This window comes from Paenarthrobacter sp. 10L420 (assembly GCF_056395385.1).
Genome location: NZ_JBFTJK010000002.1, coordinates 230,687 through 346,029, shown reverse-complemented (window position 1 = coordinate 346,029; position 115,343 = coordinate 230,687). Strand labels below are relative to the sequence as shown.

General features: G+C 62.9%; 85 protein-coding genes (2 of these 85 running past the window's edge). 42 read left to right on the top strand and 43 right to left on the bottom strand.

All coding sequences use genetic code 11. From position 1 onward, the window contains the following. The 3 genes from AC1DD5_RS06685 to tdh all read right to left on the bottom strand — a co-directional run. Nucleotides 1-910: the 5' portion of an NAD(P)/FAD-dependent oxidoreductase gene (locus tag AC1DD5_RS06685; RefSeq protein ID WP_442016973.1), read on the bottom strand. Its footprint begins 188 nt before the window's first position; 910 of the gene's 1,098 nt are visible here — the first part of the coding sequence; it begins with the start codon at nt 908-910; the stop codon falls past the left edge of the window. 209 nt (nt 911-1,119) lie between these two features. After that, entirely contained in the window at nt 1,120-2,313 is a 1,194-nt protein-coding gene (locus tag AC1DD5_RS06680) for a glycine C-acetyltransferase (protein ID WP_442016972.1), read from the bottom strand. Between the two features lie 47 nt (nt 2,314-2,360). Continuing rightward, nucleotides 2,361-3,407: an L-threonine 3-dehydrogenase gene (gene tdh / locus AC1DD5_RS06675; RefSeq protein ID WP_442016971.1), complete on the bottom strand. Its 1,047-nt coding sequence runs from the start codon at nt 3,405-3,407 to the stop codon at nt 2,361-2,363. 107 nt (nt 3,408-3,514) lie between these two features. Here tdh and AC1DD5_RS06670 point away from each other — a divergent pair, with 107 nt between their 5' ends. Next, a complete protein-coding gene (locus AC1DD5_RS06670; RefSeq protein ID WP_477520940.1) occupies nt 3,515-4,441 on the top strand; it encodes a LysR family transcriptional regulator in 927 nt (308 codons plus the stop codon). Here the strand turns inward: AC1DD5_RS06670 and AC1DD5_RS06665 are convergent, their stop codons facing one another. The 5 genes from AC1DD5_RS06665 to AC1DD5_RS06645 form a co-directional block, all read right to left on the bottom strand. Continuing rightward, the gene (locus AC1DD5_RS06665) at nt 4,442-5,626 is read right to left on the bottom strand and encodes a Gfo/Idh/MocA family protein (RefSeq protein ID WP_477520939.1); all 1,185 of its coding nucleotides are present in this window, start codon (nt 5,624-5,626) and stop codon (nt 4,442-4,444) included. Between the two features lie 28 nt (nt 5,627-5,654). Next, a complete protein-coding gene (locus AC1DD5_RS06660) occupies nt 5,655-6,707 on the bottom strand; it encodes a LacI family DNA-binding transcriptional regulator (RefSeq protein WP_477520938.1) in 1,053 nt (350 codons plus the stop codon). Nucleotides 6,708-6,749: 42 nt separating this feature from the next. Continuing rightward, nucleotides 6,750-8,411, bottom strand: coding sequence for a type 2 periplasmic-binding domain-containing protein (locus AC1DD5_RS06655; protein ID WP_477520937.1), 1,662 nt, complete (start codon nt 8,409-8,411; stop codon nt 6,750-6,752). Nucleotides 8,412-8,482: 71 nt separating this feature from the next. Beyond that, nucleotides 8,483-9,406, bottom strand: coding sequence for a carbohydrate ABC transporter permease (locus tag AC1DD5_RS06650; RefSeq protein WP_477520936.1), 924 nt, complete (start codon nt 9,404-9,406; stop codon nt 8,483-8,485). A 43-nt stretch (nt 9,407-9,449) separates the two neighbouring features. After that, the gene (locus AC1DD5_RS06645; RefSeq protein WP_477520935.1) at nt 9,450-10,475 is read right to left on the bottom strand and encodes an ABC transporter permease; all 1,026 of its coding nucleotides are present in this window, start codon (nt 10,473-10,475) and stop codon (nt 9,450-9,452) included. 212 nt (nt 10,476-10,687) lie between these two features. Between AC1DD5_RS06645 and AC1DD5_RS06640 the strand changes: the two genes are divergently transcribed. Beyond that, on the top strand, nt 10,688-11,701 hold the full coding sequence (locus AC1DD5_RS06640; protein WP_477520934.1) for a formylglycine-generating enzyme family protein: 1,014 nt from the start codon (nt 10,688-10,690) through the stop codon (nt 11,699-11,701). 25 nt (nt 11,702-11,726) lie between these two features. On the opposite strand, the gene arr is transcribed toward AC1DD5_RS06640, so the two are convergent. From arr to AC1DD5_RS06610, 6 genes are all read right to left on the bottom strand, one after another. Then, nucleotides 11,727-12,137, bottom strand: coding sequence for an NAD(+)--rifampin ADP-ribosyltransferase (gene arr / locus AC1DD5_RS06635; RefSeq protein ID WP_477520933.1), 411 nt, complete (start codon nt 12,135-12,137; stop codon nt 11,727-11,729). Between the two features lie 54 nt (nt 12,138-12,191). Continuing rightward, on the bottom strand, nt 12,192-12,764 hold the full coding sequence (locus tag AC1DD5_RS06630) for a DUF5666 domain-containing protein (RefSeq protein ID WP_477520932.1): 573 nt from the start codon (nt 12,762-12,764) through the stop codon (nt 12,192-12,194). A 107-nt stretch (nt 12,765-12,871) separates the two neighbouring features. Then, nucleotides 12,872-14,380, bottom strand: coding sequence for an Asp-tRNA(Asn)/Glu-tRNA(Gln) amidotransferase subunit GatB (gene gatB / locus AC1DD5_RS06625; RefSeq protein WP_477520931.1), 1,509 nt, complete (start codon nt 14,378-14,380; stop codon nt 12,872-12,874). Further along, nucleotides 14,380-15,948 (bottom strand): Asp-tRNA(Asn)/Glu-tRNA(Gln) amidotransferase subunit GatA, encoded by a 1,569-nt coding sequence (gatA, locus tag AC1DD5_RS06620; protein ID WP_477520930.1) that lies wholly within the window; start codon nt 15,946-15,948, stop codon nt 14,380-14,382. The genes gatB and gatA overlap by 1 nt, the downstream gene beginning before the upstream one ends. A 5-nt stretch (nt 15,949-15,953) precedes the next feature. Next, nucleotides 15,954-16,250 carry an Asp-tRNA(Asn)/Glu-tRNA(Gln) amidotransferase subunit GatC gene (gatC, locus tag AC1DD5_RS06615; RefSeq protein WP_477520929.1) on the bottom strand — a complete coding sequence of 99 codons (297 nt, stop codon included), beginning with the start codon at nt 16,248-16,250 and terminating at the stop codon, nt 15,954-15,956. A gap of 519 nt (nt 16,251-16,769) precedes the next feature. Further along, nucleotides 16,770-18,260: a CitMHS family transporter gene (locus AC1DD5_RS06610; RefSeq protein WP_477520928.1), complete on the bottom strand. Its 1,491-nt coding sequence runs from the start codon at nt 18,258-18,260 to the stop codon at nt 16,770-16,772. A 198-nt stretch (nt 18,261-18,458) separates the two neighbouring features. Between AC1DD5_RS06610 and AC1DD5_RS06605 the strand changes: the two genes are divergently transcribed. Both AC1DD5_RS06605 and AC1DD5_RS06600 read left to right on the top strand, forming a co-directional pair. Beyond that, complete coding sequence (locus AC1DD5_RS06605; protein WP_477520958.1) at nt 18,459-20,222, top strand: sensor histidine kinase; 1,764 nt, start codon at nt 18,459-18,461, stop codon at nt 20,220-20,222. Beyond that, nucleotides 20,215-20,874 carry a response regulator gene (locus AC1DD5_RS06600; RefSeq protein WP_442016957.1) on the top strand — a complete coding sequence of 220 codons (660 nt, stop codon included), beginning with the start codon at nt 20,215-20,217 and terminating at the stop codon, nt 20,872-20,874. Before AC1DD5_RS06605 ends, AC1DD5_RS06600 begins: the two co-directional genes overlap by 8 nt. 25 nt (nt 20,875-20,899) lie before the next feature. Here the strand turns inward: AC1DD5_RS06600 and AC1DD5_RS06595 are convergent, their stop codons facing one another. Both AC1DD5_RS06595 and AC1DD5_RS06590 read right to left on the bottom strand, forming a co-directional pair. Then, on the bottom strand, nt 20,900-21,280 hold the full coding sequence (locus AC1DD5_RS06595) for a RidA family protein (RefSeq protein ID WP_223948469.1): 381 nt from the start codon (nt 21,278-21,280) through the stop codon (nt 20,900-20,902). Between the two features lie 76 nt (nt 21,281-21,356). Next, the gene (locus tag AC1DD5_RS06590; protein WP_477520927.1) at nt 21,357-21,863 is read right to left on the bottom strand and encodes a GNAT family N-acetyltransferase; all 507 of its coding nucleotides are present in this window, start codon (nt 21,861-21,863) and stop codon (nt 21,357-21,359) included. Nucleotides 21,864-22,175: 312 nt separating this feature from the next. On the opposite strand from AC1DD5_RS06590, the gene AC1DD5_RS06585 reads away from it, so the two are divergent. Further along, nucleotides 22,176-23,543: an LLM class flavin-dependent oxidoreductase gene (locus tag AC1DD5_RS06585; RefSeq protein ID WP_477520926.1), complete on the top strand. Its 1,368-nt coding sequence runs from the start codon at nt 22,176-22,178 to the stop codon at nt 23,541-23,543. Between the two features lie 30 nt (nt 23,544-23,573). Here the strand turns inward: AC1DD5_RS06585 and AC1DD5_RS06580 are convergent, their stop codons facing one another. From AC1DD5_RS06580 to AC1DD5_RS06500, 17 genes are all read right to left on the bottom strand, one after another. Next, on the bottom strand, nt 23,574-24,782 hold the full coding sequence (locus AC1DD5_RS06580) for an AAA family ATPase (protein WP_477520925.1): 1,209 nt from the start codon (nt 24,780-24,782) through the stop codon (nt 23,574-23,576). 33 nt (nt 24,783-24,815) lie between these two features. After that, nucleotides 24,816-25,640, bottom strand: a complete 825-nt coding sequence (locus tag AC1DD5_RS06575) for an inositol monophosphatase family protein (RefSeq protein ID WP_477520924.1) — start codon at nt 25,638-25,640, stop codon at nt 24,816-24,818. After that, on the bottom strand, nt 25,637-27,952 hold the full coding sequence (gene ligA / locus AC1DD5_RS06570) for an NAD-dependent DNA ligase LigA (RefSeq protein WP_477520923.1): 2,316 nt from the start codon (nt 27,950-27,952) through the stop codon (nt 25,637-25,639). The genes AC1DD5_RS06575 and ligA overlap by 4 nt, the downstream gene beginning before the upstream one ends. Before the next feature lie 68 nt (nt 27,953-28,020). Beyond that, nucleotides 28,021-32,481 (bottom strand): FtsK/SpoIIIE domain-containing protein, encoded by a 4,461-nt coding sequence (locus AC1DD5_RS06565; RefSeq protein WP_477520922.1) that lies wholly within the window; start codon nt 32,479-32,481, stop codon nt 28,021-28,023. After that, entirely contained in the window at nt 32,478-33,182 is a 705-nt protein-coding gene (locus AC1DD5_RS06560) for a hypothetical protein (RefSeq protein ID WP_442006335.1), read from the bottom strand. Before AC1DD5_RS06560 ends, AC1DD5_RS06565 begins: the two co-directional genes overlap by 4 nt. A gap of 48 nt (nt 33,183-33,230) precedes the next feature. Then, entirely contained in the window at nt 33,231-34,931 is a 1,701-nt protein-coding gene (locus AC1DD5_RS06555) for a serine/threonine protein kinase (RefSeq protein WP_477520921.1), read from the bottom strand. Further along, nucleotides 34,928-36,718 (bottom strand): FHA domain-containing protein, encoded by a 1,791-nt coding sequence (locus AC1DD5_RS06550; RefSeq protein WP_477520920.1) that lies wholly within the window; start codon nt 36,716-36,718, stop codon nt 34,928-34,930. Before AC1DD5_RS06550 ends, AC1DD5_RS06555 begins: the two co-directional genes overlap by 4 nt. Then, complete coding sequence (locus AC1DD5_RS06545) at nt 36,705-37,601, bottom strand: PP2C family protein-serine/threonine phosphatase (RefSeq protein WP_477520919.1); 897 nt, start codon at nt 37,599-37,601, stop codon at nt 36,705-36,707. Before AC1DD5_RS06545 ends, AC1DD5_RS06550 begins: the two co-directional genes overlap by 14 nt. After that, nucleotides 37,598-38,980: an RDD family protein gene (locus tag AC1DD5_RS06540; protein ID WP_477520918.1), complete on the bottom strand. Its 1,383-nt coding sequence runs from the start codon at nt 38,978-38,980 to the stop codon at nt 37,598-37,600. Before AC1DD5_RS06540 ends, AC1DD5_RS06545 begins: the two co-directional genes overlap by 4 nt. Next, nucleotides 38,973-41,462, bottom strand: a complete 2,490-nt coding sequence (locus tag AC1DD5_RS06535) for a transglutaminase TgpA family protein (RefSeq protein WP_477520917.1) — start codon at nt 41,460-41,462, stop codon at nt 38,973-38,975. The genes AC1DD5_RS06540 and AC1DD5_RS06535 overlap by 8 nt, the downstream gene beginning before the upstream one ends. After that, nucleotides 41,459-42,730, bottom strand: a complete 1,272-nt coding sequence (locus AC1DD5_RS06530; RefSeq protein ID WP_477520957.1) for a DUF58 domain-containing protein — start codon at nt 42,728-42,730, stop codon at nt 41,459-41,461. Before AC1DD5_RS06530 ends, AC1DD5_RS06535 begins: the two co-directional genes overlap by 4 nt. A 52-nt stretch (nt 42,731-42,782) precedes the next feature. Further along, nucleotides 42,783-43,754 carry an AAA family ATPase gene (locus AC1DD5_RS06525; protein WP_442019076.1) on the bottom strand — a complete coding sequence of 324 codons (972 nt, stop codon included), beginning with the start codon at nt 43,752-43,754 and terminating at the stop codon, nt 42,783-42,785. A gap of 54 nt (nt 43,755-43,808) precedes the next feature. Continuing rightward, nucleotides 43,809-49,898, bottom strand: coding sequence for an Ig-like domain-containing protein (locus AC1DD5_RS06520; protein ID WP_477520916.1), 6,090 nt, complete (start codon nt 49,896-49,898; stop codon nt 43,809-43,811). 748 nt (nt 49,899-50,646) lie between these two features. Then, nucleotides 50,647-51,825, bottom strand: a complete 1,179-nt coding sequence (locus AC1DD5_RS06515) for an adenylate/guanylate cyclase domain-containing protein (RefSeq protein ID WP_442019078.1) — start codon at nt 51,823-51,825, stop codon at nt 50,647-50,649. Next, the gene (locus AC1DD5_RS06510; RefSeq protein WP_477520915.1) at nt 51,815-52,408 is read right to left on the bottom strand and encodes a PH domain-containing protein; all 594 of its coding nucleotides are present in this window, start codon (nt 52,406-52,408) and stop codon (nt 51,815-51,817) included. Before AC1DD5_RS06510 ends, AC1DD5_RS06515 begins: the two co-directional genes overlap by 11 nt. Beyond that, complete coding sequence (locus AC1DD5_RS06505; RefSeq protein ID WP_477520914.1) at nt 52,401-53,324, bottom strand: biotin--[acetyl-CoA-carboxylase] ligase; 924 nt, start codon at nt 53,322-53,324, stop codon at nt 52,401-52,403. Before AC1DD5_RS06505 ends, AC1DD5_RS06510 begins: the two co-directional genes overlap by 8 nt. Nucleotides 53,325-53,380: 56 nt before the next feature. Beyond that, the gene (locus tag AC1DD5_RS06500; protein ID WP_477520913.1) at nt 53,381-54,280 is read right to left on the bottom strand and encodes an SDR family oxidoreductase; all 900 of its coding nucleotides are present in this window, start codon (nt 54,278-54,280) and stop codon (nt 53,381-53,383) included. A 216-nt stretch (nt 54,281-54,496) separates the two neighbouring features. Between AC1DD5_RS06500 and AC1DD5_RS06495 the strand changes: the two genes are divergently transcribed. From AC1DD5_RS06495 to AC1DD5_RS06475, 5 genes are all read left to right on the top strand, one after another. Continuing rightward, on the top strand, nt 54,497-56,080 hold the full coding sequence (locus tag AC1DD5_RS06495) for an acyl-CoA carboxylase subunit beta (protein WP_477520912.1): 1,584 nt from the start codon (nt 54,497-54,499) through the stop codon (nt 56,078-56,080). Next, nucleotides 56,077-56,325: an acyl-CoA carboxylase epsilon subunit gene (locus AC1DD5_RS06490; RefSeq protein ID WP_477520911.1), complete on the top strand. Its 249-nt coding sequence runs from the start codon at nt 56,077-56,079 to the stop codon at nt 56,323-56,325. Before AC1DD5_RS06495 ends, AC1DD5_RS06490 begins: the two co-directional genes overlap by 4 nt. A gap of 74 nt (nt 56,326-56,399) precedes the next feature. Continuing rightward, nucleotides 56,400-58,082, top strand: coding sequence for a DUF885 domain-containing protein (locus tag AC1DD5_RS06485; protein WP_477520910.1), 1,683 nt, complete (start codon nt 56,400-56,402; stop codon nt 58,080-58,082). 262 nt (nt 58,083-58,344) lie between these two features. After that, a complete protein-coding gene (locus tag AC1DD5_RS06480; RefSeq protein WP_477520909.1) occupies nt 58,345-59,778 on the top strand; it encodes a dicarboxylate/amino acid:cation symporter in 1,434 nt (477 codons plus the stop codon). A gap of 92 nt (nt 59,779-59,870) precedes the next feature. Beyond that, complete coding sequence (locus tag AC1DD5_RS06475; RefSeq protein ID WP_477520908.1) at nt 59,871-60,344, top strand: YbjQ family protein; 474 nt, start codon at nt 59,871-59,873, stop codon at nt 60,342-60,344. 117 nt (nt 60,345-60,461) lie between these two features. Here AC1DD5_RS06475 and AC1DD5_RS06470 read toward each other — a convergent pair whose 3' ends face one another. Continuing rightward, nucleotides 60,462-61,892, bottom strand: a complete 1,431-nt coding sequence (locus tag AC1DD5_RS06470; protein ID WP_477520907.1) for an HNH endonuclease — start codon at nt 61,890-61,892, stop codon at nt 60,462-60,464. Nucleotides 61,893-62,053: 161 nt separating this feature from the next. Here AC1DD5_RS06470 and AC1DD5_RS06465 point away from each other — a divergent pair, with 161 nt between their 5' ends. Both AC1DD5_RS06465 and AC1DD5_RS06460 read left to right on the top strand, forming a co-directional pair. Beyond that, on the top strand, nt 62,054-62,776 hold the full coding sequence (locus AC1DD5_RS06465) for a TetR/AcrR family transcriptional regulator (RefSeq protein WP_477520906.1): 723 nt from the start codon (nt 62,054-62,056) through the stop codon (nt 62,774-62,776). 1 nt (nt 62,777) lies between these two features. Then, nucleotides 62,778-65,303, top strand: a complete 2,526-nt coding sequence (locus tag AC1DD5_RS06460) for an MMPL family transporter (protein WP_477520905.1) — start codon at nt 62,778-62,780, stop codon at nt 65,301-65,303. A 159-nt stretch (nt 65,304-65,462) separates the two neighbouring features. Here AC1DD5_RS06460 and AC1DD5_RS06455 read toward each other — a convergent pair whose 3' ends face one another. Continuing rightward, nucleotides 65,463-66,128 carry an HAD family hydrolase gene (locus AC1DD5_RS06455; protein WP_477520904.1) on the bottom strand — a complete coding sequence of 222 codons (666 nt, stop codon included), beginning with the start codon at nt 66,126-66,128 and terminating at the stop codon, nt 65,463-65,465. 143 nt (nt 66,129-66,271) lie between these two features. Here AC1DD5_RS06455 and AC1DD5_RS06450 point away from each other — a divergent pair, with 143 nt between their 5' ends. Then, nucleotides 66,272-66,937, top strand: a complete 666-nt coding sequence (locus AC1DD5_RS06450; protein WP_477518779.1) for a Maf family protein — start codon at nt 66,272-66,274, stop codon at nt 66,935-66,937. 60 nt (nt 66,938-66,997) lie between these two features. Beyond that, nucleotides 66,998-68,869, top strand: a complete 1,872-nt coding sequence (locus AC1DD5_RS06445) for an acetyl/propionyl/methylcrotonyl-CoA carboxylase subunit alpha (protein ID WP_477520903.1) — start codon at nt 66,998-67,000, stop codon at nt 68,867-68,869. A gap of 68 nt (nt 68,870-68,937) precedes the next feature. Here AC1DD5_RS06445 and AC1DD5_RS06440 read toward each other — a convergent pair whose 3' ends face one another. Then, complete coding sequence (locus AC1DD5_RS06440; protein ID WP_477520902.1) at nt 68,938-70,347, bottom strand: MFS transporter; 1,410 nt, start codon at nt 70,345-70,347, stop codon at nt 68,938-68,940. 294 nt (nt 70,348-70,641) lie between these two features. Here AC1DD5_RS06440 and AC1DD5_RS06435 point away from each other — a divergent pair, with 294 nt between their 5' ends. The 4 genes from AC1DD5_RS06435 to AC1DD5_RS06420 all read left to right on the top strand — a co-directional run bounded on the left by AC1DD5_RS06435 (nt 70,642) and on the right by AC1DD5_RS06420 (nt 76,713). After that, complete coding sequence (locus AC1DD5_RS06435) at nt 70,642-72,054, top strand: MFS transporter (RefSeq protein ID WP_477520901.1); 1,413 nt, start codon at nt 70,642-70,644, stop codon at nt 72,052-72,054. Next, a complete protein-coding gene (locus tag AC1DD5_RS06430; RefSeq protein ID WP_442016814.1) occupies nt 72,055-74,298 on the top strand; it encodes a molybdopterin oxidoreductase family protein in 2,244 nt (747 codons plus the stop codon). Further along, nucleotides 74,295-75,857 (top strand): FAD-dependent oxidoreductase, encoded by a 1,563-nt coding sequence (locus AC1DD5_RS06425; RefSeq protein ID WP_477520900.1) that lies wholly within the window; start codon nt 74,295-74,297, stop codon nt 75,855-75,857. Before AC1DD5_RS06430 ends, AC1DD5_RS06425 begins: the two co-directional genes overlap by 4 nt. A gap of 106 nt (nt 75,858-75,963) precedes the next feature. After that, nucleotides 75,964-76,713 (top strand): MBL fold metallo-hydrolase, encoded by a 750-nt coding sequence (locus AC1DD5_RS06420; RefSeq protein WP_477520899.1) that lies wholly within the window; start codon nt 75,964-75,966, stop codon nt 76,711-76,713. 97 nt (nt 76,714-76,810) lie between these two features. Here the strand turns inward: AC1DD5_RS06420 and AC1DD5_RS06415 are convergent, their stop codons facing one another. Continuing rightward, nucleotides 76,811-78,220: an NAD(P)H-quinone dehydrogenase gene (locus AC1DD5_RS06415; RefSeq protein WP_477519734.1), complete on the bottom strand. Its 1,410-nt coding sequence runs from the start codon at nt 78,218-78,220 to the stop codon at nt 76,811-76,813. Between the two features lie 131 nt (nt 78,221-78,351). Between AC1DD5_RS06415 and AC1DD5_RS06410 the strand changes: the two genes are divergently transcribed. The 4 genes from AC1DD5_RS06410 (at nt 78,352) to AC1DD5_RS06395 (ending at nt 84,798) form a co-directional block, all read left to right on the top strand. After that, entirely contained in the window at nt 78,352-79,152 is an 801-nt protein-coding gene (locus AC1DD5_RS06410) for a purine-nucleoside phosphorylase (RefSeq protein WP_442016810.1), read from the top strand. Between the two features lie 452 nt (nt 79,153-79,604). Continuing rightward, nucleotides 79,605-81,206: a glycoside hydrolase family 68 protein gene (locus AC1DD5_RS06405; RefSeq protein WP_442006260.1), complete on the top strand. Its 1,602-nt coding sequence runs from the start codon at nt 79,605-79,607 to the stop codon at nt 81,204-81,206. A 93-nt stretch (nt 81,207-81,299) separates the two neighbouring features. Continuing rightward, on the top strand, nt 81,300-82,952 hold the full coding sequence (locus AC1DD5_RS06400; protein ID WP_477520898.1) for a glycoside hydrolase family 32 protein: 1,653 nt from the start codon (nt 81,300-81,302) through the stop codon (nt 82,950-82,952). 100 nt (nt 82,953-83,052) lie between these two features. Continuing rightward, complete coding sequence (locus tag AC1DD5_RS06395) at nt 83,053-84,798, top strand: phospho-sugar mutase (RefSeq protein WP_477520897.1); 1,746 nt, start codon at nt 83,053-83,055, stop codon at nt 84,796-84,798. A 21-nt stretch (nt 84,799-84,819) separates the two neighbouring features. On the opposite strand, the gene nirD is transcribed toward AC1DD5_RS06395, so the two are convergent. Continuing rightward, complete coding sequence (nirD, locus tag AC1DD5_RS06390) at nt 84,820-85,188, bottom strand: nitrite reductase small subunit NirD (RefSeq protein WP_477520896.1); 369 nt, start codon at nt 85,186-85,188, stop codon at nt 84,820-84,822. Nucleotides 85,189-85,470: 282 nt separating this feature from the next. On the opposite strand from nirD, the gene nirB reads away from it, so the two are divergent. The 8 genes from nirB (at nt 85,471) to AC1DD5_RS06350 (ending at nt 96,428) form a co-directional block, all read left to right on the top strand. After that, a complete protein-coding gene (gene nirB / locus AC1DD5_RS06385; protein WP_477520895.1) occupies nt 85,471-88,116 on the top strand; it encodes a nitrite reductase large subunit NirB in 2,646 nt (881 codons plus the stop codon). A gap of 8 nt (nt 88,117-88,124) precedes the next feature. Beyond that, a complete protein-coding gene (gene cobA, locus AC1DD5_RS06380) occupies nt 88,125-89,159 on the top strand; it encodes a uroporphyrinogen-III C-methyltransferase (RefSeq protein WP_477520894.1) in 1,035 nt (344 codons plus the stop codon). Between the two features lie 10 nt (nt 89,160-89,169). Next, entirely contained in the window at nt 89,170-90,327 is a 1,158-nt protein-coding gene (locus AC1DD5_RS06375; RefSeq protein ID WP_442016804.1) for a uroporphyrinogen-III synthase, read from the top strand. A gap of 124 nt (nt 90,328-90,451) precedes the next feature. Then, nucleotides 90,452-91,483: a LacI family DNA-binding transcriptional regulator gene (locus AC1DD5_RS06370; RefSeq protein ID WP_442006267.1), complete on the top strand. Its 1,032-nt coding sequence runs from the start codon at nt 90,452-90,454 to the stop codon at nt 91,481-91,483. A 140-nt stretch (nt 91,484-91,623) separates the two neighbouring features. Then, nucleotides 91,624-92,919 (top strand): sugar ABC transporter substrate-binding protein, encoded by a 1,296-nt coding sequence (locus AC1DD5_RS06365; protein ID WP_442006268.1) that lies wholly within the window; start codon nt 91,624-91,626, stop codon nt 92,917-92,919. Nucleotides 92,920-93,007: 88 nt separating this feature from the next. Continuing rightward, on the top strand, nt 93,008-93,970 hold the full coding sequence (locus tag AC1DD5_RS06360) for a carbohydrate ABC transporter permease (RefSeq protein ID WP_442016802.1): 963 nt from the start codon (nt 93,008-93,010) through the stop codon (nt 93,968-93,970). Nucleotide 93,971: 1 nt separating this feature from the next. Continuing rightward, nucleotides 93,972-94,859 carry a carbohydrate ABC transporter permease gene (locus AC1DD5_RS06355; protein ID WP_442016801.1) on the top strand — a complete coding sequence of 296 codons (888 nt, stop codon included), beginning with the start codon at nt 93,972-93,974 and terminating at the stop codon, nt 94,857-94,859. Nucleotides 94,860-94,895: 36 nt separating this feature from the next. Beyond that, nucleotides 94,896-96,428, top strand: a complete 1,533-nt coding sequence (locus tag AC1DD5_RS06350; RefSeq protein ID WP_477520893.1) for a glycoside hydrolase family 32 protein — start codon at nt 94,896-94,898, stop codon at nt 96,426-96,428. A 76-nt stretch (nt 96,429-96,504) separates the two neighbouring features. Here AC1DD5_RS06350 and AC1DD5_RS06345 read toward each other — a convergent pair whose 3' ends face one another. After that, the gene (locus tag AC1DD5_RS06345) at nt 96,505-97,953 is read right to left on the bottom strand and encodes a sugar porter family MFS transporter (protein ID WP_477513754.1); all 1,449 of its coding nucleotides are present in this window, start codon (nt 97,951-97,953) and stop codon (nt 96,505-96,507) included. 135 nt (nt 97,954-98,088) lie between these two features. Between AC1DD5_RS06345 and AC1DD5_RS06340 the strand changes: the two genes are divergently transcribed. Beyond that, nucleotides 98,089-99,105: a LacI family DNA-binding transcriptional regulator gene (locus AC1DD5_RS06340; RefSeq protein WP_477513755.1), complete on the top strand. Its 1,017-nt coding sequence runs from the start codon at nt 98,089-98,091 to the stop codon at nt 99,103-99,105. 22 nt (nt 99,106-99,127) lie between these two features. On the opposite strand, the gene AC1DD5_RS06335 is transcribed toward AC1DD5_RS06340, so the two are convergent. Beyond that, nucleotides 99,128-99,724, bottom strand: coding sequence for a dihydrofolate reductase family protein (locus AC1DD5_RS06335; RefSeq protein ID WP_477513756.1), 597 nt, complete (start codon nt 99,722-99,724; stop codon nt 99,128-99,130). Between the two features lie 101 nt (nt 99,725-99,825). On the opposite strand from AC1DD5_RS06335, the gene AC1DD5_RS06330 reads away from it, so the two are divergent. The 11 genes from AC1DD5_RS06330 (at nt 99,826) to AC1DD5_RS06280 (ending at nt 111,615) form a co-directional block, all read left to right on the top strand. Further along, nucleotides 99,826-100,251 carry a hypothetical protein gene (locus AC1DD5_RS06330; RefSeq protein WP_477513757.1) on the top strand — a complete coding sequence of 142 codons (426 nt, stop codon included), beginning with the start codon at nt 99,826-99,828 and terminating at the stop codon, nt 100,249-100,251. 147 nt (nt 100,252-100,398) lie between these two features. Next, nucleotides 100,399-103,110, top strand: coding sequence for a GMC oxidoreductase (locus AC1DD5_RS06325; RefSeq protein ID WP_477513758.1), 2,712 nt, complete (start codon nt 100,399-100,401; stop codon nt 103,108-103,110). After that, nucleotides 103,107-105,128 carry a hypothetical protein gene (locus tag AC1DD5_RS06320; RefSeq protein WP_477520892.1) on the top strand — a complete coding sequence of 674 codons (2,022 nt, stop codon included), beginning with the start codon at nt 103,107-103,109 and terminating at the stop codon, nt 105,126-105,128. The genes AC1DD5_RS06325 and AC1DD5_RS06320 overlap by 4 nt, the downstream gene beginning before the upstream one ends. Then, a complete protein-coding gene (locus AC1DD5_RS06315; RefSeq protein WP_477520891.1) occupies nt 105,125-106,180 on the top strand; it encodes an alpha/beta fold hydrolase in 1,056 nt (351 codons plus the stop codon). Before AC1DD5_RS06320 ends, AC1DD5_RS06315 begins: the two co-directional genes overlap by 4 nt. After that, nucleotides 106,177-107,178 carry an acetoacetate decarboxylase family protein gene (locus AC1DD5_RS06310; protein WP_442006286.1) on the top strand — a complete coding sequence of 334 codons (1,002 nt, stop codon included), beginning with the start codon at nt 106,177-106,179 and terminating at the stop codon, nt 107,176-107,178. Before AC1DD5_RS06315 ends, AC1DD5_RS06310 begins: the two co-directional genes overlap by 4 nt. Then, a complete protein-coding gene (locus tag AC1DD5_RS06305; protein WP_431119171.1) occupies nt 107,175-107,657 on the top strand; it encodes a hypothetical protein in 483 nt (160 codons plus the stop codon). Before AC1DD5_RS06310 ends, AC1DD5_RS06305 begins: the two co-directional genes overlap by 4 nt. Then, nucleotides 107,654-108,136 (top strand): hypothetical protein, encoded by a 483-nt coding sequence (locus AC1DD5_RS06300; protein WP_442006287.1) that lies wholly within the window; start codon nt 107,654-107,656, stop codon nt 108,134-108,136. Before AC1DD5_RS06305 ends, AC1DD5_RS06300 begins: the two co-directional genes overlap by 4 nt. Next, nucleotides 108,133-109,494, top strand: a complete 1,362-nt coding sequence (locus AC1DD5_RS06295) for a patatin-like phospholipase family protein (protein WP_477513760.1) — start codon at nt 108,133-108,135, stop codon at nt 109,492-109,494. The genes AC1DD5_RS06300 and AC1DD5_RS06295 overlap by 4 nt, the downstream gene beginning before the upstream one ends. A 160-nt stretch (nt 109,495-109,654) precedes the next feature. Continuing rightward, a complete protein-coding gene (locus AC1DD5_RS06290) occupies nt 109,655-110,515 on the top strand; it encodes an FAD-dependent oxidoreductase (protein WP_477513761.1) in 861 nt (286 codons plus the stop codon). 127 nt (nt 110,516-110,642) lie between these two features. Then, nucleotides 110,643-111,335, top strand: a complete 693-nt coding sequence (gene deoC, locus AC1DD5_RS06285; RefSeq protein ID WP_477513762.1) for a deoxyribose-phosphate aldolase — start codon at nt 110,643-110,645, stop codon at nt 111,333-111,335. Nucleotides 111,336-111,387: 52 nt separating this feature from the next. Further along, complete coding sequence (locus AC1DD5_RS06280) at nt 111,388-111,615, top strand: hypothetical protein (RefSeq protein ID WP_442006291.1); 228 nt, start codon at nt 111,388-111,390, stop codon at nt 111,613-111,615. Nucleotides 111,616-111,675: 60 nt separating this feature from the next. Here AC1DD5_RS06280 and AC1DD5_RS06275 read toward each other — a convergent pair whose 3' ends face one another. The 3 genes in view from AC1DD5_RS06275 to AC1DD5_RS06265 are tightly spaced (at most 5 nt apart) and all read right to left on the bottom strand, a layout consistent with a single transcriptional unit that may run on beyond the window. Next, nucleotides 111,676-112,485 (bottom strand): PIG-L family deacetylase, encoded by an 810-nt coding sequence (locus tag AC1DD5_RS06275; RefSeq protein ID WP_477520890.1) that lies wholly within the window; start codon nt 112,483-112,485, stop codon nt 111,676-111,678. Further along, nucleotides 112,475-113,617, bottom strand: a complete 1,143-nt coding sequence (locus AC1DD5_RS06270; protein ID WP_477520889.1) for a glycosyltransferase family 4 protein — start codon at nt 113,615-113,617, stop codon at nt 112,475-112,477. Before AC1DD5_RS06270 ends, AC1DD5_RS06275 begins: the two co-directional genes overlap by 11 nt. Before the next feature lie 5 nt (nt 113,618-113,622). Further along, a protein-coding gene (locus tag AC1DD5_RS06265) for an oligosaccharide flippase family protein (RefSeq protein ID WP_477520888.1) crosses the window boundary here: on the bottom strand, nt 113,623-115,343 show its 3' portion. Its footprint extends 1,264 nt past the window's final position; the window shows 1,721 of its 2,985 coding nt (coding positions 1,265-2,985); its start codon lies off the right edge, out of view — the gene reads right to left on this strand; its stop codon occupies nt 113,623-113,625.

Below are 115,343 nucleotides of genomic sequence, written 5' to 3'. Positions count from 1 at the left end.
CCGGGATTCCGTCCGCAGCTTCTGTCCGCAACCCCGTCCATGCACGATCCACTGAACGGATGCCCAAGGTTGTCAGTGAGTTGAGCCTGCTGATGAGTTTGTCCACATCACCGGCATAAGGTTTAGCGTCTTCGGCCCCGCTGGGCACGGTTTCCGACGGCGAGATGAGCACCTGGTTGCCCTCGGCGCGGAAGTAGAACGAGTGATCGGCTGCAGCCACCATGGGCGTTTGCGGCGTCAGCGATTGCTCGACGTTCACAATCGCCGCGGTCCGCCGATAAGGCTGCAGTCCCAACTTCTCCACGCCGCTGATGACGGCCAACTCATCCGCCCACGCACCCGCGGCATTAACCACGACGGCGGACTGGAAACCTTCCGTTCCGGCACCCACCTGCCAGCCACTTCCGAGCCGCTGGGCCGAGTGGACACGCGCACCGGTGATGATGTCAGCTCCCGCCGCCTGAGCCCTCTTCCGGTGATCTTCCAACAAGGCCGGTGCATTGCAACCAAACGAGCCGTTGTCCAACCCCGCGGCCTGGAACGAGTCCGGCTTCAGGACCGGGCAGAGCTGCATGGCTTCAGCGTGGGTGATTGTGTGCATGTTGCCGCTGGCTTCTGCCCGGACTGTTTCCTCATCGCCCACCAGCATGAACCTGCGTGGGGTAAGGACGGGCTCCGGAAGTTCGGCGTCGCGGGCCCTCATCAGCTCCAGGGTCCGGACCGTGAGTTCCTGCACTATGGGCGGCCCGTAGCTCGGAATCAGCTGGCGGGCCGAGCGCGAGGAGGTGTGGAAGGCCAACGATTGTTCGGCCTCCACCAGTGCAACCGTGCACTTCCCTGCGAGCGCGGACGCCAGGGAAAGCCCCGCAATGCCGCCGCCAACGATTACCACGTCATAGTTCGAAGCCATGGCTCCATCCTGTCAGACGGCACGAGAGGTGCCCATCCCTCTCTCACATCCAACCCCCAACGGCCGGATGTTGCTTCACATCCAACCCCCAACGCCCCGATGTTCTCTCCCTTGCGTCAAGAAAGTGATCGAACATCCGGTGGAAAGCGGCAGGATGTGAGAGAAGATCGGGCCTGACGCGGCAGGATGTGAGAGAGCATCGGGGACGGTTAGGCGACCGCTGCCCGGCTCTTGACGAACGCCTGAACGCAAGCTTCGACGTCGTCGCTGCTGTGTGCGGCGGAAAGCTGGACGCGGATGCGGGCCGCTCCCTTCGGAACCACGGGGTAGCTGAAGGCGGTGACGAACACGCCGTGACCGAGCATCTCATCGGCAACCTTTGCGGCAATCACAGCGTCACCGAACATCACGGGGATGATGGCGTGTTCGCCGTCGAGGAGCTCGAAGCCTTCCTCGCTCATGCGGCGGCGGAACAGGGCTGCGTTTTCGAACAGGCGGGTGCGGAGTTCGCCGGATTCCTGGACCAGCTCGATCGCCTTGATGGTGGCGGCCACGATGGCCGGCGCCAGGGAGTTGGAGAACAGGTACGGACGTGCCTTCTGGCGCAGCATCGCGACGATTTCGCCGCGGCCTGAAACGTAGCCGCCGGATGCCCCGCCGAGGGCCTTGCCGAACGTTCCCGTGTAAATGTCCACGCGCTGGGAAACACCCGCGTGCTCGGGAGTACCGGCACCCGTGGGTCCCATGAAGCCGACGGCGTGGGAGTCGTCCACCATCACCAGGGCGTCGTGCTTCTCGGCGAGGTCGCAGATGGCTTCGAGCGGGGCAAGGTAGCCGTCCATGGAGAACACACCATCGGTGACGATGATCTTCCGGCGGGAACCCTCGGCCTCAACGAGCTTCGCCTCAAGGTCAGCCATGTCCTGGTTGGCGTAGCGGAAGCGCTTGGCCTTGCTCAGGCGGATGCCGTCGATGATGGATGCGTGGTTGAGGGAGTCCGAGATGATGGCGTCTTCGGGGCCGAAAAGGGATTCGAAGACACCGCCGTTGGCATCGAAGCAGCTGGAGAACAGGATGGTGTCTTCGGTGCCCAAAAACGCCGAGACACGGGCCTCGAGTTCCAGGTGAAGATCCTGGGTGCCACAAATGAAGCGCACAGACGCCATGCCGAAGCCGCGCTCGTCCATGGCGGACTTGGCGGCGGCAATGATGTCCTGGTGGTCGGCAAGGCCAAGGTAGTTGTTGGCACAGAAGTTCAGCACAGTGTTGGCTGGCTGGCCGAGCTGGCCGGCGGCGATGTGGCTGGCCTGCGGGGAATCGATGTGGCGTTCGGTCTTGAAGAGGCCGGCGCCGCGGATCTCGTCGAGTTCGCCTTGGAGTTGGTCTTTGATGGCTGAGTACATGGGGTGCTCCTGAATACGTCGGGAAAGGTTCTGTGGCGGCAGCGGGGTTAGAGTTCGGTCCAGTCGAGGACTACTTTGCCGCCGGTTCCGGCGCGGGCGATGTCGAAGCCCTTCTCCCAGTCGGTCGCCGACAGCTTGTCGGTGACCACTGCGGAGATGTTCCGGTGCAGCACGGGGTTGGAAGAAAGCATGGCGCTCATCGCGTACCACGTCTCGAACATTTCGCGGCCATAGATGCCCTTGAGCGTGAGCATGTGGGTGACCACTTTGCCCCAGTCGATGTCGATGGACTGGCTGGGAAGGCCCAGCATGGCGATCCGCCCGCCGTGGTTCATGTTGTCGATCATCTCAGGCAGTGCCGTGGGGTGTCCGGACATTTCCAGGCCGATATCGAATCCTTCGCGCATACCCAGCTCCCGCTGGGCGTCGCGGACGCGCATTTTGGAAACGTCGACGGCGAGGTCAACGCCCATTTGACGGGCCAGTTCCAGTCGGGGAGCAGATACGTCAGTGATGGCGATCTTGCGGGCGCCAGCATGGCGGGCGACGGCAATGGCCATCAGCCCGATGGGTCCTGCGCCGGTAATGAGGACGTCTTCGCCCACCAAGGGGAAGCTCAGGGCTGTGTGGACAGCGTTGCCGAAGGGATCGAAGATGGCACCGAGTTCCGGCGTGACGGATTCGTCGTGGTGGACCCACACGTTGGTCTCCGGAATGACCACAAATTCGGCGAACGCACCATCGCGCTGCACTCCAACGGAGACGGTGTGGATGCACATCTGGCGGCGTCCAGCACGGCAGTTGCGGCAGATTCCGCAAACCACGTGGCCTTCACCGGACACCCGGTCTCCAACTTTGACGTCTCGGACGTCCTCGCCCACTTCCACTACTTCACCGTAGAACTCGTGGCCCGCAATGAGCGGCGTTTCGATGATGCTTTGGGCCCAGGCATCCCAGCTCTGGATGTGGAGGTCGGTACCGCAGATGCCCGTGGTCATGACCCGGATCTTGACGTCGCTGGGTCCCGCTTCGGGCTCTGGACGGTCAACGAGTTCGAACCCTGCGTGTGGTCCGGATTTGTAGAGAGCCTTCATGGGATTCCTCACTGCTGGGGCTGCTTCGCTGCTGCTGACTCCATTAGAGCGCCGCTGACGATTTAGCACAACTAGATTCTTCTCAATCAACGATTTAGGATTTGCTAATGGAAATCCATCAGTTGCAGATGCTTCGTGAACTCGGGGACCTGGGCAGTGTCAAAGCTGTGGCCGAGACTCTTATGGTCACCCCATCGGCCGTTTCGCAACAGCTCGCGCTCCTGCAGAAATCGGTGGACGTTCCGCTGACACGCAAGGAAGGCCGCGCCCTGGTCCTCACCGACGCCGGACAGGTCCTCGCCGAGGCCGGGGCCGCCGTCGTGAACGCCATGGCGGATGCGCGGGCAGCGATCGGCGCCTATCACGACGCTCCGGACGCGCCTGTCAGTGTCAGTGCCTTCCACAGTGCGGGGCAGGCGCTGTTTGCGCCGTTGGCAGCGCTGTTGGCGTCCGACGGCGGGAAGTCGCCTAGGCTCCGACTCTCGGATGAGGATGTGGCCCAGGAAGATTTCCCGGGGTTGGTTGCCCGCTACGACCTCGTGCTGGCACACAGGATGGATAACAGCCCGCCGTGGCCGGAAGACAAAGTGGCCGTGATCCCACTGGCGGACGAACCCCTGGACGTCGCCCTACCCGCGGACCACCCGCTGGCATCCCGGCGCGAACTCAAGCCCTCCGACGTCGTGGATGAAACCTGGGTGACCAGCCGCGACGGCTACTCCCCTGCGGACGTGCTCGCCGCCGTCGTTGCCGTGAGTGGACGGCCCGCCGAAGTGCTGCACCGCATCAACGACTACTCAACTGTTGCCGCACTTGTGGCGGCTGGCGGCGCGATCGGACTCCTGCCAAGGTTCACGGCGCGGCGCGTCCTGGATGCCGGCGTTGTGCTGCGGCCCCTATCCGGCGTGAACGCGGTGCGTAAGATCGACATCCTGGCCAGGCCCGAAACGCTGAAACGGAAATCAGTCATGACGGTTTGCGAGTCACTTCAAACCGTCATGACCGAACTTATCGAGCTATCCAGCCCCCGCTAGCTAGCCACGGGCCAAGGCCGGTTGTCCGGCGTCGAAGTAGGCCACAAGCCCGGCGGGCAGTGCAGGGACCTCCCGCGCGCAGCCGTCGCCGCGCAGCGATTCGGTGGCGAGTACGCCGGCCACCACTGCCTGCCGTGCAGCTACGGGACTGGTCTGCGTTTGGCCGCCTCGGGAAGCGAAGCGAAGGAACTCCTCGATAAGGCGCGGGTCTGCGCCCCCATGGCCGCCGTCACCGTCCTGGATTGTGTGTACCTCGTCCGGCGCCGCATAGCCCGAGGTCCGGCTGGTCCAGACGTTGATGGTGTTCCCGGGGCCGTCGCCGAAGTTCTCGATTCTGCCCCTGGTGCCAATGATGGTGTAGTTGCGCCAGTAATCGGGGGTGAAGTGGCACTGCTGGTACGAAGCCAGAACGCCGTTGTCCAGGACCATGTTCATCATGGAAATGTCCTCGACGTCGATCACCTCAGCCAGGCCTCTCTGCTCCGTGGGCGGCCAATTGTCCACCGAGTACCATTCGCCCATGCGCTTGCCCGCGTTGTTGCTGCGGTTGGTGACATCGCCATAGACCGCGAGATCACCGACGGCGGCAACCCGCTTGGTGTACCCGCCGGCCAGCCAGTGGATCACGTCGATGTCGTGCGCCCCTTTTTGGAGGAGCAGGGAGGTGACATTGGCGCGCTGGGCATGCCAGTCCTTGAAGTAGTAGTCCCCGCCATCGCCGACAAAGTGCCGGCACCAGATGGCCTTGACCTCGCCGATCTTGCCCTCCTGAATGATTTGGCGCATCTGTACTACAACCGGCATGTGCCGCATATTGTGTCCAACGTACAAGCGCGTTCCGGTCTCATAGGCCGTCTTCAAAATCAGGTCCGCTGCCTCCACGGTGATATCCAGGGGCTTCTCACAGAAGGTCGCAATGCCGGCCTTGAGCGTACGAACCGCGACGGCGGCATGCTGGTTATCGGGGGTCAACACCAGGACAGCGTCCAGGTCGCTGGCGAGCACTTCTTCGAGGTCGCTGGTGATGCGGGCCGAGGGGATGCTCGCCGCGGCGTCCGCCCGTCCCCTCTCGCTCACGTCACAGACGATGGTGACTTCAGAGCCGTGACCCGGTTTATGGGCGTGTCTCCACAGCCCGGAGCGCAGGCCGAAACCCACGATGCCGACCTTCAAATCCTTTTCCATGAGGTGCAATTTCCTTCTGCTGGTTCGTTTAAAAAAGTCTGGTTGCTGAGCTGCGGTGGGGTGCGGATTCGCGCACGAACAGGTGCCACGGGAAGTCCAGGACCGCCGGCTCGCCCTTGGCCTCCGGGCCAGCGGGTGCCGTCGCCCGCTGCAAGAGAAGCCGGGCCATTTTGCCGAAGAAATCCACGGGGCCCACCGTGCTGAGCGACGGCGACATCCGCTCCCCCTCCACAGTGTTGCCCACGCCAATGATGTCCACGTCAACACCAACGGCGAGCCCGAGCCGTTGAGCCGCATTGATGGCAGCGACGGCGGCGAAGTCCGTGGTGGCGTAGATGGCACTAGGCCGCTCCGGCAGGCTGAGCAGCCGCGTTGTGGCAGCATACGCACCGGCGGACGTGCCATCGAAGAGGCCCACATAATCCTCGTTTTCCGGGATGCCGGCTTCCACCAGGGCCTCTGAGTAGGCCCGGTAGCGGGTGCCGCCCGAGGCGCCGGCAGCCGTGGCCGGGGTGACGCAAGCGATCCTCCGATGGCCGTGGAGGAGGTGCTCCACGGCCATGCGGCAACCTGGCCCTGCAATAGACCTGATGACGTCAAAGCCCTCAGGTTCAAGCTCTTCGTCAAAAGCCACGAGCGTGGTCCCATGCTCCGCGAGTTTCCGAAGTGCGCCCCGTTGTTCGGGCCGGACTGCATCCACGAAGACGGCATCGGCGTTATGAGTGCCAAGGACCTTCACCCAGTCGGCGTCGCCAAGGATCATCGGCGTGATCCCCAAGGGAGCTGCCGCCTTTTGCACCGCCTCGATGACGGATAACGACCAAGGATCGGACAGCATGGTCAATGACAGGATGACGGTGTTCGTCTGCCCTGTCCGGATAGCCCGGGCAGCCTGGTTGGGGCGGTAGCCAAGCCGCTCCGCAACTGCCTTGACCTTCTCCGCCGTCGGGTCCGAAACTCCCGGTCCCGCATCACCCCGGCGACCGGACAACACATAGGAAACCGTGGCCGTGGAAACACCCGCGAGTTCGGCCACCATGCGAATGGTGGGCCGGACGCCCGTGTTACTCGCTTTTGCCATGATTTCCCCCTGCTTGTTGGTGTTTCTTCTGGTTTTTTGAGGCTAGCTCCTGAACACGGGAGCTTCGGGATCCAACGCGGCCTGGAATTCGTCGCGCATCTTGTCACCGCCTTCGCTCTTCCAGCGCTTGACCGCGTCCTTGAGTTCATCGATCTTGGCCCGTCCGGTGATGATGTCCACCACCTTGTCGCGGAGCTGTTTGGTGATCTTCGCCCCCACCTTGGCGTTCGTATCGGAGTAGGAACCATTGGTGGGGTTGCGCCATGCGAGCTCCAGCAATTTTTCTTCCTGCTCGCTGACATACCGGGTGTCGTCGTCGAATCCCGGATTGAAAATGACGTTCTCCGGGCTGGACATGATGTTCAACGCCGAGACCAAGCCAGGCGCATTCGTGGTTCCCGTCTCCGTACGCACCGGGTTGCCCGAACCATCCAGGGTGTAATCCTGGCCGAGCTCGCCGAAGTTCTTCTGCATGTACTCCACCGTGCCAAACGGTGCCGACAGGTAGTTGATGAGGGCCAGCAGCTCACGGATCTTGTCCTCCCCAGCCTTCTTGAACGGCGTGAAACCCACCGTCCCGTAGCCCATGTCGTAGGTTGGCTTGACCTTCCCGTCGGCGCTGAACGGAATGAGGATGTCAAACTTGGCGGTCTTGTTCAGCGCCCGGTAGCTGCGGAGGTCATGGGGACCCACCACCACCTGTGCCGCAACACTGCCATTGGCAACGCGGGAACGAATGTCCGTGGCCTTGGAATCCGGGTAGAAAACGCCGGCTGCGAACATCTTGGCGGTGAACTCCACGCCGGCCATGTACTCATCAGTTTCGTATAAGTGCGTCAGCGTACGGTCCTTGTTGATGGCCCAGCTGTTCGGGGCGCCAAACCACTCGGTAACCATGTGCAGAGCATTGATATACGCGGGCTCCAGAGCATATTTCTGATCGCCAGGACGGGTCAGTTCCTTCGCCTTGTCCAGGAACTCGTCCGCGCTCGAAGCCTCAAAACCACCTACTTGTGCCCATGCGTCGTGGTTGCCCAGGTACACCTGGCCGAACGGGGTGCTCGGGATGGGTGCTCCCCAGATCTTGCCGTTCACGACGGCGGTCTTCCAGGAATCGGGCTTCAGCGCGCCCAGGTTGGGGTACTCGAGCACTGCGTCACCGGAGAGGTAGGGCGTCAGGTCCTGGAACTTCGCCTCGAGCATGGGGCCAACATTGGGAATTCCCTGGTTCGGCGGCACCCACATCATGTCCGGCAGTTCATTGCTGGCCAGGACAGTGGCGAACTTGGCCGGATAACCATCTCCGATGTCCTCGGCGATCTGCAGTTCCAGGTCGCCGCCAAGCTTGGCGTTGAGGCGCTGCCAGAAGGGGTTGTCCTTCAGGCCGGGACTCATGGTCTCGAAGGTTTCCGTCAGGCCGGTCACTTTGCCCTTAAGCGGCGGAGTCTTCACGGACTGCACGGCGGTGGGCAGTTTGAAGTATCCGGCCTGCAGGCCTTTGGCGTTACCGGCAAGATCCGGACTCACTCCGGTGAATTCCTTGTAGGTGGGCAGCTTGACCGAAGCCGAAGCAGCTGCGCCTCCGCTGCTCGCGGCTCCACCACCCCCGCAAGCAGACAGGCCGACGGCGGTGACGGCCAGGCCTGCGAGGCCAAGGAAGCCGCGACGGCTGAATCCAGCCTGTCCTGAGGTAGTGCTCGTCATGGCATAACCCTTTCTGGTTATTTACTGGTAGTTGATGCTGTTCTTATTGGTCCGGCATGCCGCGTAAACGACTAGCCCTTCACTGCGCCGGTGATGACGCCCTTGGCAAAGTGCTTTTGAAGGAATGGGTAAACCATCAGGATGGGAACCAGCGCCACCACGACTACAGCCATCTGGATGGATTGCGGCGGCGGTGTGGTGGTGATTCCGAGCTGGTCTGCCGCCCCACTGCCCTGGACTACGAAGTTGCGGAGCAGCAACTGGATGGGCCATTTGCTGTGGTCATTGATGTAGAGCAGGGCGTTGAAGAACGAGTTCCAGAAACCAACGGCATAAAACAAACCGACGACGGCGATCACAGCCTTGGACAGCGGCATGACGATCCGCCACAGGATCTGCCAATCGTTGGCACCATCGATCCGGGCGCTTTCGATCAGTTCACCCGGGATGTTCATGAAGAAGGAGCGCATCACCACGAAGTTGAAGGCGCCGAATATACCCGGGAGGATCAGCGACCACAGCGAGTCCAGCAGCCCGAGCTGACGAATCATGAGGAAGGACGGGATGAGGCCCGGCGCGAACAAGAGTGTGAACAACACGGCGAGTACCACAGGACGGCCGAAGAGGACTGATCGGCTGGTGGCGTACGCCATGGTGATCGTGACGAACAGCGCAAGAAGGGTGCCCACGGCGGTGATGACCATGCTGACCCCGAGGGACTGCAGAACCATGGGACCTTTGAAGATGGTCGCGTAGGCCTCCAAGGTGGGCCGCTCAGGCCAAAGCACGAATCCGCCTGCCTGTACGAGTTGTTCCGTGTCCGCCAGGGACGTGGACACCACGAGGAGCAGCGGCGTCAGGATGGACAGGCTGAAAAGGACGAGGACGACGGCTTTTACCGTCTGGTAGAGAGAAGAAGGGCGTTCCTTCCATACGGGTCGTTTGGGGTTGTAGCTCAGTTCCCGGGGTTTCCTCGTGAAAAGTGTTGTTGCCATGGGGTTCTCCTTGTGCAGCAGCTTCTGCAGCAGCCGCGTGGGCTCAGCGTGCTTGCTTTGCAAAAATTCCGTCTTCGCCCAAGCGGTGGGCAAGTTTGTTGGCGCCGTAGATCAGCAGGGCACTGACCACACCCTTCGCCAGGCCTGCTGCGGCACCTGAACTCCAGCCGCCACCGACCACACCGGTGTAGTAGGTAAAGGTGTCCAACACTTCCGCTGCCCCTGCACCCACTGCGTCGCGTTGCAGGATGAACTGCTCGAAGCCAACGGAAAGGATGTCGCCGATGCGAAGGATCAGAAGGAGCACGATCACGGGCCTTAGCCCAGGCAAGGTGATGTGCCACATCCTGCGCCAACGCCCAGCACCGTCAGCAGCGGCTGCTTCATACAGCGAGGCATCGATACTTGCCAGGGCGGCGATGAAGATGATCATGGCCCAGCCGGCGTCCTTCCAGATCATCTGGACGACCACCATGACGGGGAAGGTTTCCGGATTGGTCATGAACGGAATCGGATCCATGCCCATATCGCGAAGCAGGTTGTTGACGAAGCCCGCACCGCCCAACATCTGCTGGAAGAATGCGATCACCAGGACCCAGGACAAGAAGTGCGGCAGATAGGCGATGCTCTGGAAAATCCTCCGGATCCGTGTGCTGATCAGTGAGTCCACAATCAGTGCGAGCACCAGCGGCACCGGGAAAAGGAAAACCAGCTGCCACGCCGCAAGGTAGAGCGTGTTCCAGAATGCATGGATGAAGTCCGGGTTATCGAACAGGTCCACGAAGTTCTGCCAGCCGACAAAGAGGCTGTCCCCGATGCCGAGGTAGGGCTGGTAGTCCTGGAACGCGATGACGTTGCCCAGGATCGGGATGTAGAAGAAGAGCAGCAGGAAAGCAACACCCGGGAGCATCATCAGGAGCATCTGCTGATCCCGCCTCAGCCTTGACCGGAAGCTTTTTTGGGGCGCCCTGTTGCCCTTGCGCCTCCCCATGCCGGATTTTCCGGGCAATGCCTCCGGGACGCGGCGCGCTTCCGGCAAAGCCGGAGCTTGTTGCGTCGTCGAGTTCATACTGTCTCCTCAGTGCTGGGCCAGGGTCATCAATGGTGCCGGGAGAGTGTGATGCAAAACACGCTCGTTAACCGTTTAACAAACCATAGGCGACCACCTTCATGTTTGCAAGATCATGATTGAAACTGACGATAGAAATCAGCTTTGATCATTGTTGGGGGTGTGGCCGATCCCACTAAGATTGATGGAGAACCGCAGAGGAAAGGTTGAATATGGCAGACTGCTGCAGCCCTGGCGCCGGCGCCCGGGAACATTCGAAGCCGGGGCTGACGCTCCCCCTTCGTGCGGTGGGCGAACATCGGAACCCGACGGCCGGCGTCGTACGTTCCGGCAAGGATGCCGCGACGGCGGGTAATGGAGACGTCGAGATCCCGTCCGGGACCTTCGCAATGGGCGATCCTTTCGGCGAAGGCTACGACGGCGACGGCGAGACGCCAGTCCACGAAGTGTCCGTTTCCGCATTCACCATCAGCGCCACCACGGTCACCAACACGGAGTTCGCGGCCTTCGTGGATGCCACGGGGCACCGTACGGAATCTGAAGAGTTCGGGACCTCGGCGGTGTTCCATCTGGCAGTCAAGGCCGAGCCGCAGGACATCCTGAACAGGGTGAACAACGTCCCTTGGTGGCTCAATGTCCGCGGCGCAGACTGGGCCCACCCGGCCGGGCCCCTCTCCCACTGGACGGACATCCCGGACCATCCAGTGACGCACGTGTCCTTCAACGACGCGTTGGCCTACTGTGCGTGGGCGGGCCGACGACTGCCCACCGAAGCGGAATGGGAGTATGCAGCCCGCGGTGGTGCGACTGGGCAGCGGTATCCCTGGGGCAACGAACTTCACAATGACAGCGTCGAAGGCAGGGACCGGCACAACTGCAACATCTGGCAAGGCGAGTTCCCGGTACGCAACGACGTCGAGGACGGCTACCTCACCACAGCGCCGGCCAGGTCATTCGCCCCGAACGGCTACGGGCTGTACCAGACCAGCGGCAATGTGTGGGAGTGGTGCAGCGATTGGTTCCTGCCCAAGTACTACAAGACGTGTCTGGCCGCCGGAACCGTAGAAGACCCGCAGGGCCCAACGATTGGCCGCGGAAGGGTCATGCGCGGCGGCTCATACCTTTGCCACGACTCCTACTGCAACCGTTACCGGCTGGCCGCGCGGAGTTCCAACACGCCTGACTCGGCCAGCGCCAACCTCGGATTCAGGACAGTGGCGCTCTAAGGTTCCGGATCGTTGAGGACACTCATCAGTTGATGATTTCGCCGCGCTCGTCAGCAAGAATTGCCGCCAGGCGTTCCTTCCACGCTAGCAGCGCCTCGGGCTCCAGCCGTTTCCAATCGGTGACTTCGCCCAGGACCCTGAGCGGGGCCGTGCTGCGGTATGACCGCGTGGGGTTGCCGGGGAATTTCTTGTCGGTCACGTTGGGATCGTCCTCGAATGGCCCGGTCGGCTCGACGGCGTAAACGCGCGGTGCGCCGTCACCGGCCGCGAGTTCGGCAGCGAGTCCCGCGCCATCCCGCAGAGCAGTGAAGTAGATGTGGTTCATCACGACCTCGGGCCGGTAGTTCGACCTGAAGCCCGCGCTCAGGAGATCACCTTCCCGAAGGTTTGCCTTTGTGCCATGAAAGAACGGACCCTCGTCCAACGGTTGATTCACAGTTATACCCTAATCGCATGACGGTACAGACCAGCGCTACTGCGAAATCATCAATCACAGCTGAGTCCCTGGCCCCTTGTGTCCGTGCCCCCTGGGACCATGCCCCTTGATGACAGCCGGAAGCTCACCGGCCACAATCCGCTGGGCCGTTACGCTGTCGCCGTCCTTGGTCCCTGCTATCCGTACGGTGTCGCCGGCCTTAAGGTCCCCGGCGTTAGCGGAGGGCAGCGTGGGCTTGCCTTTGCCGTTGCGCAGTTCCGAGAGGTCGGTGGGCATGCGTGAGATGCGGGTCCCGGAGTTGATTGCGTAGCTCTGCGTGAAGCCATCCTCGCTCTTGACGGTAATGGCGGAATCACTCACGGACTCGATCTTGCCGGTCTGTGTGACCACAGTGCGGAAGGTGCCGTCCTGCTCTTTCACAACGTGCTCGCCATGGATCCCCTGTGCCCGCCCCTCAGCGCGCTTGGCGCCGTCAGATGCCGAGGGACTTGGTGAGGCAGTAGCGCTCGACGGCGATGGGCTGGGCTGGGTGCCTGCCCACACTGCGGCAGCCCCGCCGCCGGTCAGGGCGACGGCAACGCCGCTGGCGATAAGGGCCTTACGAAGGCCCGGTGTAATGGTGGCCATGCATCCATTCTGCTCCCCATACACAAAAAAGTAGCTCGCAGTTGCGGTTGTTCTGAGCTCTCAAAACAACCACAACTGCGAGCTACCTGGGCAATTCGCCGCCGAATTTAGCCTTCGACGCCGAGCTTCTCCAGGATGAGCTCGCGAACGCGGTTGGCATCAGCCTGGCCACGCGTTGCCTTCATGACACCGCCCACAATCGCGCCGATGGCCTGGATCTTGCCGCCACGGATCTTCTCCGCGACGTCAGGCTGTGCCGCGAGGGCGGCGTCGATGGCTTCCAGCAGCGGACCGTCGTCGGAAACCACCGCGAGGCCGCGCTTTTCAACAATCTCGGCCGGTGTACCTTCGCCGGCAAGAACGCCGTCCAGGACCTGCGTAGCCATCTTGTTGTTGATCTTGCCGTCCTCGACCAGCTTGTTCAGCTCGACGATGACCTGCGGTGTGACACCGAGAGCGGAAGGATCGACGTCGGCAACCTTGGCGCGGCCAACAATCTCACCCATCCACCATTTCCGGGCAACATCTGCGCTGGCACCGGCTGCGATGGTTTCTTCGATGGAGTCCATGACGCCGGCGTTGACCACATCGCGGAACTCCAGATCCGAGTAGCCCCACGCTTCCTTGAGCCGCTTGCGGCGCTCGGCCGGCGGCTCCGGAAGGGTGGCGCGAAGCTCCTCCACCCACTCACGGGAGGCGACGACGGGAACCAGGTCCGGCTCCGGGAAGTAGCGGTAATCGTCGGCGTCGGACTTGGCGCGGCCCGACGTCGTCGATCGCGTGTCCTCGTGCCAGTGGCGCGTCTCCTGGATCACCGGCTGGCCGGAGTCCAGGACTGCAGCGTGGCGCTGGATCTCGTAACGAACGGCGTGCTCGACGGCGCGCAGCGAGTTAACGTTCTTCGTCTCCGAGCGGATGCCGAAGCGTTCCTGGCCGTGCGGGCGCAGGGAAACGTTGGCGTCGCAGCGGACGTTGCCGCGTTCCATCTTGGCGTCCGAAACACCAAGGTTCTTCACGATTTCGCGGACTGCGGCAACGTAAGCCTTGGCCAGCTCCGGGGCGCGGCTTCCGGCACCCTGGATCGGCTTGGTGACGATTTCCACCAACGGAACACCCGAACGGTTATAGTCCACCAGCGAGTAGTCGGCGCCTTGGATGCGGCCCGCGGAACCACCCATGTGGGTGAGCTTTCCGGCATCCTCTTCCATGTGGGCACGCTCGATCTCGACGCGGAAGATCGTGCCGTCCTCAAGCTCGATGTCGAGGTAACCGTCGTAGGCGATGGGCTCGTCATACTGCGAGGTCTGGAAGTTCTTCGGGGTGTCCGGGTAGAAGTAGTTCTTCCGGGCGAAACGGCAGTACTCGGCGATCTTGCAGTTCAGGGCAAGGCCGATCTTGATGGAGGACTCCACAGCCGTCTTGTTCAGCACCGGGAGGACGCCGGGCATGCCGAGATCCACCTCATTGACGTTGGTGTTCGGCTCGTCGCCGAAGACGTTCGGTGCGGAGGAGAACATCTTGGTCTTGGTGTTGAGCTCCACGTGGACCTCGAAACCCAGAACAGGATCGTACTTCTCCATGGCCTCTTCGAAGCTCAGGGTTGCGTCGACGGACATTAGTTTGAACCTCCGGCGGAGTTGGATGCGGCACCGAGAGCGGGTGTCTTCAATTCAGGAGCCTGGGCAAGAAGCGGGCCGCCCCACTTTTCTTCCAGGATGGCCTCCAGCACAGCACCGACGCGGTACAGGCGGGCATCCTGGCGGGCAGGGGCCAGGAGTTGCACGCCAACGGGCAAGCCGTCCTCGTCAGCCAGGCCACCGGGCAGCGACAAGCCCGGGATACCAGCCATATTGGCGGGTATGGTGGCGACGTCGTTCAGGTACATGGCCAGGGGATCGTTCGCCTTCTCCCCCAGCTTGAACGCCGTGGTGGGAGCGGTAGGCGAAATGAGGACATCCGCCTTCGAGAACGCGGCGTCGAAGTCGCGCTGAATGAGCGTGCGGACCTTCTGCGCCGAACCGTAGTAGGCGTCGTAATAGCCAGCGCTCAGGGCGTAGGTGCCCAGGATGATGCGGCGCTTGACCTCATCACCAAAGCCAGCGGCACGGGTTGCACCCATGACGCGCTCGATCGTCATTGGGCCGTCCTTGGGCAGGGCGCGCAAGCCATACCGAACGCCGTCGAACTTGGCCAGGTTGCTGGACGCCTCGGACGGCATGATCAGGTAGTAAGCGCCCAGGGCGTACTTCAGGTTGGGGCAGGAAACCTCAACAATTTCCGCGCCTGCATCCTTCAGCAGCTGAAGGGACTCGTTGAAACGGTTCTCGACGCCGGCCTGGTAGCCCTCGCCGTGCAGCTCCTTGATGATGCCGATCTTCATGCCAGCAACATTGCCCACGCGGGCAGCCGCGGCCAGGTTGTCGAACGGATCGGTCAGGGACGTGGAATCGAACGGATCATGGCCGCCGATGACTTCCTGCAGCAGAGCCGCGTCCAGCACCGTGCGGGAGACCGGGCCAATCTGGTCCAGCGAGGACGCCATGGCAATCGCGCCGTAGCGGGAAACTGCACCATACGTCGGCTTGACGCCGACAGTTCCGGTGACGGCACCCGGCTGGCGGATTGATCCACCGGTGTCAGTTCCCAGCGCCAGCGGGGCTTCAAAAGCAGCGACGGCGGCTGCCGAGCCACCGCCTGAACCACCAGGAATGCGGTCCAGGTCCCAGGGGTTGCGGGTGGGTCCGTACGCCGAATGCTCCGTGGAGGAACCCATGGCGAACTCGTCAAGGTTGGTCTTGCCCAAAATGGGCATCTTGGCCGCGCGCAGCTTCTTCACCACGGTGGCGTCATAGGGGCTGTGCCAGCCCTCAAGGATCTTCGAGCCAGCCGTCGTCGGCTGGCCAATCGTCACGATCAAGTCCTTCACCGCGATCGGCACACCAGCCAGGGCATGGAGTTCCCCGGCAGCGGCGCCACCAGCGGCACGCGCAGCGTCAACCTCGGCCGCAACAGCCAGGGCTTCCTCAGTATTAACGTGCAGGAACGCGTTGATCTGGCCGTCCACGTCAGCAATACGGTCAAGGTGCGCCTGCGTCACTTCAACAGCGGAGACCTCGCGGGCAGCAAGCTTCGCAGCAAGATCGGCAGCGGAGTGGCGAATGAGTTCGTTCTTAAGCTCAGTCATGGTAATTAGTCCTCATCCAGGATTGCCGGGACCTTGAAACGGTTCTCGTAAGCATCCGGAGCGCCGGACAATGCCTGCTCAGCCGTAAACGTGTGGCCCACGATGTCCTCACGGAACACGTTGGTCAACGGAATCGGGTGGGACGTGGCCGGGACATCCTCCCCGGCGGCTTCGCTGACGGACTTCACCGAATCCACGATGACGGCAAGCTCAACCGCCATCCTGTCCAACTCTTCGGCACTCATTTCAATGTGAGCCAGACGCGCAAGATGCGCGACGTCGTCACGGTTGATCGCAGCCATGGATCTCCCCTGCAAAGTTCAAATGGTTTTCCGAACCAGTCTACTTGGCTGTGCGGGACGATACCGACGCCGAATGGGTGAGCAGCAGCTGACCCGGCGCCTTTCGGCGGCCCGCGCGACGCTCCCTCGGCTGCTCGCTCGTTCCTCGCTTAGACGCAGCCTACGGGAGGTCCCGCCCACCGCTGATGTGCCTCCCTCCCCTAACGCCGAACCCACCCAGCGCCGAGTCACCCCAACAACAAGCGAGACAGCAAAGCGGACCATTCGGGCTTTGCTGTCTCGTTTGTTTATTGGGGTGGGGGCTGGGTGGGTTTGGCAGTGGCTCCTACGTGTGGGCTGAAGCGGGCGCCCCTCGCAAACGAACCCAGGCATCCGGAAGCGTGTCAAAGCGACGAAGGAGCAGCACGCGGAGGATGTCTGGGTTCTTTTGCACCGGAGGGCGGCCGTTTCGGGCCGCCGTCCGGATGCTGTCTGTCCTGCGTAGCGGCCCCCGGATCACAGAGGCCCTATTGGAGCAGGTCAGCCGATGCCGATAGCTCCGGTCAGGACACCGACCGCGAGCATGACGATCGAAATGACTGCAGTGCGCCAGAGGACCTTCTTGTGGTGGTCGCCCAGGTCTACCTTTGCCAGGGACACGAGCAGCAGGATCGCGGGAACCAGGGGGCTCTGGAGGTGGAACGGCTGGCCGGTGATGGAAGCGCGGGCCATGTCTGCTGCGCCAACGCCATAGTGGGCTGCGGTTTCGCTGAGGACCGGCAGTGCCCCGAAGTAGAACGCGTCGTTGCTCATGAAGAAGGTCATCGGGATGCTCAGCACGCCGGTGATGACTGCCATGAATGGGCCCATGTCCGCGGGGATGATCTGGACGAGCCACTCGGACATTGCCTTGACCATGCCGGTGCCGTTGAGGACACCGGTGAGGACTGCAGCGGCCATGACCATGCTGACGACGGCGACGATTGACGGTGCGTGGGCGATCAGCTGGGCGCCCTGGTCCATGACCTTGGGGAAGTTGACCAGCAGTGCGATGGCCGCGCCCACCATGAAGACGAACGGGAGCGGGACGATGTTCGCTACCAGGGTGACCATGACGGCGACCGTGAGCCCAAGGTTGAACCAGAACAGTTTGGGGCGGAGCGTGGTGCGGTTGGGATCCAACGCGGTATCAGCCATGGCGGTGTCGTGGTCGTCCACCAGCTCTTCAGTACGTTCAAGAACTGCGACGCCGGCCCCTCCGCCGGTTACGGGCTTGGGTGCGGTGCGGCCAAAGCCGAAGCGGCCCTTGCTGAAGCCCGAACCACCACTACCAGTGGCGGCCGAACCGCCGCGGCCATTGCCGCCGTCGAACGCGTCGGAAGGATTGGCGACGTCGCCCCAGATTTCGGGAGCGGTGGTGCGGAGGCGGTTACGTTCCTGCAGACCGAGCAGCCAGGAGAAGACGAGCACGACGATGAGGCCAACGATGAGGGACGGGACCATGGGGACGAAGACGTCGTTGACATCCAGTTTCAGTGCGGTAGCGGCACGGGCTGTGGGTCCACCCCACGGCAGGATGTTCATGGTGCCGTTGGCGAGACCGGCCACGCAGGTGAGGACCACGGGGCTCATCTTCAGGCGCAGGTAGACCGGCAGCATGGCGGCGGTGGTGAGGATGAAGGTGGTTGAGCCGTCACCGTCCAGTGAGACTGCCGCGGCGAGGATAGCCGTGCCCAGGACTACCTTGGCGGGATCATTGCCGAGCTTGCGCAGAATGAACTTCACCAGGGGGTCGAACAGCCCGACGTCGATCATCAGGCCGAAGTAGATGATGGCGAACATGAGGAGCGCGGCCGTGGAGGTCATGGACTTCATGGAGTCCATGACCATGGGGCCGATGCCCAAGCCAGCCCCCGCGAAGAGACCAAAGATGGTGGGGACGATGATCAGCGCCAAGACGGGCGTCAACTTTTTGGTCATGATCAGGACCATGAATACCGCAATCATTGCGAATCCAAGCAAAACCAGCACGGCCGGCTCCTTACTACTGTGAATGGCACCACTTCGGTGTGATGCGCACTACAGACGTTATAGTGGCGCCCGTCACGGGCTGGGGTTTCCGGGAATTGTTGGGAATACTGATCATTGCGAGCGTTTTGCGCATTGTGCTCAGTGCTTCAATGGAGCTGGAGGAAAGGAGTAACGGTGCCGCGCTTTACCAGGGTCAGTATGCGTTTCTCCACCCAGACGCTCCTTCTCCAACTGGGGGTAGTTCTGCTTGTAGTGCTCCTGAGCGGTGCCGTCCATGCGTGGCTGGTCTACGAACGGATCGGCGACGAAGCCGAAAACCAAGCACTCACCCTCGCCCGCACAGTTGCGGCGGATCCCGATATCAGGGAAGACGTCCAGGCCATCAGCAAAGAAGAAGGAACGCCGCCGCCCAGCGTCCTTGCCGCCGGACCCTTGCAGGCAGCGGCAGAAGCAGCCCGGATCCGCACTGGGGCCCTCTTCGTGGTCATCACGGATGAAACCGGGCTCCGTTTGGCCCACCCGGAAATTGCGCGGCTCGGTGAACGCGTGAGCACAGATCCCTCCGTAGCATTGGCCGGCCAGGAAATCACCACCCGCAACACCGGCACTTTGGGTCCATCGGCGGGGGCCAAGGTGCCGGTGTACGCGCCCTCGTCCGGCGGCGTTGCAACCGCTGGCACGATCGTGGGTGAAGTCAGCGTGGGCTACTCCATGGAGTCCCTCAGCAAGAGCCTGGCACGGGACATTGTGCCCATCGCCCTGACCGCCGGAGGGGCACTCCTGGCGGGCGTCCTCGCTTCATTCCTGCTCCGGCGCCGCCTGCAACGACTCACGTTGGGCTTGGAACCTGAGGAAATCAGCACCCTCGTCCACGACCAAGTGGCTGTGCTCCAGGGCGTGGATGAGGGCGTGATCGGTGTCGCCGCTGACGGACGCATCTCCGTGTTCAACGCCGCCGCAGCCAGGCTCCTGGACCTGCCCGACGCCACCGGCCAGGATTGGGCCACGGCCAACGTTCCTGCCCAGCTCAAGCAACTCACCCAACCGGCAGCCCGTGATGCCGAAGCCGTGGAACTCGTAGCCGGCGGAAGGGTCCTGGTGGCCAGCGCCCGAAAAGCCTGGCACCGCAAGGAAGACCTCGGCTGGGTGGTCATGCTCCGCGACCGCACCGAACTGCAGCAACTGACCCGCCAGTTGGACGCGGTGGGAACCATGTCCACCGCCCTGCGCGCCCAGCGCCACGAATTCGCCAATCAACTCCACACCATCGCGGGCTTCATGAGCATCGGCCAACACGAACAGGCCAAGGAATACCTGGCAAGGATCTCCGCCACCGGTCCCCTGAAGTTCCCTGTGGAGCAGGCGGAACTCCTTCAGGACACGTACTTGCAGGCTTTCGTCGGCGCCAAGAGCGTGGAGGCCTCCGAACGCGGAGTGGCGCTCCGAATCGGGCCGGAAACGCTGGTCCGTGGACACGTGGCCGATCCGCAGGATGTCACCACAGTGCTCGGTAACCTTATCGACAACGCCGTGAGTGCCGCCGTCGCCGGTTCCGCTACGGAGCGCTGGGTAGAACTTGAGTTACTGGACGATGCCGGCCAGGACAGTGGAACGCTGCACATCGTTGTCGGCGATTCCGGGGACGGTTTGGGTGGCCTGGAACCCGAGGAAGTCTTCGCCGAAGGATTCACGACGTCGGAACAACCGGTACGCCCGGGGGCCGGACAAGGTTTGGGCTTGGCTTTGGTGCGGCAGTTGGCCCGGCACAGAGGTGGTGACGTCCGCGTCCTGGAGACCGGCAGGAAAGGCGGCCCCGGAGCCGTCTTCATGGCGACAATACCGGGCGTGATGGGGCGAACGGCCGACGGCGGCGCTGAAGCCCCAACCGGCACGGCCACATCGACCGGCAGGGCACTCGGCACGGAAGCCGGTACGACAATGCGGGAGGACAGCAGTGGCTGAGGATTTGAGGGTGCTCATCGTGGATGATGATTTCCACGTTGCCAGACTGCATGCAGCCTACGTGGACTCGGTGGCCGGATTCATGGCGCTCGCTCCGGCCGGTTCGGTGTCCCAGGCGCTGCAGGCGATCCACAGCCTCCGCCCTGACTTGCTGTTGCTGGACGTCTACCTGCCGGACGGTTCAGGACTCGATTTGCTGGGCCAGCTGGACATCGATGCGATTATGCTGACAGCGGCCTCTGACGCCCCGTCCATCAGGGTTGCCATGCGGCGCGGCGCCCTGGGGTACTTGTTGAAGCCCTTCACTGCGGAATCCTTGTCCCAGCAGTTGAGGTCCTATGCACGGTATCGCCGGATCCTTGGGCAGCAAACGGGGGTTGACCAGACCACCATCGAGCGTGCAAAACGGGCACTGATCCCAGGCGACGTGACGCCCACGCAAAAGCCACGCTCGGCAACCGAAGCCGCGGTTCTGGAATCGCTGCTTCCTGGCGAACAGTACTCAGCGGCGGAAGTCGCAGACCGGGTAGGCGTTTCCCGGGCGACCGCGCAGAGGTACCTGTCCTCGCTTGCCGACGACGGCGCCGTCGAAATCCAATTACGCTACGGAAGCACGGGCCGCCCGGAACACCGCTACGGCATTCCGGGCTAGCCCAAGTAGGTCGCAGTTGGGTGAACTACGCGGACTTCTGCGCGACGAGCTCGATCTCCACCAGCATCTTGGAATCCAGGAACGGCAGGACGTGCACCAAGGCAAGGGTGGGACGAATCTCGCCGAAAACCTCGCCGTGGGCGCGGCCTGCGTCTTCCCACTTGCTGATGTCCGTCAGGTACAGCTTGGACTGAACGACGTCCTCGTAGGAGAAACCGGCTTCTTCCAGGACCGCTCCGAGCTTCTCGAGGATGTATTTGGTCTGCGAGTAGAAGTCATCGCCCACAATGCCGTCAGGCCCACTGGCCGCCGTGGCAGAAATGAAGAGTGTGTTGTCCACCTGGACCGCGCGGGAGTATCCAAGGGTCTGTTCCCAAACGGAACCCGTGCCATATGTCTTGCGCATGCCGCGCCTTTCCTGATCGCCGTGCCCGTCCCGGGTATACGAAACGTGACGGGGTTTACGAAAGGAAACTTTATGACTACGCGAGGTCCAGCCTGTAAACGAACAGCTTTATGTCGGTGCCGGGGACGAACCAGTCCCGGTGGGGAGCGCGGGCAAAACCGGTCCGGGCATAGAGGGCGTTGGCACTCTCCCACGTGGCTCCCGTGGTGAGGGACACAGCACCGATGCCGTCCATCTCTTTGGCTTGTTCGACGACGGCCTGTACCAAAGCCCGTCCGGCGCCGGAACGCTGCACTGCGGGATCAACCACGAGGGTGCGCAGTTCCAGTTCGTCGTCCAGGCCAATGTCGGAGAAACCGCCACCCGCTGGTGCTGCCGTGACGGAACCGATCACCTGGCCGTTCCGTTCAGCGACGAAGATCTCGGCGTGCTCCGCGCGCGCTGCCACGTCCTGGAGTTGCCGCAGGTACGGGTGGTCGGCACTGCCGTAGTACCCGGCGGTGACGTATGAATCCTGCGTGATGCGGGCCACGTCGTCATAGTCTTCGGGCAGGGCTGGACGGACAGTAATCGACGAATGCACTTATCAATGGTAGTGGCGCGGTCACGGCACCAAACGCCAAACAGCCCTTTCCGTGACCGAACTATCAGTCCGGCGCTGAATTCCCGACGGCGGATTGTTGCGTCATGTGGATGAGGCCGGGTATCGCCGGGCTGCTTTTCTGTTGCCTTCTGTGGCGCTTGATTGAGTCCTATGGCGTGCTGTGAAGCCCGGTTTCCCGGTGTTGCGGGCACGTGTCGAAGAGCTGGCGAAGGGTGCTGGGACCGTGTTTGAGTTGCCACACGCAGCCCTCACCGGAACCCCAACCCCTCAGCAAAAACCCAGGAGAAACCCATGTCCACCCCACCACGCCAACTCCACCTCAACGCCTTCCTGATGAGCACCGGCCATCACGAAGCCTCGTGGCGCCTGCCGGAAAGTGACCCTTTCGCCTCCACCAAGGTGGAGCACTACCAGCACCTCGCCCGCACGGCCGAACGCGGCAAGCTGGACTCCATCTTCTTCGCGGACTCCCCTGTCCTCTTCGGAGAAGTGGGCCGTCGCCCCGCCGGCAAGCTGGAACCTACGGTGCTACTCACCGCGATCGCCGCCGCAACACAAAAGATCGGCCTGATCGCCACTGCCTCCACCACCTACAACGACCCCTTCAACCTGGCACGCCGCTTCGCTTCGGTGGACTGGGTGAGCGGGGGCCGCGCCGGGTGGAACGTCGTCACGACGGCGGGGCCGGACGCTGCAAGGAACTTCGGCGTCGATGACCAACCGGCACACGCGGTTCGCTACGAGAGGGCGGCCGAGTTCATCGACGTAGCCCAGAAACTGTGGGACAGCTGGGAGGATGACGCAGTGCTCGCTGACAAGGCCGAGGGTGCGTGGGGAGATGCCCACAAGATCCGCGCCATTGAGCACGAAGGCAAACACTTCCGCGTCCGCGGCCCGCTGAACGTCCCCCGTTCCCCACAAGGCCATCCGCTGATCGTGCAGGCCGGCTCCTCGGAGGACGGCAAGAAGCTCGCCGCCCAATACGCCGAGGCAGTCTTCACCGCCCATCAGACATTGGAGGATGCCCAGGCTTTCTACGCCGATCTTAAGGCCCGCACCTTGGCCGCCGGACGGGATCCCGAAGGCATCAAGATCCTGCCGGGCATCGTCCCGGTGATTGGTTCCACCGAGGCAGAAGCGCTGGAGCTTGAGCGCGAACTCGATGAGCTGATCAAGCCCGAGTATGCCCGGGAGCAGTTGGCGAAGACCCTGCGTGTGGCACCCCAGGACCTGCCCCTGGACCAGCAGCTGCCGGCAGACCTTCCCGCCGAAGACGACATCGAGGGTGCGAAGAGCCGCTACACGCTGATCGTGGAGCTTGCCCGTCGCGAGCAGCTCACAGTCCGGCAGCTGATCGGTCGCTTGGGTGGCGGGCGTGGCCACCGCACCTTCTCCGGGACACCCGAGCAGGTAGCCGACGCCATCCAGGACTGGTTCATAGCTGGCGCAGCCGACGGTTTCAACATCATGCCGCCGGTCCTCCCCTCCGGTTTGGAGATCTTCGTGGACCAGGTGGTGCCGATCCTCCAGCAGCGTGGCCTCTTCCGCACCGAATACACGGCGTCGACGCTGCGCGGGCACTACGGACTTGCACGGCCTGCGAACCGCTTTGCAGGCTCTGCGGCGCAGAAGCTCACCTCCATCGGCTCGGCGTTCTGATGACCTTACGGTAAAACCCGGCTTTAGCTGTCAGCGCTTGGGCCAACTCCACAACGGGCCTTCCAAGGAACCGAGTCCCTTGATCCTGGTCTGGCCCAAGTCCTTATAGAGCTCGTGCTCGTGGGCCGCTCCACTTTCCCGGAGCGCCCTGAGCAGTGCTTCGGAGTGTGTCACCACGATCATCTGGCTGTTGGCGCTGGCTTGGACGATGAGTCCAGCCAGTGCCGGCATCAGATCGACGTGGAGGCTCGTCTCCGGTTCGTTGAGGACCATCAATTCCGGTGGGCGCGGAGTGAGCAATGCGGCGGTCAACAGCAGGAACCGCAACGTTCCATCCGAGAGTTCGGCTGCCTTCATGGGCCGCAGCATTCCAGGCTGCCGCAACTCCACGCTGAAGCGGCCGTCGCTCACGGCAATGCCGAGGCGGCTCCCCGGAAAAGCGTGATCGACGGCGGCATCCAACTGCCGCTCAAATCCCACTTCACGCAGGGTCTGCAGTGCCGCAGCCAGATCCTTCCCACTGTGGTGCAGCACGGGGGTGCGGGTGCCGAGTTGCGCCTGCCGTGCGGGGGCTTCGGCATCTGTCCGGAAGTGATCGTAGAACCGCCAGGAACGCACGGAGTCCCGGACCCGCAGCACTTCAGGAGCCCGGTCCTGGTCCGATACTTCGGTCAACATGCTCTGGAAGGTGTCCAGCCGCCGCGAAAGTTCAGTCCAATCCCCGTCAGGTCCCCGGAGCTTCGCCAGGCTTCCTTTGCGATCCACCAACAGGGAACCTGGCCTTGCTACCGGTCCGGAAAAGATCTGCTCGCGCTTGATCTCGGGATCCAAGCTAAAAGCCGAAGGGCGGGATCTGCCTGTTTCCTGGTCGAATCCCGCTCCGCTGGACGCGGGCATCCCCAAATCCACGAGGTAGCCGAAGTCGTCCCCGGAATAGCCCAGCTTCAGATTGATGGAGTCCCTGCGGACCGCGCCTTGGACCGGAACTTCGCCACGCCGCATCGCCTCGCTGATCGACTCGGGGCCAGCCCAGAGTGTGGAGGCCAGCCCGCCATCCCTGGCCAAAGATCCCACTACATTTCCGGAGTCACCCCCGGCACATTCGGCCAACAGGCGCAGCGCTCGGTAAAGGGATGATTTGCCACTGCCGTTGGCCCCGGTGACCACGTCCAGGCCATGCAGCTCAACCGCGAGATCGCGGATGGAGCGGTAATTGGCGATCGCAAGGGTCCTGATCATGGCGAGGGGATGCTGGTCATGGGTGCAGGAGAGTCACAGGGGAAATTTGCCGGACAGCTCCAAGGCCCCTGCGCACGTCCACGCGGCCAAGCGATCCTCGATGGTTGGACCGCCGTCGAGTGGGCTCTCAAGCCGTGGCCTGCGCACCCAACAGCCCGCCTCTTCGGCGATCAGGGCACCGGCGGAGAAATCATGTTCGTTCAGTCCCCGCTCCCCGAAGGCGTCATAAGTGCCATCTGCCACCAGGCACAGATCCAAAGCCGCGGAACCCAGTCTTCGAACATCCGCGAAGCCGTTCATCAGTTCGGCGAGGCCTTCCGCTTGATTGGCGCGGGTATCGGGATCGTAACTGAATCCGGTCGCAAGAATGAGGCCGGTACGTCCGGGAACGGGGCCAGCCAGCCGGCTGGTCTCCCCCGCGACTTCCAACCAGGCGCCCTCGCCCCGGGCCGCCGAATAGACCCGGCCCAGGGCCGGCGCGTGAACTACTCCCGCCATCCAGACGCCGTCGGCATCTGCCACGGCCACTGACGTGGCGTAATAGACGATGTTGCGGATGAAGTTGGTGGTGCCATCAAGGGGATCAATGGACCAGCGGTAACCCGAGGCTTGCTCGGGCCGCGTTGTACCGTGCTCCTCGCCCGTGATGGCGTCGTTGGGCCGTGCCGCCAGGATAGCCTCGCGGACGGCGTTCTCGGCTGCGATATCGAACTCGGTCACCCAGTCGCCGGCATCGCCTTTGTTGGATATTCCCAACTCCACCCCGCCTGTGCCTGCGGCAGATCTCCGGGACAGGACAGCCGCGCCCGCAGCAGCAGCGCGTTTCGCTACGGCGAGCAGCTCGATGGCGTCGGTCATTCTGCTTCTGCCTTCACTGTCTCAGCCACCTCGGCCTCGGTTTCGGCGTCGGACTGGGCCTCGGCGTCAACGTCAGCGTCGGCCTTTGCCGGGCCATTCGCCAACAGCTCGCGGAAGCCGTCCTCATCCAATATCGGAACACCGAGCTGCTCGGCTTTATCCAGCTTGGTCCCGGCACTTTCTCCAGCCACGAGGTAGCTGGTGTTCTTGGACACCGATCCGGAGGCCTTCCCGCCACGGATGATGATGGCTTCCTTGGCCTCGTCCCGGCTGAAGTTGGGCAGCGTCCCCGTGACCACGATAGTGAGGCCCTCAAGGGTTCGCGGCATGCTGGTATCGCGTTCGTCTTCCATCCGCACACCGGCAGCTGCCCAGCTGTCCACAATCTCGTTGTGCCAGTCCACGGCGAACCATTCCTTCAGTGCCGCCGCGATGGTAGGTCCAACGCCGTCCACATGCGCAAGCTGATCTTCAGTGGCATTTCGAATCGCGTCCATGCTGCCAAACGCCGTTGCGAGGGCCCGGGAAGCAGTGGGTCCCACATGGCGAATGGACAATGCCACGAGGACACGCCACAGGGGCTGCTTCTTCGCTTTCTCCAGCTCGGCAAAGAGTTTTTCCGTGGTTGCCGTTGGCTTCGATGGCGACTTGGCCGTCCCCCTTGAGTAGAAGTACGGAACAAGCTCATACTGGCCCGTGCCAATGCCCTTGGACCTCTTCTCCCTGCGGATCATGACATTCGCCAGATCCTCACGCTTCAACGAGAACAGCCCGGCTTCGCTGGTCAATGGAGGAGTCTCCGGCTCTGCCGGCTGGGTCAAGGCGATTGCCGCTTCCCAGCCCAAGGCCTCGATATCAAACGCACCGCGGCCAGCCAGATGGAAAACACGCTCACGAAGCTGTGACGGGCAGGACTTGGCGTTGGGGCAACGGATGTCCACGTCGCTTTCTTTCGCCGGTGCCAGCGGGGTACCGCAGGATGGGCACTCGGTGGGCATCACGAATTCGCGCACGGGTGGATCCTGTTGGTCGCGCAGCGCCAGTACAGGCCCAACGATCTCGGGAATGACATCCCCGGCCTTGCGGAGAATGACGATGTCGCCGATCATCACGCCCTTGGCCTTGACCACATCCTGGTTGTGCAGAGTGGCCATCCCCACGGTGGAACCCGCAACCTTCACCGGCTCCATGAGGCCGAACGGCGTGACCCGCCCCGTGCGGCCGACGTTGACGAGGATGTCCAACAGTTTGGTGTGGACTTCCTCCGGCGGGTATTTGTAGGCGGCGGCCCATCTGGGGACGCGGGAGGTGTAGCCGAGGGCACGTTGTGTGGCGAAGTCGTCTATTTTGACCACGATGCCGTCGATCTCATGAAGGAGGTCGTGCCGGTGCTCGCCGTAATGCGCGATGAATTCCAGGACGCCCTCAAAGGAATCCAGAACTTTGAAATAAGGGCTGACAGGCAGCCCCCAGTCGGCCAGCAGCTTGTAGGTTTCTGATTGGCTCTTGGCATCCAGGCCTTCGCGGGCACCAATGCCGTGCACGAACATGCTCAGTGGACGCTTCGCTGTTTCAGCAGGGTCCTTCTGGCGGAGCGAGCCCGCGGCCGCATTGCGCGGATTGGCGAGGGGCGCTTTGCCAGCGGCAACCAGGGCCTCATTGAACTCAACAAAGGCCTTGGAAGGAATGAATACTTCCCCACGGATTTCAACTTCCGAGGGATAACCCGAGCCGTTGAGCTGACGCGGGATCTCCTTGATGGTGAGGACGTTGTGCGTGATGTCCTCACCGGTTGTGCCATCACCGCGGGTGGCCGCGCGAACCAATTTTCCATCCCTGTACAGCAGGTTGACGGCGAGTCCATCGATTTTCAGTTCAGTCAGCCAGGCAATGTGCGGGACGCTGTCCCCGAGTCGGGCCACCGACGCTTCAGCCTTGCGTACCCAGGCTTCGAGTTCCTCGAGGGAAAAGACGTCGTCCAGGCTGTACATCCGCTGTAGATGCGCGACGGCGGTGAAGGCGGCAGAGACTTCACCACCGATTTCCTGGGTCGGTGAGTCGTTGGAGACGAGTTCCGGGTGCAGCGCCTCGATTTCCTCCAGGCGACGGTAGAGTTCATCGAACTCGGCGTCGGAAACCGTGGGGGCGTCCTCTTGGTAATAGGCGTACCGGTACTTGCGCACGAGGTCCGCAAGCTGCTCATACTCATCCCGCAGGCTCTCCGAGGGAGGTGTTCCCTCTTCTGCGACCAAGGCCGCAGCGGCATCCTGGGTTGTGGTGCGGACCGGATCTGGATTCTCTGGTGTGCTCACAGGTCTATCTTGCCGCAACCCACGGACAATATTGACCCGTCGGGATGAGAGCACATGCCAGCCGACTCCTAGCTGCGATTCTCCGGCGGCATGGCAATTTGCAGCTTGCGTACCTTTCCACGTCCCACGATGTACCCGCGGCCAGGGATGAAGTCCTTGCTGATCCTGCCCAACGAGGTGTTCAGGAGGGTATCCCCTTCCACATCTCCAGGGTTGAGCAACAGTCCACGCCTGCCCGACTTGAAGGGCTGGGCCAAGGACCACGCCTGGGACCAGGTAGACGTTTCGGACTCACCCACCACCCATTGATCGGCCTTGATGGCAGCCGTGACCAACCGTCCCACGCCCGATTCCGCCAACGTGTCTGTGAACTCGGTCAGGCCCTCGATGAAGATGGCCATGCTGCCCGGGTTGTCCGTGGCTTTGTCGATGAGGTCATCCACCACGTCCGAGACCTCGTCCGGCCCCACCAGGGACCTGCTCCAGATGTTCAGCGAGGCAACCGCAGAGCGGCGGGAGCCGATGTAGATAAGATCTGTCCGCGGGTTGGACCGCCGCAGCGCGTACGCCAACGTGACCAAGGCAACTGTTCGTCCGGCTCCTGGCGGCCCCGCCAGCAGGAGCGAACCCTTGGCAGCGATGGTGGCCGAACCCAAGGTCTCGTCGTCCACGCCAATAACAGGATTGTCCGGTACACCGGTGGGCAGGATATCCAAGTCCACAAGTTCCGGAAGCCGCTGGATTTGTGGTGCCTGCTCCAGGCCCTGGCGCACCATGGCCTGGCTGAGTTTGGACACTTCGCGCGCCTGCAACGCCAGGTTCGAGTTACCACCCAGCACTGCCAGTTGGACTTCCAGCCCATCGAGCAAACCGCGGCCCGGAGGCGAGGCTGCGTTGAGGACGTCCTTGGGCACATCGAGTGTCATGTAGTCGTCTTCGGAGCTCAGACGCAGGACCAAACGCTTTTGGATCGAGGCAAGGAGCGACGCCGGAACAGAGTTGGTTCGGTCACCGCTCACTACCAAGTGGATACCCAGGGGACGTCCATCGGTTGCCAGCTGGAGGAAGATGTCCCACAGTGCGGACAGGTTGCTGTACTCATAGCCTTCACGGAAGGCGGACATGCCGTCCACCAGGATGAAGATACGCTTTTCGTCCGGACGGTTTGCGAGTTGCCGGTATTCAACAATCGTGGAAGCCCTGACCTCGGCGAACCGCGTCGCGCGGTCATCGGCGACCTCCTTGAGCCAGCGCAGCAGGCGGCCAACCCGCTCGACGTCGTCGCCGTTGATGACCTCCCCCACGTGCGGAAGTCCGTCCAGCATCTTCAAACCTGAGGAACCACAGTCGATGCCGTACACGTGGACGGGCCCACCACGCGGCGTGACGGCAGCGGCGATGGCGATTCCGCGCAGCGCCGCTGACTTGCCCGAACCACCAGTACCGTAGACGGCCATGTTGCCGTCCTTGTCCGGTTCGTAGAACACGGTGGGCTGGTCCTGGTGTGCGGGGTCGTCGGCCACGCCCAGCAGGAGTCGCTCGTCCGTGCGGGGGTTTGGCAGCTTGGAGAAATCGTAGGTCATGGCTAGTTCGTTCAGCCACGGCTTCCGTGGTGGTTCGATCGCAAGGAAGTCCGCCGCCCGGATGATGTTGCCGGTCATTCTGGCGATGTCGTTGGGGCCTGCGGGTTCTTCCTCCACAGCTGCGGCAGGCGGTGGCTCCCAGGAGGGACCGGATCCGAAGGCCATCTCCACGATGTCGATCCGGGGGCGCTGCGGCTTCTCTGTGGTCCAGCCACCGGCGTATCCAGTTTGGAACCCTTGGATACGCCCTGGCCCGGTCTTGGCTGCGCCACGGCCCGGAATGGAGGGATCGAAGTAGGCGGCCGTGGGGACGCCAAGAATGTCCACCGCATCCACTTCATCTGCCATGCGCAACGCAACGCGGAGGTTCGTGTTTGCCCGCAGGTTGTCCTTAATGACGCCCGCAGGGCGCTGCGTGGCGAGGATCAGGTGCAACCCCAGGGAACGTCCACGGGCAGCAACGTCCACCACGCCGTCAACGAACTCAGGAACCTCAGTTGCCAGCGCCGCGAATTCGTCCACGATGATGATGAGGTAGGGCGGCGCCTCAGGGTCTGCTTCACGCTGCAGCGCCAGCAGGTCCTTGGCCTTTTTACGGTTCAGGAGGCGTTCACGATAGTGAAGTTCGGCCCTCAACGAGGTCAGGGCCCTGCGTACCAGGTGCGGAGACAAGTCGGTGACCAGCCCCACAGTGTGGGGCAGGTGCAGGCAGTCCGCAAATGCGGCACCACCCTTGTAGTCCACAAACAGGAAGCTGACGCGGTCTGGGCTGTAGGCCGCTGCCATTCCCATCACCCAGGATTGCAGGAACTCTGACTTACCAGCGCCAGTGGTTCCGCCCACCAGCGCGTGTGGTCCCTCGTTCTTAAGGTCCAGATAGAAGGGTTCAACGCCCTTGGAACCCACCAAGGCACGCAGGCTTCCGTTGTCCTTGCGGTTGGGCACGGCCGTGGCATGGACTGAATTGTTCTCCTGCCAGCGTTCGGCGACGGCCTGCGGGTTGTCCATCAGTTCCTTGCCGATCAAGGTGGCGTAGGAAACGGCACGCGGGAGGTCCGAATCGTCCTCGAGCGGATTTCCAACGTCCACCAGGGGCGACATCATGCGCGCCAACTGAGTGGCGAGATCGGCGTCGAGGCTTTCGCAACTCACCGGGTAGGTGTGGCGGCCAAGACGGACCTGGCCCGTGGTGGTGCCGTGATCGCCGTCGACGGAGAGGAAGTCCCGACAAGCAGCAGGCAGGGACTGCACATTCGCTGCCACCCACATAACGTGCACCCCGAAGTCCGGGCCTCGCTCCACCAGCCGCGTCAGCCGCCCCCGGTCCACAGGTGCATCGTCCTCAACAACTACCAGGACGGCAGGGATCACAGGGCCATGAATCTCTTCGTGCTCGTCCTTGAGCGCGGGACGCGGCTGCGGACCGGGTTCTGTGGCCTGTGTCTCGCGCTGCTCCACCAGGTCCTCCAGGCGCGACAACAGCGAGGCGCCAGCAGCAGGCCCTGCGGCCAGATGGTCGCCGGATAGAGGGCTGTGACCGGAACCAACGTGCGGGAGCCACTGCAACCAGTCCCAACGCTCACGCGAGCGGGCCGAGGTCAGTGCAGTTAACACGACCTCCGCGGGCGAGTGGAGGCCCACGAGCTGAAGCACCATGCCCCGGGCGACATCGTCCACCACGCTGCGGTCCCCTGCCACGCCGAATGAACCAGAAGTTCGCAGCTGGGACACGATCGGCACGCCATCAATGACGCGGACCTGCTGCAGGCATTCCTGGATTTCCCTCATGTACCGGGGTTCGGTTTCGTTGGCACCGGGTTCTTCGAACTGAATCCGCGACGGCGCAGATCCGAGTCCGAACCGGACTCCAAGGAAATGCTGATGCTCAGGGCGGTTGGTCCACAGGAGCGGGCCAAGTTTGTAGATGGCATCCACGGTATCGCTGACGGATGGCGCTTCCTGAAGCCGCACGGCCCGTTCAATGTTCTGTTGCCGGTCAATGTCTTCGCGGAACGCAAGCATGGAAGCCTGAAACTGCTTATGGCCTTCCTTCGCCTGGCGCTTGCTCTGCATCTTGTGATCCACATAGTGGCCAACAATGAACAGCGGCATCATGGCCATGAAAAGCACCGACAGCAGGTTCTGGGTGAATGCGAAAAGCACGCCACCCATCAGCAGCGGGGCGATCAACATGATGTACGGGAATGGTTGGTGTTCGGGACGTTTGGGGCCAGCTGGCGGCACACGCTTGGGAGACTCAAATCTCGGCAGCACACGAGGCGAGCGGTTGAAGTCGACCAGCGGCGATGACGGGCCCCCTCCATGGTTCCGCGACAGTGACACAACTCCCACGGTGGTATCGCCCAAGGTCACCGTATCCGAGGATTCAAGCGTCGCCCGGGTGACCGGCAAGCCCTCCATGAGGAGTCCGTTGGCCGAGTTCGTGTCCACGATCTCCACGGTCTCGCCAACGGTGATGCGCGCGTGGCGCTTGGACGTCAGCGGATCCGAGAGACGGATGTCGGCGTCCCTGTCCCGGCCAATGTAGCTGGTGCCGAATGGCAGCGAAAATTCGCGTCCGACGTCGGGCCCCGACATAACGCGCAAGGTCGCCGCGGCTGACCCTCGGTTTTGGCCGTTGGTACCGCCGTTGCCGTTCGAGGCGAACTGCTCGCTCACCTGCGCGAGCGAAACCTTGGACCCTGGCCGCAGCCCGGACTCGAGCAGATTATCCGAGGGCCTGAGGACATGGCCTGAAAGCCCTCCGCCCACGAACGCTTCGTCCACGCTGATGGACAGGTTCGACGGCGGTTCGGTCCCCTTGCGTGCGGGGTCGGCGGTCCAAAGTTCGGTGGCGATGTCCGCCACGGTGGCGCGACCATCCACCGTAACGGCGAGGTCCTTTGCTTCCGCGGGGTCTCGCCGCAAGGTCAAGCGGAACTTCATGCTTCGTCTGCTCCCGACATGGTTTCCAGAAGGTACAGGTCCGCGGCTGTCACCAGGTGTGAGGTCACGGCGTGCTCCACCAGGCGGGCTCGGCGGTTGGTAGCGAGTTTGCCCACGCCACCACGCAGGCCCACGACGCCCACGCGATCCAATTTGTCGCAGACGTTGTCCAGCTTGCGGTTGAAGCGGGTCAGGGCCCACCCGAGCCTCTTGGCCGCCTCCGCCGACGACGGGATGGCGCTGAAGCCGGTGCCATCCCGCCGCAGCATGGGCTCGGCGAGGGCGACGATCAGGGCTTTCTGCGAGTCGGTAAAGACCACAGGGCCAATGGTGGTGTCCCCCGCTTGGTCCTCATCCCTGGCTTCATGCCGGAAGGACGGCGTCTTCAGATGCACGGCGAACTCATAAGTGGTAGGCCCGGCGGTGAAGATCACGTTGGTGTGGCTGAAAACGAGCGGAATCCGGGCGCCCGGAGCCAACCAGGCCTGCATCCCGCCCGATCCGTCCGCGACGGTCGCCGAGAGCATGCTGCCTACATTGCTGAGCCACCACATGCCGTCATAGCGTGCAATCTGCAAAAAGCGCCGGTGCAGGTACGGGTTGTCGTCGACCTCCAGGTCGCCTTCCCGACCGATGTCAAAGACGTCTTCGTCGGATGGTTCGTACCATTCGCCACAGAAATCTATTGCTAGATCCCCCATGATCTGTGCCTCCTCAGATGGCCGTAAATGAGCTTCATGTGACTCCTGCTAATCCACGCAGGCAATGGATCCCTGTCCTCCGGACGAGGCACTGCCGTCAGCACGTACTATCAGCACTTGGATGCAAAGAGGCGATTCCGTGCCATAGGCCAGTGCATGGGGTTCCACTTCGGAACTGCTGTATTCACCGTCGAGGACGGCTGTCTTGTATCGCCATTTGTACGTGTCGCCCTTCTTGGGCTGCGGGTTCTTCCACTCGAAATCGGCGAAGTCGGGCTCGTCCGCCCTGCGCTTGCCGACCAAGCCTTCCACGTCAGGAACCCCGCCATCGCCCAGGGCGTCAACGGGCTGCTTGCTTGACGTCTCCGTGGGCGCCACTTTCGGCTGCGCCTGAGCGCCCAGGACCACGCCAACCACAATGGCGACCACCAAAACCGTGGCACCGGTCGCCGCCAGCCAGAGATTGCGCTTGCCATGGTCCAGAGCGGGCGCATCGTCTTGGGACGCCGGCGATGCGCCGGCAGGTGCCTTCGAGCGCCGGACCGTTGCGCCTACGTCGTCCTGCGGACGCGAAGGCTGCCAGCCGCGGAGAACCGTCGACTCCGCCACCGCCGGTTCCCCGGCCTGTCGGTAGTCCCTGATTGGCACGTGGAACTGCGGCGGGGTTTGCTGGGCCGGGTTTGATTGGGTGGGACTTGGCTGTGCTGGTGCCTGGGGGTTGTTTCCTGGAACCGTGGACGGGAAGGTCCGTGCCGGGAACGTGGGAGCCGAGCCAGTGGTAGCAGTTCCCGATGCGTCAGGATCGATTGAGGCGATGCTGCGGACGCGTGTTTCCTCGAAGTTGTCATCAGGGTGTTGCTCGTCTCCGTGACCCGGTTCTTCAAGCACCTCGAAGGGCGTCACCGACAGGTTCAACTCAGTTTGGATCCGCTGCAACGCCAAGGCAAAAGCGTGGGCCGATGAGTAGCGGGATTCCGGAGACTTCGCCATTGACGTGGACAGGACGAGTTCCAGGGACTCTGGAACGTCAGCACGGCCGAGCCTTGGCAGGGGCGAATTGGTGATGCGGGAGATCAGTTCCCGCTGCGAGTTGTCCTGGCCGGGAAGAACAAACGGTGAACGACCCGCAAGGAGCGTGTACAGCGTGGCACCAAGCGCCCAAATGTCCACCGGAACGCCATCGACGGCCCCGCCGCGGAATTGCTCCGGCGGTGACCACGGGATGGACATTCCGGCATCGTCCTCGGTATCGGCCCCAATGGTCCCCGAAATGCCGAAGTCGGTAAGGGCGGGACGGTTGTAGTCGGTGACCAGGATGTTGGCGGGCTTAATATCCCGATGCACGATGCCGGCCCTGTGTGCGGTCTCGACGGCGGATGCCACCTGGATGCCGACGGCAAGGACCTCATCCACGCTGAAGCGCTGGCGGCGGTAGCGGACATCGAGGCTGGGCCGGGAGCAGTACTCCATGGCCAGGTAGGAATGGCCGCTCTCCGTGATTTCCGCTTCGAAAATCGTCACGATGTACGGGTGCGAGGACAACTGCGCCATCAGGTTCGCTTCGGACTCGAATCGGCGGCGCGCGCCCTCGGTCTTCAAGTCGGACAGCAGCACCTTGACGGCTACTTTACGGCGCGGCCTGTCCTGCTCGTACAGGTACACGTCAGAGAAGCCACCGGAGCCCAGCAGGCTGACGTACTTGAAACCGGGGATGGGTGGAGGCGGCGCGGGGGGCCTCTTGGAACTCAAAGAATCTCCTCGAAACGCAATGAAATGTCGTCACCCAGTTCAGCGATGTCGCCGTCCAAAAGGATGGCCATCTCGTTTTGGGCGAGTCGGCGGGGTGCTTGGCCTTCTCTAATGAGCACGGTTCCGTTCGTCGCTTTGAGGTCGCACAGCATGACGTGCCAACCCTCCAAGCGAACCTCGACATGTGAGCGGGAAATGTCCCCGCCGGGGCTCTCCACCTGCAACAACTTGGGCATCGTGCCGCCTTGGACGCGGGATACTGACGGCTGCCTCCCAATAATGAGCGACTGATCCAAGTCGATCAGTTCACCCGTGGATAACCGCATCCTGCCCAAGCGGGGACGCGGGACCTGGAGGGAATCACCGGATAGGGCGGAACCACACGTGGCGCATTGGGAGTATGTAGGCGGGTTGGCATGACCTTGGGAGCACACCCGTGCTAAAACGCTGGGACCATTGCCAGCCGCGGCATCCTTCGGTGCAACCCCGGGCACAGCACCTTGTGCGTCCTGGCTGACGATGCTGCTCTTCATGATCGTCTGCCCGTCATGATCAGCATCGCCCTCTGCGGGGACACCGTCCAAAGGCAGGTTGCCCACTGGCGCGCTGTTCGTTGGCGTGCTGTCCGTTGGCGTGTTGGGCCGAAGCGCGGGCATCGACGCCAAACCCGCCGGTGCCGGCTCCCATCCCGCCGGAACCTGCGGCGCAGGGTTGCGATTCCCTGAAGCGGGAGGGGTTGGTGGCGGAGCAATCGATTCGACCCGTTCGTCAGCTGCAGGCACTTCGCCAGGGCTTCGCAGCCAGGGAACGGACTCGATCAGTGCAGGCACATGCCCAGGACTTGATGCCGATGCTGCCGTGGGTCTTTCTAACGCCGGAGATTCTGGTGCTGGAGTTTCTGGTGCCCGAACTTCTGGTGCCGGAGTTTGTGGCGCCGGAGTTTGTGGCGCCGGAGTTTGTGGCGCAGGCGTATGGGCCGCCGGAGCATCGTGATCCTCAGATTCGTCGTCCACGCGCACAGCTGCGTCTTCGATGTTGCGCATCACCGTCTTGTCCCACAGGTGGTCATAGTTGGTGGTCGTCTCCAGCGAAGGAACTATGGGATCCGCGGTGCTGGTGTGGACGGGAACGTCCGAGGATTCTTCAGCGCTTTCGGGCTGTTCGGGACTCTCCGGCTCAACATGACTTTCGGGCTGTTCCGGCTGCAGGTGACCTTCGGAATGTCCGGGCGCGATGGTCAGACCGAGGTCCGCATCGGCGTAGCCAATCATGGTTTCATCGGAAACCACTGCCAGCCCCGGAACCTTCACAGTGGCGGGTTGGAGCACCACCACGAGGGAGGCAAGCAGAACCACGCCCTCCTCCAGCGGCAAGCTGCCATCCGGCGTCGAGATTTTACCAGGATTTGAGCCTATCCGCAGGCTGTACGAATCAGCCGCGGTGAGCCGGCGCTCCGTCCAGGTAGTCACGTCGCGTCCAGAGACCACCTCTTCCCCGGCGGACATTTTCACAACGAGTTCGAGGTCGCCGCGAAGGAACACGCGCAGGGCGTCTTTGGAGTCGATGATGCCAAAGGGCGGGATGCGACTAAGGGAAACTCCGAAAGCCTCGGTCACTTCGTGGAGGACCTCATGGGCTTCGGGCGCGGACGCGAGGAGCTCCCACACGGAATCGATCAGGGCAGGCGACGTGTCCGGACCGAGCAGCACCACAGTGCCCTGACGGACGACGCCGAACCAGTCACCACGCTGGTATCGGGCGTGGGGCGGGTTGTTACTGCTTTCCATCCAGGCCCTCCTCCTGGTCAGTTCCTGTCACCCAGGCCCTGGGGAGAGTGTCCTCCTCCACCTCGGATTCGGTCTCCGGGCGCGGCGCGGTGGTGGCGATGCCGGCGTCGTTAAGGACGTTCTTGGCGTCAACCACAATCACCGTGACGTTGTCCCGTCCGCCACTGCGCAGTGCAGCCTGGATCAAAGCATCCACTGCGTCCTGCGGATGGGCCACGGTGCTGAGGATGCGGAACAGGTGGTCATCCCCCAGTTCACCGTTCAACCCATCGGAGCAGACCATGATCCGGTCCCCCTCCTGAATGGGCAGCAACCAGAAATCCGCCTCCGTTTCGTCGCCAGTGCCCAAAGCGCGGGTAACCACATGCCTGCGGGGGTGAACGGCAGCCTGCTCGGCCGTGATGTCACCGGAGTCCACCAACTCCTGGACTTCTGAATGATCGACGCTGATCTGGGCGAAATTCCCTTGGCTCAGGCGATACGTCCGGGAATCCCCGATGTTCATGACCAGCCAATAGGGCACGCCCATTTGTTCCACCACCACGACGCCGGAGAGCGTGGTGCCCGCACGCGCTCCCGTGGCTTCGCGGATGCTGGCGTCGGCCTTCAACAGGCACTCCTGCAAGTCCGCCGCCGAAGCCGAACGGACCCCTGCCGCGAGGACAGGGGAACTGCCCAGGGTCCGCACACACACGCCACTGGCGATCTCGCCTGCCTCATGGCCTCCCATGCCATCGGCCACCGCGAAGACGGGATCCGAAGCTATGAAGGAGTCCTCGTTCAGCTCGCGACGCAGTCCGCGGTCCGTGCCGTATCCGTAGCTGAGTTGGAAGGCGGATCCAGCGGCGTTGGCGTCGGCGGGGCTGGCCGGCTGTGAGTTCATGCTTGTCCTAGGTGGAAGGAACGGTCCCCGAAGTGAACGGTGGAACCGGGTCTGACGAAAACTGCTTCCCCGGGCTGAAGTCGGGTCTGGAGGCCATCGGGGGTAGTGACAGCGCTGCCATTGGTTGAGTTGCGGTCTGTGACCCATACTCCATCTCGATCAGCACGGAGGTGCAAGTGGGTCTTGGAGATGGACCTTCCAGGATCCGAGACGGCCAACAACTGCTCCGCAGCTTCCCCAGGCTGGGGTGCGGGATTGCGGCCAACAAGGACGGTACCACCCAGCTCGACGTCCTGGCCGTCGTCAACACGGATGCGGAGCACGGCCTCCACCCAGGCATTTCCGGGGCGCATCTGCGTCCGCTCGACGTCGTCGTCCGGGTGGGCATGGGCAACGGGAGCTGGCTTTGGTATTGGGGCTGGAACTGGGTTTGCCATTGCGGTTGCCCTGGACATTGATGGCATGGGTGACACCACTGGCTGCACGGGCGGCAGCTCCACGGGCGCGAAGCTGTAGGGCCCCTGGATCCCTCCAGTAGCGACCGGGTTGCGGCCCGCGTGGACGTCGAACACCAAGGACTTCGCTGCCTTGTCATGCCAGCCACGTAGCTTGCCGTTCCTGTCCCAGGCATTGGAAACAACCACCAGGACGGCCCAAACCGCACCAAGGACCATGAGGGGGAGGGTGATCCACAGGACCAACCCAAGCAAGCCAAGGCCCAACAGCACAGCACCCAGGATTGTCCCGAGCAGAAGGAGTCCGCCTGTGAGAAGGCCACGGACAAAAACCACGCCGGCGCCCGGTGCGTAGCCATCGGCGTCGGAGCTGCGGATGCCCATCAGTTGATTACCGATGGTGTTTCCGGACCGGGCTTCGATTCCGAGCAGCACAAACACGTACAGAACTGTGACACCGAGGCCGATGCTCCCCAAGAGGACCAGCAGGGAGGTGTCGTAGACGATGAAGCCGTTCCGCCGGCTTTGGGTGATGCCCGCGATGCCAAGGGCGAACGTGGTTGCCAGGACGGCAACGGGTCCCAACCAGTCCAGCACTGCGGCACCCAGTCGTTTTCCTGCGGATGCCGGCACCAGCTCGAGCTGTGCAGTCATTGTGGTCCCCCCTGGCCCCGGATGTACGTTTGCAGCTGCTTCACGTCCCGGCTGCATCGGTGCTGTTGACGCCGGCACTACCGAGATACTACCGGGATCGGGCAGGCCTTGCCGGGTTGCGAAATCAAGGGCCGCAGCCTGGGCACGGTTGACGTTGCGTTCCTTCCGGGCTCCACGATTGGTTAGCGGCGATCCGCAATGAGTACAAAAAGCTGCGCCGGGGCGGACCGGGTGTTTGCAGGCCGGGCACAGCTCAGCTTCACTACTCATCAATGCTGCCCTTCTTCTTGAACAGGTTGCCCGCGGTGAACATGCCACCCTTCGTGGGGGCCGGGGGTGTCTGTTCCCGCCGGCGCAGCGCGGCCCTGCCATCGGAAAGCAACGACCTCGGCGAGAACCGCGCCTGCTGCCGTTTCCAGAAACCAACGCTTCCGGTGATGTCCTCAAGCGAGGAATCCACGATCTCCCAGTACTCCTTGACCTCTTCCTCGCTGGGTTGCCCCGCCCCGAAAACCGCGGCGTCAGCCCTGTGCGCCAACATCGTGGTGGTCGCCCCTGTAACAGGGAAGGCATCGGCGATGACAGCAGCCGATTCCCGCCGCGTGGACTTGGTGTCGATCGAGGCGCCCATGTCAGTGGCAAGGCTCAACACCTCGTTCCACCCACCGCCGACCCGCTGGGCGGGGTGGCCTTCACGAAAACGTGCCTTCCGGCGTCGTGATTTCAGCAGGAGGATCAGCAACAGCGGCAAGGCGAGAATCCCCAGCGGAATCATTGCCACGCCGATCGCGGCAAGCAGCGGCCCCCAGAACAGCCACGGGTTGTTTTTCTTCTCGTCAGCATCCAAGGCATCCGGGGTGGAATCCGGCGGGAGGTCCGCGGGCTCCTGCGGCGGGGGCGGCGGCTGTAGCACCTGAGGCTTGGGCTTGGATTTGTTCTCCGGGTCCGGCGGGATCGGGATGTTGTCTTTGGGCGGGGTGGGATCGAACGATACCCAACCGACGCGGTCGAAGGCCACTTCCACCCAGGCGTGCACGTCCTTGCCCAGGATCTTGACGTCTCCCGCACCGTTTTCCGGGCTCTTGGGATCCGGATAGAACCCCATGACAACGCGCGAAGGGATGCCCAGGTGGCGCAGCATGAGTGACATCGCGACGGCGTACTGTTCGTCATCGCCCAGCATTTGCTTGGCGGAGAGCAGGCTGCGAACGCGTGCCGCACTGTGACCAGGCAAGCTAGGCAACTGGCCGTCGGCCACCAGGCCGTTGCTGAACGCCCCGCTCTTTTGGAAATGGGCTTCGATCTGCCGCACCCGGTCGATCGCCGTGGGAGCGTCAGCCGAGAGCTCGTTTGCCTGCGAGGCGACGATCGGCGGTACTTCCTGGGCTTCGGGCAACGTGAGCTTGGCGAAGTCGTACTGCGTCAGCTGGCCATGTTCAAGAGTTCCCGGATCAGAAACCTGGACTGTGTAGTTGTCGCCCTTTGCCAGGCCCTTGGTGGTCACTGCCGTATCGGTGCCGGCGTTGAAGTACAGGCCCGACGCCGCCCCGGAGCTCTGCAGGAAGCTCATACCTGTGGTGTGGCGGCCGCCCGGGACAAAATATCCCTGGTAGTCCTCAATGCTGATTTCCAGCGTGTAATTGGTTCCGGCTACAGGGCTTCCAGTATCGGCCAGCGTGTTCAGCGAACGGGCATCCCCCACCTTGCTGAAGTTGCCGGAACTGTTGGGATCCATGGTGTAGTTCAGGCCGTTAAAGGCATCCAGCGCCGCAAGTCGCACGCGTGCGTCCTTGGGCAGACCCTTCACGGTGAACAGCGTCTGGTCTTTCTCGTCCTTCACGAAATTACGGAAGCTCGCAAGCGGCGTGATGTAGTCGCGGGGGTCGAACGGCGGAACGATCGTGTTGCGCAGTACCTTCCGGTCGTCGCTCGCAGTCACCAAAGGCGAAGCGACTGCCGTGATTCCGACGGCGGCTACCACCACGGCAGCAGCAGTCCCCAGGCGGCGAAGCTTCCCGCGGCGGGCAGCACCGGCGTCGGACTCAGCCCTGTTGGCCGAAACGGTCTTGGTGCTGCTCTGCCGGAGTGCGTCACGGCGGAACGTCGCCCAGAGGATCGAGACAATAGTCAGCGAAATGCCGCGCTCCACATTAAGGAAGCCTGCGCTGGTACTGAAGGCGATGCCGGTGACGAAGAGGACCAGGACCGGCAGCAGCGGCCAGTACGGACTCTTCAGGCGCCATGTCAACAAACCCGCAGCCAGCGCGGTGATCATTGAACTGAGGAACGGCACAATGAGCATGCCGTTGGCCGTGCCCACTGGCACGCCGACCGTGAGCATGTCCTTCCAGGCAAACACGATCCCCAGCAGCAAGGTCTGCAGCGAGTCGAGGCTCGGCAGGACCCCGAGGACGGCTGAGTCCGGCACAGCCAACGCCGAACCGAACAGCATGTACGCACCGAAACCCAGTGCGGAGGTGATCAGCAGTCCCAAACGGAGATGCGCGTTCAGGATCGCGATACCGAGCCCGAGGAAAATGCCGCCCACGCCGGCGATGATGTAACGCGGGTCGCCACCGAAGCTCAAGCTGAAGCCAAGCACGCCCAGGAACAGCAGGACCACCAGGGCACCGCAGTCCACGGCAAAATGCCACAGGGGCCGGCCGTCGGCGAATGGCGAGCCTGCGTTGGCACGCCTGGCGCCACTGCTGCTGTCCCTGCGGCGCGCGCGAAGATTTGGTGCGGTGCTCATGCTGCCGCCTTTCTCAGCACGATTGCCAGGTCATCGAGGTCGCCAACGGTAAGGACCGTCAGGTCTGCAATGTTGGCCCTCGACGGCGCCGCTCCAGGTTGGACGCGGACGGCCAGGCTCCGAACGCCCGGCGGAACGGACGCCGCCGCGGTGCGAAGCTGCGTTGCCGTGACGTGGCTCCCGACCACGAAGAACACCACCGATGCGTTGGGAACGGTATCCGAGAGGTTCCGGGCGAGATCGACGGCGGTCTTCCGAAGAGGCGCCCCCACAATCCTGGTCATGTCGTCCAGCAGGTTGCGGCCCGTTTCACAGCGGAGCGGTCCCTTTTGGGTCAGGACGTCCAGCTCACGCTGCTCCCGGATGGCTTGCCGGCCGATGGATGCGGCAACGGAAATGGCCATTTCGAATTCGGGTTCGGAATCGTACTCGTCGGTGTTGATGGAGAGCGAAATAGCCAGGTGCGCGCGGCGCGTTTCCTCGAATTGCCGGACCATTAGTTTGTTGGTGCGGGCCGTTGTCTTCCAGTGAATGTGGCGGCGATCGTCCCCCGGAACGTAGTCACGCAATGCGTGGAAGGACACATCGGCGCTGGAAAGTTCCGTGGTGGGCATGCCTTCGAGGTCGCGTATGAAGCCGGCAGCCGAGCCTCCCAACGGTACGGTGCGCGGGTGGACGAAAAGGTCCACCGGCTCAGTCCAGAGCACGCGCCGCCGCAGTAGATGGAGCGGATCAGCACGCACGGATCGTACGGGACCGACAACAATCACAGCACGCCGTGCCGTCGGAATGGTGAAAAGGTCCTCATGTACCTGGGCCGGCTTCATGCGGGGCAAGTGGAAGACAGCGGTCGCGGCACCCACCGGCAACTCCAACGCGGCGGGCAACAGCGGCCTGGCCGAAACGTTGGACACTGCGATGCTGCCAACTGCATCGTCCCCCACTGCCACACGGGTGCGGGCCAGGTCCAGGACCACGCCGTAAGCCGAGCGGCCAACGATGAAGCCGACCGCCAACAGAAACAGCAGGAAAGCAACCATGGCGGCAGACTTCGCCTCTTGCCAACCCCAGGCCTGCCCCGCGATCCACAGCCCAATAGCCGCAGCAAGGACCACCCAGCCGAGCACACTCACCACGGAAAGGACAGGCCAAGCGAAGCGAAGCCACAGTTCCCGCACCTTGGCCCATGCCGGTGCGACAACGTCACCTGCTGTTCCCACTGCTTCAGCCCATACGGCCGAAGGATGGAGTTTGCCAGCCTTCTGGATGCCGGGTTTGCGCTGCCAAGCACCGACTACTTTGTTAAGCGTTCGCACAGCCCTATGCGCTCGCGCGTTGCTGCGGGGCCGCGACCTCGGCCAGGACACGCGTGAGCACCACCTCCGGCGTCGCGCCGGAGAATTCGGCCTCGGGATCCATGACCAGGCGGTGTGTCCAGACCACGGGAGCGAGTTCCTTAATGTCGTCCGGCAGCACAAAGTTGCGTCCCTGTCCGGCGGCCCAAACCTTCGCGGCGCGCACCATGGCCAAAGCACCACGGACGGAGACGCCAAGGCGGGTCTCGGAAGCGTTGCGCGTCTCTTCGCAGAGCCGTGAAATGTATTCCAGCACTGCAGTGTCCACATGGGTGGTGGCGGCGAGGTCCGCCATGTCAGCCACGGCCTGGGTGGTGATGATGGGGGTGAGGTCCTTGGAACGGTCCTTCAAGTTGGCCCCACCCAGGAGCCTCACGGTGGAGGCGTGGTCCGGGTAGCCTATGGATGTTTTGATCAGGAAGCGGTCCAACTGTGCCTCGGGCAGGCGGTACGTACCGGCCTGTTCAATCGGATTCTGCGTAGCCAGGACCATGAACGGACGGCCTGCTTCGTACGTGGTGCCATCCACAGTGACGCGTGATTCCTCCATGACCTCCAGCAACGCCGATTGGGTCTTCGGCGAGGCGCGGTTGATCTCATCGGCCAGGACGATGTTGTTGAAGACGGGGCCCTTGTGGAACTCGAATTTCTGGGTCTTCTGGTCATAGATGGTCACACCCGTGACGTCCGAAGGCAGGAGGTCCGGGGTGAACTGGATGCGGTTGTGGGAACCCTGCACAGTCGCAGCCAAGGCACGGGCAAGCGAGGTCTTGCCGGTACCCGGTGCATCTTCAAACAGGACGTGGCCTTCAGCCAGCATCGCCGTGAAGGTCAGCCGGATCACGTGGTCCTTGCCCAGAACGGCCTGGCCCACGTTGGCAACGAGCTTGTCGAACGTTTCTGCAAACCACGCGGCCTGCTCGTTTGTCATGGTCATGGGGTTGAATCCTTTTCTGGGTATGACGGGTTGGGATGACGTGTTGTGGGCAATTCAGCAACCGCCGGGCCGGGGTCCGTAGAGATCCACCGTGGTGGACTTGACGAACCAGCTGTCCTTGGCACTGCCTTGGAGCCGGTACCAGGGGGTGCCGTTGCCGTAAATGTCCTTGGTGCAATTGATGGTGATCTTGCCCCAGGAGCGCTCCACCCAGCCGACGCCGCAACCAGCAGGGCTGCCCGGAGTATAGGAGTCCGGCAGACCGGGTTTGCCCGGGCAGGTGCGGACGCTGCTGGCGTCCACCTGGATCTGTGACGCTGGCGGCGGTGGGGTGGGGTCGTCGCCGCTGGTGGAATTGGCGCTGCCGGCCGGTCCGGCCACAACAGTCACAGCCCTGACCTTCAGGTTGCGGGTGTTGTTCCATCCCCCGCCGGAGGCATCAAAGCTCGTGGCCTTCCCCACGCCGTTCCAACCGCCACCATCCAGGCTGACTTCGTAGTGATCCAAGGGACGGCCGTTCATGGACGGGTTGTTCCACGTCCAGTGCACCTGGCCATCTCCCTTGGCGGACTTTCCACCGTTGACGTTCGGCGCGTTGGGAGGCCCGTAGGGGTTCCCCGTGCCGATCGCCTTGGCATCGCCGGACATGCCGTTCTTCACTGAAGTGGCGATGATGTTGACCACCACGTTGGTGCCGTTCGGCTGGCCACCGATGTCTCCGCCGCCCCGGCCAATCGGACCCGAACCGTAGGCGGTCTGCCAGCGGTAGGTGATCTCGTTGTCCTGCGAACCGTTGCGTTCCGCGGCGGTCAGCGGCGTAAACGTCACCCGGAGCTGTCCACTGCTGCCAGTTGCAGCGACCGAACCACTGCCCACCGTGCCGGGCTTGCCCGCAGCACGAATAGCAGCCGACTGCTGGCTGACTCCACTGACACCGGCCTTGTTGGTAGCCGAAACAGTAAAGGTGTAATCAGCCTCAGCGTTTGCCACGGTGACATTCTGCGATGTCGCGGCTACAGATTGTGAACCCACGACGGCGCCACCCCGGTAGGTGGTCAGCGTGTAGGCAGACACGGGGTCGCCATTGTTGTTGGGAGCTACCCAGCTGACCTTCAACTGGCTCTGGCTGCCAACTGATCCTGCGCCGGACACTGAGGGAGCAGCCGGTGTTGCCGGTACCCCTGCCGGAGTTTCGGCGGCCGAGTAGGGACTCCACTCCGAGGGTTCTTTGGCGTCGTTCCTGGCCAGGACGCGAACCTGGTAGGCAACGCCGTTCGTCAGGCCTTTCCAGACGTAGCTTGCACCGGTGAGGTTCTGGATCTGGGGATTCTGGCCCGCAGGAGACGGGGAGATCTCAAGATCGTAGGACTTGATGGGCGAGCCCTTGCTGGCTGGCGGGACCCAGGCTACGGACAACTGCTTGTCGCCGAACTTGAGCGTCGGCGCCACGGGGGTGTCCGGTTTGACGTCGGGTCGAACCTCGGCAGACAGCGGCGAGCGATCGGACTCGTTGATGGCGTTGGTAGCCGTCACTGCGAAGTGGTACTTCACGTTGTTGGTCAGGCCCGTGAGCGTGCAGGTGTTGGCAGGGCATTCCTGTTTGAAGCCGCCTTCCCCGTACACCGTGTACTTGGTGATGGGTGAACCACGGTCCGCAGGGGCATTCCAGGTCAGCAAGGCTGTTTGGTCGCCGACGCTCTGTGCAAGCGGAGTGGTCGGGGCCGCCGGTTTGTCCTTCACCGTGAGCCGGATGCGTGCTGTGGCGTAACGCGAGAGCTCCCCGGTCTTGTCCTGCACGGTGTATGCCACAACCATCGTTCCGGTGAAGCCCGTTGCCGGCGTCACCGTCACGATTCCACCACTGGAATCCGCCGTCCCCTGGCCAGTCTCCGTGACAGCCGAGACGATCTTCAGAGGTGTATCCGGGAACGGGTTCGAATCGTTCGCCAGCGCATTGACCGTGACCGGTTTGCCAGATTGGGCATCAGGTTCCACGTCATCATTGGCAACAGGTTTAGGCCGGTTGGATGCGGACAGGGAGAGCTTGTACGTAGCTAGCGCTTCCAGCCCGCGGCGGTCCTTGGCTTTCACCTGGACTGTGCCGCTCTGGCCAATCTGCACGGAATCGTTCGCGGAAACCTTGAGTGTCTTACCGTCGACGTTCACCCGGAAACCACCGGGCGCAGCGCCCACCAGCTCGTAGCTCATGTTCTGGACGTCGTCGGCATCAGGATCCGAGGTCAGCTTCTCCAGGTCCAGGCTCGCCGAGTCCCCCTTGGGAACCTCAACCTGGCTGCCAAGCAGCGTGGGCGGATTGTTCTTATTGGGGTCCGGAAGCACCTTGGTACGGATGCTGAGCGTGGACTTCAAGCCGTTGGGATCATCAGGACCGGTTCCATCCGTGACTTCAAAGCTGATGGATCCCGGGCCCACATATTCTGCGCCTGCGGTGTACTTGATTGCAGTGCCACCGTTGGCGATTGGATCGCTGCCGTCGGCCCCGATGAGCTTGATGCGGTCCGCCTGGGTGAGGCGGGGTGAACGTCCATCACGGACCTTGACCCAGTCGGCCAAATTTACGGTGACGGACTGGCCCGATACCAACTCCACCACCTCGTCCTTGACCAACGTGGGAACCTGCTGCCCGATGCCTGGCACCCAGATAATAGCCGTGGACTTCTGCCCGTCCACGTCCTCCACGGTGTAGGGCACCAGTTGGGGCTGCTCTGTGAGGTCAACAATCACGTTGCCCTCAGATCCGGGCCGGGCCGTCTCCAACCCGGTACTGATCTTGAGATTCTCCCCCACGCCATCGGGGTCTTCGTCGTTCTTCAAGACAGGAACATCCACGGCTGTCTTCCCGAGAGTTTGCGCAGACGTCACGCGGTCGTCGCGGGCAATCGGGGCCTGCAGGGGGATATCGTTCTTGACGATCACCCTGATGCTGGCCTGGCCTACGGCATCGCGGTCGTCGGCCACGGAATAGCGGACGTTCACCGTGCCTTCTGCAGCAGGCGCTGTAATAAGGATGCGGCCACTGGTCTTGCTCACATGGGCGTCCAAGCCGGCGTCAGCTTCAATGCCATCGGCCACGATCCGGATCAGGTCACCATCCGGATCAGTGTCGTTGGCAGTAGCATCCACGGCAATCTGCCGGCCTGGTCGGACTTTGACTTCGTCATCCACCGGAGCCGGCTTCTGGTTGTCTTCACCGCGAGGCGCAACTCCCACTGTGACAGTTCCCGTGTTGACCGCTCCTTGGCGGTCAATCACCTTGTATCGGAACGTATCGGTGCCTGCGCCGTCGCCTGCCCCGACGAAATCGATGAAGTTGCTACCCGCCGTCGCGGTTCCCATGCTGGGTGTGCTGTCGATGCCGGTGAGCTGGACCGAGTCGCCGTCGGGGTCTATGCCATCCAACGGAACCGGAATGCGGACGCTGCCGCCAGCCACTACCCGCGCCGTCAGGTTCTTGGGCTGTGGGCGCGAATTCTGGGCGCCTTCCAACGGGAGGATGTGGATGGTCACTGCAGCGGCGCTCTTCTGACCCTGCGGATCCACGGCGTTGTAGATGGCGCGCACGGTCTTGGGGGCAGGACCTGCGATGAAGCGGAGCGTGTTTTCGGAAACGAACGCCTTGCCGTCTTGTTCGGCAATGGGCTGGGCCAACACCGGATCAACAGAGAGCTTCTCGCCCTGCGGATGCGTGTCGTTGTCCAGGACTGGAATAGTGACGACGTCGTTGACGCGTACGTTCACTTCGTCGGGTTTCGGCTGGGGAGCCTCGACGACGGCGGGGGCCGGCACCGGGACGACGCCCACCGTTCCGGTGGCCGAGGCGCGGCCGTTGGACATGGTGTAGCTGAACACGAAAGGTTCCTTGGCGCCGAGGACGTCAGTGACGCGAAGGACGCTGTGGTCGATCACACTGACCGATGCCGAGGACCCGTCGGGCACGGTCACCGACTGGAGGACGAGGACTCCGCCGGAAGGATCGGAGTCGTTCGCGAGGGGATCAACCAACACGCTTCCACCCACAGGCAACAGGGCGACGTCATGGACAGCAACCGGGGCTCCGGCGTCCTTGCCGGACTCCACATCCACGCGGATCAAACCTTGGCTGCTTTGTGGTCCGTTGCTGGCGATGTAACTCAAATACACAGGACCGGGGGTGTTGCTGCGGAACGTGAAGGTTCCGCCGTCGGTCACTGGACCCAGCTCTGCCGGGCCGGCGGCCTCAACATGGGCCACGCGCAAGGCGCCGCCGTTGGGGTCAACATCATTCTTCAACGGGGAGATGACCAGGTCCTGGCCCACCACTGCTGTGACGTGGTCCGCGTTAACTACCGGTGCGAGGGCTCCGGGCGGTTGCACATTCACCACCACCCGGCCTGTGGTGGTGGCGCGGCCGTCCCAGACGGTGATGGTGACGTTCTTTTTGCCGGGTGCTGCGCCGGAATCCTGGTACGTGAGCAACCCATCGCGGCGGACCTTGACCTGGTCTTGGTCATTGTCAGCCTTGGCGTCCAGCAGGACGAGGTCGTCGCCGTCGGGATCCATCCAGTCCGTAAGGATGTTTTGACTAACGGACTTGCCCTGTTCCACGAGCATCGTAGTGGGCTCGGCACGCTTGAACAGTGGGGGCTTGTTCTCTTCCGGCGCGACGACGTGCAGCGTCACCTTGCCACCAGCCGACAGGCCACGGCCGTCCGCTGCGTTGTAGTCGAAGACCTCCGTGCCGGGCTTCGCGGTGGGAGGGACCTTGATCTGGAATGCTGAGCCACCGTAAATGTTCTCCAGCGCACCCGACTTCGGGCCGTTGGTGCCAACCGAGGCGGTGAGGACATCGCCGTCGGGATCTGAATCGTTGTCCAGGACGCTCAGAACGGAAGTGCGGCCGGGACGAACGCCGAACTCATCGGGTTTGGTCTCGGGCGGACGGTTCGGCTTGGTACGGTCGGGGAGGACGTTGATGGTGTTGTTGTCCGCGGATTCCTGGTCCTGGTCATCGGATTGGTTCTTTGGCGGGACAACATCGTCCCAGTTGTTCACGAGCTGCATGTTCTGGTTGACCAGCCACACGCTACCGGAGTTGATGTCGTTGAGGACCACGAGGTCCCGGTTCACACGGAAGACGTAGCTGGGCGATGCGCTGGCCTTGGGGACATCGTTTTTCTTGTCGTCTGCGTCATTGTCGCAATCACGAATGTATTTGTTGGCCCCGGCCCACGCTGCGTGAACACATTTGCTGACCTGCACGGGCGCGGCGGGAACTCCCTCGCCGTCCACGGTGACTGTCGCTGCCGTGGACCCGTCCAAAGGCTGCTTCAGGAGGGCTTTGCGCGTAGCGATGGCCACATAGCCGCTGTCTTCGCTGCTCTGCTGGAGCTTGGCTTCCCGGGCGTCCTGTAGCTGGAGCTTGCGGCCACCGGGGAGGAAGAGGTTTCCGGATGCGGCATCCAGCACAACCGGTTTGTCGCCCACAACAGCAATCTGCAGATCACCCGCACCCTTGAGCTCGTCCACCTTGCTTACTTCCGAGGCAGTCCGCTCGCCGTTGGCATCCACGGTGGTGACGGTGATTTCGCCCTTGCCGGGGTCCGCCGTGTAAATGCGGTTGTCCTGTCCGACGGCGGAGACCATGTTCTGGGCGCCCGTGAGGACGGGTTCCGTGGACTCTTCATCAAAGCCGTTGACGGTGGACGGCGAGAGTGCCCACACTTTTCCGCGGGCGGGGTCCGTGACCGAGAGGACGCTGGAACCGTAGCTGACTTGCGAGGATGAGGGCAGCTGCTTGTCGCCACCCAACTTCAGGTTCGCCGCCGAGACCTGGTTGATGGTGGAGCCGGACTCATCGTCCACAAAGACGTTGCCGTCATGCTGCAGGACATCGAAGGTGGTGGTTGCCGGTGTCACGGCTCCATCAAGAACCCGAGAGGGATAATTCAGGCGTCCCACGGCGTTCTTGGTCTTGCTCACAACCCACACGCCGCCGTCGTTCAAATCGACCTCGGCCGTCTTGAACCCCGGATACAGGACTGCGCCCGCTACCAGCAAGGCGCCGGCCGCAGTCACAGCAGTTGCAGATACGAGTTTCTTGTTTCGACGCTTTTTCAGCCCCAGCTTGCCGAAGAAAGATGTCACAGCCCCAAAATTCCCTTGTGTACAGCCGCCCCCAGGCGGCGTCCAGGCCAACCGGCATGTGCCGGCAGCCACGCATTCCGCAGTACCCCCATACGGCGGCGGAATTTTCAGTCCCTAAGACTATCCCACGCACCGCACGAGTAGCCAAGGAAACCCGAGATTGAACTCTCCATTGGCTGTGACAGCCTATGGCCTCCCCCGGGCAGGTGGCGATGGGGAGAACTCCCCTCGCCCGCTCATCAGAATTCTAGGTTATTCCATCGATTTGCGAAACCTGAGCCCGATCCTCTCTCACGTCCAACCGTTTTCTGGCCGATCCTCTCTCACGTCCAACCGGTTTCTGGCCGATCCTCTCGCACGTCCAACCGGTTTCTGTCCGATCCTCTCTCACATCCAACGGGTTTCTGGCCGATCCTCTCTCACGTCCAACCGGTTTCTGGCCGACGCGCGGGAGTTCCGTTGAGCAGCCTTGATCGTGTCTTCTTCTTCGCGGGGCATGAGGCTGCCTCGGGAAAACCAAGGACCGCAAACTCCCGACGTCGGACACCCATGGTGAGTGCCGACGTCGTGATTTAACGCGTCGCTGCTATCCCGGCGTCGGCGCAGGACATGAGAGAAGGATCGCCAAAAACCCGCGGGACGTGAAAGAACGATCGCCAAAAACCCGCAGGACATGACAGAACGATCGCCAAAAACCCGCAGGACGTGAGAGAAGGACGCGCAAAAACCCGCAGGACGTGAGAGAGCGTTAGTCCAGCACCAAGCCCTTGCCGCGGCCACGCGCGAGCATCACGGGATGGATTTCGCCGAAGCCGCGGACGTTCTCGGACTTTTGCGGGACGAGCACGAAGCGTTCGTCCTGTCCGAGTGCAGCAGCGGTCATCGCATCAACCAGCACCGTCCCCGGCTGGGCCAGGGTGGTCAGCCGCGCCGCAAGGTTCACGGTGGGGCCATAGATGTCGCCGAGTCGGGACAGGATGCGACCCCACACCATGGACACCCGCGCCTGGGGCAAGATCTCGTCTTCCGTGAAGGCTTGTGCCAATGCGAGGGAAATTTCCGCGCCCGCAGCTGGGGTCTCGGCAATATAGAGAACTTCGTCGCCCACGGTCTTCACCAGGCGCCCGCCGCCCACGGAGATGATCTCGGCGCATTTGTTCTCGAAGCGCTGCACCATTTGCGCCAGGGTTTTCTCGTTCATGCGCCGGGAGAGGCTTGTGTAGGAGACGAGGTCGGCGAACCCTACGGCACGGGCCAAAGGCAAAGGAGAATCGTCCTCGTCCCCTTCGCGGCCTTCTTCGCTCGCTTGCAGGCCGGCCTCGGCACGAACGGCAAGCCGCTGAACTCCGGCATTGAGCTGACGACGATACGAGTAGACCAGGATCTCTTCCAGGGAATCCACCAGCGCCGGCAGCTGGCCCACCAGTTGCTTGCGGGCCACGGCATCCGGAATCCCCTGCTCCTGGACCATGTCTTCAACCAGTGCTTCGATCTGCCAGACCACCATGCGGTCCGTCATCTGGCCGATGGAGCGGGTAACGGATATCGCAGCTTCCTCGGTGAGGATCCCCGCGCGGACAAGGTCAAGAATGGTGGACAACGCTGCTTGGTCCCGTTCGGTGAAAGCGACGTCGTCGTCGCCGAAGTTGGGGAAGCCCAAAGCCCGCCACAACTTCCGCGCGGAAAGAATGGAGACACCGGCGCCGGCAGCAACTTCACGACGGCGGAGCTTGCGTTCGCCGCCAAGCAACCTCGCCTCAAGCGCTTTGATGGCCAGGCGTTCTGCGGACATCACGCCGGTGGGCGGGCCGGTGGTCACGGGCGCCTGGATGGGCGCTGGTTCCGTGTCCTCATCCACTGAAGGTTCGGGTACGGCGTCGAACTCCTCGTCCAGGTCCTCGCCGGACTGCTGATCCTCAACGCTCATATCTTCCACCTTCTCTCAATTCCCACGGCAACCCATCAAAATCCGACAGGACTTCACCCTCAAAAACCCCACCCTTGGGCAGTTCATCCATGGCGTCAAGAATGAAGCCCCTGAATTTTCCGACCTCCGGTACGTCCGTCAAGACGGCTTCGCCGGAGGGCCCGGTATCCAAGGATATATTCCCGGAGTGCAATGTCCGCTGCAGCAGGTTCTGGTGGACCCCCACGCTGCGAACCGCCATCAATGACACCTGCCAGTCACCGCGGCGAAACATTCCATACTTGGCAATTATCCGGCGGCTGGTCAGGATGAACCTGACTGAACGCCATTTCAAGAGCCGCTTCACGCTGTAGGCCACCAGGACGAGCGCTGCCAGGCCCACACAGGTACCGACAAGCCATGGCGTCCATTCCACTGTAATGAACGGGGCAAGGCGCTGCGGATTTCCTTTGATGATCCATGCGCAGGCGTAGGCCGCCAGGGCAGGAATCACGATGAAGGCCAGCGTTGGCAAGAACAGCGAGCGGGCCTGTTGCCGCGTGATGGTGATGACCTGCTCCCCCGGAAGCAACTCTTTACGCATAACCGCTTTCCGTGGCGCGCAGATGGACCACATCACCAGCCGTCACAACGTGTTCCCGGCCGCCGTGGTCCACCACCAGGAGCGATCCGTGCTCGTCCAAACGGGAGGCGTGGCCCACTATTTCGTGGTCGCCGGGCAGGTGCGCGCGCACTTCGCGTCCCAAGGTGACCATTGCCGACTCAACACGCTTATGCAGCGAGGGGCCACCTGCCAACCCTGCCGCGGGATCGCCCTCAGAGTTGCAGAAGCTGCGGTAAAGCCGGCTGAAGCGGGAAAGGTAGCTCTTCAGCAGCGCGGTGCGGTCCGTCGTCGTGGCCCCTTCCAAGGCCAGCGATGTGGCGGTTGGTACCGGCAATTCATCCTGCGCCAGCGAGACGTTGAGGCCAACTCCCAGGATCACTGCAGGGACCGATCCGTCACCCAGTGGCGTCATCTGGGCCAGGATTCCGGCGACCTTCCGTCCATTAATCAGGACGTCGTTGGGCCACTTTATCTCTGCAGTTATGCCAGCCGTTTCCTGCAATGCTTCGCGCAGGGCAACGGCTGCAAGCAGTGAGAGCCAGGAGTAGCTCTGCGTCGGCACGGGCATGCCCTCGGCTGTGACGGGCCGCAGCACCATCGACACGGAGACGGCGGAGCGCTCGGGCGATTCCCAGTGCCTGTCCAGCCGTCCGCGTGCCGCCGTCTGGTGTTCGGCGGTCAACACAGCAAGGTCGGCCCATTTTTTGGGCTCCGCAGTTACGGCACGCACGAGGTCCTGGTTGGTAGATCCCGTGGACTCGACAATATTCACTTGGGAAATTCCGGTTGCCGACAGGAAATCAGGCTGGAGCAGTGCCTCGCGGTCCAATGACGGCCGGTCTTCCCCTGGCCTGGGGTCGAGGGGTTCGCTGCTGGCAGGCTGTTCGGCATCCATAGCTGAATCCTATCCAGTTGCGGCCCGCAGAACTTGCCCGAAACATGGGAATCCGCTTAGAGGAAGATGTCTTGCACCAGGCGGTCCTCAGGCGCGCCGAGGCTGTATGGCGCAAACTCCTTCACACCGGCAGCCCTGAGGACTTCTTCGTCGGTGTAGAAATTCCCCGAACCCGTGACACCGTTGGCGCCGGTCAGCACAGCGTGCGCAGCATCGGCCATGATCTCCGGTCCGCGGGCGGCCTTCACAATCTGCTGCCCGCCAGGCATGTTCCGGATCGCTGCGGTATCGATCAGGGTGCAAGGCCAGAGCGAATTGACCGAGACGCCGTCGTCCTTAAGCTCCTCGGCGAGTCCCAGGGTGGTGAGGCTCATTCCGTACTTGGCCATGGTGTAGGCCAGATGCATCCCGGCCCATTTTGGATCGAGGTTCAGCGGTGGAGACAGCGTGAGAATGTGCCCGTTCCCGGATTCCCGGAGTGCAGGGAGCGACAGCTTGGAGAGCAGGAAGGTTCCACGGACGTTGATGTCTTGCATGAGGTCGTAACGCTTCATGTCAATCGCATCCGTGCGCGAGAGGTCAATGGCTGACGCATTGTTGATGACGATGTCGATTCCCCCAAAGCGCTCGACGGCGGCACTCACCGCCGCGGCGACGTCGTCGTCATTGCGTACATCGCCCACGAGCGGCAGCGCCTGGCCACCTGCCGCAACCAGTTGATCGGCCGCGGTGAAGACGGTTCCTTCCAGTTTCGGGTGGGGTTCACCCGTCTTGGCCATCAGGACGATATTGGCGCCGTCGCGGGCGGCACGGGTGGCGATGGCCAATCCGATTCCACGGCTGCCTCCGGACATGATGATGGTGCGGCCCTTGAGTGAACCGCTGGCTACATAAGGGGTTGTGCCCTGCGGCTTGCGTTCTTCGGAGGCCGCGGAAGCATCGTTGCTTGGAGTCATGCAGACACTCTAACCCAAGTATGTTACTGGCGGGTAACATACTGACGGCTTTGGCTTGGGCGCTGAAAATTGTAGGGTTTCTACAGCGGTTCGCGGCAATGGCGTCACTAGACTGGCCAGCGGGGCCTTTTCTTTGTACGGAAGCTACTTAAGTCAGCTACTTGTTCGCAACAGAACTGCGCCAGCGAAAATCAGCTACAGAGCCGGAGACACTTGATGAGCCACGATCTGACAACGACAGCGGGAAAGATTGCAGACTTCCGCGACCGCCAGGCCCGTGCAGAGCAGCCTTCCGGCCCGGAAGCGATCGAAAAGCAGCACGCACGCGGCAAGAACACTGCCCGCGAACGCATTGACCTCCTGGTCGATCCCGAATCATTCGTTGAGTTCGACGCCCTCGCCGTCCACCGCTCCACGGCCTTCGGTATGGAGAAAAAGAAGCCCCTGGGCGACGGCGTCGTCTCCGGCTACGGCACAGTGGACGGGCGGCTCGTTGCCATCTACAGCCAGGACTTCAGCGTCTACGGCGGTTCCTTGAGCCAGGTCAACGGCGAGAAGATCGTCAAGGTCCAGGAATTCGCCCTCCGCAACGGCTGCCCTGTGGTGGGCATCAACGACGGTGGCGGCGCGCGCATCCAGGAAGGCGTGGCCTCCCTGGCCATGTTCGCGGATATCTTCCGCAACAACGTCCACGCTTCCGGCGTCGTCCCCCAGATCTCGCTCATCATGGGCCCCTGCGCCGGCGGCGCTGCCTACTCCCCCGCCCTGACCGACTACGTGGTCATGGTGGACAAGACTTCCCACATGTTCATCACCGGCCCGGATGTCATCAAGACCGTCACGGGCGAGGACGTGGATATGGAAACGCTGGGCGGTGCCCGCCAGCACAACGCCACCACCGGTACGTCCACTTACCTTGCCTCTGACGAAGCCGATGCCATTGAATTCGTCCGCGAACTCCTGGACTTCCTGCCTTCCAACAACCTCTCCGAGGCGCCGGTTGTAGAACACGACCAGGAATTGGAACTCGACGACGACGACCTCGCCTTGGATGGACTGATCCCGGATTCGGCCAATCAGCCGTACGACATGCGCAAGGTCATTGAGCAGATCGTGGACGACGCCCACTTCCTTGAAATGCAGTCGCTGTATGCCCCCAACGTGATCATTGGCTACGGGCGGATCGAAGGTCACACCGTCGGCATCGTTGCGAACCAGCCCATGCAGTTCGCAGGCACCCTGGACATCTCCGCATCCGAGAAAGCCGCCCGGTTCGTCCGGCACTGCGATGCTTTCAACATCCCCATCATCACGCTGGTGGACGTGCCCGGCTTCCTCCCCGGCAAGGACCAGGAATTCCAGGGAATCATCCGTCGAGGCGCCAAACTCCTGTATGCCTACGCTGAGGCTACTGTGCCCAAGCTCACCGTCATCACCCGCAAGGCCTATGGTGGCGCATACATCGTGATGGGCTCGAAGAAGCTGGGCGCGGACCTGAACCTCGCGTGGCCCACAGCCCAGATCGGTGTCATGGGCGCCCAAGGCGCAGTGAACATCCTTTACCGCCGCGACCTCGCAGCGGTTGCCGAGGCCGGCGGCGACGTCGAGGCCAAGCGCGCCGAGATCATCCAGGGCTACGAGGAGGAACTCCTCAACCCTTACCAGGCAGCTCAGCTGGGCTATGTGGACGCGGTCATTGCTCCCTCTGACACGCGTCTCCAAATCATCCGCGGCCTTCGCGCCCTTCGCGACAAACGCGCCAGCCTGCCCACCAAGAAGCACGGGAACATCCCCCTATGAGCCCGGCTAAGCATCGGGCAGACGATAACCCTTCAGCGCCCGAACCCGTCGCTCCCATGTTCGCTGTGGTCAAGGGAGAACCCACCGCCGAGGAGCTCGCGGCGCTTGCCGCCATCGTCGCTTCTGTCGGAGTACCCCAGACGCCGGAGCCTGCAAAGCCGAACGTTCGTCATTGGGTACGCCGTCAGCAGTTGCGCCTGGACCCCACGCCGGGTCCGGGCGCGTGGAAGCGCAGCCGCGGATAGTTCGCTTCATCGCGGTGGCGCGAGAAAGTGCAACAACCCTTTCACGTGAGCCGACTCACGGTTAGGCTCTGTGGGTGACTACTGCAAACACGCCTGCACGACCCAAGACCGCCATCGATTCCGTTGCTGACGCGTACACGGAAAAGCTGATCGAACTCAACCCCAGCTTCGCCACCACGTTGGGGTTGCCGGGGCACGAGACTGAATATCAGGACTTCTCGCCTGCAGGAGCCGAGGCCCATGCGCAGGCTGCCCGGCAGGCGTTGGAATCGTTGGCGGCGCTGGAACCGACCGACGAGTCCGACGTCGTCACCCTGGACGCAATGCGCGAGCGGCTCGGGCTGGAGCTGGAGATCCACGACACCGGCTGGGATGCTGCCGACCTCAACAACATCGCTTCGCCCGCGCAGGATATCCGCGCCATCTTCGACCTCATGCCAACGGATACGGCGGAGCAGTGGGAGCACATTGCCGGCCGTGCGGCCAACGTTCCCGGCGCCATCGAGGGCTACATTTCCTCGCTTCGTGCCGCCAAGGAAGACGGCAAAGTAGCCGCCGCGCGCCAGGTTCGAATCGTCATCGAGCAAACTGCCCGGTACGCCGCCGAGGACGGATTCTTCGCCAAGATGGCTTCATCCGCTGCCCTTGGTGGCCAGCCGCTTCCCGCAGACGTTCAGTCCAAGCTCGACGCCGGTGCCTCCGCAGCACGATCAGCCTACGAATCATTGGGGACTTTCCTCCAGGACGAGCTTCTCCCCGCTGCCCCGGAAAAGGACGCGGTAGGGCGGGAACGGTATGCTTTGGCCTCCCGTTCGTTCCTGGGGGCCGCCGTTGATCTCGAGGAAACCTACGCGTGGGGCGTCCAAGAGCTGGAGCGGCTCATCAGCGAACAGGAAAAGGTAGCCGCGCAGATCAAACCCGGCGCCAGCATCGAAGAAGCCAAAAGCATCCTCAATAACGATCCAGCCCGCCAGATCAAAGGCACAGACGCACTGAAGGCGTGGATGCAGGAGCTCTCGGACCGCGCAGTATCCGAGCTCGCAGACGTCCACTTCGACATCCCGGACGTCATGAAAACCCTCGAATGCATGATCGCCCCCACCGACGAAGGCGGCATCTACTACACCGGCCCCTCCGACGACTTCTCCCGGCCAGGCCGCATGTGGTGGTCCGTTCCCGCCGGCGAAGACACCTTCACCACCTGGTCCGAAACAACCACCGTCTTCCACGAAGGCGTACCCGGCCACCACCTCCAAGTCGCCACCGCCACCTACCGCCGGGAACTCCTCAACAACTGGCGCCGCAACGTCTGCTGGGTCTCCGGACACGGCGAAGGCTGGGCACTCTACGCCGAGCAGCTCATGCTGGAACTGGGCTACTTAAAAGACCCCGGCGACCACATGGGCATGCTGGACGGCCAACGCATGCGTGCCGCCCGCGTTGTGTTCGACATCGGCGTGCACCTGGAACTACCCGTCCCCGAACGCTGGGGCACCGGAACCTGGACTCCAGAAAAGGGCTTTGACTTCCTCAAGGCCAACCTCGACATCAGCGAAGGCCAACTCCAATTCGAATTCACCCGCTACCTCGGCTGGCCCGGGCAAGCACCCTCGTACAAAGTGGGGCAGCGGCTCTGGGAGCAGATCCGGGCGGAGCTTGAAACCCGCGAAGGGTTCGATCTAAAGTCCTTCCACAGCAAGGCACTAAACATTGGCTCGGTCGGTTTGGACGTGCTGCGGCGGGCGTTGCTTGGGTGAGCTTCCTGGTCCGGCGTGTCCGGAGGACACACATCCTCTGCGTGCTGCTCCTTCGTCGCTTTGACGCACGCTGCCGGATGTCTGTCCTCCGGCCCATCGGCACCTTTCGAGATCATCGCCACATCTCAGCCGGGAATAACTTCACACAACCGCAGCCATACGGCGTTATTAGAAGGCTCCGTGGGCTGGGTGAGCCTATAGCGGCGTAATATTTCTAAACGTCCGTTCGCTATGTTATTTGAGGTGCACCTAGCGTGTTCCTGTGAGCACCTCAAAAAACATCACTTCCGCGCCTGGAAAGAACGGCTTCCGGCTTCCCAAGTGGGCAGGATCCTTCGGCGTCCAGATCATTGCCGCCCTCATCATCGGCCTCGTCCTTGGCCTCATCGCCAAGTACACCGGCAGCACCAAGACCGCCCCCAACGGCCTCGGCGCAACTCTTCAAACGATTGGCTCCAGCTACGTCTCGTTGCTGCAGACCGCCGTCGTTCCTTTGATCTTCACGGCAGTGGTGAGCTCCATCGCCAACCTTCGCCAGGTTTCCAATGCGGCCCGCCTCGCCTGGAACACGCTGCTTTGGTTTGCCATCACCTCACTGGTTTCGGTGCTCATCGGCATCGGCCTGGGTGTGCTCCTGCAGCCTGGTGCAGCTACCGGGATCACGCAGAAGGCCGAGTACGCCGGCAAGACCGGGGACTGGTGGGCATTCCTGATCGGGCTTTTCCCCAAGAACTTCCTCGGACTCGGCGCGAGCTCCACCGTCACGGAGAGCGCTAATGCCGCCACCACGGTCAGCACCTCCGTCAGCTTCAATGTGCTCCAGATCCTGGTGGTCGCGATCGCCGTCGGCATCGCTGCCCTCAAGGTCGGCAAGCAGGCCGAAGCGTTCCTGACCTTCAACGCCTCCGCATTGGCCGTCATCCAGAAGGTCCTCTGGTGGATCATTCGCATCGCTCCGCTGGGCACTATCGGCCTGATCGGTAACGCCGTGGCCATCTACGGCTGGGACACCATCGGCTCCCTTGGCAAGTTCACTGCCGCCATTTACATCGGCCTGGCACTGGTGCTCTTCGTCCTGTATCCGATCCTGGTCCGCGTCCACGGCCTTTCCATCAAGCAGTACTTCTCCGGTGTATGGCCGGCCGTGCAGTTGGCCTTCGTCTCCCGTTCCTCGATCGGTACGCTGCCGCTCACGCAGCGCGTCGCCGAGCGTAACCTCGGCGTTCCCTCGGGCTACGCTTCCTTTGCCGTCCCGCTCGGCGCCACCACCAAAATGGACGGTTGCGCGGCGATCTACCCGGCCATCGCAGCGATCTTCGTGGCCCAGTTCTTCGGTATCAACCTGGACTTCAGCCAATACCTCCTCATTGTGCTGGTCTCCGTGCTGGGTTCCGCTGCCACGGCAGGCACCACGGGCGCCGTCGTCATGCTCACGCTGACCCTGTCCACGCTGGGACTGCCGCTGGCCGGCGTCGGACTCCTGCTGGCGATCGACCCCATCCTGGACATGGGCCGCACGGCCGTCAATGTGGCAGGCCAGGCGCTGATCCCCGCAATCGTCGCCAAGCGCCAGGGCATCCTGGACGAATCGCTGTACAACGCGCCCCGCAATGGCGCCGCATTCGCCGACGAGTTCGCCAACGACACGGCTGCTGCCGAGAACGAGGCGCGCGAACTGGCCGATTCCAAGGCATAGCACCAGCTGGCTTTTCGCACCGCGCAATCCCTTGGGGACTTCTTCCCCGGGGATTGCGCGGTTTAACGGCGAAAGCTGGATAGGCTCGAAGCATGTTGATCGTCACCTCCAATGAGATACCCGGCCACCGAATCGACGCCGTCTTCGGCGAAGTCATGGGCCTCACTGTCCGTTCCCGCGATATTGGCTCCCAGATGCTGGCCGGTTTCCGCTCCCTCGGTGGCGGCGAGCTGCCTGAAATGACCAGGGCACTCTACGAAAGCCGTCAGGAAGTCATGGCCCGGATGGTCAACGAGGCCCAGCAGCGCGGCGCCAACGCAATTGTCGCCATGCGCTTCGACACCTCCGAAATGGGGACCAACTGGACTGAAGTCTGCGCCTATGGCACGGCGGTCTATGTGCTTCCACTCGGCGAGGGCGAACCCGGCGCCACCGGGCAGTCCGTTTACTTGACCAAGACAGCATCCCCGCAACCTGGGCAAGCGCAGCAGGCACAGGAGCAGGGTCAGCAACAGCCAGCGCAGCCGACTCACCCTGCGCCGCAGGCACCCCCGCACCAGTTCTGACCTACTTCCCTTCGCGCCACGGGTCCCGCCCTTGTACGCTCCACTCGCACTTTTACGGTGAGTAGACCGGACGAGGGCGCGATTCGTCGTACCCGGAGGTGAATTCCTGTTGCTGGCCTAGGTTTCGGACGGCGATGTTGACCGTGGTGGGTGACCCGGCACAGGTGGGGCCTTGGATTGGTATGTATGTCCGGTGGGTGTGTTGACTTCGAGTTCATGTCTGCCGCCGGGGATTGGTTTTGCGTTCCAGCCGGGGTTTTCTTTGGTGTGGTTGCATGCTTCGCAGAGTCCCGCGCCGTTGGACAGGCTCGTGGCGCCGCCGTAGTGCCAGGGAACCACGTGGTCGAAGTGGCGGATGGGCGCGTCGCAGTAAGGGGTGCGGCAGGTGTCGTCGCGGGTTTCGATGAAGCGGCGCATTCCGGGTGGGAAGAGTCGGGCTTTGGAGTCCATGGCCAGCAGTTCACCACTGGCTGGTGCTGTGTATAGACGGCGAAGCAAGACCCTAAGGTCCTCGCGGTCCGTGCGTTTCGTACCCGAGTTGGCCTGCCCGGATTTCGCTTGGTTGTCGGTCCCGGCCTTTCCCACAACCCAGGCCTCGCCGCTGGTTCCGGTCTGACGATTGATTCGCGACTCCCCGTCCGTCCCGCCGTCCACTAGTTCGCCGTCTGCCTGGTTGCTGCCTCCGGCAACGAGCGTTCTGGCCCATTCGGCGGGGACGATTCCGTAGCCCTGGAGCCGTGCTGGTTCGCTGTCGCCTTGGAACAGGGTGCGGTCGGTCATGACGAGCTGCACATCAATGCCGCTGATGCCGCCGGGTGTGCCGGTGAGGCGTTCGGTCAGGGTGTCGGCCATGACCTGGCCCCGGGTCCGGATGTCCCCGCCGGAGCGGGCGGAGTCCGCGTGCCGGGTGAGCGCGGCGTAGGCGGCGACGCCTTGGGCGACGGGGAGCAGGGCGGTGAGGATGGTCATGGTGTCCGGGGCAGGGCGGAGGCTGACGTGCCGTTCGGACGCGGCATGGGCTGCGCGTTGGGTCACCGAGCGGGGGTCCCGCCGGTAGGCGGCGGCCCGTGCGGCAGCGATGATGGTTTTGTCTCCGGCGCCGTCGAACGTGCCAGTGTCGGGCGCGAGTTCCTCATCCACAGCTGCCCGGTCTTCGACGGACAGGCACGCGGTTTCCTTCACGAGCAGAGTGGCCCGCCATTCGTTCAATTGCCCGGTTTCCAGGGCGGCCATGGTGCGCGGCATTTCCGACACCAGCGCCTTGGCCAGTCCAAGGAGCCGGGACCCCTTGTTGGGTGATTCACGCCGGGCGAGGGCGATCTGCGCACCCACACCCTGTCCCTGCTCAGAGGCCGGAACGCCCACCTCCGCTTGGGTTTGGCGCTGGGCGAGATCGAACGCCACAGCGATTCTGGCCTGCAAACCAGCTATGGCGGACTTCATATCTTCGAGCGCACGTAACTGATCGATGAGATCCCTGCTCACCACGCTGGCCGGAACGGGAGGGATGAACCGAGCAGGAACAACTGGCCGCGCGACTTCTGTCATCGTTTGCCTTCCCGGTTCTTGTCCATACACACACTCTTCCAGGAGGCACCGACATTATTAGCTCGCCCCGGATTGGGTTGCCGGGCAATGAGAACTGATATTTTCGACATCCGCTCAGGTTAATATTGCGCAGAGTGCAAACTTGCACTTAGTGTAAGTATGTGACCCCAGACAGTATTGAACCGATCACCGCGGAAGTCAGCGAGCCCGCCGGCCCCTCGCGGCGCGAACTCAACAAGGCAGCAACTCGGGCCTCCATTGCTACCGCGGCACTGGACCTTCTACGCAGCAACGGCCCCGGCAATTTCACGGTGGAGGACATCACCGCGAGTGCAGGCGTTTCCCGACGGACCTTCTTCAACTACTTCGCGAGCCTCGAGGCTGCCCTCGCGTCCGTGGCCGACGGCTTCATGGATCGCGCCCTTGAGCAATTCCGGTTGAGGCCAGCCGAGGAATCGATCCTCGAATCCGCACAGGCCGCGCTGGTGGCCCTCGCTGACCCCATGTCTGTAGCACCTATGGCCGAACTTTTCAGCCTCACCCAGGAGAACCGCTCCCTCGCCCGTTCCGAACTCGAAGCATGGGAACACTGCACGGGGCAGATTATCGACGCCGCCCGCAGCAGACTTGGACCAGACACCAGCGAGCTCTACTTGCATGCCCTTGCCGGATCCGTCATCTCATGCGGCAAGGCGGCCATGACAGTCTGGTTCGCCGAGCGAGGCCCTGACCTATCGCCCGATTCGCTTGAGGTTCTTCGCCAGCACCTCATCGACGCCATGGGCCTCCTGGGAGCCGGATTCGCGCCGTCGTCGGAAGTCACCCCGCAAGCGGCGTCAGCCGCGAACGCATCATTCCACTCCACCTCCACAGATCGGTTCTGACATGGCCTCGTTCCTCTACCGCCTGGGCAAGTTTTCTTATCGCCGCCGCTGGCTGGTCATCTCGCTGTGGCTGGCAGTCCTGGTGGCCGTGGGAGGTTCGGCCGCAGCCTTCCACGGCACCATGTCCAATAACTTCAGCATCCCCGGCACCGAAACGCAGAGAATGGCCGACAAGCTCAAAGAAGCCCTCCCCGATGCGTCCGGCGGCTCGGCGAGCGTGGCCTTCGACGCCGGAGACTCTGGTTTCGACCAAGCCAAGAAGGACGCCGTAGCCACTGCGCTCAACAAGCTCGAAGCCATGCCGGACGTGCAAGGGACGGTGAATCCGTTCACCACCCAGGACCAGTTGGACAAGGCCGCCGGCGAGATTGCTGCTGGTGAAGCGAAGGCCGCAGAAGGCAAGACGCAGTTGGACGCCGCCCGCGCCCAACTGGAAGCCGGCGAAGCCCAGCTTGCGGGAGCGGAACAGCAGATGGCAGCCTCAGGCCTTACACCTGCACAAATCGAGGCCCAACTCGCGCCGCAGCACGCCGAACTAACCGCCAACAAAGCAAAGCTCGACGCCGGTGCCAAGGAAGCAGCGGACGGAGCCGCCGCGTTGGCCCTGGGAAAGCGCCAGCTGGAGGCCTCCCAGGGGATGCGCTTTGTGTCCAGCGACAACAAGGCCGCCATCGCCCAGGTCCAATTCAAGACCTCCATCAACGCTGTTGATCCCGCCGTCCGCAAGCAAGTTCAGGAGATCGTTCAGGGCGTATCCTCCGCGGGTGTCACAGCATATGCCAGCAAGGAAATCACCGAGGACGTCTCGCAGATCTTCGGAGTCGCGGAGATCGTCGGTGTCGCCGTGGCAGCTCTCGTTCTGATCCTTATGCTGGGCACACTCATCGCCGCAGGCCTGCCCCTCGTCATGGCACTGATTGGCGTGGCTGTGGGCGTGGGCGGAACATTCGCGCTAACTGGGGTCATCACCATGAGCTCCATCTCCCCGATGCTTGCCCTGATGCTTGGCCTTGCAGTCGGCATCGACTACTCCCTGTTCATCGTCAACCGCCACCGCAACCAGCTTCTGGCCGGGATGGACGGCGAGGAATCTGCTGCACTCGCCACCGGCACGTCTGGAAACGCCGTGCTGTTCGCTGGCCTCACCGTCATCATCGCGCTGGCGGCCCTAGTGGTCCCGGGGCTGCCCTTCCTGGCTGTGATGGGTGTTGCCGCCGCAGCGACAGTTGCCGTCGCCGTCGTCGTGGCTTTGACGCTGACCCCCGCCATCCTCGCCTTGATCGGTCGCAGACTGATTTCCAAGCGCGCATGGGCGAAGGCCGCCAGGCACAATGCCGAGCCGGGCCACGAAGCCGCGGACCGGGCCTTGGAAGAGAAGCGCAGCAGCAGTGGCTGGGGCGGCTTGGTCACACGGCATCCCTGGGTTTCCCTCGTGGCCAGCGTCGTGCTGTTGGGCGCACTGGCGCTTCCGGCTTCCCAGCTGCGTTTGGCACTTCCCGACGGCGGATCCGAGCCGGTCGATTCGCAAGCCTTCAAAGCCTACGACCTCACGCGCAACAGCTTTGGCGAAGGCGTCACGGGGCCGATCGTCGTCGTCGCCGGGTTCCCGGAAGGCCTCAGCGAAACGGATGCCAAGAACAAGCAGTTTGACGTCGCGGATCAGCTGCGCAGCGTGGAGAACGTCACGGCCGCGGTGCCGGTGGCACTGAGCGATGATCGCCAGACAGCCGTCTTCCAGGTCATTCCCAAAGAAGGACCAGCAAGCGCCAGCACAGTCCAGGTAGTTTCCGACGTCCGCGCCAAGGGCACCCAAATCCGCCAGGACCTCGATGTCAGCATCGGCCTCACCGGTCAGACGGCCGGCAACATTGACGTTTCCGCCAAGCTCGGGGCTGCCCTCCCGCCGTACCTGGCGATCGTCGTCGGGCTTTCGCTGATCCTGTTGCTGCTGGTCTTCCGCTCGATTGTCGTGCCTCTGCTCGCCACCGGCGGTTTCCTGTTGTCACTGGCTGCCGCATTTGGCGCCGTCGTGGCCGTTTACCAGTGGGGCTGGCTGGGAGCGATTTTCGACGTCGCCAACCCGGGCGCCGTCCTGAGCTTCCTGCCGATCATCCTGATCGGTGTGCTGTTTGGCCTCGCGATGGACTACCAGGTGTTCATCACATCGGGCATGCGTGAATCCTTCATGCACGGTGAGAACGCCAAACACGCTGTTCGCACTGGCTTCAGCCACGCCGCGGCAGTGGTCACGGCGGCCGCGATCATCATGGTCAGTGTGTTCTCGGGCTTCATCTTCAGCCACCTGACCATGGTCCGGCCGTTGGGCTTCGCGATGGCGTTCGGTGTGCTGATTGATGCGTTCGTTGTCCGCATGACCATCGTTCCCGCCGTCATGTACCTGCTCGGCGAGAAGGCGTGGTGGTTGCCAAAGTGGCTGCAGCGCGTCCTGCCGGATGTGGACGTCGAAGGCGCCAAACTGAACCGCACCGACCTTCCGAAGACCGGCTCCGAGGCACTCGTCCACTAACCCTCTCTCACATCCCCCAGGCGATCTGACCGACGTTCTCTCACATCCACCGGCGATCTAACCGACGTTCTGTCACATCCCCCAGAAAGCCCGACGTCGGCACTCAACTTGGGTGCCGACGTCGGGCATTTCTGCGTGCATTGTTGGCAGGTGCCCGCGTCACGGGATCAGGTCGTGCCTGGCCTCGAGCTGAACCAGAGCATTGATTACCTCGGCCGCACTGTGGCGAGTGAGGGTTGGCGGCGGCACATCGTCGGGCCAGTTCTGCCCGCGGGAAACCCAGCCGGTTCTTAGTCCCGCCGCGCGGCCACCCGAGATATCGGCGATCGGGTGATCTCCAACCATCCAGCCATCCGTCACATCGCCACCCAATTCATGAGCCGCCAATCGAAAAATTTCAGCATCAGGCTTCTTCACACCAGCTGCCTCTGAAATCACGACGCAATCCACGTACGGTTCGAGTCCAAGGTGTTCGATCTTCAGCGTCTGCTGCGCTGTGCTTCCATTCGTGACGATGCCGATGCTCCAGCCGGCCTCCCGTGCTTCGCCAAGAGCCGTGGCCGTACGCGGATCCATTCCCATCAGGCCGACATGTTCGAAGAGCAAGGCGTCCACCAGGGCTTCGACCCCATGGTCCATGCAAAATCGATCCTTGATGGCAAGCGCCAGGGATTCCCTCAGCTCATAACCATCCAGGTCCGCAGCAATGAGCCACGCTGCATCAGAATCGGCCCTCCCAAGCGAGCGGACGAAATTGGATGCCCAGCAACCAAAAGCAGAGGTCCTGTCGACCAAGGTGTTGTCCAAGTCCACGAGCATCAGCATTCGCCCAGCCTAGGCGACGTGACAGAACATCCCCCGGAAACGGGCAGGACGTGCGAGAACGTCCGCCGGAAACGGGCAGGAAGTGCGAGAAGATCGCCCGGAAACGGGCAGGACGTGAGAGAACATCGTATTAGGCTGGGACGGTGACCCGATTGATCCTTGCCTCGCAGTCCCCTGCCCGCACCAAGTTACTGACGGAAGCGGGGATCCAGCATGACGTCCTGGTTTCAGACGTGGACGAGGACGCGGTGCAGGCGCATTACGGCGTGACGGATGCGCATGACACCGCGCTGCTGCTGGCCCGGGCAAAGGCTGAAGCGGTCGCCGCACTCCCCGAAGCAGAGGGTGCCCTGGTGATCGGCTGCGATTCGGTTTTCGAGTTCGACGGCGAGTCCCACGGCAAGCCCTACACCGCGGAGGTCGCCCGGGAGCGGATGCTGCGCATGAGCGGATCCAAGGGCGTGCTCCACACCGGTCACTGGCTGGTGGACTGCCGGGACACCGCCGCGGACGTAGACGACGACGGAACTGAGGAAACAGACGGCTCGGGAGCAACAGTCGGCGCCGTGTCCAGCGCCGAGGTTCATTTCGCAGAGATGAGCACCAACGACATCGACGCCTACATCGCCACCGGAGAACCACTGCACTGCGCCGGCTCGTTCACCATCGACGGCCTGGGCGGCGCCTTTATCCGCAAGGTGGACGGTGACCCGCACGCCGTCGTCGGGCTTTCCATCTCCACCCTCCGGGACCTGCTGGTCCATGCGAATGTGGGCATCACGGAGCTGTGGGACGCGAAGAGCCAGTAGAAGCGATTTGTAGCAACCCTACAAAGGAACCTCTCCTCACACACGGAATCCCCCATCAATATGGGCGGAACCCTCACAATCACGCTAGGCTCCTCAAGGACAGAAGGAGTCAACAACTTGTCAGCTAACCCGGCGCAGCCCATTTCCAGCCCTCTTACCAAGGTCTTGATTGCCAACCGCGGCGAAATCGCGGTCCGCATCATCCGTGCCGCCCGGGACGAAGGCATCGCCTCCGTAGCCGTCTACGCAGACCCGGACCGTGACGCCCTCCATGTCCGCCTCGCCGACGAAGCGTATGCCCTTGGCGGCAACACTGCAGCTGAGTCCTACCTGGTCATGGAGAAAATCATCGACGTCGCCAAGCAGGCCGGCGCCGATGGGATCCACCCCGGGTACGGTTTCCTCGCCGAGAATGCGGAATTCGCCGCCAAAGTGATCGACGCCGGCATCACCTGGATCGGACCCTCCCCCGAGGCGATCTCTGCCTTGGGCGACAAAGTCCAGGCGCGCCACATCGCCGAAAAGGTGGGCGCCCCGCTGGTCCCCGGTACAGCTGATCCCGTGGAGTCCGCGGATGAGATCCTGAAGTTTGCCGAGGAATTCGGCCTGCCCATCGCCATTAAGGCTGCTTTCGGCGGTGGCGGACGCGGCATCAAGGTTGCCCGCACCATGGAAGAGATTCCTGAGCTGTACGAATCCGCAGTCCGTGAGGCGATAGCAGCTTTCGGCCGGGGCGAGTGCTTCATCGAGCGCTTCCTGGACGCCCCGCGCCACGTTGAGACGCAGTGCCTGGCGGACGCTTACGGCAACGTTGTGGTTGTCTCCACCCGCGACTGCTCGCTGCAACGCCGCAACCAGAAACTCGTCGAGGAAGCCCCTGCTCCCTACCTGAGCGAGGAACAGAACAAGCGGCTCTACGAATCTTCCAAGGCGATCCTGAAGGAAGCCAACTACCTCGGTGCGGGTACCTGCGAGTTCCTCGTGGGCCAGGACGGCACCATCTCCTTCCTCGAGGTCAACACCCGACTCCAGGTGGAGCACTGTGTTTCCGAGGAAGTTACGGGCATCGACCTCGTTCGTGAACAGTTCCGCATTGCGCGTGGGGAGGCTCTTGGCTACGAGGACCCCGAGGTCCGCGGCCACTCCTTCGAATTCCGCATCACCGGCGAAGACCCGGGCCGCAACTTCATGCCCGCACCCGGAACGGTCAGCACGTTGAAGAACCCCACGGGCCCCGGCATCCGCGTGGACTCAGGCATTGAGCAGGGCGACGTCATCAGCGGAAACTTCGACTCCATGCTGTCCAAGCTGATCGTCACCGGCGCCACCCGCGAGCAAGCCCTCCAGCGCTCGCGCCGCGCCCTTGAGGAGATGGTGGTGGAAGGCATTCCCACCGTCATCCCCTTCGACCTCTCCGTTGTCACGGACCCCGCCTTCGCACCTGTGGAGGGACCGTTCAGCGTCCACACCCGCTGGATCGAAACCGAATTCGTCAACAACATCCCCGCCTGGACGGCCAGCGGCGCGGGTACGGAAACGCCCGACGCCGGTGAGCGCCAGCGCGTCGTGGTCGAGGTTGGCGGCAAGCGGCTTGAGGTCGTTCTGCCGTCCGGCCTGGGCGCCAGCGTCGCCGCTGTTTCCAGCGGCTCGGGCACCAAGTCGGGCAAGTCCAAGAAGCGTTCCCGCTCGGCAGGGGCCGCAGCGGCTGCCGCCGGTGGGGATGCATTGACCTCGCCGATGCAGGGCACCATCGTCAAGGTCGCAGCTGCCGAAGGCGATGTCGTGGCCGAGGGCGATCTGATCGTTGTCCTGGAAGCCATGAAGATGGAGCAGCCGTTGACCGCACACAAGTCCGGCACTGTTCGGGGCCTGGCAGCCACAGCGGGTGAGACGGTCGCTGCCGGCGCTGTCATCGCCACCATCGAGGACTAAGAACCCAAACTTAACGACGTCGGCCCCGCACTGGAAGGTGCGGGGCCGACGTCGTTAATTCCCAAAGGTCAGGCGACGTTGTTCTCGTAGTCCGTGTCCTTGGTTTCCTTGGAGATGAACAGCGCAATAAGTGTCAGCACAGCCATCGCGCTGAGGTAGACGCCCACCAGGACGGTGCTGCCCTTTCCGACTTCCCACAGCCACACGGCAATGAACGGGGCCACGGCTGCACCCAGGATGCTGGAGACGTTGTAGCTGACAGCCGACCCCGTATACCGGACGTTCGTGGGGAACAGTTCGGGCAGCAGAGCACCCATGGGCCCGAATGTCAGACCCATCAGCGTGAAGCCGATAATCAGCAGCGCCATGGCGCCTGCGAATCCTGCGCCAAAGAGCGGCACGAACAGCAACCCAAAGACGAAGATGCCCGCGGTCACTGCCAGGAGCGTCTTGCGGCGTCCGAACTTTTCTGCGAGCGGGCCCGCCACCAGGGTGAAGATGCCGAAGAACACCACGCCCGCAATGAGCATCCACAGGAACTCGTTCCGCGTGTAGCCAAGGCCAGGAACGAACGCCGCGGCCGCGGCTTCCGACAAAGGCTTTCCGGCCTTCTCAGCCGCAGCCTGCGCCCCCGCCAGCGTCGGTTTCGTGCCGTAAGTCAGCGTGAAGGTGGTCATCAGATAGAAGAGCACGTACGTGGCCAACATGATGAAGGTACCGAGAATGAGTTGACGCCAGCTGCTCTTGAAGACACGGCCAATTGGCAACTTGGCAACCTCATTGGACTCGACCACCTTGGTAAAGGCAGGAGTCTCGATGAGTTTGAGGCGAACGTACAGGCCAATGATCACCATGACGGCGCTGAGCAGGAATGGCACCCGCCAGCCCCAGGCTTCGAACGCTTCCGGGGAAAGGGTGTAGTTGAAGACCAGGAAGATGATGTTGGCCACGATGAACCCGATGGGAGCGCCCAGTTGCGGGAACGTTCCATAAATGGCGCGCTTGTTGGCGGGCGCATTTTCGGTGGCCAGCAGTGCCGCACCACTCCACTCCCCGCCCAGGGCAAGCCCTTGCGCAAAGCGCATGACCACCAGGAGAGCCGGGGCCAGAATGGTCCAGCCGGGAACGGCGGCAGTGGGCAGGCAACCAATCAGGAAGGTTGCAATGCCCATGGTCAGCAGGGACGCAACCAAGGTGCCTTTGCGTCCAAATTTGTCACCAAAGTGTCCAAAGATGATCGAGCCCAGAGGGCGTGCGATGAACGCGACCCCAAACACAGCGAAGGAGCTCAGGAGTTGGGTGGTCTCGTTCAGGCTGGGGAAGAACAACCGGGGGAATACGAGGACAGCCGCCGTGGCGTAGACGTAGAAGTCGTAGAACTCGATCGTCGTGCCAATAAGGCTGGCAACAATCACCCGTCCCCGTGAGTTCACTGGCTTAGTGAACTCACCTTCCTTGGACGTGGCAGTCGAAGACATGTAGTAGCAGCTTTCGTTCACACCGGCCGATGCCCCTGGCGAGCCCGCCCGGCGAAGGATTATTCGAGAGTTCAATAATAGTTCCCGCAGTCCATTGACTGGACAACTAAGTCCACCATGCGGACCGATGGAAAAGTCTCATTCTGTGGTCCGGGCCACAATACCTCACCATTCCCTCACGCGCTGGTGACCCCGCCGATAGGGAAATGTCACAGCACGTTTACAAAGGGCGACGGTCCGCGAAACGCGTGAAACCTACCTTGGAAGAACAACGTCCCCCGAAGGAGGCACTCCGTGACTGTTGACCGCACTGCAGAAGAACTGGCCCCCGCCCAGTCCACTGCTACCGCCGTTCCCACCCTTGAACACCGCCCCGGCCGCTGGATCGCCAACTGGGATGCCGAGGACAAGGGCCAGTGGGAAGCCGAAGGCCGGTCCATCGCCAAGCGCAATCTGTACTGGTCGATCTTCGCCGAATTCCTCGGCTTTGTCGTATGGCAGCTCTGGTCGATCGTTGTCGTCCAGCTCCCCGCAGCAGGTTTCAAGTTCGATACCAACCAGATCTTCTGGCTCATCTCCATCCCCAGCCTCGTAGGCGCCACGCTGCGAATCCCCTACACCTTCATGGTGCCGAAGTTCGGTGGCCGCAACTGGACCATCGTTTCGGCACTGCTCCTCCTGATTCCCGCCAGCGGCCTGGCGATCTGCGTTTCCAACCCGGAAACCCCGTTCGGTGCCATGCTCCTGGTTGCAGCCCTCGCCGGCTTCGGCGGTGGCAACTTCGCCAGCTCGATGGCCAACATCACCTTCTTCTACCCGGCCCGCGAAAAGGGCTGGGCACTGGGACTGAACGCCGCGGGCGGAAACCTTGGTGCCGCCGTCGCGCAGCTTGTGGTTCCCATCGCCATCACCCTGCTCGCAGCTGGAACCGTGAACCTGCCGATGGCCGGCATCATCTGGATCCCGCTGATCCTGATCGCGGCATTCGGTGCCTGGAAGTACATGAACAACCTCACCAGCGCCAAGGGTGATGTGGCTGGATCCGTGGCGGCCCTCAAAGAACCACACCTGTGGATCATGGCCTTCCTGTACATCGGAACATTCGGTTCGTTCATCGGCTTCGCCGGCGTCTTCCCGAAACTGATCAAGGACTACTTCCCCGATTTCTCCTCCATCCACCTCGGTGCAGTGGCCTTGTCCCTGGCATTCCTCGGCCCGCTGGTCGGTTCGCTGGCCCGTCCTTACGGTGGCCGCATGGCAGACCGCATGGGCGGCGCCCGGATGACCATCGTTTCGTTCGCCTCCATGGCTGTCATCACCCTGACCATGATCTGGACCCTGCCACTGAAGAACTTCTGGTTGTTCCTGACCTTGTTCCTGGTGCTCTTCGTGGCGAGCGGCTTCGGTAACGGCGCTACCTACCGAATGATCCCGGTGATCTTCGCGACCTCCAGCCGGGCAGCCCGCTCAGGCGCCCCCAGCGGCTCAACGGCACGGTTGGCATCCTCCTCACTGGGCCTGATCTCGGCGATCGGTGCCTACGGCGGATTCGTGATCCCTCAGGTGCTGAACGCGTCGAGCTCATCAAGCGGCTCCTACACCCCGGCGTTCTACGGATTTGTTGGAGCCTACGTCCTGATGCTCGCCGTCTGCTGGGTCTGCTACATCCGCCCCGCCCAGAAGCGCAACACGATCGGACACATCTAGATGCCCAACGGCGCCGATACCCACTGCCCCTACTGCGCGCTCCAGTGCGCCATGACGCTGACCCCGGCTGCCTCGGCCGCCGGGGCAGCGCCCGCGCCCTCGTCCGACGCAGCACCGGCAAGCCCTGCCACACCTGCAATACCCGGTGAAGTTGCCGTGCCCCTGGAAGTTTCAGGGCGCGACTTCCCCACCAACCGGGGCGGGCTGTGCCGCAAAGGCTGGACATCGGCGTCGTTGTTGCGTCACAACGGCCGCGTCACCGAACCTATGCTCAAAGGATCCGACGGCGTCCACCAGCCAATCTCCTGGGACCAGGCGCTCATGCTGATCACCGCCGCTGTGAAGGACACCCAGAAGCAGTACGGAAACGACGCCGTCGGAGTTTTCGGCGGTGGCGGCCTCACCAACGAGAAGGCATACATGCTGGGCAAGTTCGCCCGGCTGGCATTACGCACCTCACGCATCGATTACAACGGCCGCTTCTGCATGTCCTCGGCGGCAGCGGCAGGCAACCGCGCCTTCGGCGTGGACCGCGGCCTCCCCTTCCCCGTCACTGACCTGGACTCCGCTTCCGTGATCCTCATGCTCGGCTCGAACGTCGCCGAGACCATGCCTCCGTTCGTCCAGCACCTTCAGGGCGCGCGCGACGCCGGCGGGCTGATCGTGGTGGACCCCCGGCGTTCGGCCACGGCGGCTTTCACGGGCGACGGCGGCGGCTTCCATTTGCAGCCAACGCCCGGCACAGACTTGGCCCTCCTTTTGGGCATCAGCCACGTTGTGGTCCACGAAGGCCTGGCCGACACCAGCTACATCGAGGCAAACACCAAGGGCTATGCTTCCGTGGTTCGCAGCCTCAACGCCTTCTGGCCCGAGCGCGTCCAGTCCATCACCGGTGTCCCGGCCACCCTCATCCGTGAGACCGCCCGGCGTCTGGCACAAGGCGCCCGCAACGGCGGCAGCTACATCCTCAGCGGCCGCGGCGTGGAACAGCACGTCGATGGGACGGACACCGCAACCGCTGCCATCAACCTCAGCCTCCTCCTGGGCCTGCCCGGCTCGGCCCGCAGCGGCTACGGCACACTCACCGGCCAAGGCAATGGCCAGGGCGGCCGTGAGCACGGCCAGAAGGCCGACCAGCTCCCCGGCTACCGCAAAATTACCGATCCCGCCGCGCGCGCCCACGTCGCCAAGGTCTGGGGCGTGGACGAGTCGCTGATCCCCGGAGCCGGCCTTCCCGCCGTCGAACTCCTCAAGTCACTCGGAAAGCCCGACGGCGTCCGTTGCCTCTTCGTGCACGGCGCCAACGTGGTGGTTTCGGCGCCGGACACCAACGCGGTAACCAAAGGACTCCGCAGCCTGGACTTCCTGGTGGTCTGCGACTTCTTCATGTCCGAGACCGCAGCCGAGGCCGATCTGGTCCTGCCCGTGACGCAGTGGGCCGAGGAAGAAGGGACGCTGACCAACCTTGAAGGACGCGTCATCCGGCGTCGCAAGGCAATCACTCCTCCCCCGGGCGTCCGCAGCGAATTGTGGCTGATGGCACGGCTCGCGGAAATGCTCGAGGCTCCCTCCACGTTCAGCGATGACCCCGAGACAGTGTTTGAAGAACTCAGGCTTGCCTCCGCCGGTGGACTGGCTGACTACTCCGGCATCGACTACGCCATGTTGGATCGTGGCGAAGCTGCCTACTGGCCCTATCCAGTGGGCAGCCAGGGAACGCCGCGCCTCTTCACTGATGGGTTCGCGCATGCTGATGGCCGGGCCGTAATGGTTCCGGTTTCCCCTTCCAAGCGGGCTGTACGTTCGTTTGCGGACGACTCCCTGGCCCTCGCCACTGGCCGCCTCCTTGAGCACTACCAGTCCGGCGCCCAGACCCGCCGCGTGAGCGAGCTGCTGGCGTCCCAACCTCAGGCTAAGCTCCTGATCCACCCTGGCACGGCCGCAGCGCGTGGCATTGCCGACGGCGATTACGCCACCGTGACCAATCAGCGCGGTGAGGTCCTCTGCCGGGCGGAACTCAGCAACTCGGTCCGCCCTGACACTGTCTTCCTCCCGTTCCACTTCCCGGGCCAGGAAAACGCCAACCGCCTCACGGAGGCGGTCACCGATCCCATCTCCGGCATGCCGGAATTCAAGACCAGCCGGGTATGGGTCCGGCGGGCAGCGTCCACCACAGTTTCAGCGGCTCCAGTCGCTGTGCCTGCCGGATCCGGGCTGCCCTTGCACGCCAAGGAGGCATCATGAGCGAGCGCATTGTTGTTGTTGGATTCGGCCCGGTTGCTGCGCGACTGGTGGACGAGCTGCTTCCCGCGGTCCGCACAGGACTCGTGCAACTGCTGGTGGTCGGCCAGGAAGCTGAGGCCGCATACAACCGCGTCATGGTGGCCGAACTCGGCGTCGGACGGACCACTCCTGAGGCCCTGGCCATGGCTGATGCTGCTGAACTGGAGGCCGACGGCGTCGACGTGCGGTTGGGCGTCAAGGTCAAGAGGATTGACCGCGCACGCCAGCACGTGATTCTCTCCGACGGCACCAACGAACACTACGACCGCCTGGTGTTTGCCACCGGTTCCCGGCCGGTCATTCCCAACCTCACCGGTTTGAACCCTGATCCGGCGGGACCCGTTCTTCCGGCGGGTGTCACTGCCCTGCGCGATCTTCGTGATGCTGCGGTACTCCGTGAAGCTGTCGCTGGCGGCAAACGCGTGGTGGTCCTGGGCGGTGGCGTGCTTGGCCTGGAAACTGCCCTCGCCGCCGCGGAGGAAGGCGCGCAGGCAACGGTGGTCCACAACGGGCCCTTCCCCTTGGGGCGGAGCATTGACCGCGGCAGCGGATCCGTCCTCACCAGCAGCCTCCGCGCCGGCGGCGTTCGGATGGCCGGCAACGCGAGGTCTACAGGTGTGGAAACCGCTGGACCCGGCGGATCTTTCTCGGCTCTCCTGCTGGAGGACGGATCGGCGATCGACGGCGACCTGCTGGTCCTCTCCTGCGGCGTCCGCCCGAGGATCGAACTGGCCGAGGGTTGTGGCCTTCCTGTTGCGGTCGGAATTCTGGTGGACCACCATCTCCGGACCTACCACGAGCCACACATGTTCGCGATCGGCGATTGTGCCGAGGTCCGCTGCCCTGACGCTTCCTGCCTCGATTGCCGGACCGCCACAGGCCCCTCCGGTTTGGTAGGCCCCGGCTGGCGTCAGGCTGAATGGCTGGCTGAATATCTCGTGGTCCTGGCACAAGACGGCCAGGAAGCCGCGGATGCGCTGGAAGCCCTGGCCACGGAAAAGCCCGGCGTCGTGGTTCTAAAAGCACGGGGCATCAACCTTGCCGTTGCCGGCGACAACCAAGCCGATCCATGGGACGAAGAGCTTCTGGAAGCCGGGGCCACTGCTGGCCGGGCACGCCGCCAGATCTCCCAGTGGGCCGATCCCGAGCACGGCCGCTACGTCAAGATGACAACGCGCGGCGGAGTGCTGGAGGGTTTGGTGGCTGTAGGCATGCCCAGGACTGCTGCTGAACTGGTGGTCCTTTTCGAACGTTCCTCAGAGCTGCCCGCGGACCGTTCCCTGCTGCTTCGCCTGGACGGCCCGGACCAGTTGGGTTCCGGCGCTCCCAGCAACGATCCCCAGCGCACAGTGTGCCGCTGTGCAGGCGTCAGCGCGGCAAGCATTGAGGACTCCGTATTGGAAGGTTGCAGCACTGTTGGCGAGGTCTCCAAGGCCACCCGCGCCGGAACAGGGTGCGGCGGATGCCACGAGGACATCAAGGGGCTCATCGAGAAGCACTTCCAAGCGGCTGCCGCCTGAGTGGTAGTTCGCCCGGTTCGCGGGAAAGCTGCGGGTTCGTGGGAAGTTTCCCTGCGTGCTCGCACGCTTCCCGCATATTCGTTGCCGGGGCTTCTAGACTTTCGGGGTGAAGATCTCCGAACCCGCGCCCGGCGTCCACTTTGTTGAAGGACCTGCGTCCAACTGGGTCATTCTCCGGGATGCCCCGGCCTCCGCGGACAGGCCTGCCTTCCTGCTGATCGACGGCGGATATCCTGCCGACCGGGACCTGGTCCTCGAGTCCATCCGCCAACTGGGGCTGGATCCCGCCAATACCAAAGCCATGCTCATCACCCATGGCCATGTGGACCACACGGGCTCCGCGGCGTACTTCTCGCGGACGTTCGGCACGCCCATCCTGTGTTCCCCGGAGGAACTTGCCCACGTTCAGGGCAAGGAGAAGCACCAGGTCACGTTCGGCCAGGTGATTATCCGGGCGTGGCGGCCACGTGTTTTCCGCTGGTTGCTCCATGTCATCAAAGCGAAAGCCCTCCAGGCGGAGCCCGCAATCCGCGCCGAGCCGTGGGACGAGAACAGGCTCCGGAGCCTGCCCGGCCAGCCGGAAGCCATCCTCTTGCCCGGTCACACCCCAGGCAATGTTGCTCTACTGATCCCCGGGGCGCAGGCCATCGCCGTAGGTGACACATTTGCCAGTGGCCACCCGATCAGCACAAAATCCGGGCCCCAGATGCTGCACCGGATGTACCACTCGAATCCGGAGACCGCCCTCGCAGCGGCACGCTCATTGAGCAGTGTCCAAGCCAACGTGATCCTGCCGGGCCACGGTCCTGCGTTGCACCTGCCACTCGCCGAAGCCATCGCGAGCCTCCAAACGTAGGAAACAGAAACGCCCGTTTCGATGGCTCGCTGCGCATTCGACGTCCAACCATCGAATCCGCAGCAAGCCATCGAAACGGGCGCCACAGGAGCAAAAACTACATGTGCACGTGCAAGCGCCGGGCTGCCTCCGAGATGGACCCAGTCAGTGACGGGTACACCGTGAAAGCACTGGCGACGTCGTCAACGTGCAGCTTCTGCGTCACGGCCACGGAGATCGGGAAGATGAGTTCGGAAGCGTTCGGTCCCACCACCACGCCCCCAATCACGGTGCCGGATCCCTTGCGGGCGATGATCTTGACGAAGCCATCCTTGGTGTTGCGCATCTTGGCGCGGGCATTGCTCAGCAGCGAGAGCATCACGACGTCGCCCTGGTACTTGCCGGAGGCGAGATCGGCCTCGGAAACACCCACGGAGGCGATTTCCGGGGACGTGAAGATGTTCGACGCCACCTGGTTGAGCTTGAGCGGCTTCACGCCATCACCCATGAAGTGTGCAACCGCGATGCGGCCCTGCATGGCGGCCACGGACGCCAGCGCGAACACTCCCGTGCAGTCGCCGGCTGCGTAAATGTTGGGGGCAGTGGTGCGCGAGACACCATCCACCTTGATGTGCCCGGACTCCGTCAAGGTCACCCCTGCTTCCTCAAGCCCGATTCCGGCCGTGTTGGGGATGGAACCAACACACACGAGGCAGTGGGAGCCCGTGACTACAGATCCGTCACCCAGGGTGACCTTCACGCCGTCGTCCGTCCGCTCAACCGCGTTGGCACGCGACCGGGACAACACGCGCACGCCGCGGCGCTCGAACACGCCTTCCAGCAGTTTGGCGGCGTCCGTGTCCTCACCGGGGAGGACCTGGTCGCGGCTGGAAATCAGGGTGACCTTGGAGCCGAGGCCGTTGTAGGCGGAGGCGAATTCGGCGCCGGTGACACCCGAGCCCACCACGATCAGTTCCTCAGGGAGCTCGTCCAGGTTGTAGATCTGGGCCCAGTTGAGGATGCGTTCGCCGTCGGGCTTGGCAGTGGGGAGCTCGCGAGGGTGCGCGCCCACCGCCAGGAGGATGGCATCGGCGTCGATGGTGCGGACGCCTTCAAGGGTCAGGACCTCAATCGTGTTGTTGTCCAGCAATTTGCCGGAACCGATCACGATCTCCACGCCGAGGCGCTCCAGCCCCGCGCGGATGTCGTGGGACTGTCCACGGGCCAGCTCCAGGACGCGGTTGTTGATGTGCTTCAGGTCGGCGCGGGGCTTGGAGCCGCCGCCGTCGCCGTCGAACTTGACGCCCAACTCGTCCGCCTCACCAACGCGGGTCATGAGATCGGCGGTGGCAATAAGGGTTTTGGAAGGCACGACGTCGGTCAGCACGGCGGAGCCGCCAAGGCCTGCCCGCTCGATGATGGTGACTTTTGCGCCAAGGGAAGCGGCCACCATGGCGGCTTCATATCCTCCGGGACCACCTCCCAGAATCGCGATACGGGGGGAACTGAAGTCAACTTGGGTGGTCACAATCCTCAATTCTCGCTCATTGCAGCGCAGGCTGCCAGTCAGCCAAGCCTCACCCACGGGTGTCGAAAAGGCGTCCCTACCAAATTGCCGCACACGCAAGGTAGCTTGTACCAGTGAGTAACACTGAGCTGATGAACACAGACCCTTTCGAAGCTGCCCGGGCCGCCGCGGACTTCATTGCCGCAGAGACCGGCGTTGAGTCCCACGACGTTGCCTTGGTACTCGGTTCCGGTTGGGCCGAAGCTGCGGATCTCATTGGTGAAACTACGGCCACGCTGAATGCCTCCGAGGTTCCCGGCTTCCACCAACCTTCAGTTGTGGGCCATGTGGGAACCATTCGCTCCGTCCTGACCAAGGAAGGCAAGCGCGCCCTGGTCCTCGGAGCCAGGACGCACTACTACGAAGGCAAGGGTGTCCGCTCCGTCGTCCACGGCGTTCGCACCGCCGCAGCCGCAGGTTGCAAGACGCTGGTCCTCACCAATGGCTGCGGTGGCCTTAATGAGGATTGGACCCCGGGCACGCCTGTACTCATCAGCGACCACATCAACCTGACCGCCACGTCCCCGCTTGAGGGCGCAACGTTCGTGGACCTCACGGACCTCTACTCCTCACGTGTCCGGCAACTGGCCCGCGAAGTTGATCCGTCACTGCAGGAAGGTGTCTACGCCCAGTTCAGCGGTCCTCACTACGAGACACCGGCCGAGGTCCAGTACGCCAAGCGCATCGGAGCGGACCTCGTGGGAATGTCTACGGCGTTGGAAGCCATCGCCGGACGCCATGCAGGCATGGAGGTCTTCGGCATCTCGCTGGTCACCAACCTCGCCGCGGGTATCAGCCCGGTTCCGCTGAGCCACGCCGAAGTCCTCGAGGCCGGCCAAGCGGCAGGCAAGCGTATCTCCAAACTGCTTGCGGAAATCATCGCGAAGCTCTGAAGGCCAACCTCTAACAATCCCCTCCATTACCGCCAGTAGGCCTCCATCGTCTGTGTGACTTGAACCATTTCAAAAGTAAACACACAGCAAATTCTCAGATTAAATCTGATTTATAACGAAACAATTGATTCCGTCGCGGAGTTGTGGCACGCGCACGCGTTGAGAAATGTAAGCGCTTGCACACAGATGTCTGACAATCCGTTTTGGCCTCTGAAACGTGCTTTGATTTGTCCCGCGAAGCCCGTCTAGCGTGGGAGTCGTTCCGGTAAGTCGACGTGCCGGAGCCGCCGCGGCGAGAACCCTGCAAGGGGTTCGCCGCACCTCGAAACGATGGCGTCCCTCGAAGACGCCATCAGCGGATCGAGCGGACGCTGTAGTAGCGAGCCCCCTCCCGGGGGATCAGGGCATGCGCCCCACTCCACGAAGTCCAACACTCCGCGAGAAGAGCAAGCATGAACACGCACTCAACCCTTCAACGGCCGCGCCGCCGTCTGCGACAGGCAGCCGCCCTCGCAGCCGCAGCCAGCGTGGCCGGAAGCATCCTGCTGGTGACGCCGGCTGCGCAGGCCAACCTGCCGGCTGACCCGCCGTCGAGCACCATGCCGGCACCCACGCCCGGCTTCCCACTGCCCTCCGTCCACACGCAGGAGGCGTACGACCCCGCCGCCGACTTCACGTCCAAATGGACCCGTGCGGACGCCAAGCAGATCATGGCACAGAGCAACACCAACGTTGCTCCGGGCCAGAACTCCATGAGCCCCGACGTCACCATGCCGGAAATCCCCAAGGACTTCCCCGCCATGAACGACGACGTCTGGGTTTGGGACACCTGGTCCCTGACGGACGAGAACGCGAACCAGATCAGCTACAAGGGCTGGGACGTCATCTTCTCCCTGGTAGCTGACCGGCACGCCGGCTACGGCTTCGACCAGCGCCACTGGAACGCCCGGATCGGGTACTTCTTCCGCAAGACCAACGCTGATCCTGCCAAGGACAAGTGGAACTACGGCGGACACCTGTTCCTGGACAACACGTCCATCGGCAACACGGAATGGTCCGGCTCCACGCGCCTCATGCAGGGCAACAAGATCAACGTCTTCTACACGGCCACCACGTTCTACGACGTTGCTGAGCGCAACGCAGGCGGCGGCGGCATCGCTCCGGATGCTGTCATTGCGAAGGCACTGGGCAACATCCACGCCAACCAGGACGGCGTGACCTTCGATGGCTTCGAGCACACCAAGCTGCTGGAGCCGGACGGAAAGATGTACCAGAACAAGGCCCAGAACCCGGGCTTCGCTTTCCGTGACCCGTACACCTTCGCGGACCCCGCCCACCCGGGCAAGACCTTCATGGTCTTCGAAGGCAACACCGGCGGCACGCGCGGCGATTACAAGTGCAAGCAGGAAGACCTCGGCTACCAAGCGGGCGATCCCCACGCCGAGAGCCTGAACCAGGTCAACACCACCACAGGTGCCTGGTACCAGACCGCCAACGTGGGCCTGGCTGTGGCCGACAACAAGGACCTCACCAAGTGGAGCTTCCTGCCCCCGATCCTGTCCGCCAACTGCGTCAACGACCAAACTGAGCGTCCGCAGATCTTCATCCAGAACGAAAACGGCAAGAACAAGTACTACCTGTTCACCATCAGCCACCAGTTCACCTACGCCGATGGCATGCGTGGCCCGGACGGCGTCTACGGCTTCGTCGGCAACGGCGTTCGCTCGGACTTCCAGCCGGTGAACAACAGCGGCCTGGCCCTGGGCTCCCCCACGGACCTGAACATGCCGGCCAACGCGCCGGAGGGTCCGGACCCCCGCCAGAATGGTCGTCAGTTCCAGGCTTACTCGCACTACGTACAGCCCGGTGGCCTCGTCCAGTCGTTTATCGACAACGTGGGCGGCGTCCGCGGCGGCTCCCTGTCCCCCACCGTGAAGATGAACTTCCAGGGTGGCGTGACGCAGGTTGACCGCAGCTTCGGCAAGAACGGCCTTGGTCCGTTCGGCTACCTGCCCACCAACGTCCGCGTTGGCGGCGAAGGACTCTACAAGTAGGCCGCAACACCCCCGGCCGTTAGGCCACGGCAGGGGTGCAGGCTCCACAAGGGCCGGCACCCCTGCCACTCCCCAACCCCAGGATCTCTCCCCATGACTTACCCCAATCCCCGCCTGTCCCGCCGTAACCTGCTGGCCGCAAGTGCCGCCGTCGTGGTCGCCTTTTCTGCTGCCGCCTGCACTGCTCCTGCACCGGAAAGCCCCGGCCTGGCAACGGAAAGCCCGACGTCGGCCCCCATCCCGGGCGGCCACCGGCCATCCGTTTCGGATCCGTGGCGGCCCGCAGCCCACCTGACGGCTGAAAAGAACTGGCTCAACGATCCCAACGGCCTCGTCTACCACGACGGGACCTACCACGCCTTCTACCAGTACAACCCGCGCGGGAACTCGTGGGGCAACATGTCCTGGGGCCACTCCACCAGCACGGACCTGGTGCACTGGGAACAGCAGCCTGTTGCCATGGAGGCGAGCCCGCAGGAGGAAATCTTCTCCGGTTCGATCGTGATGGATAAGAACAACGCGTCCGGACTGGGATCTGCGCAGAACCCGCCCATGGTTGCCCTCTACACCAGTGCCTACGGAAAGAACGGCGTGCTCCCACAAGGTGCGCAGGCGCAATCCGTAGCCTTCAGCCTGGACAACGGCAGCACCTGGCAGAAGTACAAGGGCAACCCTGTCCTGAACCTGGCGCCCACCAACAACAACTTCCGCGACCCCAAGATCACCTGGTACGAACCCGGCCGATACTGGGTGATGACCACTGTCGTGGCGGACGCGCAGGTAGTGAAGATGTTCAAATCCACGGACCTTCTCCACTGGGACTTCCTCAGTGACTTCTCCGGGGTCGGCGCCCAGGGCGGACTCTGGGAAGTGCCGGAACTTGTCCAGATGGACGTAGAGGAGTCCACCGCGAAGAAGTGGGTCATGCTGCTGAGCATCAACCCCGGCGGCATCGCGGGTGGCTCGGGCATGCAGTACTTCGTGGGCGAATTCGACGGCACCCGTTTCACGGCCGAAAACGCCGCGCCCGCCGATGCTCCGCTCACCGAGTCCCAGTGGTTGGACCATGGCGCCGACTACTACGCGGCAAACTCCATCTCCGGAGCGCCCGGCGGCAAGCCAGTACTCCTTGGCTGGATGGGCAATTGGGATTACGCCCAACACGTTCCCACCACGCCGTGGCGCGGGTCCATGGCAATCCCCCGCGAACTCACCCTGGTCCGGGGCCAGAAGCGGCTCGAACTGCGATCGGCCATTGCCGGCGTGGCGCGGGAAGCACTCGAACACTCAGGTGAGATGAAGAGCAAAAACCTCACCGTCGGCGCTGATCCGCAAGATCTTGGCGCCGATTTCGCGAGTCGTACGCAGCTCATTGACCTCGAAATGGACCTTACCTCTGCGCGCGAAGCAGGAATTCTCCTTCGTCGATCCGCTGACGGCAGCGCTAACCTCCGTATCTCCTACAACAAGGAAAAGCGCACGGTAAGGGTTGACCGTTCCAAGGCCGGGACCAGCAACTTCTCCGAGAAATTCAGCCCTTATCACGAGGTTGCCCTGCCCTCCTCCGCCAGCGACAGCAAGGTCCACCTGCGCATCCTCCTGGATTCCTCATCCGTGGAGGTCTTCGCCCAGGATGGGGCGGCAGTTATTTCGGACACCTTCTTCCCCGGCTGGGACAACACGGGATCTTCTGTGTTCAGCATGGATGGGAACACGGACTTCACCGTCCGATCCCGCGCCCTCTAAAGCAACGCGGGGTCAGATACGGCCCATTGCGACTGGATTTATGGGCCATATCTGACCCCGCGTTGCCTTTGACGTGGGCAATGAGGATAGTTTTGTCCCTATGACATCAAGCGATGCCGCCCTTAACCAGCTGCTCACCGACGCCCGCGAATGGGCTTCCCACGATCCGGACCCCACGACGTCGGCCGCTCTCCTTGAGCTCACCGACCTCGCCAGCGGCGGTGACGCAGGAGCAGTCCAGGAATTGGGCGACAGCTTTAGCGGCACCCTGCAGTTTGGCACCGCGGGCCTTCGAGCGGCTCTCGGCCCAGGCCCCAACCGGATGAACAGGGTGGTGGTCCGCCGGGCAGCGGCTGGCTTGGCTGCATTCCTGACCGAAGCGGTGTCCGCAGCTGCTCCGGGTACCCGGCCGCGCGCCGTCGTCGGCTTTGACGCCAGGTATAACTCGGACATCTTCGCGGAAGAGACGGCTGCCATCTTCACAGCGGCGGGGATCGAAACCTTCCTCATGCCGGCAGCACTCCCGACGCCGTTGCTCGCCTATGCGGTCAGGGCGCTGGATTGCGATGGCGGCGTGATGGTCACTGCGAGCCACAATCCCCCGCAGGACAACGGCTACAAGGTTTATCTTGGCCGGCACGCCGTGACTGAGAGCGGCAGGGGTTCACAGATCGTGGCCCCGTACGATGCTCAGATTGCGGAAAAGATTGAGGCCGTGGGCACCCTGGAGTCTATCGAGTTGGCCGCGGCTGGCTGGACCGTACTTCCCGGCTCAATCGCCACGGACTACCAAGCGGCGATGGCAGGTCTGGTGGATGCAGAGCACTTCCCCTCGCGGGACCTGAAGATCGTCCTCACCCCCATGCATGGCGTGGGTGGTGAAACAGCCGTATCGGTGCTGAATGCAGCAGGCTTCACGGACGTCACCCTCGTCGCTGAGCAGGCCGAACCTGACCCCGACTTCCCCACGGTCGCGTTTCCCAACCCGGAAGAACCAGGCGCCTTGGACCTGGCGCTTGCGGCTGCAGCAGACTTGGGTGCCGACATCGTCCTGGCCAACGATCCCGACGCCGATCGGGCTGCAGTTGCTGCTGTTGACCCCGCAACGGGAGCCTGGCGGATGTTGCGCGGGGATGAAGTTGGTGCGCTGCTGGGCGCTCATATCGTTGCGCGCATGGCTGCCGGTGCCGGCGAAGAACCACGGGCAGGCGTCTTTGCCAACTCGATAGTGTCCTCACGGCTGTTGTCGCGCATTGCGGCTGCGGCGGGGTATGCCCATGAGGAAACACTCACGGGCTTCAAGTGGATTTCGCGGGTCCCGGGACTCACCTACGGGTACGAGGAAGCGCTGGGATACTGTGTGGCCCCGGATCTGGTCCGGGACAAGGATGGCATCTCAGCGGCAGTTCTGATCGCGGAATTGGCGGCAACCGCCAAGGCCGAGGGCAAGACGATCTTCGACACCCTGGATGAGCTGTACCTGGTGCATGGGCTTCATGCGAGTGACCAGTTGAGCATCCGGGTGGCTGACCTGGGGCTCCTGGACGCCATGATGAACCGCTTGCGGGTCAACCCGCCGGAAGCGTTCGGAGGCTCCGCCGTCGAGATTTTCACCGATCTTGCCGAAGGCAGCGAAACCTTGCCGCCCACGGACGGGCTTTTGTACCTCACGCGGGACCAGAGCCGCGTGATCATCCGGCCCAGCGGCACGGAACCAAAGCTCAAGTGCTATCTGGAGGTCATCCAGGCTGTGGAGTCGGCGGCAGAGCTCCCCGCTGCACGCCAAGCAGCGCGGACATCCCTGGACGATGTCCTTCGGGATGTCCGCGAAGCGTTGGGCTTGTAGCCGCCGGAGTGTGGCGGGTTCTTAGAGTTCGACCTCGATGTAGCCATCCACAAGGCGGGTGGCAAAGGTTGCGAGCTTGAGGTCCGGATCGGTGAAGCACTCACCGGTTTCGAGGTCGTAAACCTCTTTGTGCAGCGGCGACGCAATGGTCGGCCGGCTGCCGCGGGACCCGATAATGCCGCGGGCCATGACGTTGGCCAGGGTGGCCGGGTCCTGCTGTGCGACGGCGAAGACTTCGCCGGCTGCGATGCGGAACAACGCTACCTGCCGGCCCTCGATGAGTGCCGCTTCGCCCCAGGCCACTTCGAGTTCGTCCACCGGGCACACACGGTGCCATTCGCCAACGGCGGCAGTAGTCAGTTCGTCGGCACGGTCCAGAATTACGGTCATTTCAGCCCCTCTCACTGTGTCCGGGCGCTGGCAATTTCCACCTTCACTCCCCCGGACCGGGCCACGCTTGCGGCCACTCTTCAAAGCTAGGGCGCGGGTGTTTCATCGGGGGTCCGCATTTGTGTCCGGTGCGTAAAAGAGACCTCACACCCCGCGAAATGCGTTCGTGATGCAGAAGTTAAGATCACGAAACAAAAGGGAAACTGAAGCGAAACTGCCCGTCCCTAGGCTGGAAGCACAAGTTGCGGAGATCCGTCTGCAACATCTGCGAAAGGCCCACCAGTGACCGGACACACTTCAAGTACAGAGAACCCGCGCCGCATCGTTGTCGTCGGAGGCGGCCCTGCGGCCCACCGTTTCGCCGACGCAATGTACAACCGCGGTCTTGAAGGCTGGCAGGTTACGGTGCTCACCGAAGAAGCCCACCTCCCCTACGACCGCGTTGCGTTGAGCAAGGCATTGACGGAAATGGACGTTGACCTCACGTTGGGCGAGGCGTCCATGTGGGACCACGAGGCATTGACGCTGAAGACCGGCGAGCGCGCCGTCAAGATCGATGTCGCCGCCAAGAGCGTCCTCACGGCCGCAGGGAACAAGTACGAATACGACCACCTGGTGGTGGCTTCTGGTTCAAACGCTGCCCGCCTGCCCATTCCCGGCAACGAGCTCACTCACGTTTACCGCACGCTTGAAGACGTTTGGGCCATTAACAAGGCCATCGCCGACCTCACGGAAAAGCTTGGCCGCAAGGTCAACGCGGTCACGATTGGTGGAGGCCTCCTCGGCCTTGAGTCCGCGGCCGGCACGGAGCAGCTGGGCGCCAACCCGATCGTCATCGACGGCTCGCAGTGGCTTATGGCCACCCAGCTGGATGAAGGCGCCGGCCAGGCGATGGGCCGCCTGATCAAGGCCAAGGGCTTCGAAGTGCACAGCGGCGTCTTCCCTTCCGAGGTGTTGTCCGACGACGACGGCCAGGTCACCGGAGTCCTCATGGCCGACGGCCGCACCATCGACGCAGATATGGTGATCGTAGCCATCGGCGTACGGCCCCGGGATGAACTCTTCCGCGCCGCAGAGGGTGAAGAGCAGCTCTTCTCGCTTGGCCAGCGTGGCGGCGTGGTCATCAACGACTACTGCGCCACAGAGGTCGATGGTATCTGGGCCATCGGTGAAGTAGCCAACTTCGGAGGCATGTGCCTGGGCCTCGTTGCCCCCGCCAACACTATGGCCGAGATCGTTGCAGACCGCCTTCACGGTGGCGAGGCAACGTTCCCGGGATTCGATACGGCCACCAAGCTGAAGTTGTCCGGCGTGGATGTTGCGAGCTTCGGTGACGCCTTCGCCCGCACCGAGCACTCGCTCGAAATCGTCTATGCCGACCCCGCCCGCGGCGTTTACCAGAAGATCGTCACCACTGACGATGCCAAGACCCTCCTGGGCGGCATCTTCGTCGGCGACGCTTCCCCTTACATGAGCCTGCGCCCGCTGCTGGGACGTGAACTGCCCGCCGAGCCCGGCGCCTTCCTGAGCGCTGCCGGTGGCGGCGAGGCTCCGGAAACCGAACTTCCGGACGATGCAATCCTGTGCTCCTGCAACAACGTGTCCGCCGGAACCATTCGCGACACCGTCAACGGTTGCGGTGCCTGCGAGGGCAACGCTCCGGTCCAGGAACTCGGCGAGCTAAAGGGCTGCACGCGTGCCGGCACCCAGTGTGGTTCCTGTGTCCCCATGTTGAAGAAGATCCTCGAAGGCGAACTGAAGAAGTCCGGCATCGAGGTTTCCAAGGCCCTCTGCGAGCACATCAGCCTGTCCCGCCAGGAGTTGTTCGATGCCATCCGCGTCCTGGAACTGACCTCCTTCGAGGAGATCATGGCCAAGTACGGCACTGGTGCCGGTTGCGATATCTGCAAGCCGACCATCGCCTCCATCCTGGCCAGCCAGCACTCCGCTTACGTCCTGGATGCCGGCCGTGGTTCCCTGCAGGACACCAACGACCGTGCCTTGGCGAACATGCAGAAGGACGGCACGTACTCGGTGGTTCCGCGTATCGCCGGTGGTGAAATCACCCCCAAGGGACTCGGTGTCATTGCAGCGGTCGCCGAAAAGTACAACCTGTACACCAAGATCACCGGTGGCCAGCGCATCGATATGTTCGGTGCCCGCCTGGAGCAGCTGCCGGACATCTGGAAGGAACTGGTTGACGCCGGCTTCGAGTCCGGCCAGGCGTACGGCAAGAGCCTGCGCACGGTGAAGTCCTGCGTCGGGTCCACGTGGTGCCGTTTCGGCGTCCAGGATTCCGTAGCCATGGCCATCGCCCTGGAACTGCGGTACCGGGGCCTGCGCAGCCCGCACAAGCTGAAGATGGGTGTTTCCGGTTGCGCCCGTGAGTGTGCAGAAGCCCGCGGCAAGGACGTCGGCGTCATTGCCACCGCTGATGGCTGGAACCTGTACGTGGGCGGCAACGGTGGAGCCACCCCGGCACATGCCCAGTTGCTTGCCAAGGACCTGGATGACGAAACACTGCTGAAGTACATCGACCGCTACCTCATGTACTACATCCGTACCGCCGACCGCCTGCAGCGCACTGCGCGCTGGCAGGAAGAGCTCGACGGCGGCATCAAGCACGTTGAGGAAGTAGTGGTACACGACTCCTTGGGTATCGCCGAAGAGCTTGAAGCCGCCATGGCCAAGCACATCGACACCTACGAGGACGAGTGGGCTGAGACCTTGAAGGACCCGGAGCGCCTCCGCCGTTTCCGTTCCTTCGTCAACGCCCCCAACCAGAAGGACGAGTCCATCTCCTTCGTTCCGGAGCGCGGCCAGATCCGTCCCGCGACGAACGAGGAAAAGGGCGGCGTGCTCATCGCCTCCACCATCCCGGTCCGCCGCGAAACTGTCGGCGCAGAACGCGTCGGCGCAGAGAACTAGGGGTACCCATGCAGCTCACCATTGATCTCACAGGCCGCGAGGTCCTCGTCACGGGATCCGAAAAGGCCGCCCGCCAAGCGGTTCGCCGCTACCAGGCTGCCGGGGCCAAGGTGTTCCGTCTCAGCACGCCTGCGGGCGCACCCGGCGACGGTCCGCTGCCGGAGCGTCCGTTCCTGGTAGCAGTGGTGGACGACGGCGACATGGGCTGGGAGCCGTTGGTGGAACGTTGCGGCGGCGCCGGGATTCCGGTTGCCTTCGAGCCGGCACCAGGCATCGAGGGCCATGTAACCCTGGTGGGAGGCGGACCTGGCGCCTTGGATCTCCTCACGGTTGGTGCGGTGGACGCCCTGCGCGATGCCGACGTCGTGTTTTACGATCGCCTGGCCCCGTACCAGGAGCTGGCCGACCTCACTTCCGGCGAGTTGGTGGACGTCGGAAAGCAGCCCGGGCACCACAAAGTCACCCAGCGTGACATTGAGAAACTCATGGTGGAAGCCGCCCTCCTGGGCAAGAATGTGGTCCGGCTCAAGGGCGGCGACCCTTACGTCTTCGGCCGCGGCGGCGAAGAAGTGGCCGCCTGTGTTGCCGCCGGCGTTCCGGTCCGCGTGATTTCCGGCGTCACCAGCGCTATCTCCGTTCCGGCCGCAGCCGGGATTCCGGTAACGCACCGCGAGGTCAGCCACATGTTCACGGTCGTTTCCGGGCACGCTCCCCTGACGGAGAAGGAACACACGCACCTGGCAGGACTCGGCGGCACGATCGTGGTCCTCATGGGCATCGGAACCCTCCCTCAGCTTGCCGCCGGCCTGCGCCGCGCGGGCATGGAATCCGACATGCCGATGGCCGTGGTGGAGCGCGGCTACCGCCCGGGCCAGCGCACTACCATCGCCGATCTGGGTACGATCGAAACGGCAGCCACCGGCTGCAGCAACCCGGCCGTGCTGGTCATAGGCGAGGTGGTCCGGGTGGCTGAAGCCAACCGTAATCATGCCGAAGCATCCGCTGAACTGAGCCGACTCGCGGCTTCGCTCCTTGAAGCCTGAAAGTAAATCAATGACTGTTGCACGTGCCTTTGAAATCCAAGACGTCACAACCGCCACGGACGTTTCAGAAGCTACCGAAGCGCCGCTGGACGGGTTCCGCATCGGCGTCACCTCGCATCGCCGTTCCAGGGACCTCATCGAGGCCCTGGAACGCCGTGGTGCGAGCGTGCTCCATGCTCCGGCCTTGAAGATCGCGCCCGTGCAGGAGGACATGGTCCTCATCGAGGACACCCGCACCATCATTGCCGCCAAGCCTGATATCTGCATCGCCACCACGGCCTACGGCATGCGCCGCTGGTGCGAGGCAGCCGACTCCTTCGGCATCGGCGAGCAACTCCTGGAAACACTCTCAGCCTGCCGCATGTTCGTTCGGGGACCCAAAGCCCGCGGTGCCGTCCGCGCGGCCGGCCTTGCCGACGTCGGCATCAGCAGTGACGAAACCACAGCAACACTTGTGGATATGCTCCTGGCGGAAGGCGTCCGGGGCAAGACCGTTGCTGTGCAGCTGCACGGCTACACCGACGTGCGCCAGCTGGAGCGCCTCCGGATGTCCGGTGCCACCGTCTTGACGGTGACGCCCTACCGTTGGGTCAAGCCCGACGGCGAGGACAAACTGCCGCGCCTGATCGAGGCCGTGTGCAACGGCAACCTTGACGTCCTGACCTTCACCAGCGCCCCCGCAGTGGACGCAATGTGGAGCACCGCGCACGAGATGGGTCTGTACCGCCAGCTTATTGAAGCGCTCAAGGGGCCCGTGACGGTCGCCGCCGTCGGGCCCGTCACCGCGCAGCCACTGGTCGACGCCGGGCTGACGCCACTCATTCCCGACCGCTACCGCATGGGCGCGCTGATTCGCCTGGTGACCGAGCACCTGTCCCTGAACCATGTGCGCCGCCTGGAAACCAAGAGCGCCACCATCGAACTCCGCGGTCGCTGCCTGCGGATCAACGGCGAAGTGATTGATCTTGCGCCAGCCCCGCTCCTGCTGCTCCGGGCCCTGCTCGGCGCTGGTGGTGCGGTGCTGTCGCGTGAAGCGCTCTCGGATCTCCTGGACCTCCGCGGTTCCGTGCACGCCTTGGACATGACCGTCAGCCGGCTGCGTTCCTCGCTTCCGGACGGCAAGCTCATAGAAACCGTCGTGAAGCGCGGGTACCGGCTGCGGGCTTAGGTTCGTCCCCCAAGAAAGCACCGCGACGTCCAGGGCGTTGCGGTGCTTTTTTGCTTGACAGTTGCAAAACGTTTTAGGTAATGTGATCCAAACAACATCCAAAACGTTTTGCAAAGGACTGTCGATGACGACGAGGGTAGGTATCCGCGAAGTGGCGAAGGCTGCCGGCGTTTCAATCACCACGGTGTCCCATGCACTCAACGACGCCACCAGCGATCGCGTGAACCGCAAAACGCAAGAACACGTACGGGCAGTGGCCAAGGACCTGGGCTACGCCCCCAATCGCCTGGCGAGCGGACTGCGGAACCAGCGTTCGCAGATCATCGGCCTCGTCAGTGATCAAATCACCACCACACCCTTTGCCGGGGCCATGATCCGCGGCGCCCAGGAAACCGCCTATCAGCGGGGCTACCTGCTGATGGTGCTCAATTCGGGGCTCGACAACGATCTTGAGAAACACGAGATCCAAACCCTCCAGCAGCACCAAGTGGACGGGATCATTTACGCCCGTATGTACCACCAGGGCGTCACGGTTCCGGAAGAACTCTACGAAGTCCCTACCGTGCTGCTGGACGCGGCCTCCGCTGACAGTTCAATCTCCTCAGTGGTCCCGGATGAAATCGCCGCCGCAGAAAGTGCAGTGGAAATCCTTGCTGCTGCAGGGCATACGAGGATCGGGATGATCAACAATATCGACGACATCCCGGCCACGCACGGACGGCTGGAGGGCTACCGAAACGCCCTCATTCGCAACGGGCTGCCGGAAGATCCCCGACTCGTCGCCTCTGCGCTCTCGGACACTGTGGGCGGCAGGCAAGCAGCGGCACAACTGCTGTCCTTACCTGATCGCCCCACTGCCCTGTTCTGCTTCAACGACCGCATGGCCATGGGCGCCTACCAATCAGCTTCCGCAGCAGGCCTCCGCATCCCGGAAGACCTCTCTGTGGTGGGAATGGACAACCTCGAACTCATCGCAGACTCGTTGTGGCCGGGGCTGACCACGGTTGCCCTTCCGCACTACGAGATGGGGTGCTGGGCCGTTACCCGGCTTCTGGACGACATTGAAAAGCCCGGCACGCCGCCGGGGCAGAAAAAACTCATCTGCCCTGTCATAGAGCGGGGCTCGGTGGCACCACCCACTGACATAAGCCACTAACCCACGCGAAAGACCACGTCAAAACACGACGTCACAACACCGGATTCCACAAAGAAAGGGACGCAGCCGTTGCAGCGGCTGCGCCCCGAAGGACCCGGGTCAATCATCCACACCCAAAAACAGCAGAAAGATTGAGAATCATGAACACACGATTCACACGGATCCTGGCAACCAGCATAGCTGCGGCGGCCCTCGTCGGCAGCCTGGGCGCCTGCAGCAAGGGCAGCTCCTCGTCCACAAGCGACAGCCCCAAAGAGATCACCATGTGGACGCACGCCGCCGGAAACCCGGAGGAACTGGCGGCAACCCAGGCGATCGTGGACTCCTATAACAAAAGCAGCGGCGCGAAGGCGCAAATCAAGGTGCAGGCTTTCCCGCAGGAGTCCTACAACGATTCCGTCGTTGGGGCCGCGTCAGCCGGAAAACTTCCCTGCATCGTGGACATTGACGGACCCAACGTTCCCAACTGGGCATGGGCCAAGTACCTGGCGCCGCTGAAGCTGTCCGCGGACCTTTCCAAGAACCTCCCCAGCACCGTTGCCAAGTGGCAGGGCGATACCTATGCGGTTGGGTACGGCGACGTCGCCTTGTCCATGTTTGCCCGCAAATCCGATCTCGCTGCGGCGGGCGTCCGGGTCGCCACCCTTGAGAAGCCATGGACAAAGGACGAGTTCCAGGACGCGTTGACCAAACTCAAGGCACTGGGTAAATGGGATTACCCGTTGGACATGGGTACTGCCGGAACGGGCGAATGGCTGCCCTATGCGTACTCGCCGTTCCTGCAGTCCTTCGGCGGAGACCTGATCAACCGCCAGGATTACCAGTCGGCTGACGGAGCCCTTAATGGCGACAAAGCTGTGGAATGGGCCAAATGGTTCCGCGGACTGGCGGATCAGGGCTTCATGGCGACGAAGAGCGGGAAAGACTCCACCCAGGACTTCCTGAACAACAAGAGCGGCCTCCTCTACACCGGTTCCTGGGCCGGGGACAAGGCCCGGGCCGCCCTCGGAGATGAGCTCGTCGTCATGCCCAGCGTGGACCTGGGCAACGGTCCCAAGATCGGCGGAGCTTCCTGGCAGTGGGGCGTCACCAGCGGCTGCAACAACATGGATGCCGCGATGGACTACCTGTCCTATTCCTTGAAGCCGGAAAACGTGGCTTCCGTCATCAAGGCAACGGGAGGCATCCCCGCCACCAATGAAGCCGCCGCCCTGATTCCAGCGTTCGCCGAGGGCGGTGCCAACCGTATCTTCATGGAGTTCTCCCGCGAGTACGCGGTATTGCGGCCTGAAACCCCGGCTTACCCGTTCATCGCCACCGAATACGGCAAGGCTGTCCAGGACATTCTGGCCGGTGCGGATCCCAAGGCGGCCCTGGACAAGGCGGTCAAGGCGATCGACGCCAACATCAAGTCCAACGGCGGCTACAAGAACTAGCCGGCGAGCCGAACGGAACGGCGACGGCGGCACTCACCTGCCGTCGTCGTCGGACCTCCCGGCCCCCGACTGTCAACGGAGAACCCCCATGACAACCACCCGAATTCCCCCTGCTTCTGGCCGCCGCCTGGCGGCCCCCGCCTCCGCTGCACCGCCCAGCAAACCCCATCGCCGGCCACGCCATCTGCGCGAGCAGATCGCCGGATGGGGAATGATCGCCCCGGCCGCCGCCCTCCTGCTGCTCTTTGTCTTCCTCCCCGCGATCCTGGGCTTCGGCCTGGCCTTCACCAACGCCCGCCTTGTGTCACCGCGACCTGTTGAGTTTGTCGGTGCCGACAATTTCGTCCGGCTCTTCACGGATCCCACGTTCTGGCGGGCATTGCTGAACGTCAGCTACTTCGCGGTTGTGGTGGTGCCCGTCCAGGCCGGCCTTGCCCTGGCGATGGCACTGCTGATCAACAAGAAGTTCCGCGGCGTGAACTTCTTCCGCACCCTGTACTTCCTTCCCGTGGTGACGTCCATGGTGGTGGTGTCCCTGCTGTGGCTGTTCATGTACCGCAAGGACGGGCTGATCAACGAGTTCCTGTCCGCGGCCAGCTTCGGCCTGATCGATGGCCCGGACTGGCTCAACGATCCGGCCACGTCCATGCCGGCCATCATCATCCTGTCGATCTGGCAGGCCGCCGGCTTCCACATGATCATCTGGCTCGCGGGCCTGCAGAGCATCTCCGGGGAATTGTACGAGGCAGCCCAGCTGGACGGGGCAAGCCGCTGGCACCAGTTCCGCTACGTCACCTGGCCGGGCCTCAAGAACACCCGCACCCTGATCCTGGTGACCATCACCATCCAAGCACTCGGGCTCTTCGACCAGGTCAGCGTCATGACCCAGGGCGGGCCGCTCGATTCCACCACCACCATCATTTTCGAGGCGGTGCGCTCAGGCTTCAAGCAGCAGGAGACATCCTATGCCTCGGCCATCTCCCTCGTATTCTTCGTCCTGGTGCTGCTGATCTCCGCAGTGCAGCGCTACCTGACCCGAGAGAAGGACTGACATGAAAGAGACACTCACATCCAAGGGTCTCAGCAGTGCAGGCACCATGGTTGTACGGATCCTGTTTGCCGTCGTCGCCGCCTTCCCCCTCCTGTTCATGGTGGTGTCTTCACTCAAGCCGGACCAGCAGATCTTCGGGGACATGTCCTCAGTGGCAGCCTTCCTGCCCATCGGCAACATCTCGTTTGACAACTACACTGCTGTCTTTGACCGTGTGCCGGCCGCCCGCTTCCTGATCAACTCCATCGGGGTCTCGGCCGTGACGGTGGTGATGGGCATCTTCATCAACAGCCTGTGCGCCTTCGCTTTGTCCCGGATGCAGGTCCGCGGCAAGCGCATTGTGTTCACGGCGATCCTGGCCACGCTGATCGTGCCCTTCCAGACCCTGGCGCTGCCGCTGGTGTGGTGGGTGAACCAGTTGCCGTTCTTTGAGCTCAATGGGTTCAGCCTGGAGATCTCCAAGGGCTGGCTGGACACCTATCAGGTCCAGATCATCCCCTTCATCGCCAATGCGTTCTCCATCTACCTCTACCACCAGTACTTTGAGTCGATCCCGAAGGAGCTGGACGAGGCCGCAAGGATTGACGGCGCTGGCTGGTTCAAGATCTACCGCCTGGTGGTGATGCCCCTGGCAGGCCCGGCGACAGCCACGGTGGCGATCTTGACGTTCCTGCCCGCATGGAACTCCTACCTGTGGCCGCTCATGGTGGTCCAGTCCGAGGAGCTCCGACCCGTCATGATCGGCATCCAATACTTCTTCCAGCTCAACGTCTCCTGGGGCGAAGTCATGGCTTATGCGTCCCTCATCACGGTCCCGGTGGTGGTGCTCTTCATCGCCTTCCAGCGCTCCTTCATCAACAGCATCGCCTCCAGCGGCGTCAAGGGCTGACACGGCGTGCCCCTCATGCGAAAGGGAAATGCTCCCATGAATACAACCGCCGACCTCGACTGCCGCTACCGGCCCAAGTGGCACTATTCCGCGCAGCGCAACTGGCTCAACGACCCCAACGGGCTCCTCTACTCCAATGGCGTCTACCACCTCTTCTACCAGCACAACCCGGAGGGCGATACGTGGGGCAACATGTCCTGGGGCCACGCCACCTCGGTGGACCTGCTGCATTGGGAAGAGCAGCCCGTGGCCATCCCCTGCGACGATGAAGAAGCCATCTATTCCGGCTCCGCTGTGGTGGATGTCCGTAACACGAGCGGTTTCGGCACCAGCGACAACCCGCCCCTCGTGGCCATCTATACGAGTGCTTACACCTCCGGCTCGCCCATGGCCGGCCTCCAGGCGCAGTCCCTTGCCTACAGCACGGACGACGGCACCACCTGGACGAAGTATTCGGGGAACCCAGTGCTGGACAGGGTCTCCCCGGACTTCCGGGATCCGAAGGTCTTTTGGTACGACGGCGACGCCGGCAGCTACTGGGTTATGGTCGCCGTCGAAGCAGCCCGACGCGAAGTCGTGCTGTACAGCTCACCGGACCTGCTGTCCTGGGAATACCTCAGCACCTTCGGCCCGGCGAACGCCACCGGAGGCGTGTGGGAATGCCCGGACCTGTTTGAACTTCCGGTGGACGGCGACGTCTCCAACACCCGGTGGGTTCTGGTGGTGAACCTCAGCCCGGGCGGTATCGCCGGCGGCTCCGGCGGTCAATACTTCGTTGGAAAGTTCGACGGCGTGACGTTCCATTCCGAAACTACCGTCACCGAAGGTCTCCAGTCCGATGACACCCGGATGGCCGATTACGGCTGGCTCGACTGGGGCCGGGACTACTACGCCGCTGTATCCTTCAGCAACGTACCCGACGGACGCCGGCTCATGATCGGCTGGATGAACAACTGGCAGTACGCGGCTGCCACACCCTCCGACGGCTGGCGCAGCGCCATGTCGCTCGTTCGCGAAGTGAAGCTGGTTTCCCACGGTGGGCGTCCCGTGTTGATACAGGATGCCGTTGACCCTTTCGAAGGCCATGGAACGGAGATGGCACTGGGCCGGCAACGCCTGGAACCCGGACTGACGTGGCTTCCCCAAGACGTATCCGGGGAAGTGCTAAGGATCGATGCCGAGTTCGAGCCCGGGCATGCCGGAAGGGTGGGCATCGTGCTGCGGGCCGACCCGCAGCGAGGGGCTGCGCCGGGTGTCTTTTCCACAGGCGCAGAGCGCACAGTCCTTGCCTATGACCCCGCAACGGCGGAACTCAGCCTGGACCGCACCGAATCCGGGAATGTCGGATTCCACGAGGCATTTCCGTCAGTGGATCGCGTTACTGTGCCGCTGGAAGACGGTCGGATACGGCTTCGGATCTTCCTTGACCGCTGTTCCATCGAGGTCTTCGCCCAGGACGGCAGGGCGAGCATCACCGATCAGATCTTTCCGGCGGACTCCAGTACCGCCCTCGCCCTCTTCGCAGAAGGTGAGGGGGCCAGCCTGGTGAGCTTCGCCGTCGTGCACTAACCAGAGGTTCGCAAAAACGGCCGGAGGGGAACGACGCGTTGAGCGTCGCTCCCCTCCGGCGGTTTTGGAGAAGTAATTAGTTCTTGTGCACCAGGTAGATGGCGCCGGTGGTCACGTCCTCTTCGAGTGCCTCCAGCGTACGTCCACGGGTTTCGGGGACCTGGGTGTAGATAAACACCAAGGCGAAGATGCCCACAACACCAAAGAGGAAGAACGTTCCCGTAATCCCCATCCCGGCAACGAGGGTGGGGAAGAAGAGACCCAGCAGGGCGTTGGCGATCCACAGGCAGAACACGGACAGGCCGATTGCGAAGCCTCGGACGTGGAGCGGGAAGATCTCGGACAGCATGACCCACACCGCAATGTTCAGGAACGTCTGCATGGATCCCACGAATGCAACCACCAGGAAAAGGATCACGAACGGCCTGGCCGCATTGCCCACCGGAAGGACGATCGACGCGATCCCGATGAGGAAGTGGCAAACCGTAGTCAAGGTGAAACCCAGAAGCAATGTTGTGCGGCGGTTGACGCGCTGCATCAGCGTGAGTGCAATGACACCACCGACGACGGCGATCACACCGGGCGCGATGTTGGCGACGAGCGCGGCATTGGAAGTGAATCCCGCCTCAACGAGTACGGACTGGCCGTAATACATGATCGAGTTGATGCCCGTCAGCTGCTGTGCAACGCCCAGGCCAATGCCTACAAGAATGATGCGCAGGATCCACTTGTCCTTCAGCGCGCCCCATGAGGTAGCCCTCGATGCCCTTTCTTCGTCCGCCAGATGCTTCACGTCTGCCATTTCTGCCTCGGCGCGGTCCTCCGAGCGAATGGTCTTGAGCACTGCCAAGGCTTCCGGGTTCCTACCCTTGGAGATGAGCCACCGTGGAGATTCCGGCATCCGCAGCATGCCAAAGAACAGTGCGATGGCGGGAAGAGCGGCAACAGCGAGCATGATGCGCCAGACTCCGCCAACTTCGCCCCAGACATTGCCGATGATGGCATTGACAACAAACGCAGCCAGCTGGCCGATGACAATCATGAGTTCGTTCCGCCCGGCCAGGGAACCACGGATTTCGTAGGGCGCCAGCTCGGCAAGGAAGACGGGCACCACAGTGGAAGCACCGCCAACGGCCAGGCCGAGGATGACGCGCCCGATGACCATTACCTCGAAGCTTGGCGCCGAGACACAGGCCAGCGTACCCATGAGGAACAGCACGGCCAGGAGGATGATCGTCTTCCTACGGCCCCAGCTATCCGAGAGGCGCCCGCCGCCGACTGCTCCGGCAGCTGCCCCAAACAACAGTGAACTGGTGACAATCCCTTCCGTCAGCGGTGTCAGTCCTAGGTCGGTTGTCATTGGCCTCAGCGCGCCGTTGATGACCCCAGTGTCATAGCCGAACAACAGGCCCCCGAATGTAGCCACCAGGGCAACAAGCCCCAAGCGCTTACGATGCGGGCCATTGGTTAGCGGCGGAAGGGCAGCATTGCCGGTTCCTTTGCTCTGCGTTTGCGTAGCAGACATCAGGACTCCTTTGTCGGTGTGTTGCAGGCCATAGTCGCCTGCCCTGAAGTACAGACTAACGCGCGAAAGGCTTAAATGTAAGGTCAAACTAACAAATGACGAATTTTCATTCTTTTCCCCGTGGGAGGATGAACTATGGCTCCCGATTCTCAGCACCGCCCTGCCACGCAAAGCGACGTCGCGCGCGAAGTGGGCGTTTCCCGGACCTTGGTGTCTTTCGCCTTCCGCGGCGCACCAGGTGTCAGCCACGAAACGAAGCAGGCCATCTTCGAGGCCGCCAAGCGTCTCGGGTACCGGCCCAATGCGGTAGCGGCCGACCTTGCACGCAAGCACCGTTCCGCCGTCGGGCTTTATCTGCTGGACATCCGCAACGAGATTTACGCTGACGTCCTCAGCGGCGTCCGCACCGCGCTACCACAAGACAGTAACCGGCTCATCCTAAGCGTTTCGCGGTCCGTGGACGGCGTGGATCCGGGCGCACTGGAGTCCCTGATTGAGGCCCGTGTTGGAATTATCATCGCGGCTACGCTGCTGGACTCAGACGAACGGGTGCAAGAAATGGCCCGGATCGTCCCCCTGGTGAGTGTGACCCGGCCGGTGCACGGCGTGGACAGCGTGTACTCGGATGACCTTGCGGGCGCACGGGCGGCAACCCAGCATCTCCTCGGCCTCGGGCATACGCGCATCGCCCATCTTTCTGGCCCGGTCTACGACGGCCACGTCGTCCGCCGCCAGAGTTACGAGCAGACAATGCGCGACGCCGGGCTCTCACCCCAGACGGTCGCAGCCGAGGACTTCACACCGGATGCCGGACAGCGGGCTGCCGCACAGATGCTGAACCAGCACGACCGGCCGACTGCGATTTTCACCCACAACGACCAGTTGGCGCTTGGCGTTCGCGAAGCCGCCTACGCACGGGGCCTCTCCATTCCCGAAGATTTGTCCCTTGTGGGCTACGACAATACAAGGACCGCCCACCTGCACGGCATCGACCTCACGTCCGTGGACTTGCATGCTGCTGAATTGGGTCGGACCGCCGGCACAGTAGCCCTGGAACGGCTCAATAATCCGGATGCCCCCATCGCCGACGAACGCCTCATGCCGCAATTGGTGGTGCGCAACTCCACGGCCCCGGTCAGGCGCGCGGGGTAGGTTCGTTTACCGGTAGGTTCGTTTACCGGGGCAGGCGGTACCGAACGTGGGTGACGAGTTTGGTGCTGGCCACTTCCGTAGGCTCAAGCTTGAGATTACCCACGCCGTCCAGCAACCGCTCGCCACCACCAAGAGTCATGGGCGAAATGTGGAGCCGTAGCTCGTCCATCAACCCCGCTTGGATGTACTGCCGGGCCGTCTGGGCTCCGCCAGCGATCGCCACGTCTTTGCTTCCTGCGACGTCCCGTGCCTGGGCAAGCGCAGTTTCGATCCCGTCGTTCACGAAATGGAAGGTGGTGCCGCCCTGCATCTCCAGCGGCTCGTGCTGGTGGTGTGTCAGGACGAAAACAGGCGCGTGATATGGCGGTTCCTCACCCCACCATCCCCGCCATTCCTTGTCCCACATGTCTGGGCCCGGTCCCGCGAACATATTCCGCCCCATGATGAACGCACCGGCGGCGAGGATTTCCTCAACCTGGGCCGCGTTGGCTTCGGGCTCTTCAAACATCCATCGGTGCAGAAGCTCTCCGCCGTCGCCCAAGGGCTCCGACATCCGCTGGTTGGGACCAGCAACGAAGCCGTCCAGGGAGATGGTCAAATCGCAGGTCACTTGGCTCATTCGCCCATCATGCCACTGGGCAACCTTCGCCAACCAGGGCAGCTCTCGCCAAATCGGCCACCTACGGCGGAAACTGGGGCTACACATCTCAGGAGGACCACATGACATCCGAACTGCTGGAGCGACTCAACATCCTGGTCGGCGAATGGGAGACCACTGCCCCCGGCATGGACGCCGTGAGCCGGACAACGTTCGAATGGTTGCAAGGTGGCGGATTCCTTATCCAGAGATCCACGGTTGAGAGGCCGGAATTCCCGAATGCCATCTGCACTATCGGCGCTACCGGGTCCGACGGCGCACTTCAGCAGCATTACTTCGATTCCCGGGGCGTCGCCCGCATCCTGGACATGACCCTGGAAGAGAACGTGTGGACCCTTTTCCGGGATGGACCCGATTGGCCGCAACGCTACACCGGCCGGATCAGCGAGGACGGAAACACCATCACGGGCCGATGGGAGCGGGGAACCTACCCAGGCGGACCGCTTGAGCACGACTTCGACCTCAACTTCACGCGCATCCTCCCATGACAGTCGGCGAGCAACGCCGGATCAACGGATAACTCCACCTCATGGACAGATCCCCGGCCCGGTGGGAACATAAGGGCGATAGTCCGGAGGCACCGCCGGTCACGCCGGGGCTGCCTTCAGGTCAGCTTTCCTCTGAGAGGAACGGCCATGGGTCGTCTGGGGACCGGGAACAGCGGGAATACGGGTGCGGAACCCGCAACCGATCCGGCGCGCCACAGTGCAGGCATCGAAAAAGTTGACGCCGTGGTGGTCGGTTCCGGATTCGGCGGTTCGGTGGCTGCCCTCCGATTGGCCGAGGCCGGACAATCCGTGGTGCTCATGGAACGCGGCAAGCCCTATCCGCCCGGCAGTTTCGCGCGTTCGCCGGCGGAGATGGGCCGGAATTTCTGGGACCCGGATCGCGGACTGTACGGGCTCTTCGATGCATGGACCTTCCGGGGCACGGAGGGGTTGGTATCCAGCGGCCTGGGCGGCGGCTCACTGATCTACGCCAACGTCCTCCTTCGCAAGGACGAAAAATGGTTCGTCAACGAGTCCCCCATTCCCGGCGGCGGTTACGAGAATTGGCCTTTCACACGGGCGGACCTTGATCCTTACTACGAGACCGCAGAAGAGATGCTCCAACCGGTCCGTTATCCGTATGACGACACGCCTAAAACCATGGCAATGGAGAAGACCGCCGCAACCCTTGGCCTACCCATCAGCAGACCACCCATTGCCGTCACCTTTTCCACGGACCCCACCAAGGAACCGCAGACAAACAGGCCACTCCCCCTCCCGGCCTACGGCAGCATCCACGGACCAAACACCATCCGCACCACATGCACGCTCAGCGGTGAATGCGATATCGGCTGCAATGCCGGCGCCAAGAACACCCTGGACCACAACTACATTTCGGCGGCCGCTCATCAGGGGGCGGACATCCGCACGTTCCACGATGTCCGCGGGATCAGGCCACTTGCCAGGGGAGGTTACGAAGTCCGCTACGTGGTCCACGATCCCGAACGCCAAGGCGAGCTCCTCAAGGAGCGGATCATTCACTGCCGCCGGCTCATCCTTGGCGCCGGCACCTTCGGCACCAACTTCCTGCTCCTGCGCAATCGAAGCTCCCTGCCCGCCCTTAGCGACGCCATAGGCACCCGTTTCAGTGGCAACGGCGACCTCCTGACGTTCATCATGGACGCCAAGACACCGGCCGCCAACGGATCCCCACCCGGAGTGCGAACACTCACCGGCAGCCGCGGACCCGTCATCACCACCGCGATCAGGATCCCCGATTCCAACGACGACGACGGCGATGGTCGCGGCTACTACGTGGAGGACGCCGGGTATCCAGCCTTCATTAACTGGCTCATGGAGACCGCCCAACTCAGCACCACCGTCAAACGGACAGCCAAAGTTGCCCGCCAATTGCTGATGGACAGGCTGTTCGACGCCGGGCGCTCGAACGTCTCCGCCGACCTCGCCGCTGCGCTGGGTGACGGCCGCCTGTCCTCCAGTTCGGTGCCGCTGCTGGGGATGGGCCGAGATATCCCCGACGGCGTCATGACCCTTCGCGACGGAAGACTCGCCATTGCATGGACCATGGCCACGTCCAAGGACTACTTCGGACGCGTCCGCGGAACAATGTCCGAGATCGCCAAGGACCTCGACGGAGATTTCGTAGACAACCCGCTGTGGTGGGCCAAACGTGTCATCACGGTGCACCCCATCGGCGGGGCACCATCGGGCCGCCACCCTGGCGAGGCGGTGTGCGACTCCTACGGCGAGGTGTTCGGTTATCCCGACCTGTTCGTGATGGATGGGGCAGCCATGCCTGGCCCGGTGGGCGCCAACCCTTCACTGACCATTTCCGCTTTTGCCGAACGTGCATGCCGTCACATCCTGGAGAACGCCCACAGTGCCGGACACAGGGGAATTACCCCCGCCGATGCTGCTGGAAGTGACGACCTGGCCAGTGATGACTCGGCTGGCGCTGACAGCCGGGCCAACGACCTCGACGCTTCGGCTCCACGCGAATTGGCGCCGGACGCTACCAAGGGCAAGGGCGCGCCCGAGGAGCGGCCCGCGAGCGCGGTCGCAGACGGCGCAACCGCCACGACGGCAGCAAGGAGCCGTGGTTTGGGGCTGCCGCGACCCCAAGACCAGCAACCAGCGGCGACAGACGCCACCACCTCTGTGCGTTTCACGGAGCAGATGCACGGCTGGTTCAGTCCCGGTCTCAGTGATCCGGAGAAGGGGCGAAGCCTGGGCAGGGACCGGAGCCGCAGGATCATGTTCGAGCTGACGATTACCGCCGAGGACATGCACGCGTTCGTTGAGGATCCGAGCCACCCTGCCAAGGCCGAGGGCTATATCCTCGCAGACTACTTCGGCGGCCGAATGCCGGTGGAACGTGGTTGGTTCAACCTCTTTGTGGAGGACGTTTCCGACGACGGCAGGCCGGCCAGGCGCATGCTGTACCGGTTGTGGCTGCGGGACCCGGGCGGAACGCCGTTCACGTTCACCGGGTACAAGCTGATCCATAACGAGGCCGGGCTGGATATTTGGCAGGACACGACCACGCTGTCCGCCACGATCCTGCGCGGCCATGTTCCGCCGTCGGAAGCGGTTGACGTTGAGGAGCCAGGCGGGCAGGAGCCAGGCCAGGAGGATGTCTTCGGTGCCGGCATTCTGTACATCCGCCCCTTGGACTTCGCCAAGCAACTGACCACGTTCCGTGCCAAGGGCCCGGCGCCGGCCGCGGGTTTGGCGTCCTTCATGAAATTGTTCGCCGGTGAGTTGTGGGAGGTCTACGGGCGGGGCCTCAAACGGGTCCCGTTCCCGGTCCGGAGACCACTGCGACGGCCACGCAGATGAAGAGCTGGGAGCTTGCGAAGCACCGTACTGTCCTGGGCTTCACTCCCCAGGCAGCGGTTCGCTGGCTCTCGCCGATGTCGCTGGCACGGACGGCATTGAAAGTCATGGCAGCCACTGTGTTCGCAGACTTCGGTGACAAGAGGGAACTTGAGGGGAGCTTCCCTGCCGATCAATTGCGCCTGGATAAACTCCCGGTCCCCGGCCAACCAGCCCAGCCGCCGGTCACGAGCCGCGGGCTTCCAAACCCCGGAGAGCTTGAGGCATCCCGCACCACAAAGCCCGACGAGCCCTTGAGCCCCGCTGATCTGTGGCTCGATTACACCGCAGATCTTGGCGACGGCTTCGACGCGACCTACTCCGTCGCAATGCTGCTCGCCCAGGACAAGGTAACCGTTCAGGGCCATGAGCTCCCCCGCGGAAGCGTGCTGGTCCTCGGGGGTGATGAGGTCTACCCCGTCGCCTCACCAGCTGCCTACGAGAATCGGATGGCAGGACCGTACCGGATGGCGCTGCCCACCAAGCACAATCCCACACCCATCATGCTCGCACTCCCCGGCAACCACGACTGGTACGACGGCCTGACCTCGTTCATCCGGATGTTCACCCGGCAACGAAGCATCGGGGGCTGGCGGACCATCCAGACGCGCAGCTACTTTGCGGTCCGGCTCACAGGGCAATCCCCTACGCAGGTTTCCGGCGAACAGCAGCAGGGTACGCCCGGCTGGTGGCTCCTGGGCCTGGACAGCCAGTTGGGGCAGTACATCGACGAACCACAACTGGACTACTTCTACCGGAATGTCACGCTCCAGCTCCAACCCGGAGATGCCATCATCCTGTGCGTAGCGGCTCCCTTTTGGGTTGACGCCGAGCACCCTGGGCCGAACGAGTTCAGGCAGGTCAACTTTTTCGAACAGGATTACCTTCGCCGTCGGTTCAATCCCGAGACCGGCCTGTTCGAGGCCACGGGCGCAAACGTCCGGCTGTGGCTCACAGGCGATCTGCACCACTATTCCCGCTACGAGGAGCAAACGTCTCCTGACGAACTGGGCACGGATGAATCAGGCGCCCAAAACCTCCCACCGGACCCAACAAGAACGCAAATGATCACCTGCGGCCTGGGCGGTGCGTACCTTTCAGATGCCCATTGGCTCCCGGAACACCTCGCCCTTCCGGGCGACGCGAACGCACCTGGCCTGTCCTCCAGCGTCACCCAAACCGCAAACCCTCATGGCGACCACGAAGAAGAAACAACCCGCCACTTCACCCGCATGCCCACCCTCTACCCGGATCAGGCCGATTCCCAGTTGCTCGGTCCGAGGCTTGCGAACCCCTTCTCGCAATACTGGCTTCCCATCCGCAACCCTGGCTTCGGTTTGTCCCTGGGCATTGTCCACGTCATCGCTGCACTAACGCTCTGGACAGTCTTCAGCGCATTCCGCGGGGAATCGTTCGTGGACAGCCTCCGCAGCCTGACCCACGGAAACACCCTGCTCCTCGTCGTTGTCCTGATCCTTGCGGTGCCGCTCCTGCTCGCAGTCGTGTCACTGCTTGCACGATCCCTCGGGCTGGCGAAGGCAGGAATCGTGGTCTTCACCCGTGGCGCGCTCTACCAGCTGTCCGCCCTTGCGGTGAGTGCCGCCGTCGTGATCCTGCTTCCCTGGCCCAACGGCTGGCCCGACGTCGTGATTCTGCTGCTGGCGCTCGCGCTGGTGTACCTGGGTGGTTGGGCGCTTGGCAGTGAAGCCTTCGCGCTGTTCATCCTGGCGACGCCCAGCGGCGAGGTCTCTACCTGGAAAATGTCCGGCCAATCCATCGAAGACCACAAAGGATTCCTGCGCCTCCACCTCGCCGCCGACGGCAGTCTCACTGTCTACCCGCTGGTGGTGGATACAGTCTGCCGCGATTGGCAGCTGGTACAGAACGACGACGGCGCGCGGCTGGTTCCGGAATCCGGCCTGCCAACCGTGCGGCTGCTTGAAGAACCCATCACCATCACGCGGAAAGGAACCGCACCATGATCATCACCCGTGCCGAACATCGGACAGAGGTCATCCCGTTCCGTGCCCGGGACAACACCCCTTTGAGCCTGGTCCACGTGACATCTCCGGTGGAGGCGACCAAAGGGCCGGTCATGCTGGTCCATGGGTCCGGCGTGCGGGCGGAGCTGTTCAGGCCTCCGGTCCGGACCACCATCGTGGATGTCCTGCTGGAGGACGGATGGGACGTGTGGATGCTGAACTGGAGGGCGTCCATCGATCTCGATCCCCTGTCCTGGACGCTCGCCGACGCCGCCGTGTACGACCACCCTGCCGCCGTCGAGCATGTGCTGACTGCGACTGGAGCGGACACGATGAAGGCTGTCATCCACTGCCAGGGATCAACCTCGTTCACCATGTCCGCCGTGGCCGGTCTCCTGCCTCAAGTGGACACCATTGTCTCCAACGCGGTGTCCCTTCATCCCGTGGTGCCTGCGTTCTCGCGGCTCAAGATCGACTACCTGACACCCGTGGTCAAAGTCTTCACTCCTTACCTGTCCCCGGCATGGGGCTACAAATCGCAGGGCTACTTCACGCGGGCCATCCGCGGCCTGGTCAAAGCCACCCATCGGGAGTGCGACAACATCGTCTGCAAGATGGTCAGCTTCACCTACGGCAGTGGCCGCCCGGCGCTCTGGGCCCACGAAAACCTCGACGACGCCACTCACCAATGGCTCAGCGGCGAGTTCGCCGAGGTCCCGGTGACGTTCTTCGAGGAGATGGGCCGCAGCATCAAAGCCGGGCACATGGTAGCTGCCGGAAACCATCCGGAACTGCCGAAGAACTTTGTGGCCGAGGCTCCCCAAACCGATGCACGGTTCGCGTTCATCGCCGGGCTGGACAACCTCTGTTTCCTTCCCGAAAGCCAGCAACGCACCTTCGACTTCTTCCAAAAGCACCGGCCCGGGAAGGACTCGCTCCACCTCATCCCCGGCTACGGACATCTGGACGTCTTCTTCGGTCAGCATGCCTGGCAGGACACCTTCCCGGTCATCGTGGAGGAGCTCAACAAAACCCAGGAGCCACTGTCATGAAAACACTTACCGAACTGGTTACTCCCCTGCTCAAGCTCATGCCGTCGCCGGTTCCCCGACGCCAGGAACGCCTCCGCGGCCAGCACGCACTGGCCGATGGCATCAAGTACGTCATGCCGGTCAATTCCGACGACTCCCCGGTGCTCATGGCGGCCTTCCCCATCAACAAGAAAGCCGCAGCGGCCGCACTCCCCGGCACCGAGATGCGGCCCTTCAGCCTGGGCGGCAAAGGGCTGCTGGTAGTCACGGTGGTCAATTACAAGTCCACGGACATCGGCAAGTACATCGAATACTCACTGGCCATCGCCATCACCCACGGCAGCAGGCCAGCCCCGCCCATCCTCCCGCTGATCTTCCAGAAAACCTTCAAGCTGGGGCAGTTCGTGGTGGACCTGCCGGTCAGTTCGGAGGTTTCCGTCAAGGGTGGAAAGGGAATCTGGGGCATGCCGAAGCACCAGGCCAACCTGGACTTCGTCGTCACTGACTCCACAGTGTCAGCACAGTACGACAAAGATGGCCAACTCGGTTGCTACATCGAGATCGAACGTCCCGACCCACTTGGCCTGCCACTGAAGCTCGCTGCGTCGAACTACTGCGTCTTCCGGAACATGCTCTGGAAATCGGACATCTACTTCGAAGCTACCGGAGACATCGCCCTCGGAGCACAGGCCAAGGCACGCCTCATCCTCGGTGACGCGCCCGGCGTCGAGCCTTTGAAGAACCTGCAGGTGGAAAGCAAACCCGTGTTCACCGCTTGGCTGCCGCAAGCCCACGGTGTCCTGGACGACCACTACGAAGCCTGGTTCCTCACCGCACCTACAGAATCCGCCGCAGCAGCCATTCGCGGAGGCGACATGCTGGACAGCATCGTGAACCTGGGCCAGAGCCAGGAATGGCTGACCCCGCCGGACCGGAGCAGGATCGCAGGGACGGCGCCAATGGGCACAGCACGAGACTCCGGCGCCGTACCTCGCGCCACTCCGGGAAGCCTCCAATGAACTGGCTACTGCTCATCAACGCGCTCTACTTCCTGTTCGGCGCCACGATGTACGTGGGCACCATGTGGGTCCTCAAATTCTTCCTGTACCCCACATGGCGTTCGCTGGCCCGCGAGAACGTCGACATGCACTTCGGCATCCCCACCCGCGCAGCCACCAAGTTCTTCACGGTCGTGGTGCCCATCATGTTCATCTCAGGCGGCATCCTGGTGTGGTCCGAGTGGGGCACCATCCGTGTCATCCCAGCCATCATCTGCCTGCTGGGAATCATCGTCCTGACCTGGGTGGGCCAAGGCATCATCATCCCCATCAACAAGCGCATCCGCGGCGGCGACTTCGCGGACGACGCCGAACTCCGCACCCTGCTGAAACGCTGGATGATGCTCAACGACATCCGCTTCTACGTCTCCACGCTGACGTGGGCGGCCATGGTGTGGCTGCTCGTGGACCGTGGACGCCTGCTGGAGTCCTTCGCATGAGCGCCCAGCAGCCGGCACAGCCCACGCCCCATAACCAAACTCACCATCAAGCGCGACGCCCCGGCGTGTTGGCTTGGACCACCGCCGATCCACTGCGCGCCATCCTGGCAGCGATCGCGATCATCACGGTGCTGACCGGTGCCGTGCAGGTCCCGTTTGGCGGACAAATATTGCCCTTGATCGGCGCCGACCCCACTCCTGGAATGCGGCAACTGTTCGGCACAGTGGGCATGTTCATGGTGGTGGTTGGCGGACTACTCCTGCACACCCTGCTGAACCCCGCACCCTCCCCCGAGGTGGTGCTCTGGTCCGGACTGCAAAAAGCCGGGGCGTTCGGCGCCGTCGGCATCGGGGTACTGAACGGAGTCTTCTCACCCATCGCGCTGCTGGTGGCCTTCTTTGACCTCGCGACGGCGGTACTCCTGTTCGTCTATTGGCGCAGGATCAGTGGGGGCATGACCGGAGGAACCGGACTGTGAAAAGGTCATTGGTGCTCGCCGGTGGCGGCATGCGCGTGGCCTGGCAGGCCGGCGTCATGCGGGCGCTCGCCGAAGAAGGCCTGGAGTTCCAGCATGTTGACGGCAGCTCCGGCGGGATCCTGACGGCGGGGATGCTGCTGTCCGGGGTGTCGCCGGAAGAAATGTGCACCCGCTGGTCCAGCGTGAACGTGAAGGACTTCGGCTCGGCGCTGCCGATCGGTGACTACCTCAAGGGCCCGTGGGCGCTGCCAGCTATTGGGGACGCGGACGGCATCCTGAACAAGGTCTTTCCCGCACTCGGGATCAATGATGCGACTATCCGGGGCCGCGCTGCGGAACCGGGCGCCGTCGAAGGTTCCTTCAACGTCGTGGAATTCACCGAAAAGCGCTGCCACGCCATCGATGCCACCGCCATTGACGCGGAGCTTATGGCCGCGGGAATGTCACTGCCCATCTTCCTGACACCGCTGCACCGGGACGGGAAGATCTGGACGGACGCCGTCTGGATGCGCGACGCCAATGTAGCCGAAGCCCTGCGTCGGGGAGCGGAGGAAGTATGGCTGATTTGGTGCATCGGCAACTCGCCCTATTGGGGTGACGGGCCCTTGGAGCAGTACGTGCACATGATCGAAATGAGCGCCATGGGAGCCCTCCTTGCTGATTTCGAGGCTGCGAGCGCGGCTGGACGCGAGTTTGTGCTGCACGTGGTGCGTCCTGAGCATCCGCTGCCGCTGGATCCCGAGTTCTATCTGGGAAGGATCGACGCCGATACCCTGATCGGCATGGGATACCGGGACGCCCGGGCGTACCTGGACACGATGACGACGGCCGGCGTCCCGAAAGATGCCAGTTGCACCGCCATGACAGAACCGGCTGCGGGTGTCCGTTTCAACGACACCTTACGCGGAGAACTGGGGGGCTCACCCCTGACGTTCAAAGCCACCGTCATGCTGCCCACGGCGGGGTCCACTGTGCCCCCACAGTTCACCGGATTCCTGGAGCACCCGCTCTTCGACGGTCGCGTCTTTTTCTCGGATGGACGCGTTGAAACAGAAGGCCACGACATCACGTACCGTGCCCGGATCAGGCTCGACGGCGGGTGGCAGGACGTGTCCCTGACCCGCACCTTGCGGGACGATCCCGGTCCGGATGCCTGGACCGACTCGCGCCAGGCAGTATTGCAAGTGGACGGGTTGCCGGCGGGAAGCCTGACCGCCGAGCTGACCATGAGCCTGGCCGACGCCGCGGGACTTCTGGCCTCGGTGGAGCCAGTGGGTGCCCACGGCTTCGTTGACCGGGCAGAGGCCGTGGCCAGCTTCGCCGCCAACGGTTTTCGGGAGTTGCTCGCACGGTACTGAACTCCACTGTGATCGCTAACTCCGCTGTGATCCACGTTATTACCGGCTGGTAAACAGCGCGCTACCGATCTGCAAAAGATGGCAACAAGGGGGAAACACCCGTGAAAAACCGGCACCCTACGCTGATGATCAACAGGTCACGCCAGCGAAAGGGCCAAACATGTCCTCCACACCCGTTCACATCGTCATTGCAGGCGCAGGTCCCGCAGCCCAGGCTTTGGTGCGGCGGCTGGCCGGCAGCGGTTCAGGTTCCCGGCAACGCCCCTTCGATGGCACCGTCACCGTGCTCAGCAATCGCGACGAATGCCCCGAGGCGCTCCTGGAACTGGCAGATCTGCCGCAGGTCTCGGTCCGCTTCGGGCAGCCCGCAAGTTTCATTGACGCCGCAGCGAAGATCGTCACCACCGTGGATGGCATGGAGTTCTCCTACGACCAACTCGTGATCGCCACGGGTTCAGCTCCAAGCCTTCCGCCGGTCGCCGGGGCCGAAACGGGCCTGAGTTACTCCACCATCGATGACGCCGCGAACATCGGTGAAGCGATCAAGGACGTCACCAGGATCGTCGGCCGGCGCCCGCTGGGAATCCTCGTGGGCAATGGTCCCGCAGCGGGCCAGGCAGAAGCCGTGCTCCGGGCCCGCGGTGTCCGTCCCGTCCGCACCACCCTCCGGCCAGCCGCCGTCGTTCGTTCCACCTCAGGTTCCACGCCAGCGGCGACCGGCATCCTGTTCGAAGACGGCAGCAGCATGAACGGCGACCTCGTGGTCCTCGCCGAGGAACGTATCGCGCGCAGCGAGCTTGCCGAAAGCGCAGGTCTCCTGATTGCCTCCGACGGCGGGATCGCAGTAGGGCGCGATCTCACCACCTCCGTCCCCGGCATTTGGGCGATTGGCGACGCGGCTTCCTGCGACGGCCTCCGACTGGGTCTTCTCCTTTCTGCCGAGTCCTCCGCGATGCTGTGCGCCTCGGGGATGCTGTTGGGCGCATGGGGCAGCAACCAGCAGGCCGCGATGGCGGCCTGACTGCTGCTTCTCTTGCCATTGTGGACAACCCCGACCGGCACCCGGACCATATGGCAAGATGGTCCTTTGACGGGCAGTGACAACCCTGCGGCCATCGGGCCGGCCATGCCCGGCACGGAAGGATCCCATGAGCAACGAAGCCGTCGCGCCTGCAAGCATCGCCTCGTACATCGACCACACACTGTTGAAGCCGGAGGCCAGCGAGGCAGAGGTTTTGAAGGTTTGCGCCGAGGCCGTCGAGTACAAATTCAAGTCCGTCTGCGTCAATCCGATCTGGGTCAAGACCGTCACGAAGGCCCTCAAAGGATCCGGAGTCTTGACCTGCTCCGTTATTGGGTTCCCGCTGGGCGCCACACCCAGCGACGTCAAGGCATTCGAAGCCCGCGGCGCGGTGTTGGATGGCGCCGATGAGATCGACATGGTGATCAACATGGCGGCCGCGCGCGCGAATGACAAGGGCGCCTTGGTGGATGACATCACCGCCGTCGCCGAAGCTGTCCACGCCGGCGAAGCGATCCTGAAGGTCATCATCGAGACGTCCATGTTGACCGATGAACAGAAGGTCATTGCCTGCGAAGCCGCCGTTGAGGCAGGGGCTGACTTCGTCAAGACCTCCACTGGTTTCAACGGCGGCGGAGCAACCGTTGAAGACGTTGCCTTGATGCGCAAGACCGTCGGACCTGATGTTGGGGTCAAAGCGTCAGGCGGAGTGCGGTCCCTGGCTGACGCACAGGCTATGATTGCTGCTGGTGCAACACGTATCGGAGCGAGTTCCGGAATAGCCATTGTCAAAGGTGAACAGGGTTCATCGGATTACTGAGGCATCCGCGACCGCCACAGATTTTGAGCCCTGCGGGGCCGAGGAGGAATGAATGTCCAAGAACGCAACAAGCGCCCCCATTGAAAAAGAGAACAACCTCGGCACAAGCATTGTCCTGTTCGTGGTCATGATCGTGCTCTTCCTGGGCGCTATCTACTCCCTGTCCTTCCTCAGCCTGGATAACCCGTGGCCGATGGCCGTCTGCCTGGGCCTGTTCGCCCTCGCATTCTGGATTCCGCAGACCATTCTTGGCCGCTCGGACTCAGCTGGCGAAAGCTAAACTTTCACGCAATATGTGATGGCCCGGGCATGTGCCCGGGCCATTGCTTTTGGGGCGGGCTTAACTGCTTGAGCTTCGGGAAGAACGCGGGACAAAGTAGGTTTCCGCTTTGATGGGAATTACACCGCTGGGGAACAACCCATCGGCTTGTGTGGAGTACTGCCTGATCCGCGGGTGCTTGGATGACAAGCCTTCTGCCCAAATCCACGGTTGGTACCCAAGGCGCGCTAACCCTGCCGTATCCGGCGGCGAGACCAAATCGTAGGGAAAGTCCGAATAAAGGACCAGGTTTTCAGGGTGGCCTTCCCCGGCCTTGCGGGTGATGAGGTGGTCAACACGGCTACCCACACCTACAGGAACGAAGAGCAGTTCGGCCTTGGTCACGGCCATTAGCTCGGCAACATCGTCCTGGAGTTGCCGGATGAGCGTTTTATCTCCCCGTGCTATCCGTCCGAGCGCGATGTCGAATCGATACGTCGAGTAGCGGTGTGTCAGTTCCGGCAGGAGCTTGTTCCACGCGCCTCTGGCGAGCCGCGGTAACTGTCGACGACGGAACAAGGCATCCACGGCGCCCAGATGTATGAGCTGTACGCCCATGGCAGCAAGGACAGCCTTGTCCTCTGCTTTGCGGGCCTCGAACAGTTGCACGCCATCCTCAAGCGTGGACTGACGCACGAAAGAGCGGGCGGCCCGGGTGTGCGGTGCAGGGGAGGCTTCCGTGAACACAGTTGCCACGATGATCTCCCGTTCCTGCGCCTGCGCCTCAATAAGCGCACCACAGGACAAAACCGCGTCGTCAAGGTGGGGCGACAGGAACAGCCAGGGAGCGTCGCCTGCCAAGGATCGTTCGATTTTCGATTCAATTGCCATGCGGAGGCCCTTCCTGTGGATGAGGCCCGGTTGGAGCTGCTTCAGCAACTGCATTGCGAAAGGATGTGGCCTGCATTTCGGCGAGCCGGTCCCAATTGAAGCCTGAAGCAAACGCCCTGCCTTGGGCCCCCACCTCCATCAGTCCGTCCTGTGCGTATCTGCGCGTTATCTCGGCGGCAAGGGCCTCGACGTCGAACGCCGGAACCAACCAGCCGGCGGCGTCGGGGACAATCTCCCTCAAGCACGGGATATCGAAGGCAATGACCGGAGTTCCAACTGCCAATGACTCGATGGCCACCAACCCAAACGTCTCCTGCCTGGAGGGAACAACCACAAGCCGCGCATCACTCATCGCTTGGAATTTCTGCTCCCCGGAGAGCCACCCCAGGAGGCGTATCCGGTTGGAGAGACCCCTCTCTTCAATGACGGCGCGAAGCTTAGCTTCGTCGGGACCGGCACCCGCAATCAGGAGCTGGCCATCAACACGTCCCGCACATTTTTCCCAGGCCGCCAGCAGCAAATCGAGACCTTTGCCACCGAACTCCAAACGCCCAATGCATAGGATGTCCTGTCCGGGTTTGGGTTCGGGTTTCCAGGCTGCGGGATCCACACCATTACCGATCACCTCCACACGAACGTGGGGGTTCATGGCCGTCAAGCGGTCAGCGATGCCCTGCGACACTGCGATCATCCGTCGGTAACGCCTAACACCCCACTGTTCCAACCAATGCAAGGGCAACCCATATTCACGTGCTTTCTCTCGCGCATGCAGCCACTGGACCAGGCCAACTGTGGGGCGCTTTGTCCAGAGCGGCGCAGCCATGCTGGAAAACGGCGCGAAAAAGTCCTCCACCACCAGATCTGCGGCTCCGCGACGCCGTCGAACCTCAAAGGGCAGCATCAGCACGTAGCCCAGGAGCCGGGCTAATCTGTTCCGCCCATGGCCTATTCCGATCGGCACGTAGTGAACGCCGTCCTGCACACGTTCAGACCACCCGGGGTATCTGGTGGTCAGGACCGTCATTCGGAAGCCGTTGGCAACCAGCCGACGATCGACCTCGTGTGTCCTCACTGATCCCCCACCGGCGCCGGGCATGCCTGGGTCTTCGAACCCGAGATGTAAAACCCTCATGATCTTTACCGTTCTGTGCCATGGTCTTTGGACGGGAACCCGATATTCGCCGATGCCGCAACGTCCAGATCCGCTTCCCGCACGAACCAGAGCGTCGTATCACCATTGGTGGGTCCCTCGGAAGTGAAAACAGGAGTTGCGTGCTCCTTTAGCCAGGCGAGCATCGCGGGATTCGCGTAGCCGTATCCCTGGCTGATGGGCAGCGACTGGGTCAGGATGTAATTGACGCCATGCTCTTTCATCAAGGGTGCTGATGGCCAGATTCCGAACCTGGCGTCGTCCCTGAATGCCAACTCCCCAGTGCTGTTGGTGACGCTGACGCGCCCATCAGCCGGCAGGTTCGCTGTGACCCACTGCCTCGCACTGGCAAAGCCATTGTCCACAGTGAGTGCCGTGCGCACCCCAAGGAGCACCGCCAAAGCAATGAAGCAGATGGACATCGCCCCGAGGGCCCTTCGACCCTTCGGATATCTCTCAATGAGCTCCACCACGGCCAGCACGGAGCACAGGACCCCTGCCACCATGACGCCATACCCATATTGCTCTTCGAAGGTGCCGAAGATGGCGCTGTAGGCGCCCGCGACACCCAGAGCCAGCCCCGCCAGTCCAACAAACCGCCGCCCTGCATGAAGGCTGAAGCACAAGAGGAGGCTCACTACGGGACACAGTGCCAGGAGAATATAACTGGTGCCAAAGTGACCGCTCTGCTCGATCAACCGGGACACGATGCTCGGCGAGCCTTCCGCCGTGAAACCCGTGTTCTTCTCAACCCCGGACATCCGAAGCAGCCCATTGCTTTTGGCCCACACCCAATCCGGCATTTGTCCCCGCAGCGCTATCACGACGAGGTAAGCGGCATAGGGAATGGCAGCCATCGCCGCCACCACCGCAGCCTCTCGCCAAGGCAGGGTCTGCTTCCACAACACAGCAACCAGCACCGGAACGAAGGTGCAGATGATGAAGAAGTCCTTGCACAGAACTCCGTATCCCAGAAGCAATCCCGCTACAGCCAATCGCAGGAAAGGGACAGGTTCCTTTGCTCGCTTCGGCGTTCGCAGCAATATCAAAAACCCTGCAAGCACAGCCGCCATGGCCGAGGTCTCGAGGAAGGCATGGCTGTTGTTGCGCAGAATGAAAGGCTCGAACGCAAGTAGCACAGCGCAGAGCCACGCGGGCGCGGCACTGGTGAGCCTTTTGACAAGGAGGAACCCCAAACCCACTGTCAGTGCTCCGAGCGCGGCGTTGAGCCATCGCAAGTGCAGTACGACATCCACAATTTCGCCAGAGACGTTAAACAGCCTGATGACACCGGCTTCAAGGATGAAATAGCCCGGCGGGTGGAGGAAGAACGGTCCATCCGGGAGCGTTGGAAATTGGCCCACACTGACAGACTCGCCTAAACGCACGTACAGCAACTCATCCACCCAGAGCTCGAAGCCCCGTTCAAGACCAAGGGCACGAACGCAGAAGGCTCCGGCAACAACGGCGAAGAACGGCATCCAGATGCCCGTGAGTCTCTGAACACGCCGCGCAACTTTGCTCCAGCCGGGCAACAGACCGCGCTGATGTGCCAGTATGGCAGAGCCTGTGCCGGACGCCAGGAGCAGCCACAGCAATGGTTGAAACTGGCTGGCCACGCCCAGCACGACGGCCAGTCCGGCTGGGTAGGCAAACCACCGCCAGGCCACGCCTCCCGGACGCTTGGCGGCGGCAAGAACGGGACGAG

Excerpts from the sequence above, each read along its gene's own strand:
- AC1DD5_RS06680 (WP_442016972.1), bottom strand. The coding sequence starts at position 2,313 with ATGTACTCAGCCATCAAAGACCAACTCCAAGGCGAACTCGACGAGATC.
- tdh (WP_442016971.1), bottom strand. The coding sequence starts at position 3,407 with ATGAAGGCTCTCTACAAATCCGGACCACACGCAGGGTTCGAACTCGTT.
- AC1DD5_RS06670 (WP_477520940.1), top strand. The coding sequence starts at position 3,515 with ATGGAAATCCATCAGTTGCAGATGCTTCGTGAACTCGGGGACCTGGGC.
- AC1DD5_RS06665 (WP_477520939.1), bottom strand. The coding sequence starts at position 5,626 with ATGGAAAAGGATTTGAAGGTCGGCATCGTGGGTTTCGGCCTGCGCTCC.
- AC1DD5_RS06660 (WP_477520938.1), bottom strand. The coding sequence starts at position 6,707 with ATGGCAAAAGCGAGTAACACGGGCGTCCGGCCCACCATTCGCATGGTG.
- AC1DD5_RS06655 (WP_477520937.1), bottom strand. The coding sequence starts at position 8,411 with ATGACGAGCACTACCTCAGGACAGGCTGGATTCAGCCGTCGCGGCTTC.
- AC1DD5_RS06650 (WP_477520936.1), bottom strand. The coding sequence starts at position 9,406 with ATGGCAACAACACTTTTCACGAGGAAACCCCGGGAACTGAGCTACAAC.
- AC1DD5_RS06645 (WP_477520935.1), bottom strand. The coding sequence starts at position 10,475 with ATGAACTCGACGACGCAACAAGCTCCGGCTTTGCCGGAAGCGCGCCGC.
- AC1DD5_RS06640 (WP_477520934.1), top strand. The coding sequence starts at position 10,688 with ATGGCAGACTGCTGCAGCCCTGGCGCCGGCGCCCGGGAACATTCGAAG.
- AC1DD5_RS06630 (WP_477520932.1), bottom strand. The coding sequence starts at position 12,764 with ATGGCCACCATTACACCGGGCCTTCGTAAGGCCCTTATCGCCAGCGGC.
- gatB (WP_477520931.1), bottom strand. The coding sequence starts at position 14,380 with ATGTCCGTCGACGCAACCCTGAGCTTCGAAGAGGCCATGGAGAAGTAC.
- gatA (WP_477520930.1), bottom strand. The coding sequence starts at position 15,948 with ATGACTGAGCTTAAGAACGAACTCATTCGCCACTCCGCTGCCGATCTT.
- gatC (WP_477520929.1), bottom strand. The coding sequence starts at position 16,250 with ATGGCTGCGATCAACCGTGACGACGTCGCGCATCTTGCGCGTCTGGCT.
- AC1DD5_RS06605 (WP_477520958.1), top strand. The coding sequence starts at position 18,459 with ATGCGTTTCTCCACCCAGACGCTCCTTCTCCAACTGGGGGTAGTTCTG.
- AC1DD5_RS06595 (WP_223948469.1), bottom strand. The coding sequence starts at position 21,280 with ATGCGCAAGACATATGGCACGGGTTCCGTTTGGGAACAGACCCTTGGA.
- AC1DD5_RS06585 (WP_477520926.1), top strand. The coding sequence starts at position 22,176 with ATGTCCACCCCACCACGCCAACTCCACCTCAACGCCTTCCTGATGAGC.
- AC1DD5_RS06580 (WP_477520925.1), bottom strand. The coding sequence starts at position 24,782 with ATGATCAGGACCCTTGCGATCGCCAATTACCGCTCCATCCGCGATCTC.
- AC1DD5_RS06575 (WP_477520924.1), bottom strand. The coding sequence starts at position 25,640 with ATGACCGACGCCATCGAGCTGCTCGCCGTAGCGAAACGCGCTGCTGCT.
- AC1DD5_RS06565 (WP_477520922.1), bottom strand. The coding sequence starts at position 32,481 with ATGAAGTTCCGCTTGACCTTGCGGCGAGACCCCGCGGAAGCAAAGGAC.
- AC1DD5_RS06560 (WP_442006335.1), bottom strand. The coding sequence starts at position 33,182 with ATGGGGGATCTAGCAATAGATTTCTGTGGCGAATGGTACGAACCATCC.
- AC1DD5_RS06550 (WP_477520920.1), bottom strand. The coding sequence starts at position 36,718 with ATGGAAAGCAGTAACAACCCGCCCCACGCCCGATACCAGCGTGGTGAC.
- AC1DD5_RS06545 (WP_477520919.1), bottom strand. The coding sequence starts at position 37,601 with ATGAACTCACAGCCGGCCAGCCCCGCCGACGCCAACGCCGCTGGATCC.
- AC1DD5_RS06540 (WP_477520918.1), bottom strand. The coding sequence starts at position 38,980 with ATGAGTAGTGAAGCTGAGCTGTGCCCGGCCTGCAAACACCCGGTCCGC.
- AC1DD5_RS06535 (WP_477520917.1), bottom strand. The coding sequence starts at position 41,462 with ATGAGCACCGCACCAAATCTTCGCGCGCGCCGCAGGGACAGCAGCAGT.
- AC1DD5_RS06525 (WP_442019076.1), bottom strand. The coding sequence starts at position 43,754 with ATGACCATGACAAACGAGCAGGCCGCGTGGTTTGCAGAAACGTTCGAC.
- AC1DD5_RS06515 (WP_442019078.1), bottom strand. The coding sequence starts at position 51,825 with ATGAGCGTTGAGGATCAGCAGTCCGGCGAGGACCTGGACGAGGAGTTC.
- AC1DD5_RS06510 (WP_477520915.1), bottom strand. The coding sequence starts at position 52,408 with ATGCGTAAAGAGTTGCTTCCGGGGGAGCAGGTCATCACCATCACGCGG.
- AC1DD5_RS06505 (WP_477520914.1), bottom strand. The coding sequence starts at position 53,324 with ATGGATGCCGAACAGCCTGCCAGCAGCGAACCCCTCGACCCCAGGCCA.
- AC1DD5_RS06500 (WP_477520913.1), bottom strand. The coding sequence starts at position 54,280 with ATGACTCCAAGCAACGATGCTTCCGCGGCCTCCGAAGAACGCAAGCCG.
- AC1DD5_RS06495 (WP_477520912.1), top strand. The coding sequence starts at position 54,497 with ATGAGCCACGATCTGACAACGACAGCGGGAAAGATTGCAGACTTCCGC.
- AC1DD5_RS06490 (WP_477520911.1), top strand. The coding sequence starts at position 56,077 with ATGAGCCCGGCTAAGCATCGGGCAGACGATAACCCTTCAGCGCCCGAA.
- AC1DD5_RS06475 (WP_477520908.1), top strand. The coding sequence starts at position 59,871 with ATGTTGATCGTCACCTCCAATGAGATACCCGGCCACCGAATCGACGCC.
- AC1DD5_RS06470 (WP_477520907.1), bottom strand. The coding sequence starts at position 61,892 with ATGACAGAAGTCGCGCGGCCAGTTGTTCCTGCTCGGTTCATCCCTCCC.
- AC1DD5_RS06460 (WP_477520905.1), top strand. The coding sequence starts at position 62,778 with ATGGCCTCGTTCCTCTACCGCCTGGGCAAGTTTTCTTATCGCCGCCGC.
- AC1DD5_RS06455 (WP_477520904.1), bottom strand. The coding sequence starts at position 66,128 with ATGCTGATGCTCGTGGACTTGGACAACACCTTGGTCGACAGGACCTCT.
- AC1DD5_RS06445 (WP_477520903.1), top strand. The coding sequence starts at position 66,998 with ATGGGCGGAACCCTCACAATCACGCTAGGCTCCTCAAGGACAGAAGGA.
- AC1DD5_RS06440 (WP_477520902.1), bottom strand. The coding sequence starts at position 70,347 with ATGTCTTCGACTGCCACGTCCAAGGAAGGTGAGTTCACTAAGCCAGTG.
- AC1DD5_RS06430 (WP_442016814.1), top strand. The coding sequence starts at position 72,055 with ATGCCCAACGGCGCCGATACCCACTGCCCCTACTGCGCGCTCCAGTGC.
- AC1DD5_RS06425 (WP_477520900.1), top strand. The coding sequence starts at position 74,295 with ATGAGCGAGCGCATTGTTGTTGTTGGATTCGGCCCGGTTGCTGCGCGA.
- AC1DD5_RS06410 (WP_442016810.1), top strand. The coding sequence starts at position 78,352 with ATGAACACAGACCCTTTCGAAGCTGCCCGGGCCGCCGCGGACTTCATT.
- AC1DD5_RS06405 (WP_442006260.1), top strand. The coding sequence starts at position 79,605 with ATGAACACGCACTCAACCCTTCAACGGCCGCGCCGCCGTCTGCGACAG.
- AC1DD5_RS06400 (WP_477520898.1), top strand. The coding sequence starts at position 81,300 with ATGACTTACCCCAATCCCCGCCTGTCCCGCCGTAACCTGCTGGCCGCA.
- AC1DD5_RS06395 (WP_477520897.1), top strand. The coding sequence starts at position 83,053 with ATGACATCAAGCGATGCCGCCCTTAACCAGCTGCTCACCGACGCCCGC.
- nirD (WP_477520896.1), bottom strand. The coding sequence starts at position 85,188 with ATGACCGTAATTCTGGACCGTGCCGACGAACTGACTACTGCCGCCGTT.
- cobA (WP_477520894.1), top strand. The coding sequence starts at position 88,125 with ATGCAGCTCACCATTGATCTCACAGGCCGCGAGGTCCTCGTCACGGGA.
- AC1DD5_RS06375 (WP_442016804.1), top strand. The coding sequence starts at position 89,170 with ATGACTGTTGCACGTGCCTTTGAAATCCAAGACGTCACAACCGCCACG.
- AC1DD5_RS06370 (WP_442006267.1), top strand. The coding sequence starts at position 90,452 with ATGACGACGAGGGTAGGTATCCGCGAAGTGGCGAAGGCTGCCGGCGTT.
- AC1DD5_RS06365 (WP_442006268.1), top strand. The coding sequence starts at position 91,624 with ATGAACACACGATTCACACGGATCCTGGCAACCAGCATAGCTGCGGCG.
- AC1DD5_RS06360 (WP_442016802.1), top strand. The coding sequence starts at position 93,008 with ATGACAACCACCCGAATTCCCCCTGCTTCTGGCCGCCGCCTGGCGGCC.
- AC1DD5_RS06355 (WP_442016801.1), top strand. The coding sequence starts at position 93,972 with ATGAAAGAGACACTCACATCCAAGGGTCTCAGCAGTGCAGGCACCATG.
- AC1DD5_RS06350 (WP_477520893.1), top strand. The coding sequence starts at position 94,896 with ATGAATACAACCGCCGACCTCGACTGCCGCTACCGGCCCAAGTGGCAC.
- AC1DD5_RS06345 (WP_477513754.1), bottom strand. The coding sequence starts at position 97,953 with ATGTCTGCTACGCAAACGCAGAGCAAAGGAACCGGCAATGCTGCCCTT.
- AC1DD5_RS06340 (WP_477513755.1), top strand. The coding sequence starts at position 98,089 with ATGGCTCCCGATTCTCAGCACCGCCCTGCCACGCAAAGCGACGTCGCG.
- AC1DD5_RS06335 (WP_477513756.1), bottom strand. The coding sequence starts at position 99,724 with ATGAGCCAAGTGACCTGCGATTTGACCATCTCCCTGGACGGCTTCGTT.
- AC1DD5_RS06330 (WP_477513757.1), top strand. The coding sequence starts at position 99,826 with ATGACATCCGAACTGCTGGAGCGACTCAACATCCTGGTCGGCGAATGG.
- AC1DD5_RS06325 (WP_477513758.1), top strand. The coding sequence starts at position 100,399 with ATGGGTCGTCTGGGGACCGGGAACAGCGGGAATACGGGTGCGGAACCC.
- AC1DD5_RS06320 (WP_477520892.1), top strand. The coding sequence starts at position 103,107 with ATGAAGAGCTGGGAGCTTGCGAAGCACCGTACTGTCCTGGGCTTCACT.
- AC1DD5_RS06315 (WP_477520891.1), top strand. The coding sequence starts at position 105,125 with ATGATCATCACCCGTGCCGAACATCGGACAGAGGTCATCCCGTTCCGT.
- AC1DD5_RS06310 (WP_442006286.1), top strand. The coding sequence starts at position 106,177 with ATGAAAACACTTACCGAACTGGTTACTCCCCTGCTCAAGCTCATGCCG.
- AC1DD5_RS06305 (WP_431119171.1), top strand. The coding sequence starts at position 107,175 with ATGAACTGGCTACTGCTCATCAACGCGCTCTACTTCCTGTTCGGCGCC.
- AC1DD5_RS06300 (WP_442006287.1), top strand. The coding sequence starts at position 107,654 with ATGAGCGCCCAGCAGCCGGCACAGCCCACGCCCCATAACCAAACTCAC.
- AC1DD5_RS06290 (WP_477513761.1), top strand. The coding sequence starts at position 109,655 with ATGTCCTCCACACCCGTTCACATCGTCATTGCAGGCGCAGGTCCCGCA.
- deoC (WP_477513762.1), top strand. The coding sequence starts at position 110,643 with ATGAGCAACGAAGCCGTCGCGCCTGCAAGCATCGCCTCGTACATCGAC.
- AC1DD5_RS06280 (WP_442006291.1), top strand. The coding sequence starts at position 111,388 with ATGTCCAAGAACGCAACAAGCGCCCCCATTGAAAAAGAGAACAACCTC.
- AC1DD5_RS06275 (WP_477520890.1), bottom strand. The coding sequence starts at position 112,485 with ATGGCAATTGAATCGAAAATCGAACGATCCTTGGCAGGCGACGCTCCC.
- AC1DD5_RS06270 (WP_477520889.1), bottom strand. The coding sequence starts at position 113,617 with ATGAGGGTTTTACATCTCGGGTTCGAAGACCCAGGCATGCCCGGCGCC.